Raw genomic sequence first — 109,099 nt, 5'->3', positions numbered from 1 at the left:
GGAGAACGGCTCGTCCAGCACCAGGACCTCGGGCTCGTGCACGAGCGCGGCGGCGATCTGGGCGCGCTGCTGGTTGCCCAGCGACAGGTTCTCCAGCGGGTCGCCGGCGCGCTCGCCGAGGCTGAGCCGCTCGATCAGCGCCTCGGCGTTGCGTTTCGCCGTGCCGGGGCCCAGCCCGTGCAGGCGGCTCAGATAGATCAGCTGGTCACGGACCGTCATCTTGGGGTACAGACCGCGTTCTTCGGGCATGTAGCCGAAGCCCCGCCGGACCGCGCGGGTCAGCGGCGTGCCCTGCCACGTGACCATGCCCGCGTCGGCGGCGAGAACGCCCAGGATGATCCGCATCGTCGTGGTCTTGCCGGCACCGTTCGCGCCGACGAAGCCGGTCATCCGCCCGGCCACCACGTCGAAGGTGACGTCCTGCAGCACCTGCCGTTCGCCGAACCGGCGGCTGACCGCCTCGAGATGGAGCACCGTCGTCATGAAGATCACGCTATGCGGCCGGTCCATCCGTGTCGTCCGGCCGGCGGTGTACCCGCGGGGTCCGTCGCGCGGGGGACCCCGTCATCCTCCCGGGGTCACCACGCCGTGCTCGTAGGCGAACACGACGGCGGCCGTGCGGTCGCGCAGCCCGAGCTTGGTGAGCACCCGACTGACGTGTGTCTTCACCGTCGCCTCGCCCAGGTGCAGCGCGACGGCGATCTCGGCGTTGGTGGCCCCGGCGGCCAGCGCGACGAGCACCTCCTGCTCCCGCGGCGTGAGCTCGGCGAGCCGGTCGCCCCGGGTGCCGCGGCCTCCGCCCGGGCGCGCGAACGTGGCGATCACCCGGCGCGTCAGCTCCGGCGCCAGCAGCGCGTCGCCCCTGGCCAGCACGCGGATCGCGTCGATGAGCGCCTCGGGCGTGCCGTTCTTGAGAAGGAACCCGCTCGCCCCGGCGGCCAGCGCCTCGAACAGGTAGTCGTCGCGGTCGAAGGTGGTCAGGATGAGCACGGCCGGCCCCGGATCGGCCGCGGCGATCAGCCGCGTGGCGTCCAGCCCGTCCAGGCCGGGCATCTCCACATCCATGAGCACCACATCAGGTGCGGTACTGGCGGCCAGCGCCACCGCCTGCCGTCCGTCCGCCGCCTCGCCCACCACCTCCAGGTCGTCCTCCGTCTCGAGGATGACCCGGAACCCGGTCCGGACGAGGTGGTGGTCGTCGGCCAGCAACACGCGGATCACGCGTCGGCCCCGGTTCGCTGCAGGGGGAACCGGGCGCGGATCCGGAACCCGCCGTCGGTGCGGGAGCCGGTCTCCAGCACCCCGTCGTGGGCGGCGACCCGTTCCCGCATGCCGATCAGCCCGAGCCCGGCCTTCGCCGGCGCTCCCGGGGTGCCGTTGTCGGCGACGTCGACCTCCAGCTCGCCGGCCAGGTAGCGGATGCGTACGTCGAGCGACGTCGCCCCGGCGTGCTTCAGCGTGTTCGTGACCGCCTCCTGCACGATCCGGTACCCCGCCTGGGAGAGCGACTCCGGCAGGACCACTGGGTCGCCGTACACCCCCAGGGTTGTCTCGAGCCCGGCCTCCCGGGCGCTGCTGAGCAGCTCGTCGACCCGGTCCAGCCCGGCGCCGGCGGTCTGGCGCTCGCTGCCGTCGTGCCGCAGCAGGCTGAGCATGCGGCGCAGCTCGTCGACGGCCGTCCGGGCGCTCTGCTCGACCGCCGCCAGCGCCGCTCTGGCCTTGCCTGGGTCCCGCTCCAGCACGCGCCGCCCGGCCGAGGCCTGCACGCCCATGACGGACACGTGGTGGGCGACGACGTCGTGCAGCTCCCGCGCGATGCGCAGCCGCTCGCCCATCACCGCCCGCTCGCCCGCCTCGGCCTGCGACGCCCGCAGCTCCGCCGCCTGCACCTCGAGCTCGTGCTGTCGCCGCGCCGAGGTCCAGGCGGTCTCGCCGAAGAAGTACGCGAAGCCGAAGATCAGCATGTTGACCAGGATGCCGTTGATCACCACGGCCAGGATCGGCGACACCGGCCCGATGGCGTCGCGGAACGCGCCCGCCGACAACTGAGGCAGCTCGATCAGGTACCACGCGCCGAGCCAGACGAACATCGAGCCGATGAGCACGAACCGCAGCCAGATCGCCCGGCGGTGGTCCCGCGCCCAGGCGCCCAGCGTGTAGAAGACACAGAACAGCGCCCCCGAGGTGAGCTGCTGCTCCGGGGCGGCGCGGGCCTGCCCGGCGATGTACGCCGCCGACACCACCACGGCGACCACCTCGGGCCAGCGCCGGCGCCAGGCCAGCGGCAGCGTGCCGGCCATGGCCCAGAAGATCTGCTCGGCCAGCGGCGGTGGCGGCCCGAACGTGAACAACCCGGCGCTGCGCGCGAGCGTCAGGTTGAGCAGCGCGATCCCGGCGACCGCGATCCCGACGACGAGGTCCGTGCGCTGCTGCCGGGCGGTCGGCGCGGGCCGCCGCCAGTCCAGGACTTCACCGGCACTCATGCCGGCGACGATGGCACATGATCCGCGCTTCGCGCGAGTCAGGCGGGACCGGCGTTGTGCTGCCGGCAGCGGCTCTCGACCGTATCCGCTCCCATCACCACGCCTCGGTCACCGAGCTGCTCGCCGACCTCGTCAGCCGAAAGGTCGGCGAGCAGGGTGCCGGTGAACAGGCGCATGATCGCGATGTAGTCGTCCGCGGCGTCAGCGGCATCCCAGCCGGCCGGTGTGCTTCGCTGCGGACCGTGCCGTCGACGACCGGAGTCCTGCTGGTCGCCCGGACGTCCTGCGCGGAGAAGTTTCGCGCAGGAGCTGTCGGCAGGTCGAGGCGGCCGAAGGCGCCGAGGTGGTTGGCGATCAGTGCGGCGACGATGAGCATGAGCAGCTCAGTCGTCTGCTTGCTCACCCCGGTCGGCGAGGGCCGGGTCGAGCAGCACCAAGACAGTCAACGCCGCAGTATCAGCATGGCGGCCGCCGGGACACCGCAGTTGGCCACGATCAGCAGTCCGAGCGCCGCACGGAAGCGCCAGCGCACCACCGGCTCGAATCGGGACAACGCCCGTGCCAGCGCCGGGTCATCGCCCGTGACCTGCTGTTCGATCTGCCGTAGATACCACAGTTCCTCGTCGTCGAGCATCAAACCATCCGTCAGCATCTGCCGGTCATCGGACCACCAGTGATCATCGCTGCGGAATATGACGAATGTTCTGCGGGCGGACGACAGTCACAACATGTCTTCCAGGAACGACATCGGGGTGGTCGCTCTGTGTGACCGGGCGGCCGTCTGCCTCGTTGAACGTCACGCCGGTCCGCCTGCGCCGGTGCCGCTGATTCCTGCGAGGGGAAGTGCCGTCTGATGCGCCGAAGGTTCGCTGCTGTTGCCGTGCTGGTGTCCGCGCTGGTGATGGCCGCTGGGGCTGCGGTTGCCGGGCAGGCGCTGCAGGGTGTGGTGTCGCAGCAGCCGGTGGTGTGGACGCCGAACGTGCTCGACGGCGCGATCGCCGGGATGGCGGTGGTCGGTGACACCGTCGTGGTCGGCGGAAACTTCACGACCGTTGCTGACGCGGCAACCGGCAGCCGTGCCGCGCGCCGGTCGTTGTTCGCGTTCCAGCTCGGCACCGGCCGGATGCTGGACTTCGCGCCGGAGCTGAACGGCCGGGTCACGGCGGTCGCCGCCGGGCCGGGTGGGACGGTCTACGCCGCGGGCACGTTCACGAAGGTCGACGGCGATGCCTGGCCAGGCCTGGTCCAGCTGGACCTCGCCACCGGCCGCCGGGTGGCGGGGTTCACCGCCACCGCAGGCCCGGGACAGATCCGCACCATGACCTCGTCCGGTGCGTGGCTGTACGCCGGGGGCAGCTTCACCACCATCAGTGGGCAGCGCCGCGCTGGACTGGCACGGCTGTCGGCCACGACCGGCGTCGTGGACCCCGGGTTTGACCTGCGGCTGGCCCGCCGCGACGGCGGCACCGTCAAGGTCGAGTCGGTCGCCGTCACCCAGGACGGCAACCGCCTCGCCGCGGTCGGCGCGTTCGACACCGCGGCCGGCATGCCGCGTGCGCAGCTGGTGCTCGCCGACATCGGCGGCCCCGCGGCAGTGAGCGGCTGGTCGACCGACGCCTACACCCGCAAGTGCAAGACCTTGTACGACAGCTACCTGCGTGGGGTCGACTTCGCCCCGGACGGCTCCTACCTGGCCGTCGCCGCGACCGGTGGGATGGCCGGACCGGCGCTGATGTGTGACAGCGTCGCCCGGTTCGACGTCACGGGCAGCGGTGTGCACCCGCCGGTGTGGGTCAACCGCACCGGCGGCAACACCCTGTGGTCCGTCGCGGTCACCGACGCCGCCGTGTACGTCGGTGGGCACCAGCAGTGGATGGACAACCCACGCGGCCGCAAGAACGCCGGCCCGGGTGCCGTGTCGCGGCCCGGGATCGCCGCCGTCGACCCGGTCACCGGCAAGGCACTGTCATGGAACCCGACCCACAGCCGAGGTGTCGGCGTCGAGGTCCTCGTCACCTGCCCCGCCGGGCTCCTGGTCGGTTCCGACACCGACCAGCTCGGCCGCGCCTACCACGGCCGCATCGGCCTGCTCCCCGTCGTAGCGACCTGAAACGAGACGGTGCGGAGCATCGAACGGGTACGTCGGCGGCCGGGCGGCGATCGTAAACGGGCGGGCGCCTCGAGGTGAGGCGCCCGCCCGGGATGCCGATCGTCAGTTGCCGCGCAGTTCGGCGGCGGCGGCGACGAGGTGCCGCAGTGCCGCCTCGACCTCGGGGTAGCCGCGGGTCTTCAGGCCGCAGTCGGGGTTGACCCAGAGCCGTCGGGCCGGGACGGCGGTGACGGCGCGGCGCAGTGCCTCGACGACCTCGTCGTGGGACGGCACGCGGGGGGAGTGGATGTCCCAGACGCCGGGGCCCACGCCGCGGCCGTACCCGATGGCGGCGAGGTCGTCGAGGACCTCCATCTTGGAGCGGGACGCCTCGATGCTGGTCACGTCGGCGTCGAGGGCGTCGATCGCGGTGATGAACTCGCCGAACTCGGAGTAGCACAGGTGCGTGTGGATCTGCGTGCCGTCGGCGACGCCGCTCGTCGCGAGCCGGAACGAGCCGACAGCCCAGTCCAGGTACGCCTGCTGGTCCGCCTTGCGCAGCGGCAGCGTCTCCCGCAACGCCGGCTCGTCGACCTGGATGACGGTGATCCCGGCGGCCTCCAGGTCGTTGCATTCGTCGCGCAGCGCGAGGGCGACCTGGTCGGCGGTGTCGGCCAGGGGCTGGTCGGTCCGCACGAACGACCACGCCAGGATCGTCACCGGCCCGGTGAGCATGCCCTTGACGGGCTTGCTGGTCAGGGACTGCGCGTAGGTCGACCACTCGACGGTCATCGGTGCCCTGCGGGCCACGTCGCCGTAGATGATCGGTGGGCGGACGCACCGGGACCCGTACGACTGCACCCATCCGAGATCGGTGGCCGCGAAGCCGTCGAGCTGTTCGCCGAAGTACTGCACCATGTCGTTGCGTTCCGGTTCACCGTGCACGAGCACGTCGAGGCCGAGGTCCTCCTGCAGGCGGATGACGTGCTGGACCTCGTCGCGCATCCGGTCGGCGTAGCCGGCGGCGTCGAGGGTGCCTTCCCTGACCGAGGCGCGGGCCTTGCGCAGTTCGGAGGTCTGCGGGAACGACCCGATCGTCGTGGTCGGCAGGTCGGGCAGCAGCAGCCGCTCCTGCTGCACCCGGGCCCGGACGGCGTAGGGGCCCCGCTGCCGGTCCGCCGGGGTCAGCGCCTCGAGCCGGGCCCGGACCGGCGCGTCGCGCCATGCGGCCGGGATCGGCGGCAGCGCGGATAGCCCAGGATGGTGCTCTGCCCGAATGCGGTGCTCACCACAGGGGGATCCTTCCCTCGAAGTCGCGACGACCTCAGGGAAGGGGAAAGCGGGAAGACCCGGCTTCCGCCCTGACCCTCCCGAGGGGTCGCCGGCGGCGCGCACCGGTCGGTGCGCGCAGTGCGGGCAGGTCTTCGGACTTGCGGGCGCGACACCGACAGGTGCCACCTACTGGCCGTCGCTTCCCAGACCCCGCAAAGGGTCCAGTGCTTGATGACGGCGGTCGTTCCCACTCACCGCTGCGGGGCAGTCCCGGTCTCACACCGGGTTCCCTCTTACGACGCCCCGTCCTTGCGAACGGGGCGAACCAGCACTGCCGGCCATCGTACGGGTGCGCCGGCAGCACCGGAACCCCGATCAGAAGTCGTCGTCGAAGCTGACCGTGCCGGTCACCCCCACCTGGTACGCCGACACCCGGCGTTCGAAGAAGTTCGACAGCTCCTGCACGTCCTGCAGCTCCATGAACGCGAACGGGTTCCGGCTGCCGTACAGCGGTGCGATGCCGAGGGTGGCGAGTCGCCGGTCGGCGACGTGTTGCAGGTATTCGCGCATGTCGGCCAGGGACATGCCGGACACGCCCTGCTCCAGGAGGTCCGCGGCGAACTGGACCTCGCACTCCACGGCCTCGGCGAGCATCTCGCGGACCTGCGCCTCGAGGGCGGCGTCGAACAGGTCGGGTTCTTCCGCCCGTACGGTGTCGACGACGTCGAACGCGAACGCCATGTGCATCGACTCGTCGCGGAAGACCCAGTTGGTGCCGGAGGCGAGGCCGTGCAGGAGGCCGCGGGAGCGCAGGAAGTACACGTAGGCGAAGGCGCCGTAGAAGAACAGCCCTTCGATGCAGGCGGCGAAGCAGATCAGGTTGAGCAGGAACGCCCGCCGGTCGTCGCGGGTCTTCAGCTCCCGCAGGTCGCCGAGCGAGTCGATCCACCGGAAGCAGAACTCGGCCTTGCGCGCGATCGACGGGATGTTCTCCACCGCCGCGAACGCCTCGAACCGCTCGGTTTCGTCGGTGACGTAGGTGTCGAGGAGGTTCAGGTAGAACTGGACGTGGACGGCCTCCTCGAACAGTTGCCTGGAGAGGTAGAGCCGTCCTTCCGGGCTGTTGACGTGTTGGTACAGGTTGAGCACGAGGTTGTTCGCGACGATCGTGTCGCCGGTGGCGAAGAACGCGACCAGCCGGGACACGAGATGCCGTTCGGCGGGGGACAGGCGAGCCAGATCGGCGAGGTCGGAGTGCAGGTCGACCTCCTCGACGGTCCACGTGTTCTTGATCGCGTCCTTGAACCTGTCGAAGAACTGCGGGTACCGCATCGGCCGCAGCGTCAGGTCCATGCCGGGGTCGAGCAGCATCGGCCGCACGTCGGCGCTGATGCGGGGTTCGGGGATGCTGGTCACTGGCACGCCTCGCACGACTCGGGGTTCTCCAGGGAGCAGGCGAGCGCTTCGGCGTCCGGGACCGCGAGGACCTGCGCGAGCGGCTTGACCGGCGTCGCGACGGCCACGGTGGCCTGCTGGATGCGGGTCGCCGGCCGGGACCGCAGGTAGTAGGTGGTCTTCAGGCCGGCCTTCCACGCGTACAGGTACATCGAGGAGACCTTGCCGATCGTCGGTGCGCTCATGAACAGGTTCAGCGACTGCGACTGGTCGATGTAGGCGGCGCGGGCGGCGGCGAGGTCGATCAGGGCCCGTTGCGGCAGCTCCCACGCGGTGCGGTACAGCTCCCGGACGTCGGTGGGCAGGTCCGCGATGTCCTGCACCGAACCCTCGGCCCGTTTGATCTGCTCCCGGACCGCCGCCGTCCACAGCCCGCGGGCCTTGAGCTCGCGGACCAGGTACGTGTTGATCTGCAGGAACTCCCCGGACATCGTCTCGCGCTTGAAGAGGTTCGACACCTGCGGCTCGATGCACTCGTAGCAGCCGGCGATCGACGCGATCGTCGCCGTCGGCGCGATCGCGACCAGCAGCGAGTTGCGCAGGCCGGTCGCCGCGACCCGGGCCCGCAGCGCGGCCCAGCGGTCGCCTTCGGCGGGTGCGCCCCACAGGTCGGGATGCAGCTCACCATGCGCGGCGCGGGTCTCGGCGAACGCCGGGTGCGGCCCGAACCGCTCCGCCAGGTCCGCCGAGGCCTCCAGGGCGGTCAGGTAGATCTCCTCCTGCACGCGGGTCGACAGCTCCCGGGCGGCGCCGGAGTCGAACGGCAGCCGCAGCGTGAAGAACGCGTCCTGCAGGCCCATCAGCCCGAGGCCGACCGGCCGCCACCGCGGGTTCGACGCGGCCGCCTGCTGCGACGGGTAGTAGTTGATGTCGATGACCCGGTCGAGGAACACGACCGCGGTCCGGACGGTCTCGCGCAGCTTCTCCCAGTCGACACCGTCGACACCGTCGACACCGTCGACGCCGTCGGCGGTGAGGTGCGCGCCGAGGTTGATCGAGCCGAGGTTGCAGACCGCGGTCTCGGTGTCGCTGTTGACCTCGAGGATCTCGGTGCACAGGTTGGACAGGTGGATGCTGTTGCCGGGCGCCCCGGTCTGGTTCGACAGGGCGTTGGACCGGTCCTTGAACGTCATCCAGCCGTTGCCGGTCTGCGCCAGGGTGCGCATCATCCTGCCGTAGAGGTCACGGGCCTTGACGGTCTTGACCGCGTGCTTCTCGGCCGCGCGGTAGGCCTCGTCGAACTCGGCCCCGAACAGGTCCGGCAGCTCGGGTGCGTCGGACGGGTCGATCAGCGACCAGTCGCCGTCGGCCTCCACCCGGCGCATGAACTCGTCGGGGATCCAGTTCGCGAGGTTGAGGTTGTGGGTACGGCGGGACTCCTCACCCGTGTTGTCCCGCAGCTCCAGGAACTCCTCGACGTCCGGATGCCACGGCTCCAGGTAGACGCAGGCGGCACCCTTGCGGCGGCCGCCCTGGTTGACGGCGGCGACCCCGGCGTCGAGCGTCTTCAGGAACGGGACGATGCCGTTGGATCTGCCGTTGGTGCCGCGGATGAGCGCGCCCCGGCCACGCACGCGCGACCAGGAGATGCCGATCCCGCCGGAGAACTTCGACAGCTTCGCGACCTGGTGGTAGCGCTCGTAGATCGAGTCGAGCTCGTCCCTCGGCGAGTCGACGAGGAAGCACGAGGACATCTGGGTGTGCGCGGTGCCGGAGTTGAACAGCGTCGGCGAGCTCGGCAGGTACGCGAGGGACGACATCAGCCGGTAGAAGCCGATCGCCTCACCCGGCGTCTGCGACAGTCCACATGCAACTCTGAGCAGCCAGTACTGCGGCGTCTCCACGACCAGACGCGTCTGCGGATGGCGCAGCAGGTACCGGTCGGCGACGGTCCGCAGCCCGAAGTACTCGAACCGCAGGTCCCCGTCCGGGTCGACGGCGTCGTCGAGCTTGCGGGCGTTGCGGGCCACGAATCCGGCGGTGTCCTGGCTGATCAGTCCCTGCTGGTGCGCGTAGCGGATCGCCTGGCTGAAGCTGGCGACACCCTGACCGCGGACCTCCTTGTCGACGTACGCGGCGAGCAGCCGGGCCGCGAGCCGCGAGTACTGCGGCTCCTCACCGATCAGCTCCGCCGCCGTCTGGATCGACAGCTTGTCCAGCTCCGCGGTCGTCGCTCCGTCGTACAGGCCGCTGATCGTCTTCGTCGCCACCCGCAGCGGATCGACCTCGTCCAGGTCGGCGACCCACCGCTCGACGGCCTTCACGATCTTGTTGACGTCGACCGGCTCCAGGTCGCCGTTGCGCTTGCGCACCTGCATCGCGTGCCGCCGCTGCCCGCTCTCAGGGCCGGCCTGCTCCTGCGTCACCGTCATGTGTCCCCCTCGTCACCAGCTACAGAACGCCGGACGAGCGCAGGGGGAAGCCGCCACAGAAAGGCGCACGCGAGGCGCACCTGGCGATGGCGTCAGCCGTCCCACGCGGCATCCGACCACCGCACACCGGTCGGCGTGCGGTGCGCTGGCAGGTCTTCGGACTCGCGGGCAGGACCCAGGATTCACCCGGGGTCGCCTACTGGCCGTCGCTTCCCAGACCTCGCGGTCCAGTGCTTGATGACGGCGGTCGTTCCCACTTACCGCTGCGGGGCAGTCCCGGACTTCCACCGGGTTCCCTGTTGCCACGACCACCCCCGAAGGGTCGGCCGAACCAGCTGCAAGCAACACCATATATGGGTGCAGCGTTGAAAGCACAACACCAGATGCTGTGCCCGGCGTGTCGCGCCGCAGTATCACCCCTGGGTCACTTTCTGTGCTGACGCCCGTCGGCCGCATCCACCGCCAGCAGCGCGCCGTCGCGAGCACGGATGACGTACCGGCAGCACCGCGGCGGTCGATGCCGCCAGGAGATTTCCGTCCGCCGGGGTATGGACACCGAATCGCTGCCACGTGCTGCGCGCACAAGCCCCATCGGCATCGTAGGATTCGGGTCTGCTGCCGCCCGCTCGTGGCTGCGCTCGTCGGTCCGGAGGCCCGCATGGAACTGTCCGTGGCCGGCGGCATCGACCGCACGGTGGTGGCCGTCAACGGCAACCTGGACGTCGCAACCGCCGGCGAACTTCGCGAATCCCTGCACCACGCCATCGGGGACGCAGGGACGTCGCTGATCGTCGATCTCACCGGAGTGTGGTTCCTCGACTCGACCGCACTCGGCGTGCTGGTGGGCGTCCACAAACGGCTCCTCGAACGCGGCGGCGGCCTGCAGCTGGTCTGCCCGCGCGACGGGCTGCTGCGGATCTTCCGGCTGACCGGTCTGGACCGGGTGTTCGCCATCCATGCGTCGCTGACCGCAGTGCCGGCCTGACCCTCTGAGGGTCGTGACAGGAGCGCCTCGTGGAACCGCGTTGGCACCGGAAGGTTGTCGGCGGTGGCGAGCGCACGCACGTCAAGGGCGAGGCGCGTACATGATGACGGCGACGCCGATCAGGCAGATCGCGGCTCCGGCGAGGTCGTAGCGGTCGGGCCGGAACTTGTCGAACACCACCGCCCACCCCAGCGAACCGGCGACGAAGACTCCGCCGTACGCGGCCAGGATGCGGCCGAAGTTGGCGTCGGGTTGCAGGGTGGCGACGAACCCGTAGGCGCCGAGGGCGGCGATGCCGGCGCCGATCCACAGCAGGCCCTTGTGTTCGCGGACGCCCTGCCAGATGAGCCAGGCACCGCCGATCTCAGCGACCGCGGCGAGCACGAACAGCAGGATGGACCGGATGATCGTCATGGGCGTATGGCAGCACACCGGCGTGGTGCGGCCTCCAGGCGGGTGCCGCACCACGGTCTCGGTGTTCAGCAGCCGCAACCCCCGCCACCACATCCGCAGCCGGCGCCGCCGGCTACGGCAGCGCGCTGGACGTCGCGTCGCCGGTGCAGCCACCACATGCCCAGCGCGAGGACGACGAGCCCGGCGGACACCGCCAGGAGCGTCTTCTCCAGGATCGCGGCACCTGCGCCGGTGAGCACTCCGGCGGCGATGAGCAGCGGCAGGGCGCAGCAGGCGGCGCAGGCGAGCGCGGCCAACCCGCCGGTGACCTTGCTCCGCGTCGGCGGCGTGTTGTCCACCGGCGGCGTGGCGTGCAGATGACCTGCGTGCGTGGTCGGCGTCGGCAAGGGGTGGCTCATGCGGGCTCTCCGTCTGGGTGGGTGGCGGTGCCGATGGTGAGGAACGGGATCGGGCAGTCGGCGCAGGTGCAGTTCGTGAGGCTGTCGCAGCGGGCGTCGACGACTTCGCTCAGGGTGGTGCGGATGGCGGTGAGGTCCGCGATCTTCGCGTCGACCTCGGCGATCTTCTCGATGGCACGTTGCCGCAGGTCGGCGGTGGGGTGCCGGCGCTGGCCGGTGTCGAGGAGCTCGGCGACCTCGTCGAGGGTGAACCCGAGCCGCTGCGCCGCCTTGATGACGTTGAGCAGGGCAACGGTGTCCGGCGGGTACAGACGGTGCCCGCCGTTGGAGCGCGTCGGTTCGCTGAGCAGGCCGCGGCGTTCGTAGTACCGCAGCGTCTGGATGTTCACGCCGGCCTGTTCGGCGACCTCGCCGGTGCGGAGTCCTGCCTTGTCCGGGGAGATCATCATGCGGCCTTCGGCCGGCCGCACGACGGCCCGGAGCAGCACGTCACGACGTCCGCGTCGATCAGGGCCAGGTCCAGCACCGCCGGCGCGGTCACGACGTCCGCCCGGCGGACACGGTGCCGGCCCGCTCGGCGAGCGAGGTGAGCACGTCGGCGTACCGGGCCGGGACTTCGACGTCGAGCGTCAACGCCTCACCGTCGGCGATCGGTCCGGGCGTGACGGTGAAGACGAAGAACGAGCAGCACGCGGTCTCCCGGGCGGTCAGGTCGCGAACCGTCGCCTCCAGCCCGGCCGTGCCGGTCAACCGCATCCGTGCGTGCGTCGGGGTGAGGACGTCGACCGCGCGTACGGCGGTGGCGAACAGGTCGTCGAACTCGCTCAGCCGCAGCGGCCGCTCGGCGGTAGGCAGGGTGCACGCATCAGGGACCACGAACGACATGACAGGCTCCTCGTCACCGGCAGCGCCATCTCGACGCCGTCTCCCACGACGGTAAGCCTGTACCCAGGTACCGGATGCAAGCCCGACTCTGACGGTCCGCCGCCACACGGTGCCACCGGTCAGTGTGGTGCACCGCTGCCCGCTGGGCAGCAGATCGACGCGGGCGCCGCCCCTTGACCGGTGGACGACCCCGGCCGGGTGAGGCGGCCCGGGTGGCCCGCCGCAGAGGATGAAGGTTGGACGACCGCAAACGTATGGACGGAGGCGGACATGACCAGCTTTCCCTGGCATCGCCGGCAGTCACGACGGCACGACGCCGTCGACAGGGCGGCGGCCGAGCCGTTCTGGGAGGTCCTCGGGCTCGGCCTGATCACCATCGTGTTCGGCATCGCGGTCCTCGCCTGGCCGTCGAACACGCTGGCGCTGCTCGGTGCGCTGGTCGGGGTCTGGCTGATCGTCGCCGGCGCGATCCGCCTCTTCGGCGCGTTCGGTCACGACCAGACCACCAGCCGGCGCGTACTCCTGGGCGGCCTCGGCGTGCTACTGATCGTCGGCGGCATCGCCTGCCTGCGCCACGTGGCCACCGGTGTGACGGTCCTGGCCGCCATCATCGGCCTGGCCTGGCTGATCAGCGGCATCGCCGAACTGGCCATCGCGTTCCTCACCCGCGGCCGGATCCGCACCTCACTCCTGGCGATCGGTGCGGTGTCCCTGCTGGTCGGCCTGGCGTTCGTGTTCTGGCCCGGTCTGTCCCTCAGCACGACGATCCTGCTGACCGGCATCAGCGCACTGCTCATCGGCGCCGCCGAGGTGGCCTTCGCGTTCCAGCTCCGCGAACACCACGCCGCGGCGGTCCCCGCGTCAAAAGCCTCGGATCAGCGATGACCGACGCGACGGGCACCGTCGGCCCTACCGAAGATCCACCGTAGTACGCGAGGCCGGCGGCCGAGGTGGTGACGCCGCCGCTGTGGTCCTGGCCCTCGCACCAGGCCGGCTGGTCCGCAGGTGGCCGGCCACGACCAACAAGCGCGTCTCCGCGCGGGCACGTTCACCACGTCGCCTGCCGCACGACCCGCTGGCCTCGGCCCGCTGGCCGCGGCCGAGGCCGGAACAGGCCGCGCTGCCAGGTCATCCGCGCAGCGGGGCGGTGGCGAAGGTGCGCATTCCCTCGACCGGGTCGACGCCCGCCACGAAGCCGAGATCCCGTCGTGCCCGGGCGGCCGAGGCGACCACGTGGCGCACATCGCCCGCGCGGTACTCGCCCGTGACGACCGGCTCGGGGCCGTCCATCGCCGCGGCGAGCGCCCTGGCCATCGCGCCGACCGTGATCGAGACCCCCGAGGCGATGTTGTACGCGTGGAAGCCCGCCCGCGCCGAGCTGTCCACGGCCAGGAGGTTGGCCGCGGCCACGTCCGACACGTGCACGAAGTCGCGGCGCTGCCCGCCGTCCTCGAAGACCCGCGGCGGCCGCCCGGCGGCGAGGGCGGAGCGGAAGATGGCCGCGACGCCGCTGTACGGCGTGTCCCGGGGCATCCCGGGCCCGTAGACGTTGTGGTAGCGCAGCGCCGTCACCGAGCCGTCGCATGCCTCCGCCCATGCTGCGGCGAGGTGCTCCTGCGCCGCTTTCGTCGCCGCGTAGACGCTGCGCGGCCGGACCGGCGCATCCTCGTCCACCTCGCCGGAGGTCAGCGCGGTGCCGCAGGACGGGCAGGGCGGCTCGAACCGTCCGGCGTCGAGGTCCTCGGTGCGTCGTGGGGCGGGCTGCACGGAGCCGTGGACCTCGCAGCGGTACTCACCCTCGCCGTACACCACCATGGAACTCGCCAGCACCAGGCGACGCACGCCGGCGCGGGCCATCCCGGCCAGCAGCACCGCGGTGCCGAGGTCGTTGCAGCTCACGTACTCCGGCATGTCGGCCACGTCGATCCCCATCCCCACCATCGCCGCCTGGTGGACCACGACGTCCACGCCCTGCAGGCCCGCTGTGACCGCCGCGGCGTCACGGACGTCCGCGCGCAGCGCGCCCTCCGGTACCGCGGCGGCCGGGACGTGCGCGGCTGGATGCAGGACGTCGAGGACGGCGACGTCGTGCCCTCCCCCGCGAAGGGTGTCCGCGACGTGGGTGCCGATGAACCCGGCGCCGCCGGTGACCAGGATCCGCATGTCCTCAACGTAGGCTGGTCGGGGGCGGTGGGCAGGGCTATGTTCGCGCTTCGTAATGGGTGTTTCTCGGCTTGTAAGACCTTCCCGCCGAGATCGCGGATAGCGTCCGGAACATGCCTGATGTCGTACTGCCCTGCCTCAACGAGGCTGTGGCGCTGCCCTGGGTGCTGGCGCGGATGCCCGCCGGCTACCACCCGATCGTGGCCGACAACGGCTCGTCGGACGGCTCCGCTGCGATCGCCGCGGCGCATGGCGCGACCGTCGTGCACGCGTCACCGCGCGGCTTCGGCGCCGCCGCACACGCCGGCCTGACCGCCGCCGCCGCCGACGTGGTGTGCTTCATGGACGCCGACGGCTCGTTCGATCCCCGGCAGCTCCCGCTCGTCGCCGTGCCGGTGCTCGACGGCGGCTGCGACCTGATGCTGGGCCGGCGCCGCCCGACCGCGCGGGGCGCCTGGCCGCTGCACGCCCGGCTCGGCAACGCCGTGGTCGCCTGGCGGTTACGTCGTTCGGCGAAGGTGCCCGTCCACGACCTCGGCCCGATGCGCGCCGCTCGACGCGAGGCGTTGCTGGCGCTGGACCTGACCGATCGGCGCTTCGGCTACCCGCTGGAGATGGTCACCCGGGCCGCCGCCACGGGTTGGCGCATCGCCGAGGTCGACGTCGCGTACTCGCCACGGCCCGACGGTGGCCGCTCGAAGGTCACCGGCACCGTGGCCGGAACCCTCCGCGCGGTCCGCGACATGAGCCGGGTGATGACCGGATGATCCAGCTCCTGCTGCTCGCCAAGGCGCCCGTCCCCGGCCGGGTGAAGACGCGTCTGTGTCCACCATGGACGCAGCAGGAGGCCGCCCTGGTCGCGGCCGCCGCGCTTCGCGACACGATCGACGCGTTGAGCGCCGTGCCCGCGGTCGCCCGCACGCTGGTGCTGGACAACCCCTCTGGAGCGGTCGTCGACGCCCCGCCGGGCTGGCGGGTGCTCGCACAGCGCGGTGGGTCCCTGGACGAGCGGATCGCGGCGGCGTTCCTGGACGCCGCCCGGCCCGGGGTCGCCTCGCTGCTCGTCGGCATGGACACGCCACAGCTCACGCCGGAGCACCTGAACGCCGCGGCGGACGCGCTCAGCCACGGCGATGCAGTCGTCGGACCCGCCCTCGACGGCGGCTGGTGGCTGCTCGGCCTCCGCGATCCGGTCGCGGCAACGGCCGTCCGCGGCGTGCCGATGTCCACGGCGCACACCGGCGAGCACACGATGGCGGCACTGCACAGACGCGGGCTGACGGTGGCGACGACCGTCACGCTCCGCGACGTCGACACCGCGGCCGACGCCGTCGCGGTGGCCGCCGACCACCGCCACGGCCGGTTCGCCCGCGCCGTCGCGAGCCTGGACGGCGGGGTGTCGCGTTGACCGCGCCGGTGGCCGTCTACGGCGACGCGTTGCGGCGGGTCGCACGCGGTGAATCGGCCCCGCTGCGGCTCGTCGACCGGCACGGCGCGGACGTGCGGCCGCTCGACCCCACCGCGTGGTGCGAGGGACCGCGGCCGGGCGACGAGGGCCTGCTGCGACGCTGCCCCGGCGCGACCCTCGACGTCGGCTGCGGCCCTGGGCGACTCACCGCCGCCATCGTCGTGCGCGGACACCGCGCCCTCGGCGTCGACGTCAGCCCGCAGGCGGTCCGGATGGCCCGCCGCCGCGGCGTCCCGGTCCTGCACGGTGACGTGTTCGAACCGCTGCCCGACGAGGGCGGCTGGGACCGGGCGCTGCTCGCCGACGGCAACATCGGCATCGGCGGCGACCCCGAGCGGCTCCTGCGCCGCTGCCGCGAGCTGCTCACCCGGTCGGGTTCGGTGCTCGTCGAGGTCGACCCGCCCGGCGCCGGCACCTGGAGCGGGCGGCTCACCCTCATCGGCGGAGGCCGGACGAGCACGCCGTTTCCGTGGGCGTTCGTCTGCGCCGACACCATCGCCCCGATCGCCGCACGCGCCTCGCTGCGGCTCACCGAGACCTGGACGGAGGACGGCAGATGGTTCGTCTGCCTCACCCGCCCCGCGTTGTGACCGGGCTCGATCGCCGGTTCACCACCCCCGCGCGCTCGACGCGGCTGAGCGCCAACCTCGGCCTGTGCCTCGGCGTGGCGTTCCTCGTGTGCCTGGCGACCGGCCTGCTCAGCCACGCGATCCAGCACCCCCCGTCCTGGTTCCACTGGCCCGCGCGGCCGGTGCAGCTCTACCGGATCACCCAGGGCCTGCACGTCGCCGCCGGCCTGGCGTGCATCCCGCTGGTCACGGCGAAGATCTGGTCGGTGTACCCGAAACTGTTCGCGTTCCCGCCGGTCCGCGGCCTCGGCCATGCCCTCGATCGCGCTGCCGCCGGCCTGCTGTCCGCCGCCGCGGTGTTCGAGCTCGTCACCGGACTGCTGGACATCGCGTACTGGTACTCCCTCATGCCGTTCGGTTTCGTCGGCGCCCACTACTGGACCGCCTGGCTGCTCGCCGGCGCGCTGCTGCTGCACCTGGCCGCGAAGCTGCCCGCGGTGCGCCGCCGCGAGCCCGCCGAGGTCCGGCTCACGAACGACTGGACCCGCCGCGGCGTCCTCACGCTCGCCGCCACGGCGGCGGGGGTGGTCACGGTGGCAACCGTCGGTCAGACCGTGCGACCACTGCGGCGCATCTCATTGTTGTCCCCGCGGGTGCCCGGTGTCGGGCCGCAGGGCGTGCCGGTCAACAAGACCGCCGCCGCCGCACGCATCGTCAGAGCGGACGCGTCGTTCCGCCTCGTCGTCACCGGACCGGCCGGTCGCCACGCGCTGAGCCTCGCCGACCTCACAGCCCTGCCGCAGGCAACGGCCGACCTGCCGATCGCGTGCGTCGAGGGCTGGAGCTCGGGCGCGCGATGGCACGGGGTGCGGATGGCGGACCTGCTGCGGCTCGTCGGTGCGGACGGGCGTGACGACCTGCGGGTCACGGTCGATTCGCTCGAACAAACCGGCCCCTACCGCTTCTCGACCCTGGAACCCGCCGTCGCCAACGATCCGCTCACCCTTCTGGCCCTCGGGATCGGCGGCGAGCCGTTGCACCTCGACCACGGGTACCCATGCCGGCTCATCGCCCCGAACCGGCCCGGCGTCCTGCAGACCAAGTGGGTCACGGCCGTGACGGCGGCGGCCCGATGAGGGCGGCCCGGGTCCTGCTCGCGGCCGCCGGGCTGGCGGTGCTCGCCTACGGGCTGCACGGCTGGCTCACCGAGCAGCCCGGCGAGGTGCCCGGACGCCTACGGTTCCTGGCCGCGGCCGTCATCGTGCACGACTTCGTGGTCATCCCACTGATCCTCGCGGTGGGCGCGCTCACGGTGCGTTTCGTGCCGGCCGGGGTCCGCCTCCCCGTCCAGGCGGCCCTCGCCGTCAGCGCGGCCACGACCGTCGTCGCGCTGCCGTTCGTCATCGGCGCGGGCCGCCTCGCCGACAACCCGTCGGCGTTCCCGCGCTCCTACGCCACCGGCCTGACGGTCCTGCTCGCCGCGATCTGGCTGTCCGCCGGCGCGTGGATCGCCGCCCGTCTGATCCGGACCCGCCGATGACCCGCGACCGCCTCGCCGCCACCGCCGCCCTCGCGGCCACCGCGGCCGCGCTGTTCCTGCCCGGCCGCTGGTACCTCCTGGCCTGGATACCGTTCGCCGCCGGGGCCTGGTTCGTGCTGCGCCTGGACCGCCGCACCGCGCTCGCCCTCATCGTCCTGGGCGGCGCGCTCCTGCCGCTGATCGCCACCCGCCAGCCGCCGACGAGCAGCGACGACATGTACCGCTACATCTGGGACGGCCGGGTCCAGCAGGCCGGCATCGACCCGTACAGCCACCCGCCCTCCGCCCCGGAACTCGCCGGCCTCCGCGACGAATTCCTCTGGCCGCCCACCGCCAACTGGTGCGTCGCCGGCGGCTGCACCCGGATCAACCGTCCCGACGTACCGACCATCTACCCGCCCGTCGCGGAGGCCGTCTTCGCCGCCTTCGGCCGCGCCCACCGCGAGCTGCCCGTCCAGCTCACCATGGCCGCGTTCGCACTCGGCACCGCGGTGCTGCTCTGGCACGCGTTACGCCGCCTCGGCCACGACCCGCGCCGGGCGGTCCTGTGGGCGTGGTGCCCCCTCGTCGCGCTCGAGGCCGGCAACAACGCCCACGTCGACGTCGTGGCGGTGCTCCTGGCCACGGCCGCCCTCTGGCAGCTCGCCGGCGGCCGCCGCCCACTGCTCGGCGGCGTGCTGCTCGGCCTGGCCGTCGCCACCAAGCTCACCCCAGCCCTCCTCGGCCCGGCCGTCCTGCGCCGCCGCCCGGTGGCCGTCGCGCTGAGCGCCGCCGCCGCGGTCACGGCCGTGTACCTGCCGCACGTGCTCGCCGCCGGCCCGGCCGTCCTCGGATACCTGCCCGGGTACCTGCACGAGGAGGGCTACGCCGACGGCACACGCTTCGCCCTGCTCGCCTGGCTGCTGCCCGCCCCCGCCGTCGTCCCGGCCGCCGCCGTCCTGCTCGCCACGCTCGCCCTCGTCGCCTGGCGCCGCGCCGACCCGGACCGACCGTGGCACTCGGCCGCGCTCACCACCGGCGGGGCCCTGCTGGTCACCACGCCGAGCTACCCCTGGTACGCGATGCTGCTCGTCATGCTCGTCGCGTTCGGCGCGCGGACCGAGTGGCTCGCGATCGCGGTGGCCGGATACGTCGCCCAGTTCGCGCCCGACGCCGGGTTCAGCATCCACACCGGGCAGCTGCTCGGCTACGGGACCGCACTGGTGTTCGTGGCATGGAAGGGCCGGACATGGCAGCGGGCGCGGATGCGGTTACCGCGGGCGTCGCGGGTCAGTCCGGCGAGGCCGAGTTCCTCCAGCAAGGGCGGCAGTTCCATGCCGAACCGGCCGCGGTAGCCCGTACCAGCCGCCGACGGGGTTTCAGGCGAACGGCCCCACGCATCGACCGTGCCGTCGGCGGCACCCAGCCGCCCTGCTCGTGCAGCACAGTTTGGCCAGCGTGCAGAGGCGTGGGAACAGGTTCGGCTGGTGGGTGGCGCAGATGCCGCCGGTTGTCGACGGCATAATCTCGGCGTTGTCTGGTTCAGCTGATGAGTCGGCTGTCGAAGCCGTCGGCGACGAGTCGGGTGTAGGCGTCGTGGACAGCCTCCGGTACGTCCTGCTCGATCGCGTAGCCCAGGTGCGGGTATTCGATGACGCGTTGCAGATCGCCGACGAGCATGTCGGTGACCATGCGTTCGTCGCCGATGGTGGTCGTGTATGCGTCGAAGGTGACCGGCGCCGATGCGCAGATGACAGTGACGTCGGGCCAGAGTTTGCGGCAGGTCGCGTAGGCACGGCGTTGCATGTACGGCATCGCGATGAGCATGACGGTGCGCACGGTGATGCCGGCGTCCTGGAGGGCCTGCCGGGACAGGGTGATGTTCTGGCCGGTGTTGGTGGCGTGGGGCTCGACGAGGATCGCTTCGTCGGGGATGCCGGTGGCGATGGCGTGTTCACGGAAGTGGACGGCTTCGCCGCGGGGGAAGTGGTCGGGGCGGGTGGGGTTCACTGCGCCGGTGAACACGATGGTCGGGAAAAGGCCCGCCTGGTAGAGGTGGGCGGCGTGGACGGGGACGCCGAGGTCGTGGCTGCCGAGTCCGATCGCCGCGTCGCATGGTTGTACTTCGTGGTTGAGCTGGTGGTAGTGCCAGATGGTGAGGGCGTCGCGGTGCTGCCGGTCGGTGATCGGCCGGGTATGGGTGTGCGTCACGCGAGGTCTCCCGGGTCACGTGTGGGCGCGGCCGTTGGTCCGCTCGAACGTGTGGCGGATGCTGTCGATGCTGCGCCGTTGGTGGTGCATACCGTACCGGTCGGCGAGGCGCGCACAGCGGGTGAGCAGGGTGAGTCCCTCGTCTGCGGTGGCGGGGTCGGTGAGCAGGATGTGGCCGTGTGCGGTGTCGAGACGGACCTGCTGCATCGGGGCGTCGGCGCCGCCGGCGGTGCGGGCGAGGCCGATGCTGCGCAGGGCGTCGCCGATGCGGCCGGCGCCGCGGTGGGCGAGGGCGAGTTTCTGCTGGGCGACGGCCCAGTCTTCAGCCTCGTCGAGGTGTTCGAAGTCGCGGGCGGCGGCGGTCATGACGATAGTGGCGTACCCGGTGTCGCCGTGCTTGGTCAAGGCGGTGCCGATCCACAGCCTGGCCCGGGCCCGGTCACGGCGGCTGAGCCGGTCGTCGACCGCGAGAGTTTCGTATCGGGTGGCTGCGGCCGCCAGATCGCCGGCCATCTCGGTGAGGACAGCGAGGGCGAGGTCGAGCTGGGCGAGCCGACGGTCGTTGCCGAGCTGGCCGAACAGGGCTCGCGCCTGCTGATAGGAACGGTCGGCGGAGTGCGGTCCCATGATGATGCCCTGGTCGCGGCGCAGGTCGCCGTGGATGGTGGCGGTGCGGGCGTACAGGTAGCGGCCGGTGTCGTCGAGGCGATGCGGGTCGGCGCGGTGCAGCCATCGCTCCAGCAGCGTGCCGGCGATCGTGAAGCTCTGCCGGCTCAGCGCGGCGACGGCCCGTTCGAGGTCGTCGGTCCACGACTCGTGGTCCACGCCAGACCCTGACCGCGGCAGGTCCGGGGTGGAGGCGGGCGGCTGCGGCCGAGCAGTCCCGGTGTGCAGTTCGAAGCGGAGCTGGACGGTGGCAGGGCAACGGGCGAGAGCGGTGTCGAGGATCGCCTGGGTCTGCGGTCGCGGCGAGGTCGTCGGGCCGAGCTGTTCCCATTTCGACACGGTGCGAGCGGCGACGCCGAGGTGAAGGGCGAACTCGCGGACGCTCATCCGCATCGCCTTGCGCAGCGCTAAGGCCTCCGACCCGGACCATTCACGCACCGCAATCATCACGCAGCCCTCCGTGTCCATAGAAGCATGTCGTGACCGCGGGTGCTGCACAAGTGCGACGGAAGTGCGACAGCCGGACATTCCCAACTCATCGATGCCGGTCGACGCTAGAAGTGCGGTTCCCGAAGGCATCCGCCGCTTGCTACCGAACTCGACCGGAGGTGCGCATGTCCGCTCCCGCAATCCCCGCCCCGGCGTCACCGGCTGCCCAGCCGTCCTGGGCCGGCGATGGGTTCATCGACCTGCCCGACGTGCTCAGCGCGGAGATCTGGGACCGCCTCACCGTCGAGGCGGAAGCACTGCAACCGACGGCGGCGCCGGGCGGATTCACCAACGTCGCCGCGCACCACGACGGGTCGTTCTGCTCGCCGTCGCGGTTCCGCAGCTGCCGGGGCGGCCCGGCCCTCACTGGCGTCCTGCGTGACCTCACCCTGCTGCACCTGGTCCGGGAGGTGACCGGTCTGCCCCGGCTGATCCCGGTCCGTTCGGGCTGGGTGTTCTACCGGTCCGGGGATTACATGGGGGTACACCGCGACAGCGTGAAGGCCACCGTGACGATCTCATTCACGGTCACCGGCGCCCTCGGCCCGATGAGCTGGGCGCCGTCGCTGCGGACAGTCGGCAACGATGTCCTCGGTCGCCTGGTCGCCGAGTACGGGCCTTTCCCTGCCGACGGGTTCGAGGCGTTCGAGGTGCCGGTACGGGGTCTGCGCGGCTTCGACGGCTACAACACCCCGCACTACCGGGCGCCGTTCGAGGGCGAGGTCGGCATCCTCGGCAACTTCTGCTACTTCGACCTGTAGCGCCACCACAGACGTGAGGAAGACCGCCGTGCTCGACACCGTCCGCCCGCCGATCGAAGCCCCAACAACCGAGCCCACCTCACCGGACGGCCGCACCGAACAGTGGCGGCGCACGGGTGCCGCGCCGTTGTCCGGCGTCATCGACGACGCCGGCTGGGACGCGCTGGTCCGCGAAGCCGTCAGCTGCGAGCCGGCCGCCGCGGACCGGATCAACGACTGCCCTGGGCTGATGGCTTACCGCGATGGCAGCATCACCTCGCCGCAGCGGTGCCGAGCCCACCGTGGCGGCTCGGCACTGCGGGCACTGGCCATCGGCCCGGCACTGCTCGAGGCGGCCCGGGCGGTGACCGGACAATGCACGCTCGTCCCGGCCAGGTACGGGTTCAAGTACTACCGGCCCGGCGACTTCATGGCAGTGCACCGCGACAGCGTGAAATGCGCCGGCATCACGGTCAGCTTCGCGCTCACCGAAAACCTCGGCCCGATGGGCTGGCTGCCACAGCTGCGCGACGCCAGCAACGACGCGGTCCTCGCCCACATCGGCGCCGAACCGTTCCCCTCCGACGGAGAGGAGTTCCCGCTCACCGACGGGATGTTCCACGGCTTCGACGGCTACAACATCCCGCACTGGCGCCCACCACACGCCGGGGACGGCGTCGCGATCCTCGGCACCGTCTGCTTCTTCGCCCTTTAACCCCAGAGGAGACGTCATGCAGCCCAAGCCCGACATCCAGCCCACCGACACGACCGTCGATGACCAGACGTACCTGCAGCAGCTGTTCGACGACGGCGTCGTGCCGCAGAACGCCGGCGGCGACGCGGCAATCCCCGACCGGTCCTTCTTCGACGAGACCGTGTACGTCGGCTGAACCCAGCACCATCAGCACCATCCGCCCACCCCTTGATGTGACTGGCGACAGCCGGCCACCGGGTGACCGCGGAAGCTGCGTCTGTCAGTGCTGGGTCCGCCGTCGCGCGGGTCCAGCACTCCGCCAACACTCGAACGGACACCGGATCATGCGCAAGGTCTTCCACACCGGCACCCACCGCGTCCGGCACCCCGACGACACCCTCACCGCGATCCTGCCCCTGCTGCCCGACTTCGGTGTTACCCGCCTCGCCGACGTCACAGGCCTCGACGACCTCAACATCCCGGTCGTCATGTCCGTCCGGCCCACCGCCACCACTCTGAGCGTCTCGCAGGGCAAAGGCACCACCCTCACCCTGGCCCGGATCTCCGCCGCCATGGAAGCCATCGAACTCTGGCACGCCGAACGCGCCGTCCCAGCCGTTACCCAGCACGCCACCTCCGCCGCCGCCCTCGACCTGTCCTACGACGTCACCGGCCTCGAACAGCACCCCGGCAGCCTGCTCACCCAGCACACCCGCCTCGACTGGATCCCCGCCACCATCCTGCCCACCGGACAGCCGACTCTGGTGCCGGTCAGCGCCGTCCACATGGGCCAGCACACCACCACAGCCTGGCGGCCCTACCTACGATCCGGCTCCTCCAACGGACTCGCCTCCGGCAACACCATCGCCGAAGCCACCATCCACGCCTGCTACGAGGCCATCGAACGCGACGCCACCAGCATCCTCGCCACAAGCCCCATCGCGGACCGCGATCACCTCGACCCGGCGTCCGTCGTCGACGACGCCTGCCGCAGCATCATCGACCGCATCCACGCCGCCTGCGCCTGGCTCGAACTCGTCCACATCCCCAACCGCTGGCAGATACCGTGCTTCGCCTGCTACCTGTGGCGCGACGACACCGCCAGCTGCATGGTCGTGGGCTCCGGCGCCCACAGCGACCCCGCCGTCGCACTCTCCCGCGCCATCACCGAAGCCGTTCAAAGCCGGCTCACCTTCATCACCGGCACCCGCGACGACATCCACCCCGCCATCTACACCCCCGGCACCTACCACCCGCCCGCCAGCACCACCCCGACCCGCAGCTGGCCCGACATCACCGCCGCCTACACCCGCACCTTCGACAGCGACGACGCCGAAGCCACCTGGCTCGCCGAACACCTCTCGGCCGGCGGCAGCCCACCGCTACGGGTCGTCCTCGCCGACCGGCCCGAGTTCGCCGTTGTCAAGGTCCTCTGCCCCGGCCTGGCGTACACCGCCCGACATGAAATCCCACGACCCGTCGGCCGTGCCGCCCGCAACGGCGTGCTCGGAGGTACGCGATGATCGTCACCGTCTTCGCCGGACCGACCATCGACCAACACACCATCCGCACCCACCTGCCCGACGCGCAGGTGCACCCGCCGATCCGCCACGGGGATCTGTACCGGCTGAACTGCGCGGCCGGCGATGTCGTCGTGATCATCGACGGCGTCTTCCATCAGAGCGCCCCGGTCCGGCACAAGGAGATCCTCGAACTCCTCGCAGCCGGCACGACCGTCATCGGCGTATCCAGCATGGGCGCGCTCCGCGCCGCCGAACTGCACCGCTACGGGATGATCGGCATCGGTGAGGTCTTCGCCGCCTATGCCGACGGCACCATCGACGCCGACGACGAAGTCGCCGTCATCCACACCCCCGACGATCACCGCCAGCTCTCCGAAGCCCTGGTCAACGTCCGCGCCACCCTCGCCGCCGCCACCCAGGACCACGTCCTGGACCGCGGCCACGCCGACCGGCTGCTCGGCTTGGCCCGCGCCATGCCGTACCCACAGCGGACCTGGCCAGCACTGGCTCGCGCAGCCACCGCCGAACCGGACCTGACCGACGCCATCCGGCGCATCACCGACTGGCGCCACACCCACCCCGCAGCGGGCAACGTCAAACGCGACGACGCGATCTCCGCCCTGGCCTGGGTCGCAGCCGGCTGCCCGAACCTGCCAGCCGCCGACCTCAGCTGGACGACCCAGCCGTGGCGCACCTCCTACACTCGGCACTGGCGCTCCCGGTATTGCCTCGTCCCCGCAGGCGACAGCTACGTGCCATTTCTCGCCGTCCTGCAGCACCAGCAGCTGTACGACCCGGTGTTCCCCGCCCGCTGGCGCCGCTACGTGCTCACCTGGATCGCCGGCCAGACACCGCCACCCGCCACGGACACGGCCCTCGACGCTGCCGCGCTCGCCGCAGCAGCGCAGCACGGTCTCACCGCCGACACGCTGACGCCCGACCAGCGCAGTCACTGGCTCACCCCGACCGAACTGCTCAGCCTATGCAACGACGACGCTCTCCTGCGTATCGTCGTCCGCTCGGCCCGCCTCGACGCCGCCGCAGCCATCTGGCCCACCAGCCTCGACGAGGCTCGCGACCTCATCGAGCCTGGGCGGCACAGCCCGCGCCACATCGCCGCCGCATTCGCCACCAATGCCGCCGCAGTAGCTGCCGACCCACGGCGCACCGTCCACCGCATCCGGGCCGACCTGATCCGCGTCCACCTCGCCGCCGTCTGGGGCATCACCCCCACCCATGCCGCCGAACTGGACGCTGCCGCCCGCGACCGCGGCTTCGACGGTCTCGGCGGCGCCATCACCGTGGCCCGCTCGTTCTACCTACGCGCCGCCACCGTCAGCCCATCCGTGCCGGCCGGCGCGGTCACCGGCTGATCCACGTCCGGCCCAGGCAGTCGCAGCGTCCGGACCTGCGGGACCAACATCGGCCCGACCGCAGCCGCCGCGATCAGCACCGCAAACACCCCCAACATCGTCAGCAGACCGAACCGCGACACCAGCGGACCACACACCAGATACACCACCGGCACCAGCACCAACTGCCCCAACGTGCTGTACGCACTCGTCCTGGCCTGCCGATGCGCCGGAATCCTCGCCTGCACCACCGTCGTCCACGTCACGATCGAAACATCCAACCCGACCCCCGTCACCACCACCACACCCAGCAGCACCGGCAGCGGCGCACCAGCTGCCATCGCCGCCAGCGGCAATGCCATCGCCCCCGTTCCCACACACACCGCGACGGCCACCCGCACCGGCCGCAGCAACAACGACACCGCCGATCCAGTGAGCAACCCACCAGCCAAGGCCGCGCCCACCAGCCCCCACCCTGCCGCGCCACCGAGATGATCCCGCGCATACACAGGACCCAACTGCTGATAACCAGCCAGCCAGCAGGCGACCACCACCGTCGACTGCACCACAATCACCCACAACCACCGCCGCGACCAGAAGTCCAACCACCCATCCCGCAGATCCGCCACGAACGACACCGCACCCCGAGCCCGATCCAACGGCACCCGCAACGCTGCGAACAACCCAGCCGCCAACACGAACGTCGCCGCATCGAAGACCAGCCCCCACCCTGGCCCTACCGCGGCGACCACCAGACCACCCAACGCCGGCCCGGCCACCTTCGCCACGTTCTGCCCCAGCCGCACCGATGCGTTCGCCCGCTGCAACCGCTCCGACGGCACCAACTGCGGCACCACCCCCTGCGCCGCTGGCCCGAAGAACGCCGAAGTCGCTCCGATCACCGCCGCCACCGCCGCCAACTGCCACACCCGAGCAACCCCAGTCAGCACCGCGATCGCCGCGACCGCCTGCGCGCCACCCGCAATAAGATTCGACACCACCATGATCAATGGGCGCGACCAGCGATCGGCGGCCACCCCACCGATCAGCAGCAACACCAACTGTGGCGCAAGGCCCGCCGCCAGCACCCAGCCCAACGCCGACGCACCGCCACCCAGATGCAATGCCGCAAACGCGGTAGCCAACGGCGCCACCGCCGAACCGCCACTCGACAACACCCGACCAGCAAAATACGCGGCAAACGCCGGGCCAGGACGGCTCGAAGACTCGATCACGAAGGCAACCCTTGACTCAAGGCCAGCCTCCGCATCACAGACGACTCCTTATCCCGGGCCCGCCATCTCCGTCCAGCACGGAGCGCGCAGGTTGGCCCTCCGGCGCGCTAACCGCGAAGAGACTAGCGCTTCATGTCCTGGCTCAGGGCGCACACACCATTCCTCCACCCGCATGGAACCTAGTCTCGGTGTGTGCAGTCGAGGTATCGCCGGCATGCACTGCAGTCAAGGCGGCAGCGCCGGCGAGGATGCCCGTGTTGCTGTGCGTCTCGGCTCTCGCCCGGGCCCTGACGGTGGCCCGGTTCACCAGTTCCAGCAGCCGGTCCAGGTGCGATCCGACCAGGTCGGCGTGTCGCCGCGCTGCGAGCATGATCGCGTTCGGCACGATGGCCGGGCCACCGGCGCGGCTCGTCGCCAGTGCCGGTGACAGGTAGTTGCTGAGGTACTCGTTGAGGTACAGGGTGATCTGCCGGACCAGCATGACTTTGACGGGGTCGTGCGCGACGCTTCGTTGCAGTTCCCGTTCCCGTCGCGGGATCACGTCCAGGCTGCCGGCCAGACGGGTGCGGAACAGCTGGTCGCCGGTGACGGCGAGTCCGCACCGGGCTGCCTCGGTGTCCGTCACGAGCAGCGCCAGTGCTGTCACCGCGGATCTTGCCCGGTCCTCGGCCTCGGCTGTGTGCTCGGCCCGCCGTCGCTGGTCGAAGGAGATGAGCATCGTGCCGAGCGCGGCACAGATCGCCAGCACGAACACGGCGGTGAGCACCGACGAGGATCTGGCAGGCCCGCGCATCGGTACGATCGCCTCCTAGCGGATCTGGTGGTGGATCGCGATGCGGCTACCCCTCCCGGCAAACCCCGCACACCAGGGCGCCCCCGCCACCCCCGATCTCACTTCGCCACCAGCGGCGGCGTCTGGTGCTGGCAGGGCCGGCAGGCGGGTTGCTGGTGGTGCGTCTGCTGTCACTGAGCCAGGTCGCCCGCCGGGCGCGCGAGCAGGTCGTTGCGGGAGGTCCGGGCAGTATGATTTATGGAGAATTGTTCCTTATGGCGATACAGAATGTCCGATTCTGCGCCCAGGACACCACGGTCGCACATGTCTGACTGCTCGTCGTCCTGACTGATTTCGGCTTCCACGTGGAGCCGTGGCGATGTGTGAGGAGTGCGGTGGGTGATGCGCGCGCGTCTGGTGTCGTTGCTGTTGCGCCCGGCGCAGCCGCCCTTGGTGCTCGGGCTCGTGGTTGCCGCATCGCTCATCGTGGTGGAGACCGTCGCCCTGTTCCCGCTCGAACAGGCCACCCACGAGAGTGCCAAGGGCCTGGTCTACCTGCTCGGCGTCCTGGTGATCTCGACCGTGTGGGGCGCCAGGCTGGGGGTGATGACATCGGTGGCCAGCGCCCTCGCCCTCGACTACTTCCATGTCCCGCCCTATTCGAGCTTGGACATCTCCGCGCGTCAGAACCTGGAGACCTTCACGTTCTTCATCGTCGCCGGGGTACTGACCGCCGGCCTGACGGACCTGGCCCGGTCACGTTCCGTCGAGGCATCCGAACGGCGCAGGGAGGCCGACCTCGCGGCCGAGCTGGCCCATCTCATGCTCGGCGCGGACGACCTGCGTTCGGCGCTGGGCACGGCGTCGAACCGGCTCGCTGAGGCGTTCGCGTTGCCGTTCGCGGCGATCAGGCTCGGCCCGGTCACCGCAGACGAGCGCTATACCGCGTTCCCGCTGTGGAACCGTGCCACGCGCCTGGGTACGCTCCTGGTCCCCGCCGATCTGCCCAAGAACATGTCGGCACGCCTCCGTCAGCGGGTGATCCCCTCCCTGGAGGCGTTGCTGCGCGCGGCCTCCGACCGGGAGGCGAACCGTGCGGCGCTCAGCGCGCTCGTGGCGGAACAGGCCGCGTTGCGGCGGGTGGCGACGCTGACCGCTCGCGGGGCCTCGCCGACCGAGGTGTTCGGGGCGGTGACGACGGAGCTGGGCGCGCTTCTGGGCCTCCACAGCGCGGCGCTGATCCGCTTTGAGGCCGACGGCAAGGCCTCCCGTGTCGCGGGCCACAACGTGCTGGCCGGCGACATACCCGATACACTCGTCCCGCTCGACGGCGACAACGTCGCCGGTGCGGTGTTGCGCACCGGCCGCGCGGCCCGGATGGACAGCTACGACAACGCTGTGGGCTCCAGCGCCACGATCCTGCGTGAGCTGGGTGCTCGTTCGGGAGTCGGGGTTCCGGTCATGGTCGAGGGTCGCCTGTGGGGTGTGGCCGTCGTCGTGTCCACGAAGCCTGAGCCGATACCGTCCGATGCTGAGGCACGTATGGTCGACTTCACCGACCTCGTCGCGACCGCGATCGCGAATGCCGACAGCCGCGCGCAGCTGACCGCGTCCCGCGCCCGCATCGTCGCCGCGGCCGACGACGCCCGCCGCCGGTTCGAACGCGATCTGCACGATGGCGCGCAGCAACGTCTCGTCCTGCTGTGTCTGGAGCTTCGCATGGCGGAGGCCTCGCTGCCGGCCGGCCAGGACTCGGTCAGGACGCTGCTGTCGAACACCGCGGAGGGCCTGACCGGCGTTCTCGAGGATCTGCGGGAGATGTCGCGCGGGATGCATCCGGCGATCCTGTCCAAGGGAGGGCTCGGCCCGGCGCTCAAGACGCTCGCCCGCCGCAGTGGGCTCCCGGTCGATCTCAACCTCAGTCTCGACCGGCAGTTGCCGGAGCCTGTCGAGGTGACCGCGTATTACGTCGTGTCGGAAGTGCTCACCAACGCCATCAAGCACGCCTGGGCGTCCATGGTGCGGGTCGACGTCGAGGCGGGGGACGCGACGCTGGAGATCCTGGCTCAGGACGACGGGATCGGAGGAGCGGATCCCGGCAACGGGTCCGGGCTGATCGGCCTGCAGGACCGCGTCGAGACGATCGGGGGACACATGGAGCTGGAGAGCCCGGTCGGGCACGGCACCACGTTGCTGGTCAGGATCCCGATCGATGGCGCGTGAGCAACGGCCGCACGGCAGACGACCTCAGCTCAACTCCGTCCCGTGCCGGGCGAGGACGACATGACCAGCCCCGGCGTGCCGGGATGAGCGTGGCGGGCCCTCCACGCCGAGGTGACCGAGTTCAGCAGGGTGTGCCGGGGTCGCCAGTGCAGGTCGGCGCGGATGCGGTCGATCGCGGCGACGACCTGCGGTGGGTCGCCGGGCCGTGGCGGCCCGGCGAGGACCGGCACGGGTGTGCCGGTGACGGACGCGACCGCGCGGACGACGTCCAGGACGGAGTGGCCGCGGCCGGCGCCGGCGTTGTAGATCTTGGCGCAGTGCCTGCCGGTGAGGCGTTGGGCGGCCAGCCGGTGCGCCACGGCCAGGTCGGCGACGTGGACGTAGTCGCGGACGCCGGTGCCGTCCGCGGTCGGCAGCGCGGTCCCGGCGAGGGTGAGCGGCACGCCCGTCTCCAGGGCGTCGAAGGCGAGTGGCAGCAGGTTGGTGGCGCCGCGGTCGCCGAGGTGCGGGGCGCCGGCGCCGACGGCGTTGAAGTAGCGCAGCGCGATCCAGGAGATGCCGTGCGCCCGGCCGGCGGCGGCGATGAGCTGTTCCGCGACGAGTTTGCTCTGCCCGTACGGGTTGAGTGGCCGGGGCGGTGCGGTCTCGGCGACGGTTGCGGTGTCCGGTATGCCGTAGACGGCGGCGGACGAGGAGAAGACCAGCCGGGAGACGCGCGTGTCGACCATCGCGGCGAGCAGCGCGCCGACGACGCCGACGTTCTGCTGGTAGTACCAGATGGGGCGACGCACCGATTCGGGGACGGACTTGCTGCCGGCCAGGTGCATGACGCCGGTGACGTGGTGCCGGTCCAGGGTGGCGCGCAGCATGACGGGGTCACCGGCGTCGGCGACGACGAGGGGCACGCCGGTGGGCAGCCGGGCGGGGTCGCCGGTGGACAGGTCATCGAGGGCGACGACGCGTTCGCCGGCTGCGAGGAGGTCCGCGACGACGTGGGCGCCGATGTATCCGGCGCCGCCGGTGACCAGCCAGGTCATCGTGGCACCGCCTGGTGTTCGGCCACGGTGCCGAGCCGCAGTCCCCGGTCGCGGGACCAGCCGATCAGCTGGGGGAGTGCGGCGTGGATCGCGGCCGCGGCGAGCAGTCCCGCGGTGAGTGCCCGCTTCATGCGGCGACCAGGTGCGCGACGGACTCGGGCAGGGCCGCGGCGGCGTCGGTGCCGATCGCGGCGAGCGTCGCGTCGTCGGCGGTGGCGGTCAGGGCGGCGGCGTTGCCCGCCAGGCGGTGCGATCCGGCGAGGGCCAGCAGCCATCCCCAGGTCCGGGGGAGGGTGGTGAGCTGCCGCCGGTACAGGCCGCGCAGCAGTTCCCCGGCCCGGCGCGGGACGAGGTCGACGAAGTCGTGCCGGTCGACCCGGTGGCCTCCGGCCCGCAGGCGCCGGGTCAGCTCGGCGGCGGCGCCGTCGTGTCCGGCGCCGAAGCTGGCGGAGACGACGACGATGCGCCGTCGTGCGTGCGGTGCTGGCTGGTGTTGCATTCCTGGCTCCCCTCGGTCCGGTGCGACCGGCCTTCGTCGCGTGGGGGAGATGCTGGCCGTCCGGTGCTGAAAGATCGCTGAACCCGCAGCAACCGCGTGAAGGCCACCGTGACGCCGATGGCGAGAAGCCAGCCGCCGAGCACGTCGGTGGGCCAGTGCGCGAGCAGCGCGACCCGGCTGACCCCGACGAGCACGGCCCAGCCGCCGGCGACGGCGACGAGGGCGGCCCGGGACCACCGGCCGGTCAGCACGGCCCAGCCCAGGACGATGACGATGCCCGCGGTGACCGCGGACGACGTGGTGTGCCCGGACGGGAAGGCCCAGCCGGTGGTCGGGGTGAGCCGGTCGACCGGGCGGGGGCGGTGCACCAGCGTCAGGATCGTGAGCCGGACGGCGGTGGCGGTGACCGCCGTGCCGAGCAGGAAGAGCAGGCCGGTGCGCCATCGCCGCAGCAGGAGCACCGCGGCCAGCAGCAGCGCGACCGGGAGCAGCACCTGGGTGTCGGCGCTGTGCGTGATCGCCGACATCGCCGAGCGCCAGCCGTCGTGGTCCAGGGCGAACCTGCGGGCGCCGTCGCTGACGGCGGTGTCGAGGCGGATCAGCGGCCCCCAGCGGAGGACGACGAGCACGGTGAGGAGGCCCAGTGCGGCGGCGCAGGCCACGGGAATCCGTCGCATCAGCCGCCGTCCGGGTCCATGCGGTAGCCGGCGCCGCGGACGGTGCGGATCGCGGACCGCCCGTACGGATGGTCGATCTTCTTGCGGATGTAGCCGACGTAGACCTCGACGATGTTCGGGTCGCCGTCGAACGCGGCGTCCCAGACGTTTTCGATGATGGCGGTCTTGGTGACCACGTCACCGGCGTGCCGCATCATGAACTCCAGCAGTGCGAACTCCCGCGGTGTCACCGGGATCTCGTCGTCGCCGCGGGTCACCCGCCGGCGGGCCGGGTCCAGGCGCAGGTCGCCGGCGCTGAGCACCACCGGCCGTTGCGGCGCGCCGCGGCGGATCAGGGCCCGGAGCCGCGCGACGAGCACCACGAACGAGAACGGTTTGGTGAGGTAGTCGTCGGCGCCGAGGTCGAGCCCGTCGGCCTCGTCGTAGTCGCCGTCCTTCGCGGTCAGCATCAGCACCGGCGTCCACACGTCGCGCTGCCGCAGCTGCCGGCACACCTCGTAGCCGCTCAGCCCGGGCAGCATGATGTCCAGCACGATCGCGTCGTAGGCGCCGTTGGGCGACTCGGTCGCCGCCCACAGCCCGTCGACGCCGTTGAAGATCAGGTCGGTGGTGAACCCCTCGGTGCGCAACCCGTCCCGGATCGTCTCGGCCAGCCCGACCTCGTCCTCGACCAGCAGCAGCCGCATCCGGACCCCCTACCGGTAGGTGCGCGCGTTGACCGGCGCCAGCACCGCGGACCGGTCCTCGGCCACGTCGACCCGGGTGCGGGTCAGGTAGGCGACCAGCGCGACCGAGGCGAGCAGGAACACCACGCTCGGCCCGACCGTTCCCAGGCCGAGGCCACCGTTGTCGCGGGACTGCGACAACCAGTCGCCGAGCGAGGCGCCGAGCGGGCGGGTCAGCACGTATGCGGCCCAGAACGCGAACACCGCGCCCAGCACCCCCGCCCGGAACGCGATCGCGATGACGGCGATCACCGCGGCGAAGATGGCCGCGGACGGCAGGTAGCCCAGGTTGATCCGCTCGGCGAGCAGGTCGCCGGCGGCGGTGCCGAGCGCGAACGTGAACAGGATCGCCGCCCAGTAGAAGGACTCCCGCCGGGTCGTGGTGATGGTGTGGATCGAGAGGGTGCGTTCGCTGCGGTACCACAGCGCGAACGTGACGGCGAGCGCGACGGCGAAGACCGCGGTCGTGACCTCGAGGGGGACCCCGAAGTTGTCGACGAGGTTGTCGGTGACGAGGGTGCCGGCGACGCTGATCAGGATGACGACCAGCCAGTACCGCCACGGCACGTACCGGCCGGACCGGAACTGCAGGGTCAGCGCACCGGCGGTCAGGACCGCCACGACGACCGTCGTCCAGGTCAGGCCCAGCCCGAGGTTCATGTTGAGCAGGTCGGCGGCGGTCTCGCCCACCGTGGTGGCCAGGACCTTGATGATCCAGAAGTAGACGGTGACTTCGGGCACCTTGTTCGCCAGACGGCGGGCGATCCTCATGTCCGTAGCCTCACATCCTGGACCTGAACGGTCGCTGAAAACAGTGGCCCTCACCGGGGTGAACAGCAGCGCCGCGCACGCCAGGACGTACAGCAGGGTCAGCCAGCCGTGCGCGGTATCGGGCATCGGCACCCAGCGGGCGGTGAACAGCCCGAGGCAGGCGGTCGTGGTCCACCACGGCAACTCGGCGCGGGAGCCCAGGACGTCCCAGAGCGCCGCGCCGACCACGACCCCGGCGACGTAGTACTTGTTGGTGCCCGGGTCCAGCACGACGCGGGCACCGACGGCGAGCAGCACCATCGCCGCCCACCGGCCGCGGCGCCACGCCAGCAGCGCCATCACGGTGCCGAGCACCGCCTGCGCGGGCCGGTCCCACGGCGGGGTGCGGGGGTCGTGGACGCCGAGCACCCGCAGCGCGGACAGTTCGGTGTTGGCGATGGTGAAGTGCAGGGCGTTGCTGGTGGCCGGATCCGCGAGGAAGAACGGCAGCCAGGCCGCGGCGATGACGGCCGCCATGGTCGCGGCACCGGACAGCACCGCCCGCCGGCCGCCGAGCAGGAGCAGCAGGCAGCCGAACGGCAACGCCCACGGTTTGGCGTCGACGGCCAGGCCGAGCAGCGCGCCGGTGAGCACCGGCCGCCCGGCGACCGCGGCCCGCAGCGCCAGGACCGTGAACAGCAGGGCGAGGACGTCGTCGACGTGGGTGACACCGACGGCCAGGAACAGCCAGACCGGGACGAAGAACACGGCCGCGGCGGCGACCCGCCGGTCGAGCCGCCCGTCGTGCAGCAGGTCGGGACGGGCCGTCGCGCCGATCTGGCGGATCTGCCACAGCACGACCACTCCGGCTACCGCGCCCAGCACCTGCCAGATGGCCAGCGCGCCGACCGCACCGGCCGGCATCGCGGCGAGGGAGGCGAGCAGCGCGACCGGCCCGATCTGCAGGATCGGCGCCGCCGCATAGGTGTGCAGCCCGCCGCGGATCGCGTCGTCGGTGTCGGCCAGTGCCTGAGCTCCCTGCACGAAGAAGTGCCATGAACCGCCGCCGTTCCACGCCATGATCACGAACCAGGCCACGAACCAGCCGGTCAGTGCCGCCGCCGCCGCGCGCCCGTGGCGTGTCGTCACGCCCGTCATGCTCACCATGGCCGGACCGTAGGCATAGGTCCCTGAAGACCCCCTGAAGATTACCCCTACAGTGTGTAGGCGTTACGGCGTTCAACGTATTTTCAGGTTCGGGTGCCTACCTTCGGCGGCATGAGTGCTGAACACGACCCTGTGACACCTTCGGACGAGACGGTGCCGGCGGCGCACGGGACCGCGGCGGCGCAGCCGTTGTGGCCCGCGTCGAGCACCCCCGGTACCGCCACCGGTGCGACCCCTGATCCCGTTGCCCCGCCGGGCCGATCCAGATGGCGGGGCATGGTCGCCACGCCGGGGCGGGCGGCCGTCGTGGCCGTCGCGGCCACCCTGGTCCTGGCGGTGGTCCCGTGCACCCTCGTCGGCGCCGTCGCCGGTGCCGCGATCGTCGGAGAACACCACGACGGTGAGAGCGGCGACGGCGACCGGCACGGCGAGCAGGGCGACCGGGAAGGTCAGGAAGGCCAGGGCGACGAGGCCGACCAGGGCGGCGGCCAGGAGCAACGGCAGCCCGACAAGGGTCCGGCGAGCACGGCGGTCCCGCCGCCGTCCAGCGCTGCGCCGACCGTCAGCCCCAGCCAGACCCCCTGATCACCCCGACCGCTGCTGCCCCGGACGTACGGCCCGGCACCGACGGTGCCGGGCCGTACGTCCGTCCGCTACGGCTGACCGTTGATGACCCTGCGGAGGCCGGCCGCCTTGCCGTCGATGATGCGGGTGAACAGTTCATGGCGCAGACCGTTGTCCACGTTGCTGATCACTTCGTGGTCGAGGTTGACGTTGTTGCCGTTGAGCTGGGTCGGTTCCAGCGAACGGCTCACCGTGGGGCGCGCCTGCGACGCGGGCGCCCCTGCGGCCACCGCTGCGGCGAGGGCCTGCTCGAACCCGACCCGGCCGGCCAGGAACCCCGGCGTGTTCACGTTGGCGATGTTGTCGGCGATGACGCGTTGCCGCATCGCCGCCCCGGTCAACGCGGCGCGCGCGACCTGCGCAGCTGTCGATTCCATGAGCATGATGGGCTCCGTCGCCGCTTGCCGCCGGGGCTGGACCCGGCACCTACCTGTCTTCCGGTCCATCGGCAGGCGGCGGGCCGGGTTGAGGAAAGATCGGCACGTCGTCGGGACGCCTGCCCGGCTCCTGCCGTGGGTAGGCGTGCACCGGTCCGTGGACGGTGACGGTGACCGGTCGTCCTGGGTGGTACGTGGTGGTCCCGGTGGCGCGGGCGCGGATCGTCGCCCCGCCGGCGAGGCGCACGGTGACGACCATGTCGGCGCCGAAGAACTCGCACCCGGTGACCGTGGCGGCGCCGGCGTCAGCCGTGGCGCCGGCGTCGGACAGGTGGAGCTGTTCGGGGCGGACGAGGATGGTGGCGTCGCCGTCGGGGCAGTGCTGGGTGAGAGGCATGGCACCGAGCGGGCAGACGGCCCGGCCGTCGTCGACCTTGCCGTCCAGGACGCTGGCCGGTCCGAGCAGGAGCGCGGTGTCCAGGGTGGCGGGCCGTGCGTAGAGCTGTTGCGGCGGCCCGGTCTGGGTGAACCTGCCGTCGGTCATGACGGCGATGTGATCGGCCATGGACAGCGCTTCGGCCTGGTCGTGGGTGACCAGGAGGGTGGAGACGTTCTCGGCCTTGAGCGCGGCGGCGACAGTGGTCCGGGTCGCTTCGCGGAGGGTGGCGTCGAGGGAGGAGAACGGTTCGTCGAGCAGGACGAGCGAGGGTTTGCGGGCGAGGGCACGGGCGAGGGCGACGCGTTGCTGCTGGCCGCCGGAGAGCTGATGGGGGAACCGCCGGGCGAGGGACGCATCGAGGCTGACCAGTTCCAGCAGGGCGGCGGCGCGGTCCCGCCGCAGACGCCTGCCGGTGGTCAGGAACGGCAGGCCGAAGGTGATGTTGGCCTGGACGTCCAGGTGCGGGAACAGTGCACCTTCCTGCGCGACGTAGCCGATGTCGCGCTTGTCGGGCGGCAGGACGGCGCGGCCGCTGGACACGTCCGTGCCGTTGAGGGTGATGGTGCCCGCGTCGGCCCGGTCGAATCCCGCGACGATCCGCAGCAGGGTGGTCTTGCCGCAGCCAGAGGGCCCGAGGATCGCGGTGATGGATCCTCGGGCGATGTCGAGGTCGATACCGTTGAGGACCTGCACCCGACCGTAACGCTTGAACAGTCCGTGCACGGACAGGGCGGTCATCGTGTGACTCCTCGGGCTGACTGGCGCAGCAACAGGTAGGCCGACGGCAGGGACAGGACGATCATGCAGGCGGCGTACGGTGCGGCGCCGGGGTAGTCGATCTCGGCGGCGGCGGACCAGAACTCGGTGGCCAGGGTGTGGGTTCCGGTCGGTGCGAGCAGGATCGTGGCGGTCAGCTCGGTGGTGACGGCGAGTGACACCAGGGCGGCCGCGGACAGTACGCCCCGTGCGGTGAGCGGGATGACGACGCGGCGGAACGTGGCGAACGCGCTCTGGCCGAGCCCGCGCGACGCCTCCTCGAGCACCGGGGGTGCCTGGCCGATCGCCGAGCGCAGGTTCACCATCGCCCTCGGCAGGAACAGCATCACGTATGCGGCGACCACGAGGATGGTGGTCTGGTAGAGCGGCCGGGCGTAGCGGATCGACACGGTCACCAGGGCGAGGCCCACGACGACGCCGGGGACGGAGCTGGACAGATAGGTGCTGCGTTCCAGGACGGTGGTCATCCGGCTCCGGTACCGCACCGACAGCCACGCCAGCGGAAACCCGGCGGCGACGGTGGCGGCCGCGGCGAGCGCGGCGAGTTTGGCGGTGGTCGCCAGCACGGGAAGCAGGGTGGACATGCCGAACCCGGCCATGTCGGTGTGGCCGAGCCAACGCGTGACGCTGTAGACGGGCACGCCGACGGCGAGGGCGATCACGGTGAGCAGCACCGCGACGGCCGGTGCGGTGCGCCGGCCGAGCCGGATCGGCGTGGCCGCACGGGCGGCACCAGATCCCAGCCGGGCGGTTCGTGCCCTGCCGCGGGTCAGGACCTCCAGGGTGACGAACAGCAGGCAGCAGGCGATGAGGACGGCGGCGAGCGCGTTCGCCGCCGTGGACGCGAACGTCGACTCGTACTGGGCGATGATCGCGGTGGCGAAGGTGGCGTACCGCAGCTGCTCGATGGCGCCGAACTCGGCGAGCAGGTGCAGCGCGACGAGCAGGGAGCCCCCGAGCATCGCGGGTCGCAGCTGCGGGAGCACGACCCGTCCCCACACGCTGGCCGGGCCGAGGCCGAGGCTGCGGCCCGTCTCCTCGAGCGCCGGGTCGAGACCGCGCAGGGCGGCGGCGACCGGCAGCAGGACGAACGGGTAGTAGGACAGGGAGGTGATCAGCGTGGCCGCCCAGAGCCCGTGCAGCTCGGGGACGAGGCTGATCCAGGCGTAGCTGTTCACGAACGCGGGGATCGCCAGCGGGCTGGCCAGCAACGCCAGCCACACGCCACGTCCCGGGAGGTCGGTGCGCTCGACCAGCCACGCCAGGGCCACGCCGGCCGTCAGGCAGCAGACGGTCGTGGTGACGCACAGCAGGACCGTGTTGGTGAGCAGCTCGCCGATGAGCGGCCGGAACACCAGCGGCTCGATGACGGCCCAGCCGACGTCGAAGCAGTAGTAGGCGATGACGGCGAGCGGGATCGCGGCGAAACCCGCGATCAGCAGGCACGGCACGAGCAGGCGCAGCGGCGGCAGCGACCGGAGTCGCCGCTTGGCTGCGCCTGCTCGTGCCGGCCCGGCGGGAAGGATGGCTGGAGTCACGGCTGGAGCGTGCCTTGGCGGATTCGGGCGATGCTTCAGATGAGCCCGGCGGTGGTCATCAGGTCGACGACCTTCTTGCTGTTGAGCTTCGACGGGTCGACCTTCGGCGCACCGAGTTCGGTGAGCGGCTTCAGTGCGGAGTTGGACGGCACGTCCTTGCCGACGCAGTACTCGAACGCGGTGCTGTCGGCCAGCAGTTTCTGGCCGTCCTTGCCGGTGATGTACTGCAGCAGCGCCTGCGCCTCGGCCGGGTGCTTGCTGGACTTGAGCACCCCGCCACCGGACACGGACACGAACGCGCCCGGGTCCTGACCGCCGAAGAAGTGCAGTTTGACGTTGTTGCTGTTCTCCTTCGTCTTGGCCTGGTCGCCGTACCAGTAGTAGTGGTAGATGACCGCGGTCGTGGACGTGCCGGCGTTGACGGCCTTCATGGCCGCGCTGTTGCCGGTGTGCGCCTGGCCGCCGGACTTGAGTGCGGCCAGCCACGTCTTCGTGGCCGCTTCGCCCTTGAGCTCGAGCATCGCCGAGACGATGGCCTGGAAGTCCGCGCCCTTCGGGGCGGCGCCGAACTTGCCGTTCCACTTCGGGTCCTGCAGATCCATGATCGATTTCGGCAGCTCAGCCTCGGTGATCTTGGTGGGGTTGTAGGCCAGGACCGTACTGCGGGCGGCGATACCCACCCACTTGCCGGTCGACGGGGAGTACTCGGCGGGCACCTGCGCCAAGGTCGCCGCGTCGACCTGTGCGAACAGGCCGGCGTTCTCGACCAGCGACATGGCGGGGGAGTTCTCGGTCAGGAACACGTCGGCCGGTGACGCGGAGCCTTCCGCGGCGAGCTGGTTGGCCATGGTCAGGTCGCTGCCCTGCCGGATCTCGACCTTGATCCCGGTCTTGGCGGTGAACGCCTCCACCCACGCCTTGGTCAGGGTGTCGTGCTGCGCGTTGTACAGCGTCAGTGTCGCGTTGCGGTCCAGCGCCGGCGCGGACGAGCCGGTAGGGGCCGGCGCGCCGCTGCCGGTGTCGGTGCTCCCGCATGCGGCCAGGGCGGCCACCGGAAGGGTCAGCAGCGCTGCGAGTGCCCGCCGTCGGGTCGAGGCATAATTGATCAACATCGAGGTGGGTCCTTCACTGAAGAGATCATGCGAGCGTTACGTTAGGCTTGCCTAAGTACCGTAGGGCTGGGCAAACCCCGGCCGGCCCCCCAAATTTGGGGGGTTGTCCTCGGAAGGGATCGATAGCGCGATGAGCACGGCAACCATGCCCGCCGCATCCGGCGCGTGCGCGGTGGGACGAGGGCCGCGGACGGTGCTCCTCGTCGACGACCACCGGATCTTCACCGACGTGCTCGCCTTCGCGCTCGACGCCCAACCGGACCTGCGATGTGTCGCGGTGGCCAACTCGGCGCGGGACGGGCTGGCCAAGGCCGCCGTCTACGACTTCGACGTCGCCATCGTCGACCTGCACCTGCCCGATGCCGGCGGCCTGGCCGTCGTCGAAGAGCTGCGGGCGATGCGTCCGGCGGCGCTGCTGGTCGTCCTGACCGGGCATCCGCGTGCGGATCTGGCCGCCGCCGCGTTCCGCGCCGGTGCGGATGCGTTCCTGGCCAAGGACGACGCCCTGAACGCCGTGCTCGGCGTCCTGCGCGGCGCGCCGCCGCCCCGGCGACGCTTCGCCGACGCCGCCGGACCGCAACTGACCCCGCGCGAACGCGAGGTGCTGGCCTCGCTGGCCTCCGGTGCCGACGCCCGGAGGATCGCCCACGACCTCGGCCTGTCGATGCACACCGTGCGTGACTACATCAAGACGATCCTGGCCAAGCTCGGCGTGCACACCCAGCACGCCGCCGTCGCCGCCGCCATCGAGTCCGGCCTGGTCACCGCCGGGAAGCGGTGTCCGTGACCGTCCGCGGTGGGGCGGACTGGCGACAGTCCGTGCTGCGCCACCTCGCGGTCACCGCCCTGATCGCCGTCGTGGCCGTCGCGGGCGCGAGCCCGGGAATGGGCAGCGCCGCCCGCACGGCTTCCGCGCAGGAGGCCATCGGCACCGTCTCGGCCGTCAACGCCACGGTGATCGACGCCTTGTCCGCCACGGACTACAGCAGCGCCGACGGGGATCACCGGGCCCGCCTGCTGGAGCTGCTGGACCCGTTCCTGCGCTCCGGTGTGCTCTTCCGCGTCAAGTTGTGGATCATCAGCGATGGCACCGCCAGGGTCGTCATCTCCGACCGGCCGCAACTGGAAGGGTTCACCCGGGCCGCTGAGGGCCCGCTCGCTTCCTCCGTGCCGGTCCGCCGGGCAGGGGCGGCGGAGGCCCTGACGGTGCCCGACGACATCGAGCACCGGTTCGAGGCCGACCACCGCACTGCGCTGCTGGAGGTGTTCACCACCTTCCGCGACGCCGGCAACAACCTGCTGAGCCTGGAGGCGTACGTGCGGACCGGCACGCGCGCCGCGGTGTGGCAGGCCGCCCGGACGCAACTGCCCCCGCTGCTGTTCATCGTCCTGGGTGCGTCCGCCGCCGCGCTGCCGTTGACGGTGAACGCCGTGCGCCGTTCCCGCCGCCAGGCCGCCCAGCGCGCCGATCTCGCCGCGATCGCCGCGGCCGTGCGCGACCGGCACCACCGCGAACTGGCCCAGGCGCTGCACGACGGCCCGATCCAGAACCTCGCCGCGGCCGGCATCGTCCTGTCCGACGCCGGCGCGGCCAGATCCGACGCCGGCGGCCACCGGATGGCGACGGCCAGGGAGATCGTGCAGATCAGCATCGCCGAGCTCCGTGCGCTCACCGGCGGACTGCTGCCCGCCGCCCCGCCGGGCGACCTCGCCGAGAGCCTGCCCGGGCTGCTCCAGCACCACGTCGGCGAAACCGTCACGCTCGACGTCGACGTGTCCGCGGCGGCCGCCAAGCTGATCACCGGAGCGCACCACGTGCTGTTCAGCCAGGCGGCACTCGAACTGGTCCGCAACGCTGTCCGGCACGGCAACCCCTCGCGGATCACCGTCACCGTGACGGTCGTCGCGGGCCGCCGGGAGGTCGTGCTCCTGGTTCGTGACGACGGCACGGGGTTCAGCCCCGGCCATGCACCGCCGGACGGTCACATCGGACTCGCGCTGCTGACGCAGGCAACGGCCACCGCCGGCGGAGCACTGTCGATCACGTCGACGCCGGGCGCCGGCTGCACCGCCACCGTCACACTCCCGGTGCCGGGAACAGGCGGATAGCACCGGCCCGTCCCGGTCAAGCGTCGTCACGCCGCGGTGCCGTCGCAGGGTGATCCTGGCGCACCGTTGCGGTCCGTCGCTCCGGTCGAGCCCTACTCGATCGCGTCGCGGTCGCTTCCCTGGGCCGGGTCGGCCGCCGGGCCGAAGTACAGCCCCAGCATGAGTGTGGCGAACGCCAGCCAGGAGGTGATCTCCAGTGCGGTGGCGCGCGGGGTCAGGTTGACGGTGCCGACGAGCAGTGTCGCGTACCACGATGCCGGGTCGATGCCGGCGGTCAGGTCGAACGCCAGCCGGTCCGGGCCGTACAGCACACCGGCGATCTGCAGGCCGTGGACGGCGTCCTTGAGGATGCCGGCGGCGACGAGGATGAGCGCCGCGCCGGCCCAGGCGAGGAGGCGGCCCGGACCGATCCGCGTGGCGGCGGTCGTCACGATCCAGCCCAACCCGACGGAGGTCGCGATACCGAGCAGCATGGCCGCCAGTCGTCCGGCCGAGTCGGCGGTGAGCACGAGCAGCGCCGTTGCGGTGCCCTTGCGCAGGACGGCGAGGAACGCCGTCGCGGCGACGGTCCAGCCGCCCATCGTCAGCATGCGTTCGAGCCGGCCGGTGGGCTCGCCGTGGAGCATCCGGAGGGTCCGTCGCATCCAGAAGATCAGCCAGGTGATCGACGTGACCGAGGCGAGCGCCGTGACCGCCTCGAACAGGTGCGTCGGCGCGTCGCCGCCCGGCCGCCCGCCGGCCGCGGTGAGCAGTGCGCCGAGGCCGGCCGCGACGATCGCGGCGGCGGCGACGCCGGCCCGGACCGGCTGCATCGTGCACGGGCGGGACGTCTGGCTGAGGACGGCGACGAGAAGGCCGACCACCAGGGTCACCCCGAGGCCGAGCCGCAGACCGGCGGCGTAGCCGGCGACGAAGACCGTCCCCAATGCCTGCACTCCCACGTGTTTCGGCGGCGCGGCGCGACCACCACGGCAGACCCGCCCGGGGCGTGGTCGCGTCGGGCCACGGTAGGGCGCCGAAGCTGAGAATTCGCCGAACCCGGGCGACGCGCGAAGGTCAGGGCAGCCAGATCAGCACGACGCGGATGAAGTCGGCGAGCGCGGCGCCGCCGGCCGCGGCGGAGCCGAGCACGACGACGGCGGCCAGGGTCGTTGCCGCCCAGGGCCGCCCGCCGCTCGGCCGGGTCAGTGCGGCGACGCGGCGCACCACGTTGGAGCCGCCGGCGCCGAGGGTGCCCGCGGTGCGCGGGCCGCCGGCGACGGCGACCTTGGCGATCGACCGGGCGACGAGGCCGCGGTCGCCGACCACGGCGGCGGCGTCCTCGTCGGCGCTGCGCTCGACCAGCAGGACGACGGCGTCCGCGACCGGGCGCAGCAGCGGGTTGACGGCGGCGGCCGTGGCGGCGAGCGTCACCGTGCGGTGGTGGTGGCGGCGCAGGTGGGCGTGCTCGTGTGCGGCGACGGCGGCCCATTCGGTCCCGTCGAGCAGGCGCAGCAGGCCTGACGTGACCAGGACGTGCCCGCCGCGGCCGGGCCCCGCCGCCGGCACCGCGACCGCGTGCGGCTCGTCCCAGTCGGCGACCAGCAGGCCGTCGTGCGGTGTGCCGGCCGCGTGCAGGTCGGCGACGGTGCTCCGCTGCCGGCGCAGGTGGGCCAGTCCGCGCCACAGGCCGGCGGCGAGCAGCAGCCCGGCGAGGACCGCGACGATGCCGGGCACCGGCTCCGGCAGCGGATACCCGGCGGTGCGTTCGCGGACGTCCGCGGCCGGCAGGTCGTCCAGGACCGTCAGGGCGAGCAGCGCCAGGCAGCCTGCGCTGACCGCGGCGGTGAGCGCCGCGCAGGCCGCGAACAGCCGCGCGGCAGGCTCCGGCCGTGCGGCCGGCGGGAGCACCTTGAGCGTCAGGGTGAGGAGCACGGGCAGCAGCAGCGGTAGGTACACCGGGAAGCTCACGGCGAGCGGTCCAGCAGGATGCGGAGCGTGGCGAGGTCCGACTCGGCGAGGTCGTCGGTGAACCTGCGCAGCACCGCCTGCCGGTCGCCGGGTCCGTCCAGGACCGCCCGCATCTGCCGGGCCGCGGCGGTGGCCGCGTCCTGGACGGGCCAGTACACGTGGCTGCGTCCCTCCGGACGCCGCTGCACCAGGCCCTTTTCGAAGAGCCGGATCAGGATCGTCTGGACCGTGTTGTGCGCCAGGTCGGCATCGACGGCGTCCTTCACCTGGGCGGGGGACAGCGGCCCGCCGGCCGCCCACAGTGCCGCCATCGTCTGCGACTCCAGGGATCCCGGCGCCCGCCGTCCCGTCATGTCCGTCACCTTCACACGATAACCGGCCGCACCGCGCGTCCCGGCTTGACGCGGTCCTACAATCTGTAGGAGATTGGCCGGGTTAGGTGAGCCTACGCTTTGGAGCGCTCGTGGGAACGGTCTTCTTCGCCAGCTACCTCATCGGCCTGCGGGACGGGCTCGAGGCGGCGCTGGTGATCAGTATCCTCGTGGCCTTCCTGAACCGCTCGGCACGCCGCGACCGGCTCCGCGAGGTGTGGGCCGGCGTCGGCGCCGCCGTGCTGGTCTCCGCCGCCGTCGGGGTGCTGCTCACCACGGTCGCCGGCCGGCTCGGCAGCGGCACCCGGATGGAGCTGTTCGAGGCCGTCACGTCGCTCGTCGCGGTGGCGCTGGTCACCTGGATGATCTTCTGGATGCGGCGCACCGCCCGCACCCTGAAGGGCGAGCTCACCGGCCGGTTGGAGACCGCGCTGTCGATGGGCGGCTGGGCGGTCGTGACCATGGCCTTCTTCGCCGTGCTCCGCGAGGGCGTGGAGATGGTGCTGCTGGTCTTCGCCGCCGCCGAGGGCGCCACCGACTCCGCTGCGCCGCTGCTCGGCATGGTGGCCGGGATCGCCTCCGCGGTCGGCCTCGGCTGGGTGATCACCACCGCCACCGTGCGGATCAACCTCGGCCGCTTCTTCACCTGGACCGGCGCGTTGCTCATCCTGGTCGCGGCGGGGATCCTCAAGTACGGCGTGCACGGCCTGCAGAGCGCGGGCGTGCTGCCGGGCGGCAATCAGGACGCGTTCGACCTGAGCACCACGATCGACCCGACCTCGTGGTACGCCACGCTGCTCACCGGCACCGTCAACCTGACACCGCGGGCCAGCGTGCTGGAGATCGCCGCGTGGCTGCTGTTCGCGGTGATCATGCTCGGGCTGTTCTTCCGGCCCGCGCCGCGCCCCGCGGCGCAGGTGCGCACCAACGCGTTCGTCGCGGCCGGCGCCGTGGTCGCGCTGGGACTCACCCCGGGCGGCTGCGGTGGCGGGTCCGCGCCCGGCGCGCCGGCCGACGGGGCGATCGCGGTCACCGCCACCGACACCGGCTGCGAGCTGAGCACCGACCACACGCCGTCCGGCCGGCGGACCTTCGCCGTCAGCAACAACGGCTCCAAGATCACCGAGTTCTACGTGTACGGGACCGGTGACCGCATCGTCGGCGAGGTCGAGAACGTCGCCCCGGGCGTGCGGCGCGAACTGCACGTCGACCTCGCGCCGGGCACGTACACCGTGGCCTGCAAACCCGGCATGGTCGGCGCAGGCATCCGCGGCCCGCTCACCGTCACCGGCTCCGCCGCGCCGCAGGCCACCGACGACGCCGCGCTCACAGCGGCGGCCGCGGGCTACCGCCGCTACGTGCTGAGCCAGGCCGACGCGTTCGTCGAGCAGACCGGTGGGTTCGTCGCCGCGGTCAAGGCCGGCGACCGGGCCCTCGCGCAGGCCCGGTTCCCGGTGGCGAGGACCTACTACGAGCGGATCGAGACCGTCGCGGAGACCTTCGGCGACCTCGACCCGGGCATCGACGCCCGCGACGGCGACCTCGACCCGGGTGTGGAGTGGACCGGCTACCACCGCATCGAGCGGCAGCTGTGGAGCGGCGGCGACCTGGCCGAGGTCGCGCCGGTCGCCGACCGGCTCCTCGCCGACGTGCGGCAGCTGCGGCAGCGCCTCGACGGCGTCACCCTCACCGCCCTGGAGCTCGCCAACGGCGCGAAGAGCCTGCTGGACGAGGTGGCGACCAAGAAGGTCACCGGCGAGGAGGACCGCTACTCGCACACCGACCTGTGGGACTTCGCCGCCAACGTGGACGGCTGCCGGGCCGCGATCGCCGCGCTCCGGCCGGTCCTCGACGCCCGCCGCCCGGACCTCGGGCCGCTGCTCGACGCCCGCTTCGCCGCCGTCGACGCGGAACTGGCCAAATACCGGCAGGGCGACGGCTACGTGGCGTACACCACCCTCCAACCCAACCAGGTCCAGCTGCTCTCCGGCACGGTGAACGCGCTGGGCGAGCAGGTCAGCGCGGTCCCGGCCGCCATCGCGCACCGGTGACCCGGCAGCCGGCCGTCAGCCGCCGTTCAACGGATTCTCAGGTTCGGGTCTTTACCTTGGCCACGCATGGAGGTGTCCGAGGTGAACTACCATCTGTTTCAGCTGATCAACGACCGGGCCGGCCGGGTGGACGGGCTCGACGACGTCATGGAGTTCCTCGCCGACCGGCTGATCTACGGCGTGTTCGCCGGGTTCGCCGCGATCGTCGTGTGGGCGCTGCTGCGCAGGCGGCTCCAGCAGGTCGCGGAGGTCTTCGCGGCGCTGCTGCTGGCGTTCCTCGGCGCGCAGCTGCTGGGCCACCTCAGCGGGCAGCTGCGGCCCTTCCAGACCCATCATGTGCACCAGCTGGTCGCGCACGACCCGGGTGTCTCACTGCCCAGCGACCATGCCACCGCGGCGTTCGCGATCGCCCTCGCGGTCGCGGCGTTCCTGCACCGGGGTTGGGGCGTGGTCCTGCTGGTCGCCGCGGCGGCGCTCGGCCTGGCCCGGATCTGGGTAGGTGTGCACTACCCGGGTGACATCCTCGCCGCTCTCGTCATCGCGGTGGCCGCGGTCGCCGTCGTCGCCTACGCACCACTGCCTACCTTCGTGAGGAAGTCGACGTGAAGTTCCTTGACCCCGAGTGGCTCATCTCCACCTTCGGGATGATCGGCATCCTGGCCATCGTCTTCGCCGAGTCTGGCCTGCTGATCGGCTTCTTCCTGCCCGGCGACTCGCTGCTGTTCACCACCGGCCTGCTCGTCGCCGACGGCAAGTACCTGCACCAGCCGCTGTGGCTGGTGTGCCTGCTCGTGTCGGTCGCCGCGGTCGCCGGCGACCAGTTCGGCTACCTCTTCGGCCGCCGCGTCGGCTCGGCGCTGTTCCGCCGGCCGAACTCGCGGCTGTTCAAGCAGGAGCACCTCACCAAGGCGCAGGAGTTCTTCGCCAAGTACGGGGCCCGCTCGATCGTCCTGGCCCGCTTCGTGCCGATCGTGCGGACGTTCACCCCGATCGTCGCCGGGGCCAGCGGCATGCACTACCGCACGTTCGTGCTGTACAACGTCATCGGCGGCACCCTGTGGGGCACCGGCGTCACGGTCCTGGGCTACTTCCTCGGCCAGATCCCGTTCGTGAAGTCCAACATCGAGTTCATCCTCATCGGCATCGTCGTGCTGTCGGTCGTGCCGGTCGCCGTCGAGCTGCTGCGCGCCCGGTCGCGCTCTCGGTCCGCTCCCCGCCCCGACCAGGGCTGAGCCGGTCGGGCCGGTGACCGGCCCCGGCCGGCCGGTCACAGCCCCTGGGCGTCGGCGAGGACGCGGCGCGCGACGTAGACGACGTTGACGGCGTAGCCGTCGGTGCCGGGCAGCAGCCGCGCCGCGCGGTCGACACCGCGGGCGATCCGGTCCAGGCCGCGACGCTCGTACCAGCCCTGGGTCAGCATCGAGAAGCCGCGCCGCTCCACGATCTCGAAGCCGTGCCGGCCCAGCAGCCCGGCGACGTCGTCGTGCGACAGTTCCGCGAACCAGCGGTCCTGGAACACCCGTGCGTAGTTCGTGCCCAATCCAGATCCCCGTTCGTTGTGCCGTGGCGCTGCACCTACAACGGGTAGGAGGTCGTGCGGATACGGCCGGCGCAGTACGCGTCTCGTACTATGGCGGGTGGGAAGACCGGAGGAGCCATGCACAGCAACGACGCCCAGATGCTCGTCCTCACCGTCCTCGCCGACGGCCCGCGGCACGGCTACACCATCAACGCCGCCATCGAGGACCTCACCGGCCGCAAGCTCGGCCCCGGCAGCCTCTACGGCGCGCTGGCCCGGCTGGAGGCACGGGGACTCGTCCAGCCGGCGGACGACGTGGCCGAGGCCGGGCAGCAGCGCCAGGAACGGCACCGCACGATGCGGATCACCGCCGCCGGTCGCGACACGCTGCGCGTCGAGCTGGAGCGGATGGCCCGTGTCTCCCGGGCCGGGCTCCGGGCCCTGGGGATCGCACCGGCATGAGCGCCGCGGGCCTGCTCCGGCTGTGCCCGCCGGCCGTCCGCGAGCGCTGGGGCGCCGAGATCGGCGACGCGGTGACGGCGTCCGGCATCCGCTCCTGGCCGGACACCCTCGCCGCCGCCGGCCGCCGGCAGGCGTTGCGCCGGTATCGCACCGAGGTCTTCAGCACCACTTCAGGTCCGGGCCGATAGCTTCGTCATATGACAGGGTGGTGGCGGGGGACTACGGCCCGCATCTCAGGGCGGCTCGGGGTGCGGATGCGCTCCGCGCTCGCCGCCGCGGCCGTCGTCGCGATCGCCGCCCTGGTCAGCGGGGCGACCCTGGTGATCGCGGCGCGGCTCATCCTCACCGACAACATCGACCAGTCGACCGGGCAGCGGGCCGCGCAGGTCGCCGCCGCGCTCGGCGAGGCCGACGGCGCAGGCCTCACCGCCACGCTGCGCCCGTCGCCCCGCGACCGCACCGTCGTGCAGGTCGTCGACGGCACCGGCCGGGTCGTCGCCGCGTCCGCCGCCGTCGCCGGGGTCGCGCCGATCTCCCCGCTGCGACCCCAGGCCGGGCAGACCGTCCGCGAGCAGCGCAGCCTCGACATCGCCCACGACGAACACTTCCGCATCGTCGCCATCGGCGTCAGCACCCCCGACGGCCCGCGGACCGTCCTGGTGGGGCAGTCCCTCGACGAGGTCGCCGACGGCACCGAGGCGATCGTCGGCGCGCTCATCGTCGGGATGCCGCTGCTCACCGTGATCGTCGGCGCCGCCACCTTCCTGTTCGTCGGGCGGACCCTGCGCCCGGTCGACGCGATGCGCCGGCAGGCCGACACGATCACCGCCCGCAACCTGCACACCCGGCTGCCCGTCCCCGCCGCCACCGACGAGATCGCCGCCCTCGCCAACACCATGAACACCATGCTCGACCGGATCGAGTCGGCTACGGACGCGCAGCGCCGGTTCGTCGCCGACGCCAGCCACGAGCTGCGCAGCCCGCTGTCGACCATCCACGCCGGCCTGGACCTGCTCGCCGCGACCGACCTGCCGTCCTCCGCGGGCACGCACGTGACCCGCATGCGCCACGAGAGCACGCGGATGGCCAGGCTCATCGCCGACCTGCTGCTCCTGGCCAAGATGGACGAGTCCGGCCCGCAGCTGCGCCGCGAGGACGTCGACCTCGACGACATCGTCTACACCGAACGCGACCGTCTCAGCACCGGCCACCCGGACCTGAAGGTCGAGGCACGGGTCGCCCCCGTCCGCGTCCACGGCGACCCGCACCAACTCCAGCGCGTCCTGCGCAACCTCCTGGACAACGCCGCGCGGCACGCCCGCGACCACGTCACGATCAGCCTCACCGCAGCCGACGGCACCGCCGAACTCACCGTCACCGACGACGGCCCCGGCATCCCCGCCGCCGAACGGGAACGCGTCTTCGCCCGGTTCGTCCGCCTCGACGACGACCGCTCCCGCCAGGGCGGCGGCACCGGCCTGGGCCTGCCGATCGCCCGTGACGTCGTCATCGCCCACGGCGGCACCCTCACCGTCCACACCGCCCCGGACGGCGGCGCCCTGCTCCGCATCCGGCTTCCCATGGCAGCCGACTGACGCCGGCACCGGGCGTTCCAGCGGACGGAGACACTGGCCTATGAGGTGCCGGCCCTCGGTCTGACCAGGTGCCGCGTCGTGCGGATTCGCCGGCTGCTGCTGTCCGTTCCAGGGGAGAGACACGGGGTCGCCGCTGTGCCCGGTCGAGCGGCGGGGCACAGCGGCGACCGGCGGCGAGCGCGACCGATACCTGACCGCCGGACCGGGTCGGTTCACCGCAGGCGGGTCAGAGCGCGCCGGCGAGGACCCGGGTGCGGGGGAGGCTGCCGTGCCGGCGGGCGGCCGTGGCGTACAGGGCGTCGGCCGACTCCAGGACGGTCTGCCAGCGCACCCGCGGCGGCACGGCACGGTTGTGCCGGGCCACGGCGGCGAGCCGGTCCGGTGCGCCCAGCAGCGCGGCGGCCGCGTCCCGCAGGTCGTCGTCGGAGTGCACCAGCCAGCCCTCGACCCCGTGCAGGATGAAGTCGGCGACGCCGCTGCCGGCGCGGGCGATGACCGGCAGGCCGGCGCTGCGCGCCTCGAGGGCGGCGATGCCGAACGACTCCCGGGGCGCGGGCGCCAGGTACACGTCGGAGGTGGCGAGCAGCGTCCGGATCGTGGCGCGGTCCAGGGCACCGGTGAGCCGGATGCCGGTCCCGGTCCCGGCCGCCGCGAGCTCCCGGCGCAGGGCGGGCAGCAGCGGGCCGTCGCCGACCAGCACCGCGCGGAAGCGCCCGGGGTCGGCGGCGTGCAGGTCCAGCAGCGCGTGCAGGAGCTCGCGCGGCCGTTTGCGGCGGACCATCCGCATGACGCTGATGAAGGTCGGGACGTCTGCGGTACCGCGCTGTGCGGGTGTCAGCCAGTCGGCCGGTTCGATGCCGTTGGGCAGCACCGCCACGGGCGCGCCGTCGAGGGCGTCACGCACCGCCGTGGCGGCCGCGGTGCTGACCGCCGCCCACACGACGGGCCAGTCCGCGGCGGCGTGCCAGCGGGCGTACCGGCGCACCAGCGGGACGATGTCGTGCCACATCGAATGCACGGACACCACCGTCGGCAGCCCCTCGGCGGCGGCCACCCGCGCCGTCGTCCAGCCCAGCGGCGAGAACGCGGACACGTGCACATGGACCGCCTCGACCTGCTGGGCGGCCAGCACGTCGCGCAGGGCACGGTCCCGCAGGACGCGGTACGGGCCGATGCCGACCTCCCGGCCGAGCCGCAGCACCGGCGGATCACCGCTGTCATCCGGCCGGACCGGCCCCGCCGTGGTGGTCAGCACCAGCGGGTCGTGGCCGGCCGCCCGCTGCCGGGTGGCCAGATCCCGCACCTGGAGCTCGATGCCGCCGAGCCGCGGCAGGTAGACGTCGGTGACGTGGGCGATGCGCATGACTGGTGGCCTCCGGCTCAGAACGACGACCGCGGGCGGCTCGTCTGCCTCCTCCGCAGGGCGCCACCAGGTCGGGGTCCTCAAGGTCGCAGACCACAGCTGAACGCACGCTGAACCGGACCGCGGCACCGGCCGGCCGGGGAGCCGGCGTCTACCGCAGCGAGATCGGGCTCCGGTCCGCTGACGCGCCGAGCGGTGGGAGGTCGTAGAGGTCCTGGATGGTCCGCAGCATCGTGTAGTGGTCGATGCGTTCGGTACGGTCGCCGGGGGTGACGCCGGCGCCGAGCAGGACGGTCGGGATGTGGTTGTCGTCGGTCCTGTTGTCCTCGTCGAACGTGAGCAGCAGCAGGCTGTTGTGGCTCTCGGCCCACGTGATGTAGCCGCCGAGGGTGCGCTCCAGCCAGCCGTCGGCCTCGTTCTTGGGGCAGTCGTGCATGTCGTAGCACAGGCCGGGGATGACGAACGACACCGTCGGCAGCTTGCTGTAGTCGCTCGGGAAGTCCCGCAGCGACCGGTTGCCGGCCGCGGAGACGTTGTCGAAGTTGACCCAGGGGTTGTGCCGCCGCACGTACTGCCGGTCGGCGCAGCCCGTCCAGCCGGTCGACGGCAGGTCCTCGGAGTAGCCGGCGAAGGTGTGTCCGGCGTCGATCAGCTGGCGGCCGAGGTTGGGCGTGCCGGTGAACGTGTGCCCGCAGCGGTTGTCGACGACGCCCTGGGTGGAGCCGGAGAACAGGGCGAGGTAGTTCGGCTGGCTGGGGTGGGTCTCGCCGTAGGCGTTGGTGAAGTTGGCGCCGCGCTTGGCGAGGGAGCTGATGTACGGGGTCTTGCGGTGACCGATGACGGCGTCGTACCGCTTGTTCTCCATGATCACGACCACGATGTGGTCCGGGGTGGTCGGCGCGGCGTCGGCCCGGATCGCGCCCACGCCCAGCAGCGCGAGGGAGCCGGCGGTCAGTGCCAGGATCGTATTGCTTCGCATACCTACAGCTTGTAGGAGTAAATGCGGATGTACCGGTGTAGAACGGAAATGTCACCGATCGGACGATGGACGGTCGCCGGGCGTGCCGGCCCGCCGCCTGGCGAGCCGCCGTGCGGCCACCACGACCGTCGCGAGCGACGCGGCCACGACGAACACGACGACGCCGGCGTGCCCCAGGTAGGTCTGCACCCGTTGCCAGGACGCACCGGCGAAGTAGCCGGCCACGACCACCGTGGTGGCCCACAACGCCCCGCCGGCGGTGTTGTACAGCAGAAACCGGCGGTACGGCATCCGGGTCATGCCGGCCAGCGCCGGGATCAGTGCCCGCATCAGCCCGACCCAGCGTCCGGCGAACACCGCCCACCCGCCCCGGCGGCTCATGTACGCCTCGGCGCGGTCCCACCGGTCCGCACCCACGAACCGGCCGGCCCGGCTGTCGCGGATGGCGGTCCCGCCGTACCGGCCGATCTCGTAGCCGACCGAATCGCCCACGACCGCCGCGACGACCGACGCGGCCACCATCACCGGCAGGCTGACCCGCCCCGCCGCGGCGAGCACTCCACCGAGCAGCAGCGCGGTCTCCCCGGGCAGCACCAGCCCGACGAACGCCGCGGACTCCCCGAACGCCAACGCCGTCACCACCACGTACACGGCCCAGACCGGCATCGCCGACATCATGAGCACCAGGTGTGCCATCGTCATCACGCTCCTGCCCGCAGCATCGCAAGCGGACCCTGAAGGCGGCCTGAACGACGGCGGCGGTCATCGGGCGTGCAGGTCCTCCAGGCCCCTCACCGGCCTTGCAGAAGCTGCCGGAGCGCCGCAGAGCCGCGTTGACACTCAAGGCTAATGACGCTAGCTTTTAGCTAACTCAGTTAGCAAAGCCGTGGAGGGCATCGTGACCGAGTACCTGAGCATCGACGGCAACACCCTCGCCTACGACGTGACCGGAGCGGGCCCCCTCGTCGTCCTCGCGCACGGCATGGGTGACAGCCGGCACTCCTACCGCTTCATCGCCCCGGCCTTGGTCGCGGCCGGCTACCGGGTCGCCAACGTCGACATCCGCGGCTGTGGTGACTCCAGCCTCGGCTGGAACGGCTACAGCCGCACCGACATCGCCGGTGATCTGGTTGCCGTGGTGCGCCATCTGGGTGGTCCGGCCGTGATCATCGGCCAGTCGATCAGCGGTGGCGCCGCGACTATCGCGGCCGCCACCGCGCCTGATCTGATCACAGGAGTCATCGAGTTGGCGCCGTTCACCCGCAAGCAGTCGGTCCCCCTGGGCGGGCTGCTCCGGGTGAAGCGCTACCGGGCCGGTTCCACCCAGCTGGGCATGACCATGATCCTGGGAAGCCTGTCGGCCTGGAAGAAATACCTCGACCTGGCCTACCCGGCCAAGCCCGCCGACTGGGCAGCGGAACTGGGCCGGATCGAGGCCAAGATGAGCGAACCCGGCCGGATGAAGGCTCTGCAGGCCATGTGCAAGAGCGCGCCAACCGACGCCGGCGCCGAGCTGCCCAACGTCACCTGCCCCGTCCTGATCATCGAAGGCAGCCTCGACCCCGACTGGGCCGACCCGCGCGCCGAGGGCGAGAAGATCGTCGCCGACCTGCCCGCCGGCCTCGGCGAGTTGGCGGTCATCGAGGGTGCCGGCCACTACCCGCACGCCCAGACTCCCGACCAGGTCCTCGCACTGACCCTGCCGTTCCTGGCGAAGACGCTGACCAATGCCTAGGGCCGGGCTCGGCCCGGCCTCGGTCACCGAGGCCGCGGCCGCGCTGGTCGACGAGATCGGATTCGACAACCTCAGCATGGGCCTGCTGGCCGAACGGCTCGGCGTCAAGACCCCTTCGCTCTACAAGCACGTCGCCAGCCAGGCCGAACTCGCCCACCGGATCGCCGTCCTGGCCATGACCGAACTCGCGGATGCCATTCGCGATGCCACCCAGGGGCGAGCCGGCAGCGACGCCCTCGCCGCCGGCGCGCACGCCATGCGGAGGTACGTGCTGGAACACCCCGGCAGGTATGCGGCAGGCAACGCCGCCCGCCCCACCGGGCCCGATGACCCGCTGGTTCCGGCCGTCGGTCGGGTCCTTGCCTCCTGGACGGCCATGCTGCACGGCTACCGACTGAACCCTGATCAGGAGATCCACGCACTGCGGATGCTGCGCAGCATCCTGCACGGATTCGCGACCCTGGAAGCGATCGGCAGTTTCCAGATCAACGCCGACATCGATGACAGCTTCACCTGGATGATCGGCTTCATCGACCAGGGCCTCAAAGCAAAACTGCCGAACCTGGCCCACGCCTAAGTGGCGGCCCGGAAGCGGGCCCCACGCCACCGGCGAGCGCCCCCGGTCGCGCATTGACGACCCAGCGGACACGAGGCCGAACATCCAGTCAGGCCTACCCCCAGGAGCGGCCTGGGCCGCCTCGTGCCTGATCAGCTGGTGGGCGGGCTTCGGCGTCGGCCAAGGACGGCGGCGAGGGGGATGGCGGCGGCCAGTCCGCTGAGCAGCACGGCGGCGAGGGCGCCGAGAATGGATGGTTCGTCGTCGAACGCGAGGCCAACGGCGGCCAGTGCAGGGCCGGCGTTGCGTACGCTGGCGACGCCGCCCAGAGTGGTTCGGCGTACCCAGGTACCTGTGCTCAGCAGTGTTCCCACCGCGAACGCGGTGGCCGAGAAGAGAAACCCGGCGAGCAGGGTGCGGGTGCCGAGCAGGGCGATGACGTCGTGCCAGTTGCCCAGCAGCATGCCTGCCAGGACGAGCAGGAACGTCACGTTGGAGACCTTGACCGCGGCGGGGTGCCACGCCAGTGCGGTATCCGGTGCGTAGTGGCGCAGCAGCAGCCCGATGGCGAACGGCACGAGTTGCAGGATCGCCACGGTGCGCACCAAGACGCCGACGTCGAGGGTGATCGCGCCGCCGACGTTCGCTGCGGTGAGCAGGGCGTTGGCGGTGATACCAAAGGTGATGCTGCCGATGGCGGCGAGCAAGACCTGCATCGCTGCGCCGGTGACGACGTCGCCGTGCTGGACCATGCCCAGTTTCGCGCCGAAGGGTCCGCCTGGTGAGGATGCGGCGAGCAGCATCGCGATGAACGGCGCGGAAGTGAGGCCGAGCATCGCGGCCAGGCCCCAGCCCAGCAGCGGGATCACGGCCAGGTTGGCCACCAGGGCCAGGAGCAGCAGGGGCAGGTTGGTGACGGCGGTCCGCAGCGCCGACAGGGTCGATCCGAGGCCGGCGGCGAACATGGTGGCCGCGATGAAGATGACGGTGACCGCGTTGAACAGCAGATGCAGCGTGCCCATCGGCCCTTCCCCCTCCCGGTCGCCGTGGTTCAGCCGGTCAGGTTGCCGAGCCACCGCAGCGCGCTGAGGCTGGGCATGAAGCAGTACTCGCCGCCGCGGGTGACGACGAATCTGGGCATGGCCTGCAGGCGCCGTCGGACCGGCCGGTGGGGGATCGTGTAGTGGCCCGGGCCGTCGTTGGAGCCGACGATCGGGTCCCGGGCGTCGCCGCCGCCGAAGAAGACCCCGTCGTTCATCCACTGTGACTGGACGAACTCGAACTGGCGCCCGAGGTGGGCACCGACGAACGCGAACATCAGGCCCCGGTCGGCGCCGTCGTCGTCCAGGACGCCGTCGGGTAGCGGCGGGCCGTAGGCGGTGCCGCGTCTGATCATCCGGTGCAGGCGTGGCGCGCCGGCCACGGCGGCGTCGCGGGGGTTGGCCCGGCGGATGTGGCAGCCGCCGGGTGTGGCGAATCCGGCCGGATCGTCGCGCTGGAAGAGAAACACGTTGTTGCGGGCACGGTCCGCGCCCAGGGGCGGGTCGTCGTGCAGCGGGCTCAGCGCCAGCGGGGCGCCGCTGCGCCACCTGCCCATGATCTTGGCGGCGATCAGCTCCTCGTCGTCGGGGCCGGTGGAGGTGTCCTGCAGGTAGCGGCGGAACGCCGCGACCCGCTGGTGCAGTTTGCGGAACACCACGTAGCTGCCGTTGCGGCCGAGCACCTCCGGTTGGGGGGACTGGATGCCGCCGAGCTCGTCGGGGTAGCCGAGCACGAACTCGCCGGCTTTCAGCGGTTCCTCCAGCGGGTTGGATCCGGGTATGCCGCTGCCTTCGACCGCCGGGTGGCTGATGCCGTCGCGGTAGCCGAACGGCTCGGTCTCGGTGGGCAACGCGGAGCAGTCCTGCCGCCAGATCGCGGTCACCCCGGGCAGCCGCTCGTATGCCGGGCGGGCCCGGTCGATCGCCGCGTCCAGCCGCGGTGCGTCGGGTGCGAGCGCGACGAGGACCACGTGGACGTCGGGTGTTCCCAGTGGCGGCTCCCAGTGCTGCGGGCCGCTGTCGCCGTTGTCGCCCAGTTGCGTCGCCCGGGCTGCCATACCTTGGCGGAACTCCCAGGCGAAGGTGTCGAGCGATTCCTGCGGCACGCCGAGCGCGCGCAGTCCGTGCTGGGTGACCGCGACGCTGACCCATGCCTCATCCAGCGGGCTTACGGTGTCCGCAGCCGACGTCACCACCGCGCTCGCCCGGCGCATCAGCTCCCGTCCGTCCTTGCGGTCATCGACACGGAACGCGATGTAGGTCGCCGCGTACGGCGACGGGCGAGGGCTGAGCACCCCGCGCTGGATGTCGTGCAGGTCCATGGCCGCTTCCATGCCCGCTCGCGGCTATCTCGGCGTGACGATGTTGCGCCAGAAGTTGCGCAGGCTCTCGTCGCCGCCGAACAGCGAGCTGAAGATCGTCGAGTCGGCCATGAGCACGTCACCGGCCCGGGTTCCGGTCGGGGGCAGCCACAGGAACATGTTGAACTCGGTGTTGCCGGCCTCGGTGAACGGATGTGGCCGGGAGCGGTCGATCGGCTGCCTGCCCAACACGTGTACGGCGTTCGGGTCGGCGGTGGTCACGGCGTAGTGCGGCAGGTGCATGTGGAAGTTGAAGCTGGTCACCCCGGTCAGCCAGCCCTTGGTGTCCAGGTCGCGGCTGATGGACAGGGGCGCGATCCGGTTCGGCTCGACCACTGCCGGGCGCAGCCCGTAGCGGTTCTCGACGGGGATGTCGAGCCCTTCCATCAGTGACCGGGTGTAGCGGCCGAACCGCTGCTGGCGGGGCACGAGGGCGTCGCCGTGGTGGTGGTACTCCAAATCGCGTACGGCCAGGTCGTCGCCCGCCCCGACGTCGTGGTGCGGGCCAAGCACCAGGCAGGTGCCCTCCCGCTCGGTCCACTTCCGCAACGCCTCGACCTCCTCCGGCGCGGCGTCCTGTCCGGTGACCATGTGATCGAGGCCGAACACGAACAGGGTGTCGGTGTCGGCCAGCACCCGCTCGTCGAGCGGGGTCTGGAACCCGGCCTGGTCGATGCGCTGGTACACCGGTACCGGATGTCCGGTGGTTTCCGTCACGAAATCCTGGAACGGCACCCAGGCCCAGAAGAACAGCTCGAGCGAGCCGGCGATCCCCTGCTGGAACCGCCCCGGGTCAGACCACTGCGGGTCCTCGTATGCCGACCAGGTCACCCGCCGGACCTCGGTCATGGTGGAGAACCGGTTGTCGAGCTCCGCCGGGTTGCGCCCAGCCTCCGCCGGGTAGACACGACCGTCCAGGAGATCGCCAACGGTGCGGTATACCCCGCGTCACCGTCTGCAACCACCTCAAGCGGGGCGCTCCTCGCGCAGCGCCGTCACCGGACGGTCTTCGCGGTGGCGACGTCGCTGTACTCGATTGCGATCATCTCGCTCGTGGTGGTTCCTTCTATATCGTGCCGATCAGCTGAGAATCCTGGTCTTGCCGCGTTCGAACTCGGACTCGTTGATCACGCCACGCTGCCGTAGCTCGGCGAGTTTCGTCAGCTCCTCGGCGATTCCCCCGCCGCCGGCTGCATCTCTGACGTACGCCCGGAACTGCGCTTCTCGGTCCTGCAGATCGCCGGCCTTGCGCACGAACATCCGGTCGCCCCGCGCGATCAGATAAATGAGCACGCCCGCGAACGGCAGCACGACAACGACGATCGTCCAGCCCGCCTTTGCCAGCCCGCTGAGGTCATGACTGCGGAACACGTCGACGAGTACGGTGACGACCAGGAAGATCCACAGGAACCAGACGAAGTACCACACCATGGTCAGGAACACATCGAACAGCGGATACGAAGACATCTGTCCTCCTCATCCGTGCATGCTGTCCGTGCGGGCAGCTGTGCCACCTGTAACGGTCACCAGGTCGCTGTCGAGCCGCCTCGCCCACGGGGAGTGACGGTCGCGGCTCGGCCCGTCTCGGTGCCTCACCCGGGCAGGATGACGGCGCTCGGCCGAGATCATTTTCGGCCTGTACTCCTGTGGCAGCGCACGCATCTGGCTGCTCGTGCTCGGCGCCGCCTCGATCGGGCATGTCTCCGTGACCTTTGATTGTGCGGCGGGCCGGTAAGCAGTTCACGGTACCGGCCCGCCGCCCTTGCTCGTTGTCACTTTGCGTCGGCTTTGCGGGTCCGCTCGGTCGGATGGGACCGGGCGGCCGTGGGCTTTGCCTCCGCCTCGCCGGTCGGTTCCAGGGCCTTCATGATCCTGGGCGCGATCGCGTCGGCGAGGGCGGGTGCGATCGCGTCGGCGAGGATGCCGGCGATCGCTTCGGCGAGCAGCAGCCGTTCCAGCATGGATGCGCCGGGGGCGGTACGGGCCATGATGGAGCGGAGGGTGTCGAACAGGCCCGCCGGCGACGAGGGACGGCCCCGTCCAGCGGACTTCGTGGACTGCCCGGCGTCGCTGCTGTTGAGGATCTCCGAGATGAGCTCGTCGATCAACGCCTCGACCTGCTGATGCTGTCCTGGGTCGTTGGATGCTGACGATTCAGCCGCCACGGCAGATGGCTCCTTCAGTTGCACGGATGGCGCGACCCGCCCTCAAGGACATGTGGGCCGGAGGGCGGATCGCGTTCGGATGTCGGGTCGCGCGGGGCTGACCGGCGACCGGCCGGCTACCGGCGGGACAGCATGGCCGCGAGCAGCAGCGGGTGTTCGACGAGGTTCTCGCCCCGCCGCTTGCGGCGGCCGGCAAGCATGGCGAGCAGCAGCGGGTGTTCGATACCGCCCTCGCTGTCGTCGTCGCGGCCACGGCGGGCCAGCGCGGCGAGCAGCAGCGGATGTTCGAAGATGCCACCCTCGGCGTCGTCGTCGCGGCGGCGCCGGGCGAGCATGGCGAGCAGCAGCGGGTGTTCGATGCCGCCTTCGCTTTCGTCGTCGCGGCGGCGCCGGGCGAGCATCGCGAGCAGCAGCGGGTGTTCGATGCCGCCCTCGCTTTCGTCGTCACGGCGGCGCTGGGCCAGCGCGGCGAGCAGCAGCGGGTGTTCGATGATGCTGTCGCCACGGTCCTCGCGGCGCGCCATCAACGCGGCGAGAAGCAACGGATGCAGCGGACCTTCTTCGCCTTCCCGCTCGCTGGTCTCTGTCCGGCCACGTTGGGCGGTGGAACTGGTCATGGACACCCCTGTGTCGACGGGTCCGGCCACACACCGCGACACCTTCGACGGCGCATGACACCAGACGGTTGCACGTACCAGTCAAGGGTTCCCGGCCCGCCCGCCGGCCGCGTCACCCGCGCCGGATGGCAGCCTGACCGCAGCACGGCCGCTACCGGTCACGGATTCCGGTTCTGTCGCAGGCGGCGTCCAGACCGGACCGTCCGACATCAGTTAGAGCGTCGGCAGATTCGTCGTCACCGTCGCCCGCCCCGCCACGAGCCTTGCCGGTGCGGACTGCCCGTCCGGATGGTTCTGCTCCTACGGCAAGATCAACTTTGGTATCCGCGCGGCCGGCACCGGCGGACTGGGTGGGCTGGCGGGTGGGGTGGGTGAGCGGGCAGGATGGTCGCCGTGACCGCGACCGCCGCCTCGACCCGTCCGCAGGGTGCCGTCCTCGAGGCGGTGCTGGAGCGGCTGACCTACGTCAATGAGGACACCGGCTACACGGTCGCCCGGGTGGCGACCAGCCGTGGCGGCGATGAGCTGCTGACCGTGGTCGGGGCGCTGCTCGGCGCGCAGCCCGGGGAGAGTCTGCGGCTGGTCGGGCGGTGGTCGAGTCATCCGAAGTTCGGTCGGCAGTTCGAGGTCGAGTCCTACACCACCGTGCTGCCGGCCACGATCCAGGGCATCCAACGCTATCTCGGTTCCGGCCTCGTCAAAGGTATCGGGCCGGTGTTCGCCGAACGGATCGTCGGCCACTTCGGTCTGGACACGCTGCGGGTCATCGAGGAAGAACCGGGCCGGTTGATCGAGGTCCCCGGCCTGGGTCCGAAACGCACCGCGAAGATCACCGCTGCCTGGGAGGAACAGAAGGCGATCAAGGAGGTGATGGTCTTCCTGCAGGGTGTCGGGGTGTCGACGTCCCTCGCAGTGCGGATCTTCAAGCAGTACACCGACGCATCGATCTCGGTGGTGAAGAACGAGCCGTACCGGCTCGCAGCGGACGTTTGGGGCATCGGGTTCAAGACCGCCGATACGATCGCGCAAGCGGTCGGCATCCCGCACGACAGCCCGGAACGGGTCAAAGCCGGCCTGCAGTACACGCTGTCCGAGGCCACCGACTCCGGGCACTGCTACCTACCCCAGGCGAACCTGATCACCGACGCGGCAAAGATCCTCGACGTCCCTGCCGCGCTCGTCGGCACCTGCCTGGACACCCTCGCCGCCGACGAGGGCGTGGTTCGCGAACAGCTGCCTGGACCGGACGGGCCGGTGACCGCCGTGTACCTGGTGCCGTTCCACCGGGCCGAGACAGCCCTGGCCGGAGCCCTCAACCGGTTGCTGCGGGAGCGGGCCGACCGGATGCCGCACTTCGCCGACGTCGACTGGCCCAAGGCATTGACCTGGCTGCACACCCGCACCGGCGCCACCCTCGCACCGGAGCAGGAACAGGCGGTGCGCCTCGCGCTGACGTCGAAGGTCGCCGTGCTCACCGGCGGCCCCGGCTGCGGCAAGAGCTTCACCGTCCGCTCCATCGTCACCCTCGCCGCCGCGAAGAAGGCAAAAGTCACCCTGGTCGCGCCGACCGGCCGGGCCGCGAAACGCCTCGCCGAGCTCACCGGCCACCCGGCCGGGACGGTGCACCGGCTGCTGCAGCTACGCCCCGGCGGCGACGCCACCTTCGACCGGGACAACCCCCTCGACGTCGACCTCCTCGTCGTCGACGAAGCCTCCATGCTCGACCTGATCCTCGCGAACAAGCTCATCAAGGCCGTCCCGCCCGGCGCGCACGTCCTCCTGGTCGGGGACGTCGACCAGCTGCCGTCCGTCGGCGCCGGGGAGGTCCTCCGCGACGTCCTCGCCGCCGACAACGTGCCACAGGTCCGGCTCACGCAGGTGTTCCGGCAGGCCGCCAAGTCCGGGGTCGTGGTCAACGCGCACCGCATCAACGCCGGCAGGCCACCGCAGCTGCAGGGGATGACCGACTTCTTCCTGTTCGCGTGTGAGGACACCGACGAGGCCGCCGCGCTGACCGTCGACGTGGCGTACACCCGCATCCCGGCGAAGTTCGGTCTCGACCCGCGCCGCGACATCCAGGTCCTCGCCCCGATGCACCGCGGCCCCGCCGGCGCCGGCGCGTTGAACGGCCTGCTGCAGCAGCGGCTCACCCCCGCGCGGGACGGCCTGCCGGAACGACGATCCGGCGGCCGGGTGTTCCGCATCGGGGACAAGATCACCCAGATCCGCAACAACTACGACAAAGGGCAGGCCGGGGTGTTCAACGGCACCCTCGGCGTCATCACCGCCCTCTCCACCACCGAGCAGACCCTGACCGTGCGCACAGACGAGGACGAGTCCATCGACTACGACTTCGACGAACTCGACGAACTCGCCCACGCCTACGCCATGACCATCCACCGCTCCCAGGGCTCCGAATACCCGGCCGTGGTCATCCCCCTGACGACCAGCGCGTGGATGATGCTGCAACGCAACCTGCTCTACACCGCCGTCACCCGCGCCAAGCAGCTCGTCGTCCTCGTCGGCTCCCCTCGTGCCCTCGCCGCTGCGGTACGGACCGTCGGGGCAGGTCGGCGGCATACCGCGCTCACCCACCGACTCACCACGTAACCCAGCTGATCGGCTGTTCCGTTGGCAAGCCGACCAGACAATCCACCTGTGCGCGTCGACCATTCCGTTAGGGTCCGAAGGATGGTGGGCATTCCGCACGTCGAGGATTATGGCGTCCGGTTCGCCGGCGCCGACCTGTTCGAGCCTGACGTGGTGCATAAGGGTTTGCTAAGAGCTGTCGTAAGCGCCGTCTAAGAACCTGGGGTGCCAGGTGCACGGCAGGTTCTTGACAGCATTCACCCAGGTTCGCTCCGGACGCTGTGAATCACGAAAGCGCAGGCAGAGGGCCTGCGCCGGGGGGTAACAGGAGCGATGAGCATGTCGACGAAGCACATCAAGCGGATCGGTCTGGCAGCGGCGGGCCTGACGGCGACCGGCATCATGATCTTCGGGGCCGCGTCGTTGGCCAGCGCCGAGACCGCCTCCCCGTCACCGGGCGCCTCGTCCAGCACCGCCGCGGGCTCGGGCAACGGCGCCAAGGGCGGCTCGTCCGACACCGCCGTGACCGGCGACGAGCTCGCGAAGGTGACGGCCGCGATGAGGGCGAAGGACTCGACGGTCACGGTGACCAGTGTCCGCAAGGATCCTGACGGCTCCTACGACGTGCTGGGCACGAAGGACGGCGCCAGCGTCATGTACGACGTCAGCGCCGACCTGAAGACCTTCACCCTCAACGCCGGACGCGGCGGGCACGGCGGGGGCGGCAAGGGGGGTCACGGCGGGGGTGGCTCGAACGACACCGCTGTCACCGGCGACGAGGCGGCGAAGGTGACCGCCGCGATGAAGGCCAAGAACTCCACGGTCACGGTGACCAGTGTCCGCAAGGATCCCGATGGCTCCTACGACGTGCTGGGCACGAAGGACGGTGCCAACGTCATGTACGACGTCAGCGCCGACCTTGCCACCTTCACGCAGAATACCCACGCGGGCAGGTAGAGCTTCCCGGCTGCTGCGGGCGCCCGCAGCAGCCTCCGGGTTTTCAGCATCGTCCGGGTGTCCGGTTGGTCACGACCTCCGGGTACGGGCCGGTCGCGGCCGTCAGGAGCGGCTGCGGCTCGGCGCGCAGCGTGAGGCCGAGGAACGCGGCGAGGTAGGCGCCGGTGATCGCGAGAGCGCTTCGGCCGTCGACAGGACCGAGGGCGAGTAGCGCTCGCAGCGGCGCGGCGAGGTAGAGGACGCCGAGATCACTGAAGTTGAAGTGCCGCGCCCCGCGGATCTGGTAGCACCACGCCGGTGCGGTGTCGGCGTCCAGGAGTGCCCGGGCTGTGTCCAGGTCGGTCCCGGGGGTCGGGCACGTGCCGGTGACGCAGGAGTCCTCACTGCCGAGGAGCATCATCGGTTTGCTCAGCCCGGTGCGGACGACCTCGCCGTACTGGGTGCCGTCCACGTCGGCGGCGCCCGCGCACCGGTCGTCGGTGCGGCAGGCCTCCAGTGCCGCGGCACCGCCGAACGAGTGGCCCACGTAGGCGATCGTCGTGGCGTCGACGTGGCCGGCGAAGGGCCCGCCGGCATCGAGCGCCGCGGCGCGGGCGGCCGCGAACCGGGCGTCGGCGGCGAGGACGCCCACCAGACGGTCGCCGTCGGCCTGTGCCTGCCCGGTGTGCAGGTCGGCGGCGTCGAAACCGGCGGGGTTGCCGCGTTCGGAGGCGTGCACCGGCTGTCCATGTAGGACGGTCAGGTTGGCGGTGTAGGTGGGTGTCACGCCGGCGATCAGGAAGCCGTGGCTGGCCAGGTCCTCGGCGAGGGTGCTGTACTGCGGTGCGGAGAAGCCGAGCCCAGGTTCGAGGACGACGACCGGGAACCGGCCGGCCGCGACCGGAGCGCCGTCGAACGCGTGGCCGTGGACGTGGTCGAAGCCGGTCTCCGCGAGGCCGGGCAGGCCGCCGGGATGCAGCTGCGACCAGGCGCCCGGAGCGTACGGCGCGGGCCCGGCGCCGGGTGCCGGTGCGGCCGGGTACCAGAGCCAGACCGACAGGGTGCGCGGTGCGCCGGGGGTGGGTGCGAGTGGGTCGGTGCGGTCCTGGTCCGTCCACTCGAGGATCGTCCGGCCGACCGGGTGCGGACCCGCCGGCGCCGGCAACGTCAGATCCTGGCCGCTGCGGATCGCGGCGTAGCCGACGTAGGCGCCGGTTCCCGCCACGACGCCGAGCACGAGCGCGACGAAGATCCTCAACGAACGACGCATGTCCCGCATGGTACATATCCCGTAGTACGCAGTGTGTACTAGCTGACAGCGGGCCTGCCCACGTTCAGCGTGCCTTCAGCCGGCCGCGCCTACGGTGCCGGTCATGCGAACCATCGGCATGCTCGTGGCGGTCACCGTCGTGGCCGGTCTGGCACTGTCCGGCTGCGGCCGCACCAGTGCACCGGACCAGGGAGGCGCCGGGGACATCCCGGACAACCAGGCGTTCGTCGAGTACCGGCCGCCGGGCGACCGGTACTCGATCAAGGTGCCTGAGGGGTGGTCCCGCGCGGAGTCCGGCGGCACCAGCACGTTCACCGACAAACTCAACACGATCACCGTCAGCCTCGGCACCCGCGCCACGGCACCCGACGCCGCGGCCGGCCAGGCCGATCTGACCGCGCTGCGCGGGACCACCACCGGGTTCACCCCGGGCAAGGTCTCCGAGGTGCAGCGCACCGCCGGTCCGGTGCTGCTCGTCACATACCGCGCCGACGCCGCACCCGACCCGGTCACCGGCAAGGTCGTCAACGACGACGTCGAACGGTACTCGTTCTGGCACACACCGGCGGACCTGCTGACCGTCACGCTCGCCGGGCCGCACGGCGCGGACAACGTCGATCCGTGGCGGACGGTCACCGACTCGGTCCGGTGGCTGCCGTGACCACGCCCGCGATCCGCGCCGAACGGCTCTTCCGGTTCTTCCACAGCGGCGACGAGGAGGTCCTCGCGCTGCGCGGTGTCTCACTGCAGCTGGACGCGGGGGAGCGGGTCGCGCTGACCGGGCCGTCCGGGTCCGGCAAGTCGACCCTGCTGGCCTGCGTCGCCGGCCTGGACGAGCCCGACGGCGGCACCGTGTGGGTCTCCGGGCGGCGCATCACCCGCCGCCCGGAGGCGGCACGGGCCCGGCTGCGGGCCCGGCACATCGGCGTGCTGTACCAGTCCGGAAACCTCCTGGAACACCTCACCGTCGCGCAGAACATCCGCTTCGCCCGGCGGCTCGCCCGGCACCGACGCGGCACCGACGACGTGACCGCCCGGCTGGCCGCGGTCGGGCTGGACGGGCGCGGCGACGCGCTGCCCGGCGAGCTGTCCGGCGGCCAGGTGGCCAGGGCGGCCCTCGCCGTGGCCCTGGCGAACGACCCGGCGGTCCTGGTCGCCGACGAGCCGACCGGCGAGCTCGACGAGGTCACCGAACGCGCGGTCCTGGGACTGCTCGCCGCTCGCGCCGCCGCGGGGACCGCCGTCCTGGTCGCCAGCCACAGCCGCGCCGTCGCCCGCGCCGCCGACCGGGTCATCGACCTGCGCGACGGGCGCATCACCGGCATGGAGGACGACTGACATGACAGACAGCCCCGACGCCTTCACCGGCCTGCACCTCGTGCGCAGCTTCGGACCGGCGACCGCGGTCCGCGACGTGACCTGTGCCGTGCCCGCCGGTGCCCGGATCGCGGTCACCGGCCCGTCCGGGTCCGGCAAGTCCACGCTGCTGCACCTCGTCGCCGGCATCGACGAGCCGAGCAGCGGGACCGCCCGCTGGCCGGCGCTGGACGGGCACCCCCGCGACCGGCCCGGCCGGATCGGCGTCGTCCTGCAACGCCCGGCGCTGGTGCCCACCCTGGACGCCGGGGAGAACGTGGCGCTGCCGCTGCTGCTCGCCGGGCACACCACCCGCGCGGCCCGGCAGGCCGCCACGGAGGCCCTGGACCTGCTCGGGCTCGCCGACCTCACCGGGCGCCTGCCGCACGAGCTGTCCGGCGGCCAGGCCCAACGCGTCGCGGTCGCCCGCGCGGTCGCCGCCGGACCGGACCTCATCGTCGCCGACGAGCCGACCGCGGCCCTCGACTCCGCCGCGGCCGCGCACCTCGTCGACGTCCTGCTCGCCGCCGCCGCCCGGATCGGCGCCGCGCTCGTCGTCGCCACCCACGACCCGGCCGTCGCCGACCGGATCGGCACCCGCTGGCAGATGGTGGACGGCGTCGTGCAGGCACCGGCGGAGGCGGCATGCTGACCTGGATCGCCGGACTGCTGCGCCGCCGCGCCGTGCGGCTGCTCGGCACCGCCGCCGGCATCGCCACCGCCGTCGCCCTGCTCGCGACCATCGGCGCGTTCCTCGGCAGCGCGCAGGCATCAATGACCCACCGGGCCGTCGCCCCGGTCGACGTCGACTGGCAGGTGCACCTGGACGCCGGCGCCGACCCGGCCGCGGCGCTCGCCACGACCCGCGCCGAGCCCGGCGTCACCACGGCACTGCCGGTCCGCTACGCCGGCGCGCCGGCACTGTCCAACCGGGACGGTGGCACCGTCAGCACCACCGGCGCAGCCGTCGTCCTCGGCCTGCCGCCCGGATACCGGGACACGTTTCCCCGGCAGGTGCGCGTCCTGGCCGGTAGCGGTGACGGCGCCGTGCTCGCCCAGCAGACCGCGGCGAACCTGCGTGCCGTCCCCGGCACCGTGCTCACCGTCGAGCGGCCCGGCCTGCCCGCCGCCGAGGTGACCGTCACGGGGATCGTCGACCTGCCGCACGCCGACACCCTCCTCGCGACCGGCGGCGCGACCGGCGGTGTGGTCACCGCACCGCCGGACAACGTGCTGCTGCTGCCGGACGCCGTGTTCGCGCAGCTGTTCGACCCGCTGCGGGCCACCCGGCCTGACCTGGTGAGCGGGCAGCTGCACGTACGGACCGCCAGGAACCTGCCGGCCGACCCGCAGCGGGCGTACACGGCCGCCACCGGCGCCGCCCGGCACCTCGACGCGACCCTCGCCGGCGCCGGCCACACCACCGACAACCTCGGCGCGGCACTCGACGCGGCCCGCTCCGACGCCGCCTACGCCACCGTGCTGTTCCTGTTCCTGGCCACCCCCGGCGTGGTCGTCGCCGGGCTGCTGACCGCCACCCTCGTCGCGGTCGCCGCGCCGCGCCGGCAGCGGGAGCAGGCGCTGCTGCGGACCCGCGGCGCCACCACCCGGCAGGTCCTGACGACCGCGGCGGCCGAGGCCGTCATCAGCGGCCTGGCCGGCGCGGCCCTCGGCGCCGGTACCGCCGCGACCCTCGGCACCGCCGTCTTCGGCGCCGCCGGTGGACCTGTCTGGTACCTGGCGGCCGGCGCCGCAGGGCTTCTCGTCGCGGCCGGCGCCGTGCTGCTCCCGGCGTGGCGGGCACTGCGGACCGGCAGCGTCACCGACGCCCGCGCCCGCGGCGAGGTGCCGACGGGCCGGCTGCCGCTCGCGCTCCGGCTGGGCCTCGACGTGCTGGCCCTCGCGTGCGCCGCCCTGATCCTGAGGGTCACCACCGCCCACGGCTACCAGGTCGTCCTGGCGCCGGAGGGCGCGCCGCGGATCTCGGTCGACTACTGGGCGTTCGCCGGTCCCGCGCTGCTGTGGCTCGGCGGGGCGCTGCTGGCGTGGCGTCTCGTCGCGGCCGTGCTGCGGTACGGGCGGCCGGCGCTCACCGCGCTGGTGCGGCCCGTCGCCGGTCCGCTGTCCGGGACGGTCGCCGCGACCCTCCACCGCCGCCGGCACCCGATCGCGACCGCCGCGACTCTCATCGCCTGCGCGGTCGCGTTCGCGGTCTCCACGTCGGTGTTCACCGCCACCTACCGGCAGCAGGCCGAGGTCGACGCCCGCCTCACCAACGGCGCCGACGTCACCGTCACCGCCGCGCCCGGCACCGCACCCGGCGGCCTCACCGCCGCGATCGGCGCGACGCCCGGCGTCCGGCACGTCGAGACGATGCAGCACCGGTACGCGTACGTCGGCGCCGACCTGCAGGACCTGTACGCCGTCCACCCGGGCACGGTGACCACCGGCGCGCACCTCGCCGACGCCTGGTTCACCGGCGGCACCGCGGCCGACCTCATGCACCGCCTCGACCGTCAGCCCGACGGCGTCCTGGTGTCCGCGGAGACCGTGGTGGACTTCCAGCTGCAACCGGGAGACCGGCTGACGTTGCGCGTCACCGACCCGCGGACCGGCACCCAGGTCCCGGTCACGTTCCACTTCCTCGGCGTCGTCAACGAGTTCCCGACCGCACCCACCGACAGCTTCCTGGTCGCGAACCAGGACTACGTGACGGCGCAGGCCGGTGCCGGCGCCGACACGCACCTCGTCGACACCACCGGCAGCGACCCGGCGGCCGTCGCCGCCGCCCTGCGCGACCGGGTCGGCACCGGACCGTCGATCACCGACATCACCGCCGGTCGTGCCCTGGTGGGCTCCAGCCTCACCGGTGTCGACCTCGCCGGGCTCACCCGCATCGAGCTCGGGTTCGCCCTGGCGCTCGCGGTCGCCGCCGCGGGGCTGGTCCTCGCCGTCGACCTGACCGAGCGGCGGCGCACGTTCACCATCCTCGGCGTCCTGCGGGCCAGGCCGCGGCACCTGGCCGGGTTCGTCGCCGCGGAGGCGGCCGTCGTCACGGTCCCGGCGCTGCTGCTCGGCGCCGCCCTCGGCGCAGGCCTGGCCCAGGTCCTCGTCACCACCCTCAGCGGTGTCTTCGACCCGCCGCCGGACTCGCCCGCCGTGCCGTGGACGTATCTCGTCGGTGTCGTGGCCGCGATCGCCGGTGCGGTGACCGTGACCGTGACCGTCCTGGTCCTGCGGACCCGCCGTCCCGACCTGACCCTGGTCCGCAGCGAGTGACCATCTCCTACAGATTGTAGGTATACCATCTGGTGGTGATTTGTCCAATTTCCGGGGTCACCGGCAGAACGGAGTCCGCTCATGCCTCACCCGCGCCTGCCCTTCGAAACGCCGCAGACAGGTGCCCCCTCGGCAGCCGGCCCGGCTGACGCGTCGGCCGGCCAACTCCGCGACTTCATCGCGAAGGTACCGGCGATCACCCTCGGATTCTGGGTCGTCAAAATTCTCGCCACCACCCTCGGCGAGACCGGTGGCGATTCGCTGTCCATGTCGATGGGACTGGGCTACCTGACCAGCAGCCTGATCTTCGCGCTCGCCTTCGCGGCCTCGGTGATCCTGCAGATCCGGGCGGCACGATTCAACCAGTGGATCTACTGGTTCACGATCGCCGCGACAACGACACTGGGCACCACGATCGCCGACTACGTCGACCGGGACCTGGGCATCGGCTACCCCGGCGGCGCCACGATCCTGTTCATCTGCCTGCTCGCCTCCTTCGGCCTGTGGCACAGAGCGACCGGCACGATCGCGGTGACCAGCGTCCGGACACCGCGCACCGAAGGGTTCTACTGGCTGACCATCCTGTGCTCACAGACGCTGGGAACGGCACTGGGCGACTGGACCGCCGACACGGCCGGGCTCGGATACACCGGCGGCGCCCTGCTGTTCACCGCCCTGCTGGCGGCCATCGCCGCCGCGTACCGCTGGACACACCTACCGCACGCACTGCTGTTCTGGGCGGCGTTCGTCCTGACCCGGCCGCTGGGCGCCGTCGTCGGCGACTTCCTCGACAAACCACTCGCCAAGGGCGGCCTCGCCCTGGACCGCTACGCCGCCTCCGCCGTGCTGCTGGGTGTCATCATCGCGATCCTCACCTTCCGGCGTCAGCACCCCGCCGCCCGGCCCCACTGAGCTAACCGCCGGAGCACGGCAGCGGCACGTTGACCGTTGCTCAGCTGCCGGTCCGGCGTACGTCGATGAGGACGGCAGCGGTGAACGCTGCGGCGACGGCGACGCCGGTGAGGACCACCGTGATCGCCGGGGGAGCGCCGAGAGCCAGCAGCGCCAGGCCGATGCCGAGAGCGGAGACAACGGCGGCGGCGACCTTCCAGTCGTCGCCGATGACGAAGTCGTACAGGAACCGCAAGACGCCACGCACGACGGTCATGCCGCGGGCTCCTTCGCTACAGGGCCCGTCACGTGTGCCGGGCGGATCCGGGGGAGGACCAGGACGAGGAGCCGGGACAGAGCGAGCCACCCGGCGAGGATGACCAGCAGCGTCCAGTCGCCACCCGGCCAGGCCAGGCTCGTCCCGCCGTGCAGCGCCCCGAGCCCTTCGACCGCCCAGAACGTGCCGTACGTGGCCAGCAGCAGCCCGACGGCGTACTTCAGCGTGTTCTCCGGGACCACGGACAGCGGTTTCGCGGCGACCGCGCCGGCGGCGGCGACCACGATCCCGGCGGTGACCGCGGCAGCGGCGGCGACGGGCACGTTCCCGGCGTTGAGCCCGAACGTGATGACGATGAAGACGACCTCGACACCCTCCAGGAACACGCCCTTGAACGACACGACGAACCCGAACCAGTCCAACCCGAACCGGCGGTCGCGGCCGGCGGTCCGCGCGGCGGCGGTCTCCCGCCCGAACGCGGCATCCTCGTCGTGCAGCGCTTTGAGACCGGCGCTGCGCAGGATCGCCTTGCGCAGCCACTGCAGACCGAAGATGAGCAGCAGCACCCCGACGACGAGCTGCAGCACGGACCGGGGCAGCCAGGTCGCCAGGGCGTAGCCGACCACCACGGTGAACCCGGCCAGGGCGATCAGCGCGGCGGCGGCGCCGATCAGTGCGGAGCGCCAGCCGCGGGTCAGACCCATGGCCAGCACGATCGTGAGGGCCTCGACGAACTCGACGAACGCGGCGATGAACGTGGCCGTACCCAGACCCCAGACGGCATGCTGTGTCACTCGTGACCCCCTGCTCCGCGGGTTGGACCCGGTTGGTGGCTCAGGTCAGTGTGCCGCCTGGGGTTCATCGCCTGTGAAGATCCTGTGTCAGACCCCGTCGAACGTGTTCAGCGTGTTCATCAGTTCGGCGGCAGCGGATGCGCAGTCCGCCTGGGCGGGATGCGCCGCGCGCAGGGCTGTGAGCACGGCGTCGACCTGGTCGTCGACCTGGTGCCACTTGGTGGCGTCGCGTGGCTTGAGCCCGGCTTCGGCGTCGTCCCAGGCCACCTCGAGGTCCTTGACGCGGGTCTTTGCAGCCACCAGGTCGTTGCCGGTGACCTTGGCCTTGACGTCGGCCACGATCACCGCGAATTTGCTGAGATTCCCCAGCTTGGTCGTCGGGTGCACCGGACGGGCCGCCGTGGAGGAGCCCGAAGCGCCCGCCGTGACCGTGTTCTGCGCGACGTCGGCCTGGGTGCCGGCGGCCGGCTGGGAGCCGTACGCCACGCTGAGCCCGAAACCGGCAACGGCAACGGCAAGAGCGGCGGCACCGGCCCAGGCGTAGTCCCAGCGGTGGCCACCGCGCGGCCCGGCGCCCTTGTCGACGACACCGTGACGGCTGACCAGCACCTGTTCGCGGACGACGAGCACGACAATGGCCGCCAGGAACAGCAGGCTGGTGGCACTCGCGCCCAGCGCGAGGCCGCCGAGGTCCTTGTCCTGGGTGAGCAGGTCGCCGAGCGACGCGCCGAGCGGCCGGGTGAGCACGTAGGCGATCCAGAACGTCAGCACCTGGCCGGCGCCGAGACGCAACGCGATCCAGGTGACCAGGATCAGCCCGCCGAACAGCAGCGCACCGTTGCGGAAGCCGAGGTTGAGCGCCTCGGTGGCGAAGTCACCGGCGGCGGTCCCGAGCGCGAACGTGGTCAGGATCGCCGCCCAGTAGAAGCCCTCGCGGCGCGGCGTATTGATCGAAGCGATGGCGAGGGTGCGCTCCTGCCGGTACCAGACCGCGAACACCACAGCGAGGAGGACCGAGAACACGACGGTACTGACGGCGAGCGGCACACCCAGGGTGTCGGTGAAGAAGTCGGTGACCTGGGTGCCGAAGATGCTCACCAGCACCACGCAGAGCCAGTAGATCCACGGCGTGTAGCGACGGGTGCGGAACTGCACGACCAGCGCGGCCGCCAGCAGCACGAACATGACCGCGTCGGTCACCAGAGGACCGAGACCGACATTCACGGCCAGATAATCCGCGAACGTCTCCCCGATCGTGGTGGACAGGACCTTGATGACCCAGAAGGTGGCGGTAATCGCAGGCACCTTGGTCAGCCACCCGCGCGAACTCACCAGCCTGTCGGCGGTAACGGACACAACTCTCCTCCAGGACTGGCCGCACACGTCGACCCCACAGAATTCGGTGGAAACGTAGGCCGACCTTCCTGAAAGCCCGCTGAAGATACGCGCGACCAGGCTGCGGCGTGGCGCGTTGCGGCCCGGAGCAGAACCGTCGTCGCTGCTGCCGGCCCGCCGTCCCGACGGCGGATGACCGGGAGCACGATGCGTCGGACCGGCGGTGGCCACCTGCCAGCCGGGCGGCTATGGTGACCCCCATGCACACCCGCCAGGCTTCCGGCCCCGTCGAGCAGCGCAGGCCGCTCGCGACGTGGTTCGTGCTGGCCGTGCTCGTAGCGGTGCTGACCGCTACGCGTGCCGTGGGTCTGTGCATCGTCTTCCGGCTGGCACGGCGTGCCATACCGGGTTGTGTGCCGGCGTGGTCTGCCGACCGGGCTCCGCCGACGCTCTCGATGGTCGCCTGACCTGTCAGCCGCCGCGACGACAGTCGTGCTCATACCGCTGTCGTTGATCGGGTCGCCGCGCAGGACCGGGCGCCGATCCGGTGACCGAGGTTCGCGCGCCATCGTGGCGATGCGGCACCAGCGGCAGGATCACAGAGCACTTGACGTGCCGCATCGTGCGCACCGTCACCCTTCAGCGTGGGCAAGTCCAACCGCTGTCCGCCATTCTCGTTTCACGACCCACTACGGAGCACCGATGGACGTCGAGCTGACGCCGCTGCCCGGCATCGGGCTGCAGCACATCTTCACCACTGCGAGCGGCCGTCGCGTCGGGGTGGTCACCCACCACACCGGCGACCGTCGCGAACTGGTCCATGGAGTCACGACCGATCCGGACCGCATGTGCAGCCTCACCTTGACCCGCAACGAGGCGCTCATACTTGCCCGGCTCCTGGATGAGCTCCATGTCGTGGACGTCACCGTCACCGAGCAGACCAGCGCCGGATGTTCCTGCCGACGTGACTCGTAGGCTCCGAGCTGGGCAGCCAACTGCGACGAGCGGATGCCGCACGGGACCGATGACCGTCGACTCAGGCGGCTCTGGGCTGATCTTCAGAGGTGCTCGGCTGGCTGACTGCTCCCGGCAGAGGCAACACGTGCACGATCGTCAGCCGCTGTGTCTCCGCATCCTGGCGGATCCGCTCACGTCTCGTCTCACCCCACTGCTTGGCGATCTCCCGACCGAGCAGCCACACGCCACCGCCGCTGAACAGGGCGATGACGATGTGCGTCGCGTCCGCCGCCGTCATGTCTGGGATGGTCCCACGCTCTACCGACACATCCGCACCGTCATCCACATGCTCCGACGCCTCCTCCTTCCGGTCCGTTGTGAGCTTTTGAGGGGGTATGCACCGCTCAGGGCGTGGAGCTTTTTGACGGCGCCTTACCGATGTCCTTGAGCTACCCGACCTTGAGCATCGGCCGTCGCCAGGTCGGCTGAGGAGCATCAGCGCTCCCACCAGCTTCTTCGCAGGTACGGGACAGCCTCTGCTGACGCCCGGAGCCGGCGCCGAGCGCGAAGATGGGGGTGAACATTGCGGTCGGGAAGCCCATCGCCTTGTAGATGAGGCCGGTGTAGAAGTCGACGTTCGGGTACAGCTTCCCGGAGACGAAGTAAGCGTCGGACAGAAAGCTCTCCTCGGGCTGCACCGCCAGGTCCAGCAGCGGATCGGGCTTCCTATCCGGCAGCGTCGGAACTGGCGGCGTGGGACGGCGACGTAGGCTTTGGTTCCCGTTCAGGCTGGGCCGGGAGCGTGCGCATGGTTCGCAGCGGTGAGAAGAGCAGAGGCAATACCGGCAGCAGCCCTGCTGCGGCGGCGATCCACAGTGCTGTCCTGGCGTCGAGGAGCTGGCCGAGGACACCGCCGATGAGAGCGCCGAGCGGGGCGGTGCCCCAGACGAGGAAGCGCATGGTGGCGTTCATCCGGCCCAACAGGTGTTCCGGGGTGATGCCTTGGCGGAAGCTGACCTGGGTGATGTTGTTGACCGAGACGCAGCAGTAGATGACGAATGACGCGGCGGCCGCTGCCCACAGCAGCCACCCGGGCTGGGCCGCTGGAATCACCAGTTGCAGCGGCGCGGTCACCGCGACCGGGATCCAGATCGCCGGGCCTTGCCCGATTCGCGCGGCGACCCGTCTGGCGGTCAGCGCGCCGATCAGTGCTCCCACGGAGGCGATCGAGAAGAACACGCCGATCGTCCCGGCGGGGAGATGCAGGACTCCGGCCAGCAGCACAATGAGCATCGCGCTCCGGATCCCGGACAGAAGGTTGTACGACGAGATGGACAGCGCGATCGCGCGTAGCAGCTGATCGCCGAACAGGTAGGCCGATCAGCAGGAACGCCATCATGCCGCAGGCGGTCAGTGCACCCACCTCGAAGTTGGAGGCGTCCAGCGCAACCACGGCGACCAAAGGCAACGCCAACACACTGATCTGGCTGCCCAACTGGCTGATCGTGTCAGCGACGAACAACTGCCGGAAGTCGTGCTCGCCCAGCAATCCCGGGCTTCCACGCAGACCCATATCTGCAACATGACCAAAGCGGTTGAAACAAGTCAATCAGTCCGGGTTTACTCACTCCACGACGACCGGCGACCGTACGTGGGCGTACCGAGCTTGCTGGCGCACGTTCATCGTCACCCGCACCGCGATCGGGCGTCCACACACACGCACTCGACCGACATCGTGGGGCCGGCGGCGCGGCCGATCCAGACCGAAGTGCGCGACGGGGCGGCGTCCGCTTGGCATCGTCGCGACACGGGCAGGGCGGCGCGGAGCCAGGTCATGAAGCTTGGCGTCCGACGCTCAGGTCAGCCTGCACGGTTCGACACCGTACGGCAGCCGGTCGTCGCCCGACTGCCGCCGACAGGCCGCCGTGCGGTGTTGACCGCACGGCAGCCCGGCGGTCTGTCAGCTGCTGTGCCGTTGCTGGCAGGGCATGCAGAAGCGGGCGTGGGGCAGCAGCTGCAGGCGCTCCTGCGGAATCGGCACGCCGCACTTGTCGCAGTTGCCGTAGCGGCCCTGCGCGATCCGCCCCAGCGCGCCGGTGATCTGGTCCAGTTGCTGCCGGACGTTGGCCCGCAGCGCCGCCTGCGTGTGCGCCTCGGACGGGTCGCCGGTGTCCGCAGTGAGCTGCGTCAGCCTGGCGGTCTGCGTTTCGAACTGTTCGACGAGCGTCATCCGCAGCTCTTCGATCCAGTGTTGGTCGGCCGCAATGCGTGTATCCCTGCTCATCATGCCCACTCTCTTTACAAACAAAAAAGGGCCGAAGCTGTGAAGCTTCGCCCTGGTGGTCGTTACCCGCAACGGAATGACGACCACGAGGAGGACCACGACCGGACTGCGGTGGGCTGGGCAACTCCACGCGGACGGCAGCAGCACGGAACTGCGGCGCGCACCATGCCGCACGGCAGCCGGCGACCACCGTCGGCAGCATGCTGACGACGGTGCGGGCCTGTGTGCCGACCGGATACATCCGCCCACCATAGGCCGAGAAGTGCGCGGAGACCACCATGGCTCAACCTGCTGCGTGCCGGGCAGCGTTGAGCAAGCGAGCCTTCAGCTCCCACAGCTCGGTGCCGACGGCCGAGTTGGTCGGCTATGCCTGTTACCGCCGGCGTCGCGAACAGGGCCGGTCAGCGACGGATGAGGCCGAGGGTGGTGGCCGTGGCGACCGCGGAGGTGCGGGAGTCGACGCCGAGCTTGAGGTAGATGCGGGCCAGATGCGACTTGACGGTGCCTTCGGTCAGGTGCAGGCGGGCGCCGATCGCCCGGTTGGACAGGCCCTGGGCGACCAGGGTGAGGACCTCGGTCTCGCGGCGGGTCAGTGCGGTATCGGGTTGGCGCAGGCGGTTCATCAGCCGGTCCGCGATGGCGGGGGCGAGGGTGGTGCGGCCGGCCGCGGCGGTGCGCACGGCGGCGGCCAGCTCTTCCGGTGGGGCGTCTTTGAGCAGGTAGGCGGTGGCGCCGGCGGCGATGGCGGGCAGGGTGTCGGCGTCGGTGTCGTAGGTCGTCACGATCACCACGCGGGGTGCGCCAGGGTGTGCGGTGATCGCGGCGGTGGCTTCGGCGCCGGTCATGCCGCCTCTGAATTGCAGGTCCATGAGGACAACGTCGATGTCACCGCCCGCGGCGCGGGTGACGGCCTGCTCGGCGGTGGCGGCCTCGGCCACCACCGTCAGATCGGGTTCGGTCTCCAGTACGGCACGCAGGCCTGCCCGCACGATCGGGTGGTCGTCGGCGATCAGCAGGCGGATCGTCGCGGCGGCGGTCATGCGTTGGTCCCGGCGCCGGTGGGTACCTGAACGGCCAGCGCGGTGCCATGCCCGCCGGTGGCCTCGATGGTGAGGGTGCCGCCGAGCGCGTGGGCGCGGGCGCGCATAGCTGCGAGCCCGAATCCGCCGTTGCTCGGCTCCGTGGCGGCGAGCTGGGCGGGGCCGAAGCCGGTGCCGTCATCGACGATGTCCAGGGCGACCTGGTCGCCGAGGTAGCTGAGGGTGACGTCCACGGTGTCGGCGCCGGCGTGCCGGACGACGTTGGACAGGGCGGACTGGGCGATGCGCAGCAGCGCGATCTCGGTCGCGGAGGACAGCGGCACCGGCTCGCCCGTGCGGTGCAAGCGGGCGGTGATCCGGTGCCGTGCGGTCGTGGTGGCGCACAGCTGCTCGAGGGCTTCGACCAGGCCGGCGTCGTCCAGCGCGGGTGGGGCGAGCGCGGCGACGAAGCGGCGGGCCTCGGCGAGGTTGTCGACGGCGGCCTGCCGAGCCTGCGCGACGTGCCGAGCGGCCGTTGACGCGGTGTCGGGCAGCGCACGTTCGGCGGCCCGCAGCAGCAGCTGGATGCTCGACAGCCCCTGCGCCAGGGTGTCGTGGATCTCGCGGGCCAGCCGTTCCCGCTCGGCCAGCATCCCCGCGGCGTGCTGGGCTGCGGCCAGATCCGCGCGAGTGGCGGTGAGCTCCTCGATCAGCTGCCGACGCCGTTCGCTCTCCCGGTACAGGGCCTGGTAGCCCCGCACCACCGCGACCGCGACGGCCGCGCCGAGTATCGGCCCGACCGCGATGGCCAGCGTGAGCGCCCCGGCGTGGGCGGCGAAACCGGTGATCGCCACGATCGCGGTGCCCAGCACCGCGGCCACACCGGCTCGGCGCGGCAGCAGGTGCAGCTGCAGGAAGTACAGCGGAAAAGCCACCCATACCCCGTCCGCGGACAGGGCCAGCAGGACCAGCCACACCGCGACGACCGCGGCCAGCCACACCCTGCCCGCCCGGCGCGACGCGCGAACACGCCCGAACCACACCCCGCCGCCATAGGTCAGCGCGAGCACACCCGCCACCGCGACCACCAGCCAGACGTGCGCGCCGCCGCCGGCGACCGCCCGGCCACTGACCAGCATCAGCAGCCCGACGAGGAGCAGATGCAGGCACCACAACAGGCCACGGGCCGGGCGCGGCAGGTGGGACGCGGTCGAAGACATGATCTGTCCAGCGTACGGAGAGCCACGCCCGGCGGGCCTCTGTCAAAAGATGCAAGCCGCATCCGGTCTTGCGGCAGATGCCCGAACCCCCGGTCGGCGGCGACCGTGGAAGTCGCCAGATCACGCCGAAGGAAAGGGCGTACCACACCGTGTTCGTCGCATGGCGCGACCTGAAGTTCGCCAGAGGCCGCTTCGCCCTGATGGGCGCCGTCATCGTGCTGATCACCCTGCTCGTCGGGCTGCTGTCCGGGCTGACAGCCGGACTCGGGCAACAGAACATCTCCGCGATCACCGGCCTGCCCGCCGACCGGATCGCCTTCAACGCCCCCTCGGCGGGGCAGGACCTGTCCTACGCCAACTCCACCGTCACCGCACAGCAATGGCAGCACTGGACCCGCACACCCGGGGTCACCAGCGCCGAACCACTCGGCATCAGCATCACCCGCGCCACCACCGGCGGCACCACCGTCGCCGTGTCGGTGTTCGGCGTTCAACCCCGCTCCACGCTCGCCCCCGCCGCAGACCGCATCGACGACCGATCCGTGGTGCTGTCCACCACCGCCGCCGCTGACCTCGGACTCGACGCCGGTGACTCCGTCACCCTCGCCGGGCGGAGCCTGACCGTCGCCGCCGTCCACGGCGACGCCTCCTTCAGCCACACCCCAGTCGTCTGGACCAGCCTCACCACCTGGCGCCAGACCACCCCACCCACCAGCGACCCAGACCGGGCGACCGCGACCGTGATCGTCTTGACCACCACCAGCGGAGCCGACATCGCCGCCGGCGACCAGACGGCCGGCACCCGCACCGTCACCCGCGACGACTCGCTGTCCGCGATCGGCTCCTACACCTCCGAGAACGGCTCCCTGCAACTGATGCGCGGCTTCCTGTTCGCCATCTCCGCCCTGGTCATCGGTGCCTTCTTCACCGTCTGGACCATGCAGCGCAGCGGCGACGTCGCCGTCCTCAAAGCCCTCGGCGCCTCCACCGCCGGCCTGCTGCGCGACGCCCTCGGACAAGCCGCCGTCCTGCTCACTGCCGGCACCCTGACCGGCACCGCCCTCGCCGCCGCTGCCGGCGCTCTCGTCGCCGGCACCACCGTGCCGTTCCTCCTCAGCCCCGCCACCATGCTCGTGCCCGCCTCGATCATGATCGGGCTCGGCGTGCTCGGCGCAGCCCTGTCCATCCGCCGCATCACCTCCGTCGACCCGCTGACCGCCCTCGGGAGCGCCCGATGACCCTGCACCTGCAAGACGTCACCCTCACCTACCCCGACGGCGACACCCGCCTGACCGCCCTCGACCACGTCAGCCTCGACGTTCCCCGCGGCACCCTCACCGCCGTCGTCGGCCCGTCAGGCTCCGGCAAATCCAGCCTGCTCGCCGTCGCCGCCACCCTCGTCACCCCGGACAGCGGCACCGTGACCATCGACGGCACCACCGTCACCGACCTCAGCCGTCGCGACCAAGCCGCTCTGCGCCGCCGCAGCATCGGCATCGTCTTCCAGCAACCCAACCTGCTACCCGCGCTCACCGCTGCCGAACAACTGCAGGTCATGGCCGTCATCGACGGACGCCGCCCGGCGACCGCCCGCCGCCGCACCCTCGACCTGCTCGACGCCGTCGGCATGGCCGCCCAGGCCGACCGGCGCCCACACCAGCTCTCCGGCGGCCAGCGCCAACGCGTCAACATCGCCAGGGCCCTCATGAACGACCCCACCGTCCTACTGGTCGATGAACCCACCAGCGCCCTCGACCACGAACGCGGCGCCACGATCATCGACCTGATCACCCGACTCACCCACCAGCGAGCCACCGCCACCGTCCTGGTCACCCACGACCGCGCCCACCTCACCGCCGCCGACCAGATCACCGAGGTCCACGACGGCCGCCTCTTGATCCCAGGAACCGACCTCGCAGCCGCTTCCTGAAATGGCGACGCTGGCTGCGTCCGCGGCTCGGTCTTCGTCTCTATCTGCGTCTGTCACGCTGTCGCGGCGCGGTCGCCATGACGGCGGCGGCGTAGGTCGGGCTGCGTGAGCGCGGGTGGCACGTACGAGACGTCGAGTGGGCCCAGGTCGACGCCGGGCGGGACGACCTTGTCGATCTCGTCGAGAACCGAGTCGTCGAGGGTCGTACCGGCACCGGCGAGCAGGTCGTCGAGCTGCGCCATGGTCCGCGGGCCGATGATCGCCGAGGTGACCGCGGGATGGGTGATCGCGAAGGCCATGGCGAGATGGGTGAGCGGCAGGCCCGCCTGCTCGGCGATCGGGAGGAGCTGTTCGACGGCGTCGAGCTTGTTCTCGTCGGTCATGTGCCTGGGCACCCAGTGCATGCGGGCATTGGAGACCTGATCGGTGCCGCCCTTGCGGTGACGGCCGGTGAGCAGGCCCATCGCCAATGGGCTCCAGACCAGCGTGCCCAGCCCGTAGCGTTCACAGACCGGAAGGACCTCGCGTTCGATGCCGCGGTTCAAGATGGAGTACGGCGGTTGTTCGGTGCGGAAGCGGGCCAGCCCGCGCCGCTCGGAGACCCACTGCGCCTCGACGATCTCCGCGGCGGGCAGGCTGGAGTGGCCGATCGCGCGGATCTTGCCGGCCCGCATCAGGTCGGTCAGGGCGGCGAGGGTTTCCTCGATGTCGGTGCCCGGGTCGGGGTGATGCACCTGGTAGAGGTCGATGTGGTCGACGCCGAGGCGCCGCAACGACGCCTCGACGGCGGTGATGACGTACCGGCGGGAGCTGCCGCGCTGGTTGGGGTCGGCGCCCATCGGCCCGTTGAACTTGGTAGCGAGCACGACGTCGTCGCGCCGGCCCCGTAGCGCCCTGCCCACGGTTCGCTCGGTCTCGCCGTCACCGCCGTAGACGTCGGCGGTGTCGATGAAGTTGACGCCGGCGTCGAGTGCCTTGTGGATGATCCTGACGCAGTCGTCGGGGTCGGGGTTGCCGTACGGGCCGAACATCATGGTGCCCAGGCAGTAGGGGCTGACCTGAATGCCGGTGCGGCCCAGGGGACGCATGCGCATGTCTGCTGTTCCTTCATCAAACGGGGGCGGAAGCCCGAGACGGCCTCGTGAGGCCGCCTCGGACCAGATCGAAGGTTAGCCGTTGTAGGCGGCGGTGACCTGGAGGATCCAGGTCACGCCGAAACGGTCGGTCAGCATGCCGAAGCCAGGGGCGAACGGCGCCGGGCCGAACTTCTCGACGATCTCCGCGCCGTCGGAGAGCTTGTCCCACAGCGCACTGACCTCCTCGGCGGTCTCACCGCCGACGGCGACGAAGAACCGCTCGCCGGTCAGCGTCAGGCCGTTCTCCCGGGTGGTGACGGTCGGCGCCGCGGCGGCCGGAGACTGGCTGGGCGCGTCGTACGCCGCGATGCTGAAGCCGGTCTCGGCGGTGAGCTGCCCGAAGACGACCTTGCCGGCATCGGGCAGTTCCTTCGGCATGCCGAAGTCGCCGTACGCCACGACCGTGAGGTGCCCGCCGAACACGGACTGGTAGAACTCGAGCGCCTGACGGGCGTCGCCGCGGAAGTTCAGGTGCGTGGTGGTGGTGATCGTCATGACGATGACTCCTTCTTGATATTTCGAGCGTTTCGCCCGGTACGCAGGTAGAGGGACGTGGACGCTGGATCGGCAGCTCCGCGCGCTGCCGTCCAGAACGTCGACCATGTGTCGACTCCGTCGTCGTGGGTTGCCGTGCTGTCCGGCGTGAGTCCAAGGTTCGCAGGGGTAGGTGCCAGGATGCGTCACCTACTTCCGGGAGAATCAGGCTCATGCCGAAGACTTCCGCGCGACTACTGGCCCTGTTGTCGCTGCTGCAGGCACGCCGGGACTGGCCCGGCACACTGCTCGCCGACCGGCTCGACATCAGCCTGCGTACCGTGCGCCGCGACGTCGACCGGCTGCGCGAGCTCGGCTATCCCATCGCGGCGGTCAAGGGCCCGGACGGCGGCTACCGCCTCAACGCCGGCACCGAACTGCCGCCACTGCTGTTCGACGACGAGCAGGCCATCGCCCTGACCATCGCCCTGCAGATCGCCGCCACCACCCCGGCCTCCGGCGACGGCCTCGCGGAGGCGGCCGCCCGGGCGTTGAACACCATCCGCCAGGTCATGCCCGCCCGGCTCCGCCGCCGCATCGAGGCGCTGCGGGTCACCGCTGTCGAACGGCCCACCACCCGACCGGCCACCCCGGTCGACGGCGACGTGCTGCTGGCTCTCAGCGCCGCGGTCCACGCCCGCGAGATCCTCCGTTTCGACTACGGCCCCGAAAGCGCGGACACGCCCCCGCGCCGCGTCGAACCCCACCACGTCATCACCTGGGACGGCCGCTGGTACCTCATCGCATGGGATCTCGACCGCAACGACTGGCGCACCTTCCGCGCCGACCGGATCACCCTGCGCACCCCCAACGGGCCACGCTTCACTACGCGCGAACTCCCCGGCGGAGACGTCGCCGCCTACGTCGTCGGCAAGTTCCGCGGGTCCGACAACGGGGCCTGGCCCTGCCAGGGCACGGTGATCCTCCACCTGCCCGCCGCCACAGTGGCCCTCTACACCCGCGACGGCCTCGTGGAAGAAGCCGGCCCCGACCGTTGCCGCCTCACGCTCGGATCATGGTCCTGGGTCAGCCTCGCGGCTGCCATCGCCCGCTACGACGCCGACATCGAAGTCGTCAGCCCCGTCGAACTGACCAACGCTTTCGCGCACCTCGCCCGCAGAATCACCAGAATCACAACTCAGAACGCTGGGTGACAGAAACAGAGGGCTGGCTTGTTCGTGCTGTTACGGCACCTACTCGAGGGGTTTTCGCCGGGTGCGAGCGTCGGCACGGCCGCCGACGACGGAACACCCCCGCGTGCGCGGGGAGCAGGCAGCTTCGGGCGTGTGCCGCCAGTGGGACTCGGGAACACGCCCGCGTGCGCGGGGATGGTCCGCACCCGCACGGCGTGAACGGCGAGCTCGGCGAGTGCTCCCCGCGGACGCGGGGATGGTCCGTGTGGGCGACGTGGAGCCGATCGGTACGGCGGGTGCTCCCCGCGGACGCGGGGATGGTCCGTGCACCACATTCGCGCGCGTGTACGAAGGTGCGTGCTCCCCGCGGACGCGGGGATGGTCCCCGCAGGCCGGCGAGCGGCCGTCGATGCGCTTGGTGCGCTCCGCGGATGCTCGGGATGGTCCGTTGATCGAGCGGGTGTACTGGCCGGTCGCTGGTTGGGCTGATTCGGCATCTGACTGACGATGCTTCCTGGTCGGGTGGGCGGCAATCGCCCGCGATGTGTGTTTGGTCAAGCAAGGGCTTGGACGGCCCTCAATGCGACGGTGACGTTCTGGTGCAGGTGTGCGTCGGCACGGAGGACGAGCGGTGCAGGGTCACTGGTGGATGCACTGCTCTGGAACTCGTGTAGGAATGCGCGGAGGTAGCGCAGGTAGGCGGCGTCGTGGCGTTCTGTGATGGTCAGGCGATGGATGATTTCGTCGTAGGACGTCGTTGCGAGTTCGATGGACAGACATGGGTGTACGGCGGAGAGGCGGCGCGCCGCGGTGTGGAGTTCGGCGATGAGGTCGGCGGTCGCTTCGGACAGCTCGGGTGGCGGCTTGGTGGCGAGGTGGGCTCGTGCGGAGGCTTCGACGGTTCGTGGACCTCGGTCGACGAGAACGATTTGACAATGGTCGCCCAGCGCATGGAGATCGTTGATTCGGTTGCGTTGCGCCGACAGCAGCTCGGCGGCGATGTCGTTGGCCGGTGTCGTGGTGACCCAGGTCGGGAACGCCTGAGGTGTCGGGACGGAAGGCAGGTACCTCCACAGCGGCGGAGCGGTGATCGCGAGGTGGGCAGGGTAGTGGCGGACGAGTTGGCCGATCAGGGTGGATTTGCCCGTGCCGTCGACACCATCGACGTAGATGACCACCATTGTCGGCTCACAGAGCTGCTTTGGGAGCGTGGAGTCGACGGATGAGGTCGTCGATGGCGTCAGCGGCGTGGTCGGCGAGGTGCTCTGCGGTGTCGAGGTCGGGGGCGCCGGCTCGCCGGAAGGTGTCGTAGTCGCGCAGCAGCGGTTGAATAGCTGCGCCGGGTTGGTGCCGGTCGAGGACGTCGACGAGCGCTGGTAGACGAAGATCGGCCTTTTCGTCGGTGGTGAGGGCGACGATGCGGGCGGCGCTGCAGGTCACGGACAGGATGCGCCGTGCCCGGTCTCGGCGGCCGGGGGTGTCGGTGGCAGGTTGGGCGCCGCGATCGGCCGCGAATGCGTGCAGCGCGGCGAGCGCGGCGAGCGTCTCATGTGCGGCTGGCGAGGGCTGGGTAGCGGGTGCGGCGCCGGCGATGACCGCGACGTCGATGCCGATTCGGCGGAGCGCGGTGTGCAGTTTGATGTCGTAGAGCGGCCCGGCGGCGGGGATGCGCCGGCCGACGGAGTCGGCGACGTGCAGCGAGATCGGCGCGGCGAGGCGGGTGGCGGTTTCGCCGACGAGTGCGGTCAAGGTGGCGGTGAGGTCGGGGCTGTGGGGCAAGCCGTAGGCGATGAGGTCGATGTCGCTCCAGCCTTCGATGAAGTCGCCGCGGGCGGCGGATCCGCAGACGGCCAGACCGGCTCCGGGATGCGAGTCAAGGAGCGGCTGCGCGGCGGCGGCGATGTCGCGGACGGCGCGGTCGAGCGTGATGCTGAACGGTAGCGGACCGTCGCTGCGCCAAGCGGCGATGGCGGCCGCACGCTCCAGGAACGGGATGAAGCCGGGATGGCTGGCTGCTGCTGCGGCGTCCGCCGGGGTGTGCCACCGCGCCTCGGTGAACCCTTCCCCGGTGTGCGCGGTGGTTGTGGTGTTGTCGGCGGTGAGCAGGAACCAGTCGACGGTTTTGATCGCTGGGGTGGAGTCGCGGTCGGTGAACTGGTATTGCTCGCGGCCGAGGTAACCGGCGTAGCGGAGCCCGGTCAGGCCGGCTTCCTCGGTGACTTCGCGCAGGGCCGCGGCCAGAGGCGCCTCGCCGGGTTCGAGGCGGCCCTTCGGAGCCACGGTCTGTCGCTCGCCGTTGACACGAATCTGGTCGAGCAGCAGCAGCCGTGGGTCGGTGACGGCGGTGGCGACGACGGCGCCGGCGGAGGCGTACAGGCGGGTCATTGGGGTCCTTCGTGGCGGGTCAGCTGGTCGAGGATGAGGTCGAGGTGGATGAGGTAGTCGTCCCGGCTGGCGTCGTTATCGATCCAGCGGTCGGCGATGAGGCGCCATCGGTCGAGCTGTTCGGTGACCCTTTTCCGGGCGTCTTTGGCGTCCAGGATGCTCTGGGCCTGGTCGGTGTCGAGATGCCGATCGGCGGCGATCCGTCGTAGCCTGGTCGCTCGTGTGGCGGTGATGAAGACGATCCAGCATCGCACCGGCCAGGCGCGCCTCGTGGTCTCAGCGAGACTTGTGTCGATGAAGCTTTCGACGAGCGCCGCCCGACGGCAGTTAGGGACGTCGAGGCCGAGCAGCCGGTCGACGAACTCGGTGTGGTCAAAGCCTTCGCGCATGGGCACGCCCTCGTGGACGACCGGTACGCCGGAGGTGAGCGCGGTCAGGATCGTCCGGATCTTCACCCGGTACACGCCGCGGGACGCGAGATGCGCGCCTGCGGTCGACTTGCCGGACTCGCTGGTTCCGGCGAGCAGCAGCAACGGCAGCCGATTCATGTCGCCACACTCTCGACCGCGACGCTGGCGGCAGCGACACTCGCCGGCAGGTCGGCGGGTGCGCCGACCCCGACCCGGTACGTGGGGAGCGACGCGAGCCGCTGCAACAGGATGTTCCGCTCTTCGACGGGTACAGGCAGCTCAGCGAGTGGACGTCCAGCCGGATCAACCACCTGCTCGATGCCTGCGAAGATCGAGACATGGTCGAGGCCCGGATCGGCGAGTTTGGCGAGGTGGTCGGCAACGGCACAGCGCAACAGCACCCGGGCCTGGTCCGCGTCGACCGGCGTGATCCGCCCGGCTGACAGTTCCTCGTCGGGGATCAGGATCAGCCGGAGCGGCGCATCGCCTGGTGCCGTTGCCACGATCGCCTGCAACTCGCGCGGGAACCGCAGCGGGTTCGTGCTGGACGAGGGGGCGGCGTACGGCGCCATGTCGGTCCGGACGTGCCATGGCAGTGTGGGCGCCGCCGACAGGACCACGTCACGGGCCGCGGTGCTGGCGAACGCGAACTCGTCCACCAGGAGATGGCCGTGCTGGCGGGCCATCGCCAACGCCAGGGAAGTCTTGCCCTGGCCGAGACCTCCATCGAGGACGGCGACTCCCGCACCGCTGCGCAACGTGAACGCACTGCCGTGCAGCAGTGCCCGAGTACCCGCCGATCGTTCCAGGTAGGCGACACCGCGGATGACGGCCTGCAACACACCGATCAGGATCGTGGGGCCTGCAGCGTCGGGCGGCAGCGTCAAGCTGACCAGCCGCCGCTCAGCGTCGATGACGAGGCGCGCACGGCCCGTGCGCCGCACGATCAATCGATGGGTCGGCCGGTCGACTCCGCCGGAGTCGGCGATCCGGTCGACGAAGTCAGCGACGACACCGCCATCCACGTCGACATCAACGACGAACCCGCCGACATGGATCCGCTTCATGATCGCGCCACGGTCGGTTTGGTCAGCACCAGCCACATCGAGTACGCCCCGTGCCGTGCGCGGACCGGGGCTCGGGAGCCGGCAAGCAGATCGAGTTCGCTGGTGACGGTCGCGTACGCATCCAGCCCGCACGCGGTGACGAGCTGGTGAAGTTCCCGCGCAGTGGTCAGGTGTGCGTAGCCGGGCGCGGCGCCGTTGGCTTTGTTCGCCAGGTACAGGATGTCGCGTGCCGGCAGCGGCAGCGACCTGCTGCCACCCCAGCGGCGCGCGGAGCGAGCAAGTCGCTCCAGCAGATTCGCGGCGCGGACCAGCCCGAACCGGCCTCGGAAGTACCAATTGAACGCCTCGACCAGCACGGTTCCGCCAGGCGCGCAGATCCGCCACAACTCCCGCAGCGTCGCAAGGCGCTCGTCGGGCGTCGGCAGCGCGTTGAACGAGAACCGCAAGCACCAGACCTGCTCGAAGCTCCCGTCCGCGAACGGCAGATCGGTCATGCTGGCGTGGACGAACCCGACCTGCGGGGCCGCTACGCGAGCAGCCGTTAGGGCGGGCAGGTTTACGTCGACGCCGGTGATGTTCCCGCCCTGTGCGGCGACTGCCCGCGTGACCCGGCCGGCACCACAACCCACGTCGAGGATCCGGCTCCCAGCACTGAGCCGGGCGAACAGCCGGTCCTCGCACCGGCGCAGCGGCGCGTTCCGGTAGAAGCCGGTCTCGCCGGCGTAGTGCACCTCGTTCAACGCGCGGATCATCGGTCCGTATCCGATCGCCAAGAGCTGTGGATCTAGCGTCAAGGCATCGGCCATCCCATGTTCACCGCATTCCAGGAGTGCGATGCTGCGTCGGGGATGCCGACCGATCCAATCAAGTGTGAAACCTCTCCGTAGCCATGCAACAACGCTGCGATGGTATTCGATATGCGGCAGATCTCGGAGCATGAGCTTCTCCTTCCTGTGACGGGCGGGTGGTAGGGGGGTGCGACGCGCCTCAAATCGGTTCGGCGCAGAGGCCCGCGGCACCTCCCTCGACCGGTCGGGGACAGATCCTCGCGGGCAGTCGACCAACCGCGTCGTACGCGACGGCCTCGGCCGCAATCGCTTCGGGACACGGATGGTCACCTGCGTGCCAGTCCACGATTGACACGAGACCGGGGCCCAGCAGCTCGGTCGCGGCCAGGAACTTGGTGATGCCCGCGCGGTCGCGGGGGCGGAATGGACCGTGGCCGGCGTCCGGACCGGCCAGCCCGTCAATCTGACGCGCACGGTGTCCGGGAGCGGGTCGAAGGTGCATGTTTGACCGCGACGAAACTGCCTGGCGGGAGTGCGGCGATCAGCCGACCCACCGCCTGATAGGCGAGCGGGTCGTCGTCGACAAAGTGCAGGACGGCGACGAGCAGCAGCGCGACGGGCTGGGTGAAGTCGAGGACCTCCTGCAATTCGGGACTATCGAGGATGATGTCGGGGTTGCGTAGGTCAGCTTCGATATATGCGGGTGCTGTTCGAGATGGGGCTGGTGAGGAGGGCGTGGACTATGACGAGTGGGTCGTTGTCGACGTAGACGACCCGTGCTTCCGGATCGATGGCTTGGGCGACGTCGTGGACATTCGGTGACCAGAGGCCTTAAAGATATTTCGGGTTTTGGGTGAGCCGATATTGATCGATCACGTTGCGTTCCTGGGTTAGAGCGGTTGATTGCCGGGCTACAACGGGCCGCTCATTCGGCCGATCTATGGGAGCCAAGCGGTGCGGTGTGGATGACGTCCCACAAGTATGTGCGGCCAGACCGACGCAGCGCGATGAGTTGAACCTCCGCAATTCGCGCGATGGCTGGCGGTATGTTCCTTAGTGGAGCGATCGCGGCGACTGCTGTGTGGACCGGAACGTCCGCTCCGCTGTAGGCGACGGTTACATGAGGTCGGAATCCTTCCGCCGGTTCGGGCACGTTGGACCACACCGTGCCGATGCCAGCCCGGATCGCGGTGCGGAGGGCCCTTGCCGGCTGCCAAGGCTGGATAAGAAGTCCGACGCCCTCAGCGTCGGGATCGACTGGGCCAAGGCCGAGGTTGAAAGGCGGCAGCCGACCGCATTCAGAGGTCACCGCAGCGATGATGGCCGCCAGGTCTTCGTCGGACACTTCATCGGTGAATCCCACGCCTTGCGTAGTGAGATGGAGCCCTTCGAGCGGGACGAGGTCGAGTTCTGGAAGCCGTAGGTGGTGCTGCACAGCAGTGACGAGCTCGGCGAGAGCGTCTTGTCCTTCAAAAGTGATGTGCCATGTGTAGAAGGCGCGTTCGTCGCGCCAGCCCGGGCGCCAGTACCAGTGGGTTCGCAGGGCTTCGAGGGCCTGGTACGCCTGCCAGCGCTGGTTGAAGTTGTCTCGCTCCGGTGCGGTCATGGCGTAGATGGTATGGCGGGCAGCTTCCGTCGGCTGAGCTGCTCAACGAGTCCGGCGACGTCACGGACGGCGGCGTTGCCTGACCACGGTTCGGCGGTGTTGAGGAACTCCATTGCCCGGAGCGCGACCGATTCGTAGGTGTAACCGCCGGACAAGGTAAGTGCCTCGACAGCGACCGAACAGGCATAGTCCAGGTCGAGATCTCCCCGCGGCCGTTGAAGTTCCGCCGTGGCGAGGTCGAGCCGACTGAGTGCTCGGGGACCGTGCAACTCCGCCCGATCGAACGCTGTCAGGGATAGCTGTGCATGGCTCCGAGCGTCGCTGTGGCGACCAAGAACCAGGTAGGCAGTAGCCGCGTTTGCTGCTGCCCGGGCACTGCAATATGAGCTCAGCGACATACTCGGGCTGACTGTGTCTCCGCGGGCACACTCAAGGACCGCAAGCCCTCGTCCCACAGCATCATCCACGCCTGGTCCGTCACCGAGCCGCGCAAGCGCTCGGGCTTCACCGTTGACCGCGAGGCGGACTGCTTGAGGACCCCGGGGACTCCGCGTGTAGCCGTCGCGTGCGAAGGCTACGGCGTCGTGATACTTCCCTGAATAGTAAGCGATGAGGCTTTGTCCAGCCCTCACCCATGCGTAGAGATCTGGGTCATGCACCGCCTCGGCGAATGCGTATGCCTCAGCGCCGTATCGCTCGGCGAGTACGAGTTCGCCGAGATCCAGTGCCAGAACTCCATGGATGCCGGAGATTTGGGCAGCGGCAGTGTAGAGCCGCCATCGTTGGCGCGGCGGCTGACGGCCTCCGATCAGGTCGTGAACCCGCGCGCGTAGCGCGCGGATCTGAGGTTCGAGCTGAAGCGGTGATCGCTGTTCGTAAGTGCCGATGACGTCGTGAATCATGGTGTCGATGTACGAGAGCATCGCATTGTCGACATTGGACTCCGAGGCGGTAAGCCGTCGATGGTCGATAGCATCAACAGATTCAAACTCGTGATGTTCCGGATCGCTTGGGTGGCTACTGTCGCCGTCGTCGGTCAACACGACGACCTGAACATTGGCTGGAACGATGGATGACGCATGGTTCTCGTGACGACCGGCCGCTTCCGGTGCGCCGAGCAGTTCCTGGAACGTGTGCCCCCAGAACGCCCTTGCCATCCTCTGGGCGACCGGGCGTGGCAGGCTCACGTCTCCGCCCATCCAGCGGGCCAGTTGCCGTGGGGAAAGTGTTGCCTGCTCACCTAGTTCGCGTGCCTTGGCCTCAAACGCAGAGCAGGTCTCTTCCATCGTACGGAGACTTTCCCGAACGAGCTGTTCGAGCAGCGTCCTGTACTGGGGCGAAGCCATGGGATCACCGTACGGGATGTACGGCCCGGTGTGCGATATCCCAGAGATATGTCTGGAAATGGCAGGCAGAGGTCAGGTTTATGGCAGGCAATAGTCCTGCCGCCGCGGTGGCCTTGGCAGGCGTATCGGCGACAGTCTGTTGACTGCTGCCGCTGACATCCGAACGTGTAATCGTTCGGAATTCGCTGGCACCTTGGAGCACTGTTCGCCGCTCCTGCGTTGGCTGTGAGTGGCGAACAGTCTAGGGCGCCGGTTGCGAAGTTCGATCGTTTGCGCGCTTAGGCAGTGACGCGTGCTGATGAGATATGCCCGCTTGCCTTCGTGGTTGCGGCGATGTTGACCAATGGGAGGACGACGGCGATGAGCACGGAGCAGCGGTTGTCTGTCGGGTTCGGCAGGCCGGCATCTGCGGCGGCGGGGATGGGCCGGGGCTTCGGCTTGCTCGGGGCCAGCGACCGCAAATGCTCCCAGGTCGGGTAGAGCGCTCCGTTCCACAAATCTCGCGGCAGGGGGAGTTCGAGTTGGTACTGCAGGAGCACCCGGACTGGTGCACGCGTGCGGCGTGCACCGCTTACGGCGTCGACGGGGACAGTAGCGACCGGTATGAGCGGTGGCATCGCTCGGAGCCGCTGGTGGTCCAGACCAGCGAGCCGACGATCGGGCTCTTCATTCACCGGTTCGCTGAAGCGGACGGTACCGACGAGAGCATCGAGCTGACGGCGGTGGAGCTGCCCGTTGTGGTGCCGTGGTATCTGGCCGAGCCGGTGGACGACCGGACGTTCCTGTTGCGGCAGGACTCGGCCGCTGCACTGATGCAGGCTGTGGCCAACCTGCTGTAGCGGGTCGTGCTGCTGCTTGGCGACCGACCTGTGGGTGCGCTGATCAACTGGCGAAGTGCTTGTATTCGGAACCAGGGAGTTATTCGTCGAGACGTGGTGTCGGTAGTTCTCGTCACCCGCAGCACCGGGCCGGGTTCGACGGCGCGAGGTCCATGTGGCGCGGGCGAACAGGATGGGTCAGCTACCGCCGCCGGTGGAGCTCAGCGGATCCATGATCGCGTGAAGTTACGGTATGACCGGTAACCAGACGGCTCCAGGTGGACATTCCCAGGTATGGAACCAGACGACGCGGCCGCGAGAAGGCGCTTCGAGGAGCTGTTCGAGGCGCACTACGCGGAGTTGACGCGTTTCGCGACACGTCGGGTAGGCGCCGACGCGGCGGGCGACATCGTCGCCGGCACGTTCCTCACTGCCTGGCGCCGGTTCGGCGAGCTGCCGGCCGACCACGCCCGGGCCTGGCTCTACGCCACCGCCCGGCAGGTCATCGCCAACGAGCTGCGAGGGCGTACGCGGCTGGAACGACTGACCGCCAAGGCGGCTGCCGGCGGCGACGTCCACGTGGCGGACCATGCCGCGCGGGTCGACGAGCAGATCCGCGTCCGTGCGGTGCTCGCCGAGCTGTCCCCGGCCGACCAGGAGGTCCTGCGGCTGATCGAGTGGGAAGGGCTGGACGTGGCCGAGGCGGCACTCGTCCTGCACTGCACTCGCACCGCCCTCAAGGTGCGGCTGCACCGGGCGCGGCGGCGATTCGCCCAACGGTTGCTGGCAACGGACGAACAGCACGCCTCGACGGCCCGGCGCACCCGGCCATCCATCGTTCCCGAAGGGAGCACCAGCCCATGAACCACACCCTGGACCGCCTACGCGCGGCCGACCCCGCCCTCACGATGACCGACGCCGATCCGCGCGACCCGCAAGCGCGGGCCCTGCTCGAACGGGTCCTCGCCGCGCCGCAGGCGTCGCCCCGTCGGCATGGACGTCGCCGGCTCGCCGTCGCCGTGGCCACTGCAGCCGTGGCCGCCGCCGGTACCGCGTTCTTCATCGCCGAACCGGCCGTGGCGTACACAGTGGACAAACACGCCGACGGGTCGATTGCCGTCGCGTTCCGCGCCGCTCGCCTGAAGGATACGAAGAAGCTCAACGCCGAACTCGCGCGGGCCGGTGCGCGGACGGTCGTCATGCGGATGATCCCAGCCGATCAGTGCGGGACACCGCTCGACATCGATCCGCTGTTTCCGTTTCTCACCACTGCGACTCCCGCGGAACTGGACCGCTATCCGGTCTCCTATCAGGTCCAGGACGCAGGCGTGGTCATCACGATCCGGCCCGACAAGATCCCGGCGGCCGATACCCTGGCCTTCGGGTACGCCATGCGCGACGACCGCGGAGGCCGCACCACGATCGCAGTCCCCGCAGTCGTCCGCACCGTGCCGGCCTGCATGGCGATCCCGGACCCGCCCCGGCGGTGACATGCACGACGCAGGTGAGCGTCTGATCAAGAGTTCTGTCCCGGACGCGAAGTGGTGCACCTCGGCCAGGTTCTCGTGCCAGGCACTGCCTGGTCGCCGGTCCGGCGGCTCTGCCAAGCTTGCGGGGTGCGTATCCCGGCCGTGACCCCGTCGCCTGTGCGGGCGCTGCTGACCGTGCCGTTCAAGCGGAGCTGGTACGTCGTATCCGTCGGCCGGCGCGGCGAGGCGCACTGGTGGGAGGCTGCGACCGGGCCCGGGGACGCGCCGGTTCCGCTGCCGATCGAGCCGGGGCTGGCGGCCGGTGCGCCTCCGCTGCTGGCGGCGGCCGGCGCGATCGCCGCGACGTGCGTCGACGGGCACACCGTATCCGTGTGGGACCTGGCGGCCGGCGCCCGTCCGACCGGTCTGCTGCTGCCGTTCGCCGGGCCGCGGGTCACGCACCTCGGCGTCACCGGCGGCGACGCTCCGCTCGTGCTGGTCGCGGATGCCGAGGGCGCGGTCCACCGGTTCGACGCGCGCAGCGGTGCCGTGTCCGGTGAGCCTGTGTTCCCGCACGGGCAGCCCGCGCAGTACGTCTCCGTCGTGCACGCCGCCGACGGCCGGATCCTGCTCGCCACCCTCGCCGGTCACCGGGTGCGCTGCGTCGACGCGCGCACCGGCGCGCGGGTCGACGACCCGGACCGTCCCTGGTACGTGCGCGCGATGCGGCTGGCGGGTGCCGCGCTGCCGGACGGCCGTACCCTGCTGCTCGCCGCCACCGACGAAGGCCTCGAGCGCCTGGACCTGACCACCGGCGAGGTCCTGCCGCCGGGTGCCGACCCGGTGGACCTGTACGACGTGGCGGTCGCCCGGCTGCCGGACGGTCGGGTCCTGGCGGCGGGCGCCGGCGACGACGGCGGGGTGCACCGCTGGGACGCGGCGACCGGCGAACGCCTCGGCCCGGCCCTGACCGGCCACTCCCTGCCGTTGCGGGCGATCACCACCGTCACCAGCCCCGACGGCGGCGTCACGATCATCTCCGGCGACGAGACCGGCGAACTGCGCCGCTGGGACGGGGCCGGCGGCACGCCGATCGGCGCACCGTGGCGTACCGCCGCGAAGACCCTCGCCGGCCTGGCCGTGCTCATCCGCGCCGACGGCCGGCAGATCCTGGCCGGCTGCTGCGACTCCGGCCTGCTGCACCAGTGGGACCCGCACACCGGCGACGTCCTGCGGGCGCCGCTGCCGGTCCTCGCCCGCGCCGACGTGCTGCAGGTGTTCGTTGACCCGGCGGGCCGGCCCGCCGCCCTGATCCTCGGCGAGAACCCGGACGACGCGCATGGAGACCTCATCGCGGTCCGCTGTGACCTGGAGACCGGGGTCGAGCCCCGCGACCTGTTGCCGCAGACCGCTTGCGCCGTCTACGCCGACGCCGGCCACACCATGCTCGTCCTCGGCGAACCCGACGGCAGCCTGGTCATCCGCCCCTGGCCGGCTCCAGACCGGTAGGTCGGCTGGCGCTCGCCGACGCATGCCGACGCGTGCGGACAGCAGGCCCGAGCGAGCTCCGCGAGTGGGCAGCAGCGTGATCGTTACCGGATGCCGAGATCGCTTCCGAGTGGTGGTAGGACGCGGGCGAAGGCTGTGCTGGCGAAGCGCCAGTTGTGTCCGCCGATTCCGGTGAACTCGTGTGACGTGATGCCGGCGGTCGCCGCAGAGCGGGCAAGCTCTCGAGCGGTGGCGATGCCTCGGGGATCGTCGACACCCGCGGCGAACCATGCGGTGACCCCGTCGTAGTGGTGCGTGGCGAGCAGCCGGGCTGGATCATGGGCTTGCTCGTCGGTGACCGAGCCGTTGTACAGCTGGAGTGTCGTCTGGGCGTTGCGGAGGGTGGGCCGGGGCTCGCCGCCGAGGTCGATGAGGTGGCGGTAGACGTCGGGGTGGGCGATCACGAGATCGGCCGCGCAGGTGCCGCCCTCGGAGAAGCCGACGACGCCCCACGTGTCGGGGTCGTGGCCGAGGTGCAGTGTCGCGGTGACGAATGCCGGGATGTCGACGGTGAGGAAGGTTTCGGCGTTGCCCTTTTGGCCGTCGACGCATTCGGTGTCGCGGTTCGTCGCGCCGTTCTGGTCGGCGAAGACGAGTACCGGGGCGACGCCGTGGTGCTCGGCGGCGTAGGTGGCGTCGGTGGTCACGGCCTGGCCGGCCTCCGGCCATTGGCTGGTCCAGCCGGGCACGCCGGCGAGGACGAGCAGGACGGGCAGGTCCGGCCGGGGCGCGGTGAAGTAGGCGGGTGGGAGGTAGACGTAGCCTGGCCGGTGCGCGAAGTGTGAGGCGGTGGCCGGCATGTCGAACGCGCCGAGCACGCCCTCGGCGCGGGCGTCCGGCGACGGGCCGCGGAGCGTCTGTTCGAGGTTGCCGCCGCTCAGTGCGCCGGTGTGGTCGAGAAGGTCTCCCACGTTCGGCCACACGGCATAGATCTGGTTGGCGAACAGGAGTCCGCCGGCGAGTGTCAACGGGACTGCGGCGACGGCGGTGATCCGGCGGATGGCCCCGGGGCGCGATAGCGCGAGGGGTATGCCGAGGACGGCTGCCACGATCGCGGCGAACCACAGGTCGAACATCGGCGGGTAGCGGTCGCGGACCGTCTCGGTCAGCCGCAGCAGCACGACGGTCGCCGCGGTGAGGGCCGTCGCCGACGCCAGCAGCAGCGGCAGGGTACGCAGCAGCCATCGCCGGTCCCGACGGATCCAGGAGCCGATCAGGCCGGCCAGGGCGAGCAGTTCGACGGCGTGAGCGACGGTGGGGTTGAGCAGCGGCACGTCGTCGAACAGCCCGGCATACGCGGCGAAGACGGCGGCCAGGAGCACCACGATCACTGTCGCGGTGAGGGTGGTTTTGCGGGTACACCACATCGTGACCACGACCTGTTCAGCCGGCTGGGCGGAAGACCCAGCTGCGCATGAGGAGGAACCGGACCAGGGTGGCGCTCAGGTTGGCGACGACGAGCACCCCCATTTCCAGGATTCGGGTCGGGTGCGGGTCGAACCGGTTGAGGGCGGCGAGCGCGCCGCTGGTCATGGCGAGCCCGAGCGTGAAAATGAGCATGCCCTGGAATTGGTGCCGGACGGCCCGTTCCCGCCCGCGGACGCCGAATGTCAGGCGCCGGTTGGCGGTGGTGTTGACAACCGCAGTGATGAGCAGCGCGAGGAGGTTCGCCAGCTGGGCGCCGGCGGTGAGGCGTAACGCCGCGAACAAGGCGAGATAGGCGGCTGTGCTCAGCACTCCCACCGTCGTGAACCGCGCCAGTTGGCCGGGCATGCCGACCGGTACGCCTGGGATGTCCGGCTGGAGCGGTGCGCGGCCGAATTGGGCGCGCAGATCGGTGAGGGACGGCGTTGCGGTGAGCACCCCGCGGGCGAGTCGGGCGATGCCCATGAGGTCGGCGAGGGCGGTGGCCAGGATGTCGACCCGGGTGTCCGGGTCGTCGACCCAGTCGACCGGGACCTCGTGGATGCGCAGGCCGGCGCGCTGGGCGAGGATCAGCAGTTCGGTGTCGAAGAAGAAGCCGGTGTCCTGGATGAGCGGGAGCACCTTGTCGGCGACGTCTTTACGGATCGCTTTGAAGCCGCACTGTGCGTCGGAGAAGCCGGCGTGCAGCGCGCCGTGGAGGATGAGGTTGTAGCAGCGGGAGATGCATTCGCGTTTGGCCCCCCGCACCACGCGGGCGCCGCCGGTCAGGCGGGTGCCGATGGACACGTCGGAGTGCCCGGACAGCAGTGGCGCGACCAGTGGCAGCAACGCGGCCAGGTCGGTGGACAGGTCGACGTCCGTGTAGGCGAGCACCTGGGCGTGCGACGCCGTCCACGCCGCGCGCAGCGCCCGGCCGCGACCCTTCTCCGCGACGTGCAGGACGCCGATCCCGGGCAGTTCCCCTGCCAGGGTGTGCGCGACGTGGAGCGTGCCGTCGGTGCTGCCGTTGTCGGCCACCGTGATCCGGAAGGGGTACGGGAATGTCGCGGTGAGGTTGGCGTGCAGGCGCCGCACGCACGGCGCCAGATCCGTCTCCTCGTTGTAGACGGGTACAACGAGGTCGAGGACAGGCTCGTCGGGACCCGAAACGTCGGTCCGCACCGGGCATGTCGCACCAGGAATCCGCACATCGGCCACAGTGCTACCCCGAAAGGTCGTAGATGGTGACGCTGTCGATGGTGGTGGCGGTGTACCGCCGCTGGATCCAGTTGGCGATCTGCGCGCTGTCGCCGGTACGTGCCGTGCCGAAGTCGCTGCCGAACGGGCCGCCGGCGACGAAGTAGTGGATTTCCTTGGCGGCGACGTCCTGCTGGAACTGCGCGAGGGTCGGGGTCGGGTCACGGCCGCTGAAGCCGCCGACGGCCATCGCGGGCCGGCCGGTGGACAGCTGGTAGGTCGCGGCGGTCCGGGAGCCGACCGCCGCGACGACCCACCTGTACGAATCGTCGTCGCGCTTCAGCAGCGCGAGGACCTGCGGGCTGGGCTGCCTGAGCTGCCGGTTCATGACCAACCATGTGGGCCGGCCGCCGCGAGCACCCGTGGCACCTCCGAAACCGTCCGCCGCGCCACCCCGCATGGGCCCGGGCCGCGCCGCGGGCACCTCGGGCCCGGCTGCGGTGTCCGCACCGCCCGATCGCGGTACAGACGCGGTCTGCAGGCTGTACGCCGCCGGGCCGGCCAGCACGGCGATCACGGCGCCGGCCGCAGCGGCGACGCGGACCGTCCGCAGCGTCCCCGGCCGGCGGGTGAACAGCACCAGCGCCGCCGCGAGGAGTCCGGTCAGCAGCACCGCGCCCCGCAGCCACGGCTCGAAGCGCGGACTGCGGTCCAGCAGCACGTACGACCAGACCGCGGTGCCGGCGACCGTGGCCGCGAGCAGCGCCGTCGCCCAGGCATCGCTCCGCCGGCGCCAGAGCGTGTCCGCTCCCATGCCCACCAGCGCGGCCACGGCCGGGGCAAAGGCGAGGGTGTAGTACGGGTGGAAGATCCCCGCCATGAAACTGAACACCAGCGCGGCCACCACCAGCCACATGCCCCACAGCACGAACGCGGCCCGCTGCTGGTGAGCCCGTACCGACGCCCCGCCCCGCCCGGCGACCCAGGCGAAGCCGGCGACGCCCAGCACCAGCGCCGCAGGCAGCAGCCAAGCGACCTGACCACCCACCGCTGCGCTGAACATGCGCCCCCAACCGGGCTCTCCCCAACCGATCCGCGGGGCGCCGAAACCGGCCGTCTCGTTCCCGGTCAGACGGCCGAAGCCGTTGTATCCCAGCGCGAGTTGCAGGACGTCGTTGTCTCTCGATCCTCCGACGTAGGGCCGATACCGAGCCGGTGTCAGCTCCACGACCGCCACCCACCAGGCCGCCGAGCCCACCATCGCCGCCCCGGCGACGAGCACCTGCCGAATCCGGCGCCGGACCGGCGTCGGCGCGAAGACCAGAAAGGCGATCGCGAACGCCGGCACGACCAGCGCCGCCTCCAGCATCTTGGTCAGGAAACCGAGGCCGACACAGGCCCCGGCCAGCACCAGCCAACCGGTGCGCGCATGCTCCAGCGCCCGGACCACCCCGTACGCACCCGCGACGAGCACCAGCGTGAGTAGCGCGTCGGGGTTGTTGAACCGGAACATCAGCGCGGCCACCGGCGTGACGGCGAGGACCGCACCGGCCAGCAGTGCCGCGCGGGCCCCGAACCAGCGGCGAACGGCCGAGTACAGCAACGCCACCGTGGCAACGCCTTCCAGTGCCTGCGGCGCCAGAACGCTCAACGGGCTCAGGCCGAAAATCCGCACCGAAAGGCCCGAAACCCACAGTGCGGCCGGCGTCTTGTCGACGGTGATGAAATTCGAGGCGTCGAACGACCCGAAGAACCAGGCCTTCCAGCTCGCCGACCCGGCCTGGGCCGCCGCCGCATAGAACGAATTCGCCCACCCCGACGCGCCGAGGCCCCACCCGTACAGGACCGCGGTCGCAAGCAACAGGACGATCAGCGCAGGACGAGCCCACACCGGCTCGCTTCCCCCGCCACGCAGCAACCGCTGCCCGGTCACGAGCCATCGAGGGCACCCAGCGGTGCTTTCCTCGTCAACTGGCCCCGTTGCCCTGGCCACGGCCCAACGGTAGCTCCGGCCCCTGGCAGGCACACGGGCGTCGAATGTGTACCAGTTGTGAGAAACGTCGCGCCCAACCGGGAGCGCTCATCCGGCGCGTGGACGGGGTGCATCGTACCCGTCGGACGGGTCGTTCAGGCGGGTGACCGCGCGCAGATCCCGTTGTGAGGGCCGTTCGGGCTCGCGGTGGGCGGCGAACAGGCGGGCTCACCGCATGCCACTCGCTGCACGGCGCCACTTCGGGATCGACGTGATGCAGCGTGACTCGTCGCTGGGGCTGACACCGCGTGCGTGGCCACGTTGCGATCCATGGGTCCTGGCAGACTGGGGGAGTGACGCGTCTCGGCCGCGCCGCCCGCGCGCCGCGGTGGCTGCGCCGGGTCGGTATCACCGTGTTGGCCGGGTTCGTGCTGGTCACGGTGTTCTCGTTCGGATACAACGCGGCCACCGCGGGTCGGGCCAGCGCCCCGGCAGGGCTGCGGTTCGTCACCGCCGACGGGATCCGCACCCGGTACCGGCAGTGGGACGGACCCGGCCCGCCGATCGTGCTCGTCCACGGCTTCGCCGAGTCCGCCGACACGTTCGACCCGCTCGGGCGGGCGCTGTCGAAGACCCGCCAGGTGTACGCGCTGGACCTCACGGGGTGGGGCTACAGCCAACGGGTCGGGCCGTACGACGCGCAGCACCAGGCGGCGCAGTTGCTGGGCTTCCTGGATGCGCTGCATCTCGGCCGGCCGGTGCTGGTCGGGCACTCGTCCGGCGCGGCCGTTGTCGCCGAGGCGACGCTGCGCAACCCACGGCGGGTCGGCGGCGTGGTGTTCCTCGACGGCGACGCCCTGAACATCGGTGCCGGGTCCAGGTTCGGTGGGCTGCGATCCGGCCTCGTCGACCCGTACCGCACCACGCTGCTGCGGTTGGCCATCCACTCGGACCGGCTGATCCGCAGCGTCTACTCGGCCAACTGCGGGCCATCCTGCCCGCCACTGGACGCGGCCGGGGTCCGGCAGTGGCGGCGCCCGTTCGAGGTGCCCGGCGCAGAGCGGGCCATCTGGCAGTTCACCGGCCTGGTGGGCCTGCCGGCGTCCCGGGTGGCCGAACTGGCGGACGTACCGGTGCCCAAGGCGGTCGTGTTCGGCGCCAACGACGACGTGTTCGACCATTCGGCGCCGTACACCGCCGCGACGCGGATCGGCGCGCCGGCACCGACGGTCATCCCCGGCGCCCGCCACCTGTCGTTCATCTCGCACCCGGACGCGGTGGCAGCGGCAGTGTCCGCGCTGCCCGGGTAGGGGCGAACGTCGCGCCGACTACGGCAGTGCAAGGCACACCAATTGCGGCCTGGGCCGGAATGCGCCGGTTCCGACACCAGCAAAGACGTCCGACCCTTGCGACGGTGTCTGCGCATCGCCACACTTCGGAACGACTACCCGAACATTCTGTGGCTACCCGCTCCGTGAGCGTATCGACCGGCGGGTGGTCGGCGCGGGTGATGCGGGAGCGGTGGGAAGGTGCTCGAATGAGTTGAGGTCGTCGCGCGAGGGGAACGGCCGCTCATGCAGACACGTCTGCTTGCCCTGCTAGCGCGCCCGGCGCCGCCGTTGGCGATCGGGGTCATCGTGGCTGTCGGAGTCGTCGCGTTGGAGACGCTCGCGCTCTTCCCGTTGCGTGGCGGCACCTACGAGTGGACGAGCGGCATGGTGTACCTCATCGGCGTCCTGGCCATATCCACTGTATGGGGCGCCCGGCTCGGTGTCGCCATGGCGTTGGCGAGCGTTGCCGCGTTCAACTATTTCCACACCGTGCCGTTCGGTGCTCGGACGCTGTCCGGTGGCGACCTGCGGCAGGTCGCAATCTTCCTAGCCGCGGCGTTGGTCGTCAGCGGGCTGGCCAACATCGCCCGCGGGCACGCCCTTGAGGGAGCACTGCGCCGTGAGGAGGCCGACCTCGCCGCCGACCTCGCCCGCCTGGTGTTGCGCGCCACGGACCTGAGCTCGGTGCTCCCACCGGCCGCCCGGCAGGTCGCCGCGGCGCTTGACCTGCCGACCGCCAGGATCGTACTCGGCGATGCCGAGCCGGACGGGTGCTGGACCCGGTTCCCGCTGCAGGGCGGCACGCTGCTGGTCCCAGCCGGATTGCCCGGACCGGCGCTGCAGCGCATCCGACAGCGGATCGTGCCGGCCCTCGACTCGGTGCTGCGCGCCGCCCTGGACCGCGAGGCGATCAGCAACTCGCTCCGCGCCAGCCGTGAGGAGGCCACCTCACTCGCCGCCGCGCAGGCCGGGCTGCGGCGGGTGGCGACGCTCGTCGCGCGGGGCGCCGAGCCGACCGACGTGTTCGACGCGGTCACCAAGGAACTCGGCCGGGTCCTCGGCCGGGGCTTCCCCGTGGTGCTCATCCGCTACGAGCCGGACGGCACGGCCGCCCGGGTCACCGGACGTAGCGAACCCACCGACATCGACCGCGTGCCGGTCGAAGACGAGAGCCTCGTGGCCGTGGTGTTTCGCACCGGCCGGGCTGCGCGGATGAGCAGCTATGCGCATGCGGCCGGGGCCAACGCGGCGATCGCCCGCAGCGTCGGCGCCCGCTCCGGGGTCGGGGTGCCGGTCCTGGTCGAGGGCCGCATCTGGGGCGTGGCCATTGTCGTGTCCACCGGACCGGAGCAGCCACCGCCCGACGCGGAGCGCCGCATGGCCGACTTCACCGAGCTTGTCGCCAACGCGATCGCCAACGCGGAGAGCCGCGCGCAGCTCGTCGCCTCCCGCGCCCGGATCGTCGCAGCCATGGACGATGCCCGTCGGCGCCTGGAGCGCGACCTACACGACGGCGCCCAGCAGCGGCTCGTGTCGCTCGGCTTGGAACTGCGGGTCGCGCAGGCCGGGCTGCCACCCGGGACCGACGACGTCCGGCAGCAGCTCGGGCAGGCGGTCGAAGGGCTGACCGCGGTCTCGCATGACCTGCAGGAGCTGTCCCGGGGCATCCACCCGGCGATCGTGTCGCAGGGTGGGCTCGGCCCGGCAGCACGCACCCTGGCCCGGCGCAGCGGCTTGCCGGTCGACCTCCGCCTCGATGTCGACCGGCGGCTGCCGGAGCGGATCGAAGTCGCCGCGTACTACATCATCTCTGAGGCGCTGACCAACGCCGCCAAATACGCGCAGGCGAACTCGGTGCACGTACACCTCGAGACCGACGAGGCCCGCCTGAGGCTCACAGTGCGCGACAACGGCGTCGGCGGCGCCTACCGCGAGGGCGGCTCTGGACTGCTCGGCCTGCAGGACCGGGTCGAGACCCTTGGCGGCACCTTCAACGTACTGAGTCCACCCGGCCGAGGCACCACCCTGCACGCCGAACTCCCGTACGACACCGACCCGCCCGGCTAGAGACTCTGAACTGTCAGGGTTGGAGATCATGGTGACGAGCGTCCGGTGGCTCTGAAGAAGCCGTCGATGAGGCCGTCGACGTCCTGCATCTTCCTGAGCTTGGTCTTGGCCAGGCGGGAGAGATTGGTGGCGTTCCCGGCGGGGAGATCGGCCAAGCGGACGCTGCTTGGCGCGAATTGCGGCAGGTCGTGCACATGAGTGTGACGGTGGCTGTGCGCCGCGATCACGTCGTCAGGGGAGCGTAGGAGTGCGGTCCGCCGAGCCAACGGCTGAGGTACCCGGACTGGATTTCGCCAATGAGCAGGCCGGTCAGCGCTGCGGAGAACCCGACGTGGTACTGCTCCCAGTACGGCCCTCGTTCCTTCAGCACCACAGGCCAGTCGTCAGGTGCCGTGCCGGGCCTGATGTGCCAGAGGAGGAAGTCACCGTTGACCGAGCACCCCCACGAGATCAGATTGTCACCGGGCTCGAACCAGGACGGGACATCTTCCCGGTTCGGTGTCCAACGCGACGCGTCACCCAGCGACCAGTCTCCGGACCCGCTGCCGAGTCCCGCGAGCTCGGGGCGGATGCACTCGTGCGCCCAGGTGTTGTGCTGCAGCAGGTCCGCCCAGTCGTGGGCCGCGTCAGGAGCGCAGACGATGACGTGGTCATCGACGATTCCGGCCCCGTACGCGTCGACGAACATCCTGTAGTCGCCCGGAAGCACCACACCCAGCGCTGTCTCGGCCGACGACCAATCGCATCCGGGCCCGGCTGCCGTGGCGAGCGCCGGCAGACCCAGCAGCTGGGACAGGTGTGCAGTGGCGTCGCCCGGCCGGTCGAGCCCTTCGCCGGCCCGGCCGACGTCGTCGACGAGACGCTCACCGGAGACGATGTCGTCGGGCCTGAGCAGGTCGCCACCGACGCCGGTGACGACGGCGAACGACCCGGTGAGCTCAACCACGACCAGGTCCACATCCCGCGGCTTGCGGCCGTGCTCGCGGCAGGCACGGTCGAAGCGGTCTCCCGGACGAGCCCAATGCCGCGGGTGATAATCCGGCTCACCCTCCAGCCGCCAGCCTCCCGGCACTGCCTGGACCGAGTCAACGGAGAAACTCAGACGCTCCCTACGCACAACCGGTATCTTGCCCGGCCAGCACGGCACCCGCCATCCGCCGACGAGCGGCCGGTAGAGGTCAGGCTCCAGCAACAACTGCGTTGCACCTGTCTGGGCGCCCTGGGACTCTTGCGCGCATGACACAGAACGCGGCATCGGCGGCGCAAGGGTGCATCTTCTGCGCCATCGTGGCCCGACAGGCCGAGGCCAGTGTGGTGCACGAGGACGAGACCGTCGTGGTCTTCATGGACCTGAACCCCGTCACGCCCGGCCATCTGCTCGTCGTGCCACGCGAGCACGCGGTGGGCCTCGAAGACCTCGACGGAGCCACGAGCGCTCACGTCTGGTCGGTCGGTCATGACATGGCACGAGCCCTGCGCCGCTCAAGCATGCGCTGCGAGGGGATCAACGTCCTCCTCTGTGACGGCGAAGTCGCCTTCCAGACCGTCTTCCACTTCCACCTTCACGTCATCCCTCGCTACGCAGGCGACGGCTGGACCCTCAAGGCCGACTCGCCGGAACGCGAAAGGTCGCTCCTCGACAGCGACGCGAAAGCGATCAAAGACGCCATCGCGTCGACGGACTGACTGGTAACTGCCGCTCAAGCCGCTGGTCGAGCGCTACTTTGCTGCATGGCCGACTGCGACGATGATGGCCTCATGGTCGAGTCCGTCGTCCGATGGGGTCCTGAACTGCTCCCGTCCGCAGTGGAGTTGTTCGTCGATGTGTTCAACGCCGAGCCCTGGAACGATCGCTGGTCGGTCGACTCGGCGACCGGCCGGCTGCGCGACTTGCAGGCCACGCCCGGCTTCGAAGGGGCAGCGTTGCTCGTTGACGACGGACTGACCGCGTTCGTCGGCGGCTACCGGCAACGCTGGTGGGACGACAGCGATCACTTCTACATCGCCGAGATGGCCGTGCGGCGGCAGGCCCAGCGATCCGGCAACGGCACTCGCCTCCTGCAAGCCTTTCTTGCCGGCCTCGACGACGTGAGCAGGTTCTATCTGCTCACCGCCGCAGACGGACCTGCGGCACAGTTCTACCGCTCGCTCGGGTTCCAACCCGGACGCCCGAACCACGTCATGACCAGGGCCATAGCACCCACGCGGGCACCGAGGCTCAACGATTACTGACATCGATTCCTGCGTCCGTTCCCAGCGCATTCGGACTACCACGACACCGCGATCAGCCCAGCACCCTGGCCAGACCGGATCGAAGCGCGTCAACCATGCGGCGGGCGACCCATGACCGACACCGAACACCGCCTCACCGGCAGCAAGAAGACCGCCGCAATCACCCGCCCCGCTGGCCGGCCCATCTAGGCTGGCGGCTATGGCGATCCAGGCGGTGGCGTCCTGGAGTTCACCCCGGAGATGGACTTCGACCGTCGGTGGGAGGCTCGACTCGGCCTGCCACCCGGCACCGTCCGCCAGCGACTCGCCGACGTCTGGGCAGGCGGTGCGATCGGCGCGCTCACTGAGCAGCTGGTTCACCAGGAGATCGGCGATCGGTTGCGTCTCACCCCGAAGCAGGTCGACGCGATGATGGCCGACATGTGGACGCAGTACTTGGGCGTCGGAAACAGCGAGCTGATCGAGTACGTCCGGCGACTCCGTCCGCGCTACCGGACCGGCATCCTGAGCAACAGCTTCGTCGGCGCGCGGGAGCGGGAACAGAAGACATACGGGTTCGAGGACCTGGTCGACGTCATCGTCTATTCGCACGAGGTCGGGACGAGCAAGCCTGATCCGCGGATCTACGCACTCACGTGCTCGCGGCTCGGCATCCGTCCCGAGGAGATGCTCTTCCTCGACGATGTCGAGTCGATCGTCGCCGCCGCCCGGGAGGCCGGCATTCATGCGGTCCAATACCGGGACAACGCGCAAGCCATCGCCGACATCGAGTCGGCGCTCGCCGATGCGGTGGCGGGTCAAGGATGAGCAGCGTCCGCACGACAGCATCCTCGCCCGCCCCTGAAGCGGTGCGCCGACGGACCCAATCCGCCAACTCAACCTGAACAAATCTTCAGCGGATGTTGAGGAGCCGAGACCCCACGATCAAGCGGTCGGTCGTGCATTGCGCTGTCACACTGAGCGCCATGCTGGACTCTCCGCAGGAATTCATGCAGGCGGCCCAGCACGCACTGGATCAGGTGTCCGACACCGTCTGCGACATCGGCGACGGCCAGCAGATCAGCGTGCGCGATTTCCTGCACGACCTCGCCGTAGCGGCCGCCGACTGGCCGTACACGCCACCGGAGCTGTGGTACGCCGACAGCATGCAGCACTGTTTCTGGTCGCTGCTGCACGGCCGCCCCGAACCGGTTCCCGGCGAGGACGTGGACGCCGAGTCCGTGGCGTTCGGTGTGCTCATCGCCATGACCAGCGCGGACCGTGGCGGCCATCACGAGGCCGCGGACTTGTGCGAGACGGCCCTGGCCTACATGAAGACCCTCCCCGCCTGGCAGGACGTGGACCTGGTCATCGATCCGTCCGATGGCGGCCCCACGCGGTTCAGGCTGGCTCTCTGACTGCGGTGGGCGCCTGGAAGTACTCTCGCTAACATGCCGTATTGGCCTGATAGCGGCAGTTGAGTGCGGTATGCGTCGGCGCTGGATTCGCTGGTCGGGTAAAGAAAAAGTGATCGCTGACGCGAGGGTCTCGAACTCTTGCGCTTCGGCAGTACATTGGCGAGCATCATTTCATGACTTCATTGCTCCGTCGCTTCGCGCTGGTATCCGCAGTTGGCGTAAGTTCGCTTGTGCTGGCGCCGGTCACGCCGGCTGCCGCATACAGTGCGTGTTCGGCTGGCACGATGTGCGGCTGGCTCTACTTCTCCGATGCCGCGCGCACCCAGCAGCAGGGCGGGCACACCACGAACTGCCAAGGTGTCGTGCTCGACTGGGGCATCAAAGCCGGCTACTCCACCTACATCGTGCAGGGCTGCGGGGGCGGCCCCGGCCCGGTGTGACGCCCGGCCGGCCGTGACCCGGCTCCGAACGCGTGCTCAGACCGCTCGAACTTCGGCGAGCCGCTTGACTGCGTACTCGTCGTCCCAGCAGACAGCGGCTTCCCACGCGGCCGACGCTTGCGCGGCGATGTCGTGCGCGTCGTCGTCGAGGCCGGCAGCGTTGTCGGGCAGCACGAGATCGAGGTCGGGGACGTCGACGTGACCGACGCCTGGGATTGTGCGCCCATGATCGGCGGCGGGTCTTGTTGTGACAGCGGGCAGCTCGCCCGCACATCACCCGGCACCTGCGCCGGTGCCGAAACGCGCTGCGGCGATCTGCCCGAAGGCATCGTCGCGGTAGCAGCCACCCTCGTACCGCCCGACGGGTGTTCATCGGTGCGGAGTGGGCATCTGCAGGCCTATGAAGACTGCACTGCGCAACGTCCGCGTGTTCGACGGCAGGCAACTTCTCCGGCCCGGCACGGTGGTGCTCGACGGCGACCGCATCGGATCCGACGCCTCGGGTATCAATTCGGTCGTCGACGGCGCGGGGGCGGTGCTCCTGCCCGGGCTGACCGACGCCCACGTGCACCTCGACGGGCGGTCTGCGCTCGAACGGCTGGTGCGCTTCGGGGTGACCACCGCCCTGGACATGGCCAACGCCCCGCCGGAGTTCGTCGACTCGATGCGCCGGATCCGGGGCCTCACCGACATCCGCAGCGCCGGCACGGCTGCGCTCGCCCCGGGCAGCATCCACTCGCAGATCCCGGAGATCGGCCGGCGCGGCCTGATCCGTACCGCCGGCGAAGCGGAACGGTTCGTGACCGAACGGTTCGCCGAGGGCTCCAACTACCTGAAGATCCTGATCGATCTGCCCGGGCCCAGCCCCGACCGGGCGACCATCGACGCGCTCGTCGCCACCGCGCACAGGCTCGGGCGGCTCGTCGTGGCGCACGCCCTGTCGTACGAGGCCGCGGAGGTGGCGCAGGCGGCCGGGGTCGATGCGCTCACCCACACGCCGCTGGACCGGCCACTGGACCGTGCCGCTGCGGACCGGATGGCGGCCGAGGGCCGGATACTGATCCCCACGCTGGCGATGATGGAGGCGTTGACGGCGCCGTCGACGCCGCCGGAGATGCTGGCGCAGTGGGCGATGCCCGGCGCACGTTACGACAGCGCGCGGTCGAGCGTCGCCGCCGCGTACCGTGCCGGTGTGCCGGTCCTGGCCGGTACCGACACCAACACCGATGCCGAGTCCGCGGGGAACTACGGCTTCGGCGACAGCCTGCACCATGAGCTGGAACTGCTCGTCGACGCCGGTCTCAGCACCATCGACGCGCTGCGCGCCGCGACGGTGCTGCCCGCCGAACACTTCGGCCTCACCGACCGCGGCGTCATCGCGCCGGGCCGCCGGGCCGACCTGGTCCTCGTCGACGGCGACCCGCTGCAGGACATCCGCGCTGCGCGGTCGATCAGCCGCGTCTGGTGCGGCGGTATCGAGCACACCCCGGCCCGGCTGGCCAAACAGTCGTAGAGTGCGGCGCTTGCGGCCCAACCGTTGCGGACCCCAGACACGTTGCGCTCGGCGGCGCCGATCAACGCGTGACCGCTCGGCCTGATGCCACGTCTCACACGCGCCGCAGAGCGGGGACCGAAATGCTTGTGCGCGCTGACATCGGCTTCTTGTCGTGAGCTCTGGCTACGTGCGAGGTCGTTGCAGGCTCGGTCGTATCGCATCGTGGCGCGTGGATCGGCGCGGCGGGCGGCGACCTGGACGTCGCGGAGGCTGACGCCGGCGCCCAGCATGGTCGTGACGAACGTGTGCGGGTGCATCCTTGGCATCCGCACGCCGGCGGACGTCGTCGGCGGGCGAGTGAGGCAGGATGCCGTCGATGACGCGGACCCTGTAGAAGCCGACCACGACCGACAGCCGTCGAGCCACGGTCGGCTGCTGGTACTGGCGCACGTCCGGCAGCCAGCGCTGGTACCGCTCGATGTCCACCCTGACGTGACGAGCGGATCGAGGTCCTGCGCGGTGCACCAGCGAAGGAAGACCCGATGGTCGGACTCGCGGTGCAGCCGGGTCTGACCGCGGTTGCGGCCGAGGTACACGGTGGTCGCCGCACGGAGGACGGGCTCGATCGGGGACCCGCCGCTGACGGCTGGGGTGATGACGGCAGCCATACATCACGGTGCGTCGCTGACGGCGATGAACGCTGTCGCAGATGAGCGCACCCGATCAAAAGTGATGTGCCGGAGTGGCGAGCCGGCGCTCCGTGACCCCTCTGGTGTGGTGAGACCGACGACACCAGCCGGCGCGACCTCGAACCGATGCCGGGTCCGGCCCGTAGAGACAGGCGCGATCAGCTCGATCAGTTGTCACAGATCCGGTGTCGCCCTTTGTCGTCCTGTCTGCTCTGGTTAAGAGAAGCTTGTGTTTGTTCGCTCCGCCCGTCGCTTGGGCATGTTGACCACGGTGGTAGCCGCTGTCGTGAGTGTCCTGGCCGGCGCGCCGGCCGCCTCGGCCGCCGGCACCGTGGTGAACACCTCCCCGCAGAACGCCCCGCAGCTGGCGCTGGCCAAGGCCGGCCCCAGTGCGTCCTTCTCCCTCGTGGTGCTGCAGGAAGATGGTCCCTTCGCCAATCAGAAATGGACCATGGATCAGGTCGCCAACCTCGGTGGAGGCAGGCTCGCCTTCACCTACACCAGCAGCAGCGGCGGCTGCCTGGACGTCAACGCGGACTCACTGCAGAGCGGCGCGGCGCTGGTCGTCAAACCATGTGACGGAACCCTGAGCCAGCGGTGGATCCGGGACTTCAGCGTCAACGCGACCTTCCTGAAGCTGGAGAACCGCAACAGCGGCCTGATCGCCACAGCCGACGGCGGCAGCAGCGGAACCCGGGTCACGCAACGCGCCGACGTCGGCGGTTTCAACCAGCGCTGGTCCAACTTCGGCGCCTGAGCACCTACCGTTTCCACTGAGTGCTGTTTGGCGCTCATGTGGTTGTCCTGTCTTGCGACGGGACGGTCCCGGTCTTGCCCGCAGGGTGTGCTGCGGTGCCGGGTTGACGTTTCTTCGCCTCCTGCCCACCGGGGTGGGTCTTGTGGTTGGCTCCACGTCCTGCCACCGG

117 protein-coding genes, 2 pseudogenes and 2 riboswitches (1 of these 121 cut by a window edge) are annotated in these 109,099 nt (G+C 70.9%); of the genes and pseudogenes, 51 read left to right on the top strand and 68 right to left on the bottom strand.

Annotated features, from left to right (window positions below):
• From ABZS58_RS24340 to ABZS58_RS24320, 5 genes are all read right to left on the bottom strand, one after another.
• Window positions 1–483 carry the 5' portion of an ATP-binding cassette domain-containing protein gene (locus ABZS58_RS24340; protein ID WP_354785061.1) on the bottom strand. It extends 411 nt beyond the left edge of the window, so the window shows 483 of its 894 coding nt (coding positions 1–483); it begins with the start codon at window positions 481–483; its stop codon lies beyond the left edge, outside the window.
• A gap of 81 nt (window positions 484–564) precedes the next feature.
• Window positions 565–1,221, bottom strand: coding sequence for a response regulator transcription factor (locus tag ABZS58_RS24335; RefSeq protein ID WP_354785059.1), 657 nt, complete (start codon window positions 1,219–1,221; stop codon window positions 565–567).
• Window positions 1,218–2,483, bottom strand: coding sequence for a sensor histidine kinase (locus ABZS58_RS24330; protein ID WP_354785057.1), 1,266 nt, complete (start codon window positions 2,481–2,483; stop codon window positions 1,218–1,220). Before ABZS58_RS24330 ends, ABZS58_RS24335 begins: the two co-directional genes overlap by 4 nt.
• A 38-nt stretch (window positions 2,484–2,521) precedes the next feature.
• Window positions 2,522–2,659 (bottom strand): hypothetical protein, encoded by a 138-nt coding sequence (locus tag ABZS58_RS24325; protein ID WP_354785055.1) that lies wholly within the window; start codon window positions 2,657–2,659, stop codon window positions 2,522–2,524.
• A gap of 266 nt (window positions 2,660–2,925) precedes the next feature.
• A complete protein-coding gene (locus ABZS58_RS24320; RefSeq protein ID WP_354785053.1) occupies window positions 2,926–3,117 on the bottom strand; it encodes a DUF3040 domain-containing protein in 192 nt (63 codons plus the stop codon).
• Window positions 3,118–3,336: 219 nt separating this feature from the next.
• Between ABZS58_RS24320 and ABZS58_RS24315 the strand changes: the two genes are divergently transcribed.
• Entirely contained in the window at window positions 3,337–4,593 is a 1,257-nt protein-coding gene (locus ABZS58_RS24315) for a PKD domain containing protein (RefSeq protein ID WP_354785051.1), read from the top strand.
• Between the two features lie 102 nt (window positions 4,594–4,695).
• On the opposite strand, the gene metE is transcribed toward ABZS58_RS24315, so the two are convergent.
• From metE to ABZS58_RS24300, 3 genes are all read right to left on the bottom strand, one after another.
• Complete coding sequence (gene metE / locus ABZS58_RS24310) at window positions 4,696–5,967, bottom strand: 5-methyltetrahydropteroyltriglutamate--homocysteine S-methyltransferase (protein WP_354785049.1); 1,272 nt, start codon at window positions 5,965–5,967, stop codon at window positions 4,696–4,698.
• Between the two features lie 2 nt (window positions 5,968–5,969).
• Window positions 5,970–6,189: riboswitch (cobalamin riboswitch) on the bottom strand.
• Window positions 6,190–6,219: 30 nt separating this feature from the next.
• Window positions 6,220–7,215, bottom strand: coding sequence for a ribonucleotide-diphosphate reductase subunit beta (locus ABZS58_RS24305; protein ID WP_354785160.1), 996 nt, complete (start codon window positions 7,213–7,215; stop codon window positions 6,220–6,222).
• A gap of 41 nt (window positions 7,216–7,256) precedes the next feature.
• Window positions 7,257–9,671 (bottom strand): ribonucleoside-diphosphate reductase subunit alpha, encoded by a 2,415-nt coding sequence (locus tag ABZS58_RS24300; protein WP_354785047.1) that lies wholly within the window; start codon window positions 9,669–9,671, stop codon window positions 7,257–7,259.
• Window positions 9,672–9,800: 129 nt separating this feature from the next.
• Window positions 9,801–10,022: riboswitch (cobalamin riboswitch) on the bottom strand.
• Window positions 10,023–10,329: 307 nt separating this feature from the next.
• Between ABZS58_RS24300 and ABZS58_RS24295 the strand changes: the two genes are divergently transcribed.
• Window positions 10,330–10,656 carry an STAS domain-containing protein gene (locus ABZS58_RS24295; protein WP_354785045.1) on the top strand — a complete coding sequence of 109 codons (327 nt, stop codon included), beginning with the start codon at window positions 10,330–10,332 and terminating at the stop codon, window positions 10,654–10,656.
• A gap of 81 nt (window positions 10,657–10,737) precedes the next feature.
• On the opposite strand, the gene ABZS58_RS24290 is transcribed toward ABZS58_RS24295, so the two are convergent.
• The 4 genes from ABZS58_RS24290 to ABZS58_RS24275 all read right to left on the bottom strand — a co-directional run bounded on the left by ABZS58_RS24290 (window position 10,738) and on the right by ABZS58_RS24275 (window position 12,353).
• Entirely contained in the window at window positions 10,738–11,070 is a 333-nt protein-coding gene (locus ABZS58_RS24290; RefSeq protein WP_354785043.1) for a YnfA family protein, read from the bottom strand.
• Window positions 11,071–11,135: 65 nt separating this feature from the next.
• A complete protein-coding gene (locus ABZS58_RS24285) occupies window positions 11,136–11,468 on the bottom strand; it encodes a hypothetical protein (RefSeq protein ID WP_354785041.1) in 333 nt (110 codons plus the stop codon).
• Window positions 11,465–11,914, bottom strand: coding sequence for a MerR family transcriptional regulator (locus tag ABZS58_RS24280; protein WP_354785158.1), 450 nt, complete (start codon window positions 11,912–11,914; stop codon window positions 11,465–11,467). Before ABZS58_RS24280 ends, ABZS58_RS24285 begins: the two co-directional genes overlap by 4 nt.
• Window positions 11,915–12,005: 91 nt before the next feature.
• Complete coding sequence (locus tag ABZS58_RS24275; protein ID WP_354785039.1) at window positions 12,006–12,353, bottom strand: hypothetical protein; 348 nt, start codon at window positions 12,351–12,353, stop codon at window positions 12,006–12,008.
• Window positions 12,354–12,623: 270 nt separating this feature from the next.
• Between ABZS58_RS24275 and ABZS58_RS24270 the strand changes: the two genes are divergently transcribed.
• Window positions 12,624–13,238: a DUF308 domain-containing protein gene (locus ABZS58_RS24270; RefSeq protein ID WP_354785037.1), complete on the top strand. Its 615-nt coding sequence runs from the start codon at window positions 12,624–12,626 to the stop codon at window positions 13,236–13,238.
• A gap of 243 nt (window positions 13,239–13,481) precedes the next feature.
• On the opposite strand, the gene ABZS58_RS24265 is transcribed toward ABZS58_RS24270, so the two are convergent.
• Entirely contained in the window at window positions 13,482–14,516 is a 1,035-nt protein-coding gene (locus tag ABZS58_RS24265; protein ID WP_354785035.1) for an NAD-dependent epimerase/dehydratase family protein, read from the bottom strand.
• A gap of 113 nt (window positions 14,517–14,629) precedes the next feature.
• Between ABZS58_RS24265 and ABZS58_RS24260 the strand changes: the two genes are divergently transcribed.
• From ABZS58_RS24260 to ABZS58_RS24235, 6 genes and pseudogenes are all read left to right on the top strand, one after another.
• A complete protein-coding gene (locus ABZS58_RS24260) occupies window positions 14,630–15,283 on the top strand; it encodes a glycosyltransferase family 2 protein (RefSeq protein ID WP_354785033.1) in 654 nt (217 codons plus the stop codon).
• Window positions 15,280–15,924 (top strand): TIGR04282 family arsenosugar biosynthesis glycosyltransferase, encoded by a 645-nt coding sequence (locus ABZS58_RS24255; RefSeq protein WP_354785031.1) that lies wholly within the window; start codon window positions 15,280–15,282, stop codon window positions 15,922–15,924. The genes ABZS58_RS24260 and ABZS58_RS24255 overlap by 4 nt, the downstream gene beginning before the upstream one ends.
• Window positions 15,921–16,574 carry a methyltransferase domain-containing protein gene (locus ABZS58_RS24250; protein ID WP_354785029.1) on the top strand — a complete coding sequence of 218 codons (654 nt, stop codon included), beginning with the start codon at window positions 15,921–15,923 and terminating at the stop codon, window positions 16,572–16,574. Before ABZS58_RS24255 ends, ABZS58_RS24250 begins: the two co-directional genes overlap by 4 nt.
• Entirely contained in the window at window positions 16,541–17,689 is a 1,149-nt protein-coding gene (locus tag ABZS58_RS24245) for a molybdopterin-dependent oxidoreductase (protein WP_354785027.1), read from the top strand. Before ABZS58_RS24250 ends, ABZS58_RS24245 begins: the two co-directional genes overlap by 34 nt.
• Window positions 17,686–18,093, top strand: a complete 408-nt coding sequence (locus tag ABZS58_RS24240) for a hypothetical protein (RefSeq protein WP_354785025.1) — start codon at window positions 17,686–17,688, stop codon at window positions 18,091–18,093. The genes ABZS58_RS24245 and ABZS58_RS24240 overlap by 4 nt, the downstream gene beginning before the upstream one ends.
• Window positions 18,090–19,115: pseudogene (locus ABZS58_RS24235) on the top strand (glycosyltransferase 87 family protein); the annotation flags it as partial. The gene ABZS58_RS24240 and the pseudogene ABZS58_RS24235, both read left to right, overlap by 4 nt.
• Window positions 19,116–19,279: 164 nt before the next feature.
• On the opposite strand, the gene ABZS58_RS24230 reads toward ABZS58_RS24235, so the two are convergent.
• The 3 genes from ABZS58_RS24230 to ABZS58_RS24220 all read right to left on the bottom strand — a co-directional run bounded on the left by ABZS58_RS24230 (window position 19,280) and on the right by ABZS58_RS24220 (window position 21,396).
• On the bottom strand, window positions 19,280–19,498 hold the full coding sequence (locus tag ABZS58_RS24230) for a DUF6855 family protein (RefSeq protein ID WP_354785156.1): 219 nt from the start codon (window positions 19,496–19,498) through the stop codon (window positions 19,280–19,282).
• 116 nt (window positions 19,499–19,614) lie between these two features.
• Window positions 19,615–20,283, bottom strand: coding sequence for a YdcF family protein (locus tag ABZS58_RS24225; RefSeq protein ID WP_354785023.1), 669 nt, complete (start codon window positions 20,281–20,283; stop codon window positions 19,615–19,617).
• A gap of 15 nt (window positions 20,284–20,298) precedes the next feature.
• Window positions 20,299–21,396 carry a hypothetical protein gene (locus ABZS58_RS24220; RefSeq protein ID WP_354785154.1) on the bottom strand — a complete coding sequence of 366 codons (1,098 nt, stop codon included), beginning with the start codon at window positions 21,394–21,396 and terminating at the stop codon, window positions 20,299–20,301.
• Window positions 21,397–21,563: 167 nt separating this feature from the next.
• On the opposite strand from ABZS58_RS24220, the gene ABZS58_RS24215 reads away from it, so the two are divergent.
• The 5 genes from ABZS58_RS24215 (at window position 21,564) to ABZS58_RS24195 (ending at window position 25,768) form a co-directional block, all read left to right on the top strand.
• Window positions 21,564–22,199, top strand: coding sequence for a hypothetical protein (locus ABZS58_RS24215; protein WP_354785021.1), 636 nt, complete (start codon window positions 21,564–21,566; stop codon window positions 22,197–22,199).
• A gap of 13 nt (window positions 22,200–22,212) precedes the next feature.
• Window positions 22,213–22,893, top strand: a complete 681-nt coding sequence (locus ABZS58_RS24210; protein WP_354785019.1) for a hypothetical protein — start codon at window positions 22,213–22,215, stop codon at window positions 22,891–22,893.
• 16 nt (window positions 22,894–22,909) lie between these two features.
• A complete protein-coding gene (locus tag ABZS58_RS24205) occupies window positions 22,910–23,068 on the top strand; it encodes a hypothetical protein (RefSeq protein ID WP_354785017.1) in 159 nt (52 codons plus the stop codon).
• 148 nt (window positions 23,069–23,216) lie between these two features.
• Window positions 23,217–24,395, top strand: a complete 1,179-nt coding sequence (locus ABZS58_RS24200; protein WP_354785015.1) for a YcaO-like family protein — start codon at window positions 23,217–23,219, stop codon at window positions 24,393–24,395.
• Complete coding sequence (locus tag ABZS58_RS24195) at window positions 24,392–25,768, top strand: TfuA-like protein (protein ID WP_354785013.1); 1,377 nt, start codon at window positions 24,392–24,394, stop codon at window positions 25,766–25,768. Before ABZS58_RS24200 ends, ABZS58_RS24195 begins: the two co-directional genes overlap by 4 nt.
• On the opposite strand, the gene ABZS58_RS24190 is transcribed toward ABZS58_RS24195, so the two are convergent.
• Together ABZS58_RS24190 and ABZS58_RS24185 are read right to left on the bottom strand one after the other, a co-directional pair.
• A complete protein-coding gene (locus tag ABZS58_RS24190) occupies window positions 25,711–26,982 on the bottom strand; it encodes an MFS transporter (protein ID WP_354785011.1) in 1,272 nt (423 codons plus the stop codon). The genes ABZS58_RS24195 and ABZS58_RS24190 overlap by 58 nt on opposite strands.
• A 142-nt stretch (window positions 26,983–27,124) precedes the next feature.
• Complete coding sequence (locus ABZS58_RS24185; protein WP_354785009.1) at window positions 27,125–27,775, bottom strand: hypothetical protein; 651 nt, start codon at window positions 27,773–27,775, stop codon at window positions 27,125–27,127.
• 381 nt (window positions 27,776–28,156) lie between these two features.
• On the opposite strand from ABZS58_RS24185, the gene ABZS58_RS24180 reads away from it, so the two are divergent.
• On the top strand, window positions 28,157–29,977 hold the full coding sequence (locus tag ABZS58_RS24180) for a DUF4118 domain-containing protein (RefSeq protein ID WP_354785007.1): 1,821 nt from the start codon (window positions 28,157–28,159) through the stop codon (window positions 29,975–29,977).
• A 29-nt stretch (window positions 29,978–30,006) separates the two neighbouring features.
• Here the strand turns inward: ABZS58_RS24180 and galE are convergent, their stop codons facing one another.
• The 6 genes from galE to ABZS58_RS24150 are packed head-to-tail and all read right to left on the bottom strand — an operon-like array spanning window position 30,007 to window position 34,832.
• A complete protein-coding gene (gene galE, locus ABZS58_RS24175) occupies window positions 30,007–31,014 on the bottom strand; it encodes a UDP-glucose 4-epimerase GalE (protein WP_354785005.1) in 1,008 nt (335 codons plus the stop codon).
• Window positions 31,011–31,145 carry a hypothetical protein gene (locus tag ABZS58_RS24170; protein WP_354785003.1) on the bottom strand — a complete coding sequence of 45 codons (135 nt, stop codon included), beginning with the start codon at window positions 31,143–31,145 and terminating at the stop codon, window positions 31,011–31,013. The genes galE and ABZS58_RS24170 overlap by 4 nt, the downstream gene beginning before the upstream one ends.
• Window positions 31,142–31,513 carry a hypothetical protein gene (locus ABZS58_RS24165; protein ID WP_354785001.1) on the bottom strand — a complete coding sequence of 124 codons (372 nt, stop codon included), beginning with the start codon at window positions 31,511–31,513 and terminating at the stop codon, window positions 31,142–31,144. Before ABZS58_RS24165 ends, ABZS58_RS24170 begins: the two co-directional genes overlap by 4 nt.
• Window positions 31,420–32,190 carry a phosphatase PAP2 family protein gene (locus tag ABZS58_RS24160; protein ID WP_354784999.1) on the bottom strand — a complete coding sequence of 257 codons (771 nt, stop codon included), beginning with the start codon at window positions 32,188–32,190 and terminating at the stop codon, window positions 31,420–31,422. Before ABZS58_RS24160 ends, ABZS58_RS24165 begins: the two co-directional genes overlap by 94 nt.
• Window positions 32,190–32,876 carry a response regulator transcription factor gene (locus tag ABZS58_RS24155; protein ID WP_354784997.1) on the bottom strand — a complete coding sequence of 229 codons (687 nt, stop codon included), beginning with the start codon at window positions 32,874–32,876 and terminating at the stop codon, window positions 32,190–32,192. The genes ABZS58_RS24160 and ABZS58_RS24155 overlap by 1 nt, the downstream gene beginning before the upstream one ends.
• 9 nt (window positions 32,877–32,885) lie before the next feature.
• A complete protein-coding gene (locus ABZS58_RS24150; RefSeq protein ID WP_354784995.1) occupies window positions 32,886–34,832 on the bottom strand; it encodes a hypothetical protein in 1,947 nt (648 codons plus the stop codon).
• Between the two features lie 111 nt (window positions 34,833–34,943).
• Between ABZS58_RS24150 and ABZS58_RS24145 the strand changes: the two genes are divergently transcribed.
• The gene (locus ABZS58_RS24145) at window positions 34,944–35,417 is read left to right on the top strand and encodes a hypothetical protein (protein ID WP_354784993.1); all 474 of its coding nucleotides are present in this window, start codon (window positions 34,944–34,946) and stop codon (window positions 35,415–35,417) included.
• A gap of 68 nt (window positions 35,418–35,485) precedes the next feature.
• On the opposite strand, the gene ABZS58_RS24140 is transcribed toward ABZS58_RS24145, so the two are convergent.
• Genes ABZS58_RS24140 through ABZS58_RS24125 form a run of 4 tightly spaced genes read right to left on the bottom strand, consistent with a single transcriptional unit; the run spans window position 35,486 to window position 39,699 of the window.
• Window positions 35,486–35,839: a flagellar basal body protein gene (locus ABZS58_RS24140; protein WP_354784991.1), complete on the bottom strand. Its 354-nt coding sequence runs from the start codon at window positions 35,837–35,839 to the stop codon at window positions 35,486–35,488.
• A gap of 43 nt (window positions 35,840–35,882) precedes the next feature.
• Window positions 35,883–37,010: an ABC transporter ATP-binding protein gene (locus ABZS58_RS24135; RefSeq protein WP_354784989.1), complete on the bottom strand. Its 1,128-nt coding sequence runs from the start codon at window positions 37,008–37,010 to the stop codon at window positions 35,883–35,885.
• On the bottom strand, window positions 37,007–38,587 hold the full coding sequence (locus ABZS58_RS24130) for an iron ABC transporter permease (RefSeq protein WP_354784987.1): 1,581 nt from the start codon (window positions 38,585–38,587) through the stop codon (window positions 37,007–37,009). Before ABZS58_RS24130 ends, ABZS58_RS24135 begins: the two co-directional genes overlap by 4 nt.
• 35 nt (window positions 38,588–38,622) lie before the next feature.
• Window positions 38,623–39,699, bottom strand: coding sequence for an iron ABC transporter substrate-binding protein (locus ABZS58_RS24125; protein WP_354784985.1), 1,077 nt, complete (start codon window positions 39,697–39,699; stop codon window positions 38,623–38,625).
• A 130-nt stretch (window positions 39,700–39,829) separates the two neighbouring features.
• Between ABZS58_RS24125 and ABZS58_RS24120 the strand changes: the two genes are divergently transcribed.
• Window positions 39,830–40,486: a response regulator transcription factor gene (locus ABZS58_RS24120; protein ID WP_354784983.1), complete on the top strand. Its 657-nt coding sequence runs from the start codon at window positions 39,830–39,832 to the stop codon at window positions 40,484–40,486.
• Entirely contained in the window at window positions 40,483–41,808 is a 1,326-nt protein-coding gene (locus ABZS58_RS24115; protein WP_354784981.1) for an ATP-binding protein, read from the top strand. The genes ABZS58_RS24120 and ABZS58_RS24115 overlap by 4 nt, the downstream gene beginning before the upstream one ends.
• A 92-nt stretch (window positions 41,809–41,900) precedes the next feature.
• Here the strand turns inward: ABZS58_RS24115 and ABZS58_RS24110 are convergent, their stop codons facing one another.
• The 3 genes from ABZS58_RS24110 to ABZS58_RS24100 all read right to left on the bottom strand — a co-directional run bounded on the left by ABZS58_RS24110 (window position 41,901) and on the right by ABZS58_RS24100 (window position 44,111).
• Window positions 41,901–42,734: an FTR1 family protein gene (locus tag ABZS58_RS24110; protein WP_354784979.1), complete on the bottom strand. Its 834-nt coding sequence runs from the start codon at window positions 42,732–42,734 to the stop codon at window positions 41,901–41,903.
• 130 nt (window positions 42,735–42,864) lie between these two features.
• Window positions 42,865–43,758: a M48 family metalloprotease gene (locus ABZS58_RS24105; RefSeq protein WP_354784977.1), complete on the bottom strand. Its 894-nt coding sequence runs from the start codon at window positions 43,756–43,758 to the stop codon at window positions 42,865–42,867.
• Entirely contained in the window at window positions 43,755–44,111 is a 357-nt protein-coding gene (locus ABZS58_RS24100) for a BlaI/MecI/CopY family transcriptional regulator (protein WP_354784975.1), read from the bottom strand. The genes ABZS58_RS24105 and ABZS58_RS24100 overlap by 4 nt, the downstream gene beginning before the upstream one ends.
• 110 nt (window positions 44,112–44,221) lie before the next feature.
• Between ABZS58_RS24100 and efeO the strand changes: the two genes are divergently transcribed.
• The 3 genes from efeO to ABZS58_RS24085 all read left to right on the top strand — a co-directional run bounded on the left by efeO (window position 44,222) and on the right by ABZS58_RS24085 (window position 47,412).
• Entirely contained in the window at window positions 44,222–46,180 is a 1,959-nt protein-coding gene (gene efeO / locus ABZS58_RS24095; protein WP_354784973.1) for an iron uptake system protein EfeO, read from the top strand.
• An 81-nt stretch (window positions 46,181–46,261) separates the two neighbouring features.
• Window positions 46,262–46,786 carry a phosphatase PAP2 family protein gene (locus ABZS58_RS24090; protein WP_354784971.1) on the top strand — a complete coding sequence of 175 codons (525 nt, stop codon included), beginning with the start codon at window positions 46,262–46,264 and terminating at the stop codon, window positions 46,784–46,786.
• Window positions 46,787–46,824: 38 nt separating this feature from the next.
• On the top strand, window positions 46,825–47,412 hold the full coding sequence (locus ABZS58_RS24085; protein WP_354785153.1) for a VTT domain-containing protein: 588 nt from the start codon (window positions 46,825–46,827) through the stop codon (window positions 47,410–47,412).
• A gap of 35 nt (window positions 47,413–47,447) precedes the next feature.
• On the opposite strand, the gene ABZS58_RS24080 is transcribed toward ABZS58_RS24085, so the two are convergent.
• Window positions 47,448–47,720 (bottom strand): hypothetical protein, encoded by a 273-nt coding sequence (locus ABZS58_RS24080; protein WP_354784969.1) that lies wholly within the window; start codon window positions 47,718–47,720, stop codon window positions 47,448–47,450.
• A 117-nt stretch (window positions 47,721–47,837) separates the two neighbouring features.
• Between ABZS58_RS24080 and ABZS58_RS24075 the strand changes: the two genes are divergently transcribed.
• From ABZS58_RS24075 to ABZS58_RS24065, 3 genes are read left to right on the top strand one after another with little or no spacing between them, the layout of a single operon-like run.
• Window positions 47,838–48,161: a helix-turn-helix transcriptional regulator gene (locus tag ABZS58_RS24075; RefSeq protein ID WP_354784967.1), complete on the top strand. Its 324-nt coding sequence runs from the start codon at window positions 47,838–47,840 to the stop codon at window positions 48,159–48,161.
• Window positions 48,158–48,349 carry a hypothetical protein gene (locus ABZS58_RS24070; RefSeq protein WP_354784965.1) on the top strand — a complete coding sequence of 64 codons (192 nt, stop codon included), beginning with the start codon at window positions 48,158–48,160 and terminating at the stop codon, window positions 48,347–48,349. Before ABZS58_RS24075 ends, ABZS58_RS24070 begins: the two co-directional genes overlap by 4 nt.
• A 9-nt stretch (window positions 48,350–48,358) precedes the next feature.
• Entirely contained in the window at window positions 48,359–49,756 is a 1,398-nt protein-coding gene (locus ABZS58_RS24065; protein WP_354784963.1) for a HAMP domain-containing sensor histidine kinase, read from the top strand.
• A gap of 226 nt (window positions 49,757–49,982) precedes the next feature.
• Here ABZS58_RS24065 and ABZS58_RS24060 read toward each other — a convergent pair whose 3' ends face one another.
• From ABZS58_RS24060 to ABZS58_RS24050, 3 genes are all read right to left on the bottom strand, one after another.
• A complete protein-coding gene (locus ABZS58_RS24060) occupies window positions 49,983–51,119 on the bottom strand; it encodes a glycosyltransferase (protein WP_354784961.1) in 1,137 nt (378 codons plus the stop codon).
• A 151-nt stretch (window positions 51,120–51,270) separates the two neighbouring features.
• Window positions 51,271–52,098 carry an alkaline phosphatase family protein gene (locus tag ABZS58_RS24055; RefSeq protein ID WP_354784959.1) on the bottom strand — a complete coding sequence of 276 codons (828 nt, stop codon included), beginning with the start codon at window positions 52,096–52,098 and terminating at the stop codon, window positions 51,271–51,273.
• 51 nt (window positions 52,099–52,149) lie between these two features.
• Window positions 52,150–52,794, bottom strand: coding sequence for a DedA family protein (locus ABZS58_RS24050; RefSeq protein ID WP_354784957.1), 645 nt, complete (start codon window positions 52,792–52,794; stop codon window positions 52,150–52,152).
• A 202-nt stretch (window positions 52,795–52,996) separates the two neighbouring features.
• Here ABZS58_RS24050 and ABZS58_RS24045 point away from each other — a divergent pair, with 202 nt between their 5' ends.
• The gene (locus tag ABZS58_RS24045; protein ID WP_354784955.1) at window positions 52,997–53,833 is read left to right on the top strand and encodes an alpha/beta hydrolase; all 837 of its coding nucleotides are present in this window, start codon (window positions 52,997–52,999) and stop codon (window positions 53,831–53,833) included.
• Window positions 53,826–54,410, top strand: coding sequence for a TetR/AcrR family transcriptional regulator (locus tag ABZS58_RS24040; RefSeq protein ID WP_354784953.1), 585 nt, complete (start codon window positions 53,826–53,828; stop codon window positions 54,408–54,410). The genes ABZS58_RS24045 and ABZS58_RS24040 overlap by 8 nt, the downstream gene beginning before the upstream one ends.
• Before the next feature lie 131 nt (window positions 54,411–54,541).
• Here ABZS58_RS24040 and ABZS58_RS24035 read toward each other — a convergent pair whose 3' ends face one another.
• From ABZS58_RS24035 to ABZS58_RS24010, 6 genes are all read right to left on the bottom strand, one after another.
• Window positions 54,542–55,411: a hypothetical protein gene (locus ABZS58_RS24035; RefSeq protein WP_354784951.1), complete on the bottom strand. Its 870-nt coding sequence runs from the start codon at window positions 55,409–55,411 to the stop codon at window positions 54,542–54,544.
• 29 nt (window positions 55,412–55,440) lie between these two features.
• Window positions 55,441–56,751, bottom strand: a complete 1,311-nt coding sequence (locus tag ABZS58_RS24030) for a Dyp-type peroxidase (protein WP_354784949.1) — start codon at window positions 56,749–56,751, stop codon at window positions 55,441–55,443.
• Window positions 56,752–56,775: 24 nt separating this feature from the next.
• Entirely contained in the window at window positions 56,776–57,639 is an 864-nt protein-coding gene (locus ABZS58_RS24025) for a hypothetical protein (RefSeq protein ID WP_354784947.1), read from the bottom strand.
• 231 nt (window positions 57,640–57,870) lie between these two features.
• The gene (locus ABZS58_RS24020; RefSeq protein WP_354784945.1) at window positions 57,871–58,233 is read right to left on the bottom strand and encodes an SHOCT domain-containing protein; all 363 of its coding nucleotides are present in this window, start codon (window positions 58,231–58,233) and stop codon (window positions 57,871–57,873) included.
• 329 nt (window positions 58,234–58,562) lie between these two features.
• Window positions 58,563–58,955 carry a hypothetical protein gene (locus ABZS58_RS24015; RefSeq protein ID WP_354784943.1) on the bottom strand — a complete coding sequence of 131 codons (393 nt, stop codon included), beginning with the start codon at window positions 58,953–58,955 and terminating at the stop codon, window positions 58,563–58,565.
• A gap of 116 nt (window positions 58,956–59,071) precedes the next feature.
• Window positions 59,072–59,602: a hypothetical protein gene (locus ABZS58_RS24010; protein WP_354784941.1), complete on the bottom strand. Its 531-nt coding sequence runs from the start codon at window positions 59,600–59,602 to the stop codon at window positions 59,072–59,074.
• A 354-nt stretch (window positions 59,603–59,956) separates the two neighbouring features.
• Here ABZS58_RS24010 and ABZS58_RS24005 point away from each other — a divergent pair, with 354 nt between their 5' ends.
• Together ABZS58_RS24005 and ABZS58_RS24000 are read left to right on the top strand one after the other, a co-directional pair.
• Window positions 59,957–62,182, top strand: coding sequence for an ATP-dependent RecD-like DNA helicase (locus ABZS58_RS24005; RefSeq protein ID WP_354784939.1), 2,226 nt, complete (start codon window positions 59,957–59,959; stop codon window positions 62,180–62,182).
• 318 nt (window positions 62,183–62,500) lie between these two features.
• Window positions 62,501–63,118, top strand: coding sequence for a hypothetical protein (locus tag ABZS58_RS24000; RefSeq protein WP_354784937.1), 618 nt, complete (start codon window positions 62,501–62,503; stop codon window positions 63,116–63,118).
• Window positions 63,119–63,161: 43 nt separating this feature from the next.
• Here ABZS58_RS24000 and ABZS58_RS23995 read toward each other — a convergent pair whose 3' ends face one another.
• Entirely contained in the window at window positions 63,162–64,367 is a 1,206-nt protein-coding gene (locus ABZS58_RS23995; protein ID WP_354784935.1) for a hypothetical protein, read from the bottom strand.
• A gap of 103 nt (window positions 64,368–64,470) precedes the next feature.
• Here ABZS58_RS23995 and ABZS58_RS23990 point away from each other — a divergent pair, with 103 nt between their 5' ends.
• The 5 genes from ABZS58_RS23990 to ABZS58_RS23970 all read left to right on the top strand — a co-directional run bounded on the left by ABZS58_RS23990 (window position 64,471) and on the right by ABZS58_RS23970 (window position 69,914).
• Window positions 64,471–65,028, top strand: a complete 558-nt coding sequence (locus ABZS58_RS23990) for a hypothetical protein (RefSeq protein WP_354784933.1) — start codon at window positions 64,471–64,473, stop codon at window positions 65,026–65,028.
• Window positions 65,025–65,705 (top strand): ATP-binding cassette domain-containing protein, encoded by a 681-nt coding sequence (locus ABZS58_RS23985; protein ID WP_354784931.1) that lies wholly within the window; start codon window positions 65,025–65,027, stop codon window positions 65,703–65,705. The genes ABZS58_RS23990 and ABZS58_RS23985 overlap by 4 nt, the downstream gene beginning before the upstream one ends.
• A 1-nt stretch (window position 65,706) precedes the next feature.
• On the top strand, window positions 65,707–66,375 hold the full coding sequence (locus tag ABZS58_RS23980; RefSeq protein ID WP_354784929.1) for an ATP-binding cassette domain-containing protein: 669 nt from the start codon (window positions 65,707–65,709) through the stop codon (window positions 66,373–66,375).
• The gene (locus ABZS58_RS23975) at window positions 66,369–69,002 is read left to right on the top strand and encodes an FtsX-like permease family protein (RefSeq protein WP_354784927.1); all 2,634 of its coding nucleotides are present in this window, start codon (window positions 66,369–66,371) and stop codon (window positions 69,000–69,002) included. Before ABZS58_RS23980 ends, ABZS58_RS23975 begins: the two co-directional genes overlap by 7 nt.
• An 81-nt stretch (window positions 69,003–69,083) precedes the next feature.
• Complete coding sequence (locus ABZS58_RS23970) at window positions 69,084–69,914, top strand: hypothetical protein (protein ID WP_354784925.1); 831 nt, start codon at window positions 69,084–69,086, stop codon at window positions 69,912–69,914.
• Between the two features lie 40 nt (window positions 69,915–69,954).
• On the opposite strand, the gene ABZS58_RS23965 is transcribed toward ABZS58_RS23970, so the two are convergent.
• The 3 genes from ABZS58_RS23965 to ABZS58_RS23955 all read right to left on the bottom strand — a co-directional run bounded on the left by ABZS58_RS23965 (window position 69,955) and on the right by ABZS58_RS23955 (window position 72,269).
• Window positions 69,955–70,170 carry a hypothetical protein gene (locus tag ABZS58_RS23965; RefSeq protein ID WP_354784923.1) on the bottom strand — a complete coding sequence of 72 codons (216 nt, stop codon included), beginning with the start codon at window positions 70,168–70,170 and terminating at the stop codon, window positions 69,955–69,957.
• Window positions 70,167–70,964 carry a hypothetical protein gene (locus ABZS58_RS23960; RefSeq protein WP_354784921.1) on the bottom strand — a complete coding sequence of 266 codons (798 nt, stop codon included), beginning with the start codon at window positions 70,962–70,964 and terminating at the stop codon, window positions 70,167–70,169. Before ABZS58_RS23960 ends, ABZS58_RS23965 begins: the two co-directional genes overlap by 4 nt.
• Window positions 70,965–71,051: 87 nt before the next feature.
• Window positions 71,052–72,269, bottom strand: coding sequence for a hypothetical protein (locus ABZS58_RS23955; RefSeq protein WP_354784920.1), 1,218 nt, complete (start codon window positions 72,267–72,269; stop codon window positions 71,052–71,054).
• A gap of 290 nt (window positions 72,270–72,559) precedes the next feature.
• Here ABZS58_RS23955 and ABZS58_RS23950 point away from each other — a divergent pair, with 290 nt between their 5' ends.
• The gene (locus tag ABZS58_RS23950) at window positions 72,560–72,766 is read left to right on the top strand and encodes a hypothetical protein (RefSeq protein WP_354784918.1); all 207 of its coding nucleotides are present in this window, start codon (window positions 72,560–72,562) and stop codon (window positions 72,764–72,766) included.
• A gap of 235 nt (window positions 72,767–73,001) precedes the next feature.
• Window positions 73,002–73,274, top strand: coding sequence for a potassium transporter TrkA (locus ABZS58_RS23945; protein WP_354784916.1), 273 nt, complete (start codon window positions 73,002–73,004; stop codon window positions 73,272–73,274).
• Between the two features lie 61 nt (window positions 73,275–73,335).
• On the opposite strand, the gene ABZS58_RS23940 is transcribed toward ABZS58_RS23945, so the two are convergent.
• The 6 genes and pseudogenes from ABZS58_RS23940 to ABZS58_RS23915 all read right to left on the bottom strand — a co-directional run bounded on the left by ABZS58_RS23940 (window position 73,336) and on the right by ABZS58_RS23915 (window position 77,779).
• Complete coding sequence (locus tag ABZS58_RS23940) at window positions 73,336–73,554, bottom strand: hypothetical protein (protein ID WP_354784914.1); 219 nt, start codon at window positions 73,552–73,554, stop codon at window positions 73,336–73,338.
• A gap of 259 nt (window positions 73,555–73,813) precedes the next feature.
• Window positions 73,814–73,981, bottom strand: a pseudogene (locus ABZS58_RS23935) (citrate/2-methylcitrate synthase); the annotation flags it as partial.
• A 1-nt stretch (window position 73,982) separates the two neighbouring features.
• Window positions 73,983–74,549, bottom strand: a complete 567-nt coding sequence (locus tag ABZS58_RS23930) for a hypothetical protein (protein ID WP_354785167.1) — start codon at window positions 74,547–74,549, stop codon at window positions 73,983–73,985.
• Window positions 74,550–75,216: 667 nt separating this feature from the next.
• Window positions 75,217–75,639 (bottom strand): TraR/DksA family transcriptional regulator, encoded by a 423-nt coding sequence (locus ABZS58_RS23925; protein WP_354784913.1) that lies wholly within the window; start codon window positions 75,637–75,639, stop codon window positions 75,217–75,219.
• A 302-nt stretch (window positions 75,640–75,941) separates the two neighbouring features.
• Entirely contained in the window at window positions 75,942–76,580 is a 639-nt protein-coding gene (locus tag ABZS58_RS23920) for a response regulator transcription factor (RefSeq protein ID WP_354784911.1), read from the bottom strand.
• Window positions 76,577–77,779, bottom strand: a complete 1,203-nt coding sequence (locus tag ABZS58_RS23915; RefSeq protein ID WP_354784909.1) for a sensor histidine kinase — start codon at window positions 77,777–77,779, stop codon at window positions 76,577–76,579. The genes ABZS58_RS23920 and ABZS58_RS23915 overlap by 4 nt, the downstream gene beginning before the upstream one ends.
• A 77-nt stretch (window positions 77,780–77,856) precedes the next feature.
• Between ABZS58_RS23915 and ABZS58_RS23910 the strand changes: the two genes are divergently transcribed.
• Window positions 77,857–79,017 (top strand): ABC transporter permease, encoded by a 1,161-nt coding sequence (locus ABZS58_RS23910; RefSeq protein WP_354784907.1) that lies wholly within the window; start codon window positions 77,857–77,859, stop codon window positions 79,015–79,017.
• On the top strand, window positions 79,014–79,709 hold the full coding sequence (locus ABZS58_RS23905) for an ABC transporter ATP-binding protein (RefSeq protein WP_354784905.1): 696 nt from the start codon (window positions 79,014–79,016) through the stop codon (window positions 79,707–79,709). Before ABZS58_RS23910 ends, ABZS58_RS23905 begins: the two co-directional genes overlap by 4 nt.
• A 53-nt stretch (window positions 79,710–79,762) precedes the next feature.
• Here the strand turns inward: ABZS58_RS23905 and ABZS58_RS23900 are convergent, their stop codons facing one another.
• On the bottom strand, window positions 79,763–80,803 hold the full coding sequence (locus ABZS58_RS23900) for an aldo/keto reductase (RefSeq protein ID WP_354784903.1): 1,041 nt from the start codon (window positions 80,801–80,803) through the stop codon (window positions 79,763–79,765).
• Between the two features lie 75 nt (window positions 80,804–80,878).
• Entirely contained in the window at window positions 80,879–81,340 is a 462-nt protein-coding gene (locus tag ABZS58_RS23895; RefSeq protein WP_354784901.1) for a VOC family protein, read from the bottom strand.
• A 212-nt stretch (window positions 81,341–81,552) separates the two neighbouring features.
• Between ABZS58_RS23895 and ABZS58_RS23890 the strand changes: the two genes are divergently transcribed.
• Window positions 81,553–82,533 carry a YafY family protein gene (locus tag ABZS58_RS23890; RefSeq protein ID WP_354784899.1) on the top strand — a complete coding sequence of 327 codons (981 nt, stop codon included), beginning with the start codon at window positions 81,553–81,555 and terminating at the stop codon, window positions 82,531–82,533.
• 533 nt (window positions 82,534–83,066) lie between these two features.
• Here ABZS58_RS23890 and ABZS58_RS23885 read toward each other — a convergent pair.
• From ABZS58_RS23885 to ABZS58_RS23845, 9 genes are all read right to left on the bottom strand, one after another.
• On the bottom strand, window positions 83,067–83,693 hold the full coding sequence (locus ABZS58_RS23885) for a hypothetical protein (protein WP_354784897.1): 627 nt from the start codon (window positions 83,691–83,693) through the stop codon (window positions 83,067–83,069).
• Between the two features lie 7 nt (window positions 83,694–83,700).
• A complete protein-coding gene (locus ABZS58_RS23880; protein ID WP_354784895.1) occupies window positions 83,701–84,897 on the bottom strand; it encodes an NUDIX domain-containing protein in 1,197 nt (398 codons plus the stop codon).
• Window positions 84,894–85,430, bottom strand: coding sequence for a hypothetical protein (locus tag ABZS58_RS23875; protein WP_354784893.1), 537 nt, complete (start codon window positions 85,428–85,430; stop codon window positions 84,894–84,896). Before ABZS58_RS23875 ends, ABZS58_RS23880 begins: the two co-directional genes overlap by 4 nt.
• An 11-nt stretch (window positions 85,431–85,441) precedes the next feature.
• A complete protein-coding gene (locus tag ABZS58_RS23870; protein WP_354784891.1) occupies window positions 85,442–86,374 on the bottom strand; it encodes a hypothetical protein in 933 nt (310 codons plus the stop codon).
• Window positions 86,371–87,312: a class I SAM-dependent methyltransferase gene (locus ABZS58_RS23865; protein WP_354784889.1), complete on the bottom strand. Its 942-nt coding sequence runs from the start codon at window positions 87,310–87,312 to the stop codon at window positions 86,371–86,373. The genes ABZS58_RS23870 and ABZS58_RS23865 overlap by 4 nt, the downstream gene beginning before the upstream one ends.
• A 308-nt stretch (window positions 87,313–87,620) precedes the next feature.
• Entirely contained in the window at window positions 87,621–87,809 is a 189-nt protein-coding gene (locus ABZS58_RS23860) for an SAM-dependent methyltransferase (RefSeq protein WP_354784887.1), read from the bottom strand.
• 37 nt (window positions 87,810–87,846) lie between these two features.
• Window positions 87,847–87,954, bottom strand: coding sequence for an SAM-dependent methyltransferase (locus ABZS58_RS23855; protein ID WP_354785151.1), 108 nt, complete (start codon window positions 87,952–87,954; stop codon window positions 87,847–87,849).
• Window positions 87,955–88,087: 133 nt separating this feature from the next.
• A complete protein-coding gene (locus ABZS58_RS23850; RefSeq protein ID WP_354784885.1) occupies window positions 88,088–88,768 on the bottom strand; it encodes a 2'-5' RNA ligase family protein in 681 nt (226 codons plus the stop codon).
• On the bottom strand, window positions 88,765–90,114 hold the full coding sequence (locus ABZS58_RS23845; protein WP_354784883.1) for an XRE family transcriptional regulator: 1,350 nt from the start codon (window positions 90,112–90,114) through the stop codon (window positions 88,765–88,767). Before ABZS58_RS23845 ends, ABZS58_RS23850 begins: the two co-directional genes overlap by 4 nt.
• Window positions 90,115–90,635: 521 nt before the next feature.
• Between ABZS58_RS23845 and ABZS58_RS23840 the strand changes: the two genes are divergently transcribed.
• The 4 genes from ABZS58_RS23840 to ABZS58_RS23825 all read left to right on the top strand — a co-directional run bounded on the left by ABZS58_RS23840 (window position 90,636) and on the right by ABZS58_RS23825 (window position 93,910).
• A complete protein-coding gene (locus ABZS58_RS23840; protein ID WP_354784881.1) occupies window positions 90,636–90,953 on the top strand; it encodes a hypothetical protein in 318 nt (105 codons plus the stop codon).
• A 273-nt stretch (window positions 90,954–91,226) separates the two neighbouring features.
• Window positions 91,227–91,796: a sigma-70 family RNA polymerase sigma factor gene (locus tag ABZS58_RS23835; protein ID WP_354784879.1), complete on the top strand. Its 570-nt coding sequence runs from the start codon at window positions 91,227–91,229 to the stop codon at window positions 91,794–91,796.
• Window positions 91,793–92,422, top strand: coding sequence for a hypothetical protein (locus ABZS58_RS23830; RefSeq protein ID WP_354784877.1), 630 nt, complete (start codon window positions 91,793–91,795; stop codon window positions 92,420–92,422). The genes ABZS58_RS23835 and ABZS58_RS23830 overlap by 4 nt, the downstream gene beginning before the upstream one ends.
• Window positions 92,423–92,548: 126 nt before the next feature.
• Complete coding sequence (locus ABZS58_RS23825) at window positions 92,549–93,910, top strand: WD40 repeat domain-containing protein (RefSeq protein ID WP_354784875.1); 1,362 nt, start codon at window positions 92,549–92,551, stop codon at window positions 93,908–93,910.
• Between the two features lie 83 nt (window positions 93,911–93,993).
• Here ABZS58_RS23825 and ABZS58_RS23820 read toward each other — a convergent pair whose 3' ends face one another.
• Genes ABZS58_RS23820 through ABZS58_RS23810 form a run of 3 tightly spaced genes read right to left on the bottom strand, consistent with a single transcriptional unit; the run spans window position 93,994 to window position 98,441 of the window.
• Complete coding sequence (locus ABZS58_RS23820; protein ID WP_354784873.1) at window positions 93,994–95,280, bottom strand: alpha/beta hydrolase-fold protein; 1,287 nt, start codon at window positions 95,278–95,280, stop codon at window positions 93,994–93,996.
• A 52-nt stretch (window positions 95,281–95,332) separates the two neighbouring features.
• Window positions 95,333–96,535, bottom strand: a complete 1,203-nt coding sequence (locus ABZS58_RS23815; RefSeq protein WP_354784872.1) for a glycosyltransferase — start codon at window positions 96,533–96,535, stop codon at window positions 95,333–95,335.
• Window positions 96,536–96,575: 40 nt separating this feature from the next.
• Window positions 96,576–98,441: a glycosyltransferase family 39 protein gene (locus tag ABZS58_RS23810; protein WP_354784870.1), complete on the bottom strand. Its 1,866-nt coding sequence runs from the start codon at window positions 98,439–98,441 to the stop codon at window positions 96,576–96,578.
• Window positions 98,442–98,875: 434 nt separating this feature from the next.
• Here ABZS58_RS23810 and ABZS58_RS23805 point away from each other — a divergent pair, with 434 nt between their 5' ends.
• Complete coding sequence (locus tag ABZS58_RS23805; RefSeq protein ID WP_354784868.1) at window positions 98,876–99,832, top strand: alpha/beta hydrolase; 957 nt, start codon at window positions 98,876–98,878, stop codon at window positions 99,830–99,832.
• Window positions 99,833–100,159: 327 nt separating this feature from the next.
• Window positions 100,160–101,920 (top strand): DUF4118 domain-containing protein, encoded by a 1,761-nt coding sequence (locus tag ABZS58_RS23800; RefSeq protein ID WP_354784866.1) that lies wholly within the window; start codon window positions 100,160–100,162, stop codon window positions 101,918–101,920.
• Between the two features lie 26 nt (window positions 101,921–101,946).
• On the opposite strand, the gene ABZS58_RS23795 is transcribed toward ABZS58_RS23800, so the two are convergent.
• Window positions 101,947–102,147 carry a hypothetical protein gene (locus ABZS58_RS23795; RefSeq protein WP_354784864.1) on the bottom strand — a complete coding sequence of 67 codons (201 nt, stop codon included), beginning with the start codon at window positions 102,145–102,147 and terminating at the stop codon, window positions 101,947–101,949.
• A complete protein-coding gene (locus tag ABZS58_RS23790) occupies window positions 102,144–103,115 on the bottom strand; it encodes a hypothetical protein (protein ID WP_354784862.1) in 972 nt (323 codons plus the stop codon). Before ABZS58_RS23790 ends, ABZS58_RS23795 begins: the two co-directional genes overlap by 4 nt.
• Window positions 103,116–103,156: 41 nt before the next feature.
• Here ABZS58_RS23790 and ABZS58_RS23785 point away from each other — a divergent pair, with 41 nt between their 5' ends.
• The 5 genes from ABZS58_RS23785 to ABZS58_RS23765 all read left to right on the top strand — a co-directional run bounded on the left by ABZS58_RS23785 (window position 103,157) and on the right by ABZS58_RS23765 (window position 105,989).
• A complete protein-coding gene (locus ABZS58_RS23785; protein WP_354784860.1) occupies window positions 103,157–103,606 on the top strand; it encodes an HIT family protein in 450 nt (149 codons plus the stop codon).
• Between the two features lie 72 nt (window positions 103,607–103,678).
• Entirely contained in the window at window positions 103,679–104,152 is a 474-nt protein-coding gene (locus ABZS58_RS23780) for a GNAT family N-acetyltransferase (protein WP_354784858.1), read from the top strand.
• Between the two features lie 240 nt (window positions 104,153–104,392).
• Window positions 104,393–104,959 carry an HAD-IA family hydrolase gene (locus ABZS58_RS23775; protein ID WP_354784856.1) on the top strand — a complete coding sequence of 189 codons (567 nt, stop codon included), beginning with the start codon at window positions 104,393–104,395 and terminating at the stop codon, window positions 104,957–104,959.
• Between the two features lie 158 nt (window positions 104,960–105,117).
• On the top strand, window positions 105,118–105,549 hold the full coding sequence (locus ABZS58_RS23770; protein ID WP_354784854.1) for a hypothetical protein: 432 nt from the start codon (window positions 105,118–105,120) through the stop codon (window positions 105,547–105,549).
• A 284-nt stretch (window positions 105,550–105,833) separates the two neighbouring features.
• A complete protein-coding gene (locus ABZS58_RS23765; RefSeq protein ID WP_354784852.1) occupies window positions 105,834–105,989 on the top strand; it encodes a DUF6289 family protein in 156 nt (51 codons plus the stop codon).
• Between the two features lie 36 nt (window positions 105,990–106,025).
• On the opposite strand, the gene ABZS58_RS23760 is transcribed toward ABZS58_RS23765, so the two are convergent.
• Complete coding sequence (locus ABZS58_RS23760; RefSeq protein WP_354784850.1) at window positions 106,026–106,163, bottom strand: hypothetical protein; 138 nt, start codon at window positions 106,161–106,163, stop codon at window positions 106,026–106,028.
• A gap of 226 nt (window positions 106,164–106,389) precedes the next feature.
• On the opposite strand from ABZS58_RS23760, the gene ABZS58_RS23755 reads away from it, so the two are divergent.
• The gene (locus ABZS58_RS23755) at window positions 106,390–107,502 is read left to right on the top strand and encodes an amidohydrolase family protein (RefSeq protein WP_354784848.1); all 1,113 of its coding nucleotides are present in this window, start codon (window positions 106,390–106,392) and stop codon (window positions 107,500–107,502) included.
• A 942-nt stretch (window positions 107,503–108,444) separates the two neighbouring features.
• Window positions 108,445–108,930, top strand: coding sequence for an RICIN domain-containing protein (locus ABZS58_RS23750; RefSeq protein WP_354784846.1), 486 nt, complete (start codon window positions 108,445–108,447; stop codon window positions 108,928–108,930).
• Window positions 108,931–109,099: the final 169 nt, after the last annotated feature.

Source organism: Dactylosporangium sp. NPDC005555 (assembly GCF_040605635.1).
In the GTDB taxonomy this organism is placed as follows: Bacteria; Actinomycetota; Actinomycetes; order Mycobacteriales; family Micromonosporaceae; genus Dactylosporangium.
Note: the sequence above shows the minus strand (reverse complement) of the source record. Positions and strands in the feature narration are given on the sequence as shown.

Bases quoted from the DNA above. Each gene is read 5' to 3' on its own strand.
- ABZS58_RS24330 (WP_354785057.1), bottom strand. From the start codon at position 2,483: ATGAGTGCCGGTGAAGTCCTGGACTGGCGGCGGCCCGCGCCGACCGCC.
- ABZS58_RS24325 (WP_354785055.1), bottom strand. From the start codon at position 2,659: ATGCGCCTGTTCACCGGCACCCTGCTCGCCGACCTTTCGGCTGACGAG.
- ABZS58_RS24320 (WP_354785053.1), bottom strand. From the start codon at position 3,117: ATGCTCGACGACGAGGAACTGTGGTATCTACGGCAGATCGAACAGCAG.
- ABZS58_RS24315 (WP_354785051.1), top strand. From the start codon at position 3,337: ATGCGCCGAAGGTTCGCTGCTGTTGCCGTGCTGGTGTCCGCGCTGGTG.
- ABZS58_RS24305 (WP_354785160.1), bottom strand. From the start codon at position 7,215: ATGCTGCTCGACCCCGGCATGGACCTGACGCTGCGGCCGATGCGGTAC.
- ABZS58_RS24300 (WP_354785047.1), bottom strand. From the start codon at position 9,671: ATGACGGTGACGCAGGAGCAGGCCGGCCCTGAGAGCGGGCAGCGGCGG.
- ABZS58_RS24295 (WP_354785045.1), top strand. From the start codon at position 10,330: ATGGAACTGTCCGTGGCCGGCGGCATCGACCGCACGGTGGTGGCCGTC.
- ABZS58_RS24290 (WP_354785043.1), bottom strand. From the start codon at position 11,070: ATGACGATCATCCGGTCCATCCTGCTGTTCGTGCTCGCCGCGGTCGCT.
- ABZS58_RS24285 (WP_354785041.1), bottom strand. From the start codon at position 11,468: ATGAGCCACCCCTTGCCGACGCCGACCACGCACGCAGGTCATCTGCAC.
- ABZS58_RS24280 (WP_354785158.1), bottom strand. From the start codon at position 11,914: ATGATCTCCCCGGACAAGGCAGGACTCCGCACCGGCGAGGTCGCCGAA.
- ABZS58_RS24275 (WP_354785039.1), bottom strand. From the start codon at position 12,353: ATGTCGTTCGTGGTCCCTGATGCGTGCACCCTGCCTACCGCCGAGCGG.
- ABZS58_RS24270 (WP_354785037.1), top strand. From the start codon at position 12,624: ATGACCAGCTTTCCCTGGCATCGCCGGCAGTCACGACGGCACGACGCC.
- ABZS58_RS24265 (WP_354785035.1), bottom strand. From the start codon at position 14,516: ATGCGGATCCTGGTCACCGGCGGCGCCGGGTTCATCGGCACCCACGTC.
- ABZS58_RS24260 (WP_354785033.1), top strand. From the start codon at position 14,630: ATGCCTGATGTCGTACTGCCCTGCCTCAACGAGGCTGTGGCGCTGCCC.
- ABZS58_RS24255 (WP_354785031.1), top strand. From the start codon at position 15,280: ATGATCCAGCTCCTGCTGCTCGCCAAGGCGCCCGTCCCCGGCCGGGTG.
- ABZS58_RS24245 (WP_354785027.1), top strand. From the start codon at position 16,541: ATGGTTCGTCTGCCTCACCCGCCCCGCGTTGTGACCGGGCTCGATCGC.
- ABZS58_RS24240 (WP_354785025.1), top strand. From the start codon at position 17,686: ATGAGGGCGGCCCGGGTCCTGCTCGCGGCCGCCGGGCTGGCGGTGCTC.
- ABZS58_RS24220 (WP_354785154.1), bottom strand. From the start codon at position 21,396: ATGATTGCGGTGCGTGAATGGTCCGGGTCGGAGGCCTTAGCGCTGCGC.
- ABZS58_RS24215 (WP_354785021.1), top strand. From the start codon at position 21,564: ATGTCCGCTCCCGCAATCCCCGCCCCGGCGTCACCGGCTGCCCAGCCG.
- ABZS58_RS24205 (WP_354785017.1), top strand. From the start codon at position 22,910: ATGCAGCCCAAGCCCGACATCCAGCCCACCGACACGACCGTCGATGAC.
- ABZS58_RS24200 (WP_354785015.1), top strand. From the start codon at position 23,217: ATGCGCAAGGTCTTCCACACCGGCACCCACCGCGTCCGGCACCCCGAC.
- ABZS58_RS24195 (WP_354785013.1), top strand. From the start codon at position 24,392: ATGATCGTCACCGTCTTCGCCGGACCGACCATCGACCAACACACCATC.
- ABZS58_RS24185 (WP_354785009.1), bottom strand. From the start codon at position 27,775: ATGCGCGGGCCTGCCAGATCCTCGTCGGTGCTCACCGCCGTGTTCGTG.
- ABZS58_RS24180 (WP_354785007.1), top strand. From the start codon at position 28,157: ATGCGCGCGCGTCTGGTGTCGTTGCTGTTGCGCCCGGCGCAGCCGCCC.
- galE (WP_354785005.1), bottom strand. From the start codon at position 31,014: ATGACCTGGCTGGTCACCGGCGGCGCCGGATACATCGGCGCCCACGTC.
- ABZS58_RS24170 (WP_354785003.1), bottom strand. From the start codon at position 31,145: ATGAAGCGGGCACTCACCGCGGGACTGCTCGCCGCGGCCGCGATCCAC.
- ABZS58_RS24165 (WP_354785001.1), bottom strand. From the start codon at position 31,513: ATGCAACACCAGCCAGCACCGCACGCACGACGGCGCATCGTCGTCGTC.
- ABZS58_RS24160 (WP_354784999.1), bottom strand. From the start codon at position 32,190: ATGCGACGGATTCCCGTGGCCTGCGCCGCCGCACTGGGCCTCCTCACC.
- ABZS58_RS24155 (WP_354784997.1), bottom strand. From the start codon at position 32,876: ATGCGGCTGCTGCTGGTCGAGGACGAGGTCGGGCTGGCCGAGACGATC.
- ABZS58_RS24150 (WP_354784995.1), bottom strand. From the start codon at position 34,832: ATGGTGAGCATGACGGGCGTGACGACACGCCACGGGCGCGCGGCGGCG.
- ABZS58_RS24145 (WP_354784993.1), top strand. From the start codon at position 34,944: ATGAGTGCTGAACACGACCCTGTGACACCTTCGGACGAGACGGTGCCG.
- ABZS58_RS24140 (WP_354784991.1), bottom strand. From the start codon at position 35,839: ATGCTCATGGAATCGACAGCTGCGCAGGTCGCGCGCGCCGCGTTGACC.
- ABZS58_RS24135 (WP_354784989.1), bottom strand. From the start codon at position 37,010: ATGACCGCCCTGTCCGTGCACGGACTGTTCAAGCGTTACGGTCGGGTG.
- ABZS58_RS24125 (WP_354784985.1), bottom strand. From the start codon at position 39,699: ATGTTGATCAATTATGCCTCGACCCGACGGCGGGCACTCGCAGCGCTG.
- ABZS58_RS24120 (WP_354784983.1), top strand. From the start codon at position 39,830: ATGAGCACGGCAACCATGCCCGCCGCATCCGGCGCGTGCGCGGTGGGA.
- ABZS58_RS24100 (WP_354784975.1), bottom strand. From the start codon at position 44,111: ATGACGGGACGGCGGGCGCCGGGATCCCTGGAGTCGCAGACGATGGCG.
- ABZS58_RS24085 (WP_354785153.1), top strand. From the start codon at position 46,825: ATGATCGGCATCCTGGCCATCGTCTTCGCCGAGTCTGGCCTGCTGATC.
- ABZS58_RS24075 (WP_354784967.1), top strand. From the start codon at position 47,838: ATGCACAGCAACGACGCCCAGATGCTCGTCCTCACCGTCCTCGCCGAC.
- ABZS58_RS24070 (WP_354784965.1), top strand. From the start codon at position 48,158: ATGAGCGCCGCGGGCCTGCTCCGGCTGTGCCCGCCGGCCGTCCGCGAG.
- ABZS58_RS24065 (WP_354784963.1), top strand. From the start codon at position 48,359: ATGACAGGGTGGTGGCGGGGGACTACGGCCCGCATCTCAGGGCGGCTC.
- ABZS58_RS24060 (WP_354784961.1), bottom strand. From the start codon at position 51,119: ATGCGCATCGCCCACGTCACCGACGTCTACCTGCCGCGGCTCGGCGGC.
- ABZS58_RS24055 (WP_354784959.1), bottom strand. From the start codon at position 52,098: ATGCGAAGCAATACGATCCTGGCACTGACCGCCGGCTCCCTCGCGCTG.
- ABZS58_RS24050 (WP_354784957.1), bottom strand. From the start codon at position 52,794: ATGGCACACCTGGTGCTCATGATGTCGGCGATGCCGGTCTGGGCCGTG.
- ABZS58_RS24040 (WP_354784953.1), top strand. From the start codon at position 53,826: ATGCCTAGGGCCGGGCTCGGCCCGGCCTCGGTCACCGAGGCCGCGGCC.
- ABZS58_RS24035 (WP_354784951.1), bottom strand. From the start codon at position 55,411: ATGGGCACGCTGCATCTGCTGTTCAACGCGGTCACCGTCATCTTCATC.
- ABZS58_RS24030 (WP_354784949.1), bottom strand. From the start codon at position 56,751: ATGGACCTGCACGACATCCAGCGCGGGGTGCTCAGCCCTCGCCCGTCG.
- ABZS58_RS24025 (WP_354784947.1), bottom strand. From the start codon at position 57,639: ATGACCGAGGTCCGGCGGGTGACCTGGTCGGCATACGAGGACCCGCAG.
- ABZS58_RS24005 (WP_354784939.1), top strand. From the start codon at position 59,957: ATGGTCGCCGTGACCGCGACCGCCGCCTCGACCCGTCCGCAGGGTGCC.
- ABZS58_RS24000 (WP_354784937.1), top strand. From the start codon at position 62,501: ATGTCGACGAAGCACATCAAGCGGATCGGTCTGGCAGCGGCGGGCCTG.
- ABZS58_RS23995 (WP_354784935.1), bottom strand. From the start codon at position 64,367: ATGCGTCGTTCGTTGAGGATCTTCGTCGCGCTCGTGCTCGGCGTCGTG.
- ABZS58_RS23990 (WP_354784933.1), top strand. From the start codon at position 64,471: ATGCGAACCATCGGCATGCTCGTGGCGGTCACCGTCGTGGCCGGTCTG.
- ABZS58_RS23980 (WP_354784929.1), top strand. From the start codon at position 65,707: ATGACAGACAGCCCCGACGCCTTCACCGGCCTGCACCTCGTGCGCAGC.
- ABZS58_RS23975 (WP_354784927.1), top strand. From the start codon at position 66,369: ATGCTGACCTGGATCGCCGGACTGCTGCGCCGCCGCGCCGTGCGGCTG.
- ABZS58_RS23970 (WP_354784925.1), top strand. From the start codon at position 69,084: ATGCCTCACCCGCGCCTGCCCTTCGAAACGCCGCAGACAGGTGCCCCC.
- ABZS58_RS23965 (WP_354784923.1), bottom strand. From the start codon at position 70,170: ATGACCGTCGTGCGTGGCGTCTTGCGGTTCCTGTACGACTTCGTCATC.
- ABZS58_RS23950 (WP_354784918.1), top strand. From the start codon at position 72,560: ATGCACACCCGCCAGGCTTCCGGCCCCGTCGAGCAGCGCAGGCCGCTC.
- ABZS58_RS23945 (WP_354784916.1), top strand. From the start codon at position 73,002: ATGGACGTCGAGCTGACGCCGCTGCCCGGCATCGGGCTGCAGCACATC.
- ABZS58_RS23940 (WP_354784914.1), bottom strand. From the start codon at position 73,554: ATGACGGCGGCGGACGCGACGCACATCGTCATCGCCCTGTTCAGCGGC.
- ABZS58_RS23930 (WP_354785167.1), bottom strand. From the start codon at position 74,549: ATGCTCATTGTGCTGCTGGCCGGAGTCCTGCATCTCCCCGCCGGGACG.
- ABZS58_RS23920 (WP_354784911.1), bottom strand. From the start codon at position 76,580: ATGACCGCCGCCGCGACGATCCGCCTGCTGATCGCCGACGACCACCCG.
- ABZS58_RS23915 (WP_354784909.1), bottom strand. From the start codon at position 77,779: ATGTCTTCGACCGCGTCCCACCTGCCGCGCCCGGCCCGTGGCCTGTTG.
- ABZS58_RS23910 (WP_354784907.1), top strand. From the start codon at position 77,857: ATGCCCGAACCCCCGGTCGGCGGCGACCGTGGAAGTCGCCAGATCACG.
- ABZS58_RS23905 (WP_354784905.1), top strand. From the start codon at position 79,014: ATGACCCTGCACCTGCAAGACGTCACCCTCACCTACCCCGACGGCGAC.
- ABZS58_RS23900 (WP_354784903.1), bottom strand. From the start codon at position 80,803: ATGCGCATGCGTCCCCTGGGCCGCACCGGCATTCAGGTCAGCCCCTAC.
- ABZS58_RS23895 (WP_354784901.1), bottom strand. From the start codon at position 81,340: ATGACGATCACCACCACCACGCACCTGAACTTCCGCGGCGACGCCCGT.
- ABZS58_RS23890 (WP_354784899.1), top strand. From the start codon at position 81,553: ATGCCGAAGACTTCCGCGCGACTACTGGCCCTGTTGTCGCTGCTGCAG.
- ABZS58_RS23885 (WP_354784897.1), bottom strand. From the start codon at position 83,693: ATGGTGGTCATCTACGTCGATGGTGTCGACGGCACGGGCAAATCCACC.
- ABZS58_RS23880 (WP_354784895.1), bottom strand. From the start codon at position 84,897: ATGACCCGCCTGTACGCCTCCGCCGGCGCCGTCGTCGCCACCGCCGTC.
- ABZS58_RS23870 (WP_354784891.1), bottom strand. From the start codon at position 86,374: ATGAAGCGGATCCATGTCGGCGGGTTCGTCGTTGATGTCGACGTGGAT.
- ABZS58_RS23865 (WP_354784889.1), bottom strand. From the start codon at position 87,312: ATGCTCCGAGATCTGCCGCATATCGAATACCATCGCAGCGTTGTTGCA.
- ABZS58_RS23850 (WP_354784885.1), bottom strand. From the start codon at position 88,768: ATGACCGCACCGGAGCGAGACAACTTCAACCAGCGCTGGCAGGCGTAC.
- ABZS58_RS23845 (WP_354784883.1), bottom strand. From the start codon at position 90,114: ATGGCTTCGCCCCAGTACAGGACGCTGCTCGAACAGCTCGTTCGGGAA.
- ABZS58_RS23835 (WP_354784879.1), top strand. From the start codon at position 91,227: ATGGAACCAGACGACGCGGCCGCGAGAAGGCGCTTCGAGGAGCTGTTC.
- ABZS58_RS23830 (WP_354784877.1), top strand. From the start codon at position 91,793: ATGAACCACACCCTGGACCGCCTACGCGCGGCCGACCCCGCCCTCACG.
- ABZS58_RS23785 (WP_354784860.1), top strand. From the start codon at position 103,157: ATGACACAGAACGCGGCATCGGCGGCGCAAGGGTGCATCTTCTGCGCC.
- ABZS58_RS23780 (WP_354784858.1), top strand. From the start codon at position 103,679: ATGGTCGAGTCCGTCGTCCGATGGGGTCCTGAACTGCTCCCGTCCGCA.
- ABZS58_RS23775 (WP_354784856.1), top strand. From the start codon at position 104,393: ATGGACTTCGACCGTCGGTGGGAGGCTCGACTCGGCCTGCCACCCGGC.
- ABZS58_RS23770 (WP_354784854.1), top strand. From the start codon at position 105,118: ATGCTGGACTCTCCGCAGGAATTCATGCAGGCGGCCCAGCACGCACTG.
- ABZS58_RS23765 (WP_354784852.1), top strand. From the start codon at position 105,834: ATGTGCGGCTGGCTCTACTTCTCCGATGCCGCGCGCACCCAGCAGCAG.
- ABZS58_RS23755 (WP_354784848.1), top strand. From the start codon at position 106,390: ATGAAGACTGCACTGCGCAACGTCCGCGTGTTCGACGGCAGGCAACTT.